This window comes from Syntrophales bacterium, assembly GCA_035363115.1.
In the GTDB taxonomy this organism is placed as follows: domain Bacteria; phylum Desulfobacterota; class Syntrophia; order Syntrophales; family PHBD01; genus PHBD01.
Window position 1 is genome coordinate 400191 of sequence record DAOSEM010000001.1, and the last position, 115343, is coordinate 515533.

The following is a 115343-nucleotide window of genomic DNA, read 5'->3' on the forward strand; positions in this document are numbered from 1 at the left end:
TCCCAGTCGATGTGACGAGTCAGGGACCAGATCCGGCGGGATACGGCCGCGGCCAGGAAGTGATAGCCGCTGTCGAAGTCGGGGTTGAGGAATGTCCCCCCGAGATCGCTGTGGGTCTGAATCGCGCCGTATACGGTGACCGCCCAGTTCTTCTTTTCATCCCCCAGGGCGGGAGATGAAGCGGAAATCACCGTCGCAACCATGATCAGGGTGGCGATCAGAACCTTTTTCCTTACGTTTGCAGACATGGGACACGACCTCCTTGAAGTACCGGTTTGACCGGGTGCTGGAAGGGGGATTTCCAAGTCGGGTTCAGACAGTCAATCGGCCAACCGCCGGGCGATCGCCCGAGCGCGGGCTTGAATGCAGGAGGAGCGTGCCGCCTCCGGCGTTCGTTCCATCCTCGAATTCCGTCCCGCGCAGTTCCCGCCGGCGGCCGAAGAAAGAGTTCCATGCGACCGGCGGCTGCTTGTCTTGATGTTTGAAAGTTTAGCATTTTTACCATCCTTTGCCTACCGAATCGTGTCTATCGACAGCATCCACCCGAGCCGGCCCGCCTTCCCGGGCGAAAGAGACATCCGGGACGGAGCCTATCGTAAAATCAGAACCCGTATATTATTGATCAGTTAAGGGGGCATGACCATTTTTTTCTTGACAGAAAGAGGGGGGTTGGTTAGGCACTAATCATTTGATGGAACCATCGGATGGAACAACGCGATGGAATAAATCGATGAAATTCGTTCGGGGATCCGCCTTCCGGGACCCGGTTCCGGCCCGGCCGGCCGGTGCTTTCCACCGGATACCGGGGCGACCAGGACGATTTGCGAACCCCGCAAGGACGGCGCCGCGCCGGGATGCCTTCATCGTTTCAACGGGAAGGCTCCGTGCCTGAGCGCCGGTGACTGGAAACGATCATTCAACAGGAGACAGAAGATGGACATTCTCAACTACACGGAAGAGCACGGGATCTTCCGCGACATGGCACGAAGGTTCGTTGCGAACGAATTGGCACCTCACGCCGAAGAATGGGAAGAAGCCGGCATCGTTCCCCGGAGCATCTGGCTGAAGATGGGACAGCAGGGATTCCTGGGGACTTCCGTTCCCATGGAATATGGCGGGCCGGGAGCGGATTTCCTCTACTCGGTGATCGTGATCGAAGAGCTGGCGCGGGCGAACCTGGCAAGCTTCTCCACGTGGCTCCACAGCGACATCGTTGTCCCGTACATCGTCTCGTTCGCGACGGAAGAGCAGAAGCAGAAGTACCTTCCCGGCTGCGTGAGCGGCGACATCATCACCTCGGTGGCCATGACGGAGCCCAACGCGGGGAGCGACCTGGCGGCCATGAAGACGACGGCCGTGGAGGACGGCGACTTTGTCGTCATCAACGGCCAGAAGACCTTCATCTCGAACGGGATCAACTGCGACCTGTGCGTCCTGGCCGCCAAGGACCCGTCCGAGAAGAACCCCCACGCGTCGGTGGACCTGTATCTCGTGGAGGCGGATACGCCGGGCTTCGAGAAGGGAAGAAGGATCATGAAGGCGGGCTGCCACAGCCAGGACACGGCAGAGCTCTATTTCACGGATTGCCGGATTCCCAAGAGCAACCGGCTGGGCGAAAAGGGCACGGGATTTTTAAAGCTGATGCAGAAACTCCAGCAGGAGCGACTGGTCTGCGCCGTCGTGGCCATCGCCGGGGCGGAATACATGCTGGACATCACCATTCCCTACTGCCGGGAGCGGACGGTGTTCGGAAAGCCGATCTCCAAGTTCCAGCACAATCAGTTCGAAATCGTGGAGATGGCGACGGAAATCAAGCTGGGCAGGACCTTTATCGACAAGCTGGTAGCCGACCACATGGAGGGTCAAAACATCGTCATCGAGACGTCCATGGCCAAGTACTGGATGACGGACATGGCCTTCAAGGTGGCCGACCGGTGTATGCAGCTTCACGGCGGCTACGGGTACTGCGACGAATATCCCATCTCGCGGGCCTGGCGGGACTGCCGGGCGGCCCGAATCTTTGCCGGCACCAACGAGATCATGAAGGTCATCATCGCCCGTTTCATGGGGCTGTAGGAAAAACGATGGACCGAGGCCGCCGGCTTGCCGGCGGCCCTTGAAAAATCCGGGATTGCCTGACCGGAAAAGGAGGAACGATGGCTGAGAAGGCTCCCTTCAGGGTGGAAAAGGAAGGGCATGTGGCGCGGCTGATTCTCGATCGGCCGGATAAGCGCAACTGCATGACGTTCGATTTCTTCAGGGGACTCATCGAGCACTTCGGGCGGTTCAACGACGATCCGGAAGTCCGGGTCGTCATTGTCCAGGCCGAGGGCAAGACGTTCTGCGCGGGCCTGGACCTGGTCGAAGGGGCCGCGATCCTCGGGGACGGATCGGCGAAGGAGCGGGAGAAAACGAGATGGAAGATCCGGTGGCTCCAGGACTGCATCAGCGCCGTGGAGCGATGCCGGAAGCCCGTCATTGCCGCCGTGCACGGCCACTGCGTCGGCGGCGGCATCGACCTGACGAGTGCCTCCGACATCCGCCTGGCCTCCAGGGATGCCATTTTCTCGATCCGGGAGACGCGCATCGGCATCGTGGCCGACGTGGGCACCCTGCAGCGGTTTCCCACGATCGTGGGCCAGGGGCTGTTTCGGGAGCTGGCCCTGACGGGAAGGGACTTCACCGCCGAGGAGGCCTTGCGGATCGGTTACATCAACCGGCTCTACGATGACCGCGACGCCCTGCTCAAGGGTGCCTGGGCACTGGCGGAGGAGATCGCGGCCAATCCGCCCATGACGGTGCAGGGCGTCAAGGAGTCCATCCTGTTCAACCGGGACAACGGTGTTTTCCCGGGGCTCGATTACATCGCGCAGATGAACTCCGCGATCCTGCCAAGCAAGGATCTGATGGAGGCCGTGGCGGCGTTCATGGAAAAGCGCAAGCCCAATTTTGTAGGGGATTAGCAATTGACGAAACGGAACTCTTTGCGGATGGCATGAACACCCCGGGCACCGGCCCGGGCAGCCGCTGAGTGTTGAACTTCATTACGGATAACGGTTTGAAAAGAATTTTTCATACGGTTTGTAAAGGAGGAATACATGTCAGGAAAAGCAACGGGATCTTTTAACATCGGCAATTATCCGAAAGTCGCAGCTGCACGCTACGGTGACCGGGAGGCGATCTCCTGCATGACGACAGGCCGGCGTTTTACGTTCCGGCAGGTCAACCGGCGGATCAACGGCCTGGCGAACGGGCTCCTCGGACTGGGCATCAAGAAGGGAGACAACACCGCTTTTCTTTCCTACAACCGCCACGAAATCGTCGAAACCTATCTTGCCCTGGGCAAGATCGGCAGCATCGGGCTGCCGCTCAACTACCGCCTGTCGCCCCAGGAGATGGCGGAACTCATGAACTTCTGCGGCACGGAGAACCTGATCTTCGATGCGTCCTTCACGGCGCTCGTCGAGGGATTGCGTCCGCAGCTCCCGTCGATCAAGCGTTTCATCTGCTTCGGCAGCGAGATTCCGGCTTATGCCGTGTCTTATGAAGACCTGGTCAGCCAGTCCTCGCCGGAGGAGCCGGACGTGGAGATCAGCGAGGAGGATCCCCAGTACCTAAACCTGACTTCGGGGACCACCGGGCTCCCGAAGGCCTACATGCTCTCGCAGTACAACAACGCCGGCGCAGGCCCGACGATGATCTACATGCACGACGTGACGCCGAACGACGTGGTCATGACCGTGTTTCCGATTTACGGGCGTGTCGGCTTCGCCTGGTCGGCCTGCGCGCTGTTTGCAGGGGCCCGCAACGTCATTCACCAGTTCGACCTGACGAAGATCCTGGGGGTCATTGAGCAGGAGAAGGTGACCATCTCCAACTGGGTGCCCACCATGGCGAGCTTTGTTCTCGCCCTTCCGGACGTCGAAAAGTACGACCTTTCCTCGCTGCGCGCCCTCGTCTTCTGCTCCTCGCCGTTTTCCGTGGCGCTTCAGGAGCAGGTCAGGAAGCGCCTGTGCACCAACCTGTACGAGTTCTACGGGCTCCAGGAGACCGGCCTCCTGGTCAACATCGGGCCGAAGGACAAGCTGCGCAAGCCCGAGTCCGTGGGGACGCTCTATTTCGGGGCGGACGTGCGGATTGTGGACTTCCAGGGCAAAGATGTTCCCACGGGTGAGGTGGGCGAGATCATCGGCCGGGGGGTGGCCGTCACGGCAGGCTATTACAAAAACGAGGAAAAAACGCGGGATATGTTCAGGGACGGCTGGTTCTACACCGGCGACCTGGGACGCTTCGACGAGGACGGGTTTCTCTACCTGGCCGGCAGGAAGAAGGACATGATCATCACGGGCGGCCAGAATGTCTATGCGATCGAGGTGGAGGAGATGCTCATGGGGCACCCGGCGGTCCTGCAGTGTGCCGTCATCGGCCTGCCCGACGACACCTGGGGCGAGATGGTCACAGCCGTCATCATCCCTTTCCCCGGCCGGAACGTGACGGAGGAAGAGCTCATTGCCTTCGGCCGTGAGCGGATCGCCCATTTCAAAGCCCCGAAAAAAATCATTTTCGTGGACAACCTGCCCATGACCCCGACCGGGAAGGTCCAGAAGTTTCTCCTTGTGGAGAAGTTTGCCTCCGCGTGAGCGGGGGCGGTTTCAGAATATTTTCTGATTATTTTTCAGGACGGATCGCGTGGGCACCCGCCGGCGTGAGCGTCCCACCAGCACTCCTGCGGAATCGGGACGTCAAAGACTCCCGCTGATCCGGTGCGGCGCGGTCCGTGAAGGAGAGTGACATGAGTGATGTGTACGCGGCAAAACCCTGGCTGAATCATTATGATCAGTCCATTCCGAAGAAACTCGAATATCCTGACATATCCTACGCCGAAGCGCTGCAGAAGGCCTTTCAGGAGGTTCCTTCCCGGGTTGCCCTCATTTACGTGGGGACGGAGATAACGTACCGTGAGCTGGATGAGCAGTCCAACCGGTTTGCCCGGTTTCTGATTGAAACGGGGTGCCGGCCCGGCGACGTGGTCGGTTTCCACATGCCCAACATCCCCGCCAGCTATATCGGATCCGCCGGAACCCAGAAGGCGGGCTGCATCTTCACGGGGGTGAGCCCTCTGCTCACCGCCGAGGAACTTGCCTACCAGCTGAACGATTCCGGAGCGAAGGTCCTGATTACGGCGGATCTGCTGTTTCCCGTCGTGAAACAGGCGATCGGCGAAACGGGCGTGAAGGTCGTCGTGGTGGCCTCCATCTTCGACTATATGCCCCAGGATGTGCCCGCTTCGCCTCCGGACCCGATCCCCGGGGTCGAGACGCTCGGCTTCAAGGATGCCATCGCGTCGATGCCCGCCGACCCGGTCGGTGTGAAGGTCGATCCGGGCGCCGCCTGCCTCATGATGTACACGGGCGGGACGACGGGACCTCCGAAAGGGGCGCTCCTCACGAACCGCAACATCGTCGGTCACATGACACAGCTGAACGCGTGGCTTGGCTACCCGATGGGAAAACACGTCGCCATGTCCGCCTTTCCCATGTTCCACCAGGCGGGGAATTTCATGGTCATGTGGAACATGGCGATGGGATCCACAAACATCGTCATTCCCAATCCGCGGGATCTCCAGTTCTTCGTGAAGGCCATGGAGACCCACCGCCCGACGATGACCGTCAACGTGCCCACCATCTACCTGGAATTGTTGAAGCTGCCCGAGTTCCGCGCCCTCGATTTCTCCGGGGTTCAGTTCTTCGTCAGCGGCGCCGCGTCGTTCCCGGCCGAGAATATCCGGCAGTTCGAGGAGGTGGTCGGGAAGGGAAAGGTGATTGAGGTCTGCGGCATGACGGAGACCAGTCCGGTCATTGTCGCCCTTCCGCTGCACGGGGTCAAGAAGGTCGGGTCCGTCGGCATGCCCGTGTGCGACACGGAGGTGAAGCTGGTGGATCCCGAGAGCGGTAAGACGGTTCCCCTTGGAGAACCCGGGGAAATGGTGGCCCGGGGTCCCCAGGTTTTCTCCCTCGGATATCACAACAAGCTCGAGGACACGGCCCACACCCTCCGGGACGGTTGGATCTACACGGGGGACGTGGCGGTCATGGACGAGGACGGATATTTCTACATCGTGGACCGGCTGAAGGATATGGTGAGCGTATCCGGCTTCAAGGTGTTCACCCAGGTTGTGGATGATGCCCTGCATGCGCATCCCAGCATTGATCTTGCCGCGACGATCGGCCTTCCGGACCCGAAGCGGCCGGGCTCGGAGCTCGTGGCCTGCGCCGTGGTCCTGAAGGCGGGATCTGCCGGCGACGACGAGATGCGGCAGGATATCATCGAATATATGAAGAAAACGGTGGCCCCTTACAAGGTGCCGAAGGTCGTCCGGTTCATGGACGCCCTGCCCATGAGCTCCGTAGGCAAGGTGCTCAAGCGGGAACTCCGGAGAATCATGCAGGAAGCCCCGTAAGGGGGTCTTTCTCAACAGCGGTGAGAAGCAATCGGGGGTCTTGCGCCCAGGTGAGTGCGGATTTTCCCTGCCTGACGAAGGTTGAAACGCTCCCGCCGCCTCCATGAAGGGAGGCGGCGGCGAGCGGCCGGGACGTTTCCCGGTCGGGACACAGCGCGGGGAGTGAAGACCGTTTTGCCGGCCGGCCCTGAAATACTTGCAGGAGGATTGGGTCAATGGCTTTTGAGAGAATCTGGCACAAGTCGTACGCCCCGGGCGTACCCCCGGAAATTGAATTTGAAAAGATCACCACGGCGGCTGCGCTGATCCGGTCGGCAAAGAAGTTTCCCGACCACACCGCCTTCATTTACATGGGCCGGCGGTTCAGCTACCGCGAACTGGACGCCCTCGTGAACCGGTTCGCCAATGCGCTCAAGGACCTGGGTGTGAAAGAGGGGGATAAGGTGGGGATGCTTCTGCCCAACCTGCCCCAGATGATCATCGCCTGCCACGCCACACACCGCCTCGGGGCGGTGACGGCGATGAACAACCCCCTCTACACGGAGAAGGAGCTGGCCCACCAGCTGAAGGACTGCGACGCCCGGTTCCTCATCACGCTGGACCTGCTCCTGCCCCGGGCGCTTGCCCTGAAGGGGAAGACCGGTGTCGAAACGATCATCACCTGCCACATCAACGACTACCTGCCCTTCCCGAAGAAGCAGCTGTTCCCCTTCGTGAAGAAGGCCATGTTCCGGAAGGTGGAGCCTCGGAAAGACGTCCATGAATTCATGACCCTGATGGGCAAGGCCTCCTCGAATCCGGTCCCGGACCGGTCCCGGTGGGACAAGCTGGGAGCGCTGATTTACACGGGCGGGACTACGGGCGTGTCGAAGGGAGCCATGCTGACCCATGCGAACCTCTCCGCCGTCGTCCAGATTTTCCGCGCCTGGCTACCCGATCTCAAGGACGGGGAGGTGCACATCGTGGGAACCTACCCCATCTTCCATTCAGCGGGTTACACCGCCAGCCAGAACCTGACCATCTGGAGCGGCTGGACCTCGACGATCATCCCGCGGCCGGAGCCGGGTATCCTCATCGAGACCGTGAAGAAGTACAAGCCGAACTTCCTTCCCGGCGTGGCCTCCATCTTTGTCGGGCTGCTGGCCGACAAGGAGTTCCGCGGCATGGACAAGTCCTTCCTCAAGGGCTTTTTCACCGGGGCGTCTCCCATCGCCATCGACACGGTGCAGGATCTGAAAAACCTGACCGGCAAGGACGTCTACGAGATCTACGGTATGACGGAAAACACGGCCTTTGCCACGGCGACCCCCTGGGGTGGGAAGGTGAAGCCGGGCACGGTCGGCCTGCCGCTGCCGAACACGGAGCTGAAGATTGTCGACCTGGACGAGGGAAACACCGTCCTCAAGCCCGGCGAGGCCGGCGAGATCTGCATCAAGGGTCCCCAGGTGATGACGGGCTACTACAAGCGTCCCGACGAGACGGCCGCGACCATCCGCGACGGCTGGCTCTACACGGGGGACATCGGCATCATGGACGAGGAGGGGTATTTCAAGGTCGTGGACCGGAAGAAGGACATGATCGTCGCGGGTGGATACAACATCTATCCCAAGGACATCGACGAGATCCTCTTCCAGCACGACAAGATTCTCGAGGCCTGCGCCATCGGCGTCCCTGACACCTACCGGGGGGAGACGGTCAAGGCCTTCGTCGTCCTGAAAGCGGGCGAGAATATGACGGAGGACGAGGTGATGGCCCACTGCAAGGCTCACCTCGCCGCCTACAAGGTTCCGAAGATCATCGAGTTCACGAACGAGCTGCCGAAGAGCAACGTGGGAAAGATCCTGCGCCGGGAACTGCGTGATCGCGAGCTAAAAAAAGAAGCCAAAGGATAGAAAGATGAAAGATTTTCAGACATTCCGATTTGAAGAGGTTGAGCCCCGGGTGGGGCTTGTCACCATGAACCGGCCGGAGCAGCTAAACGCGGTCAACATTGCGATGCTGGACGATTTCGGCGAGCTGTTCTCGATCCTGTCGAAGGACGACGCCATCCGGGTCCTGATCCTGACCGGGGAAGGCCGCGGATTCTGCGCCGGGGCCGACCTGAACGACGCGGTCGTCCACAAGGACACGGATGCCTTCTCCGATCCGGCGAACTTCCTCCGGATCGTCCAGGAGCGCTACGGCTCCCTGGTCCTGGGGCTCCGGCGGATTCCCCAGCCGGTCATCTCCGCCGTCAACGGACCGGCCGCCGGCGCGGGGTTCTGCATGACCCTGGCGAGCGACGTCCGGGTGGCGTCTCCGGAGGCATCGTTCATTGCCTCCTTTGCGAATATCGGCCTGACCGGTGGCGAGCTCGGGACGTCCTATTTCCTGCCCCGGCTGATCGGCACCGCCCGGTCGTCGGAGATCCTGTTGACGGGAAGGAAAGTAAGGGCGGACGAGGCGGAGCGGATCGGGCTGGTCAACCGGGTTGTGCCGCGGGAGACCCTTCTGGAGACGGCCCTGTCCTATGCACGCCCCATGATCGCCAAGTCCGTGGAGGCGCTGAAGCTGACGAAACGCGTCCTGGACCAGAACGTCGACGCGCCGTGCCTGGAGGCGGCGGTCAACCTGGAGAACCGGAACCAGGCGGTCATGGTCTTCTCCGGCGAGTTTTTCAAGCTGGTCCAGCCGTTCTTCAAGGGAGGCGGAAAAGACTGAGCCGCCGCCAAGTTGACGGAATGCGCGGCCGTGGGCGGGTCGATCCGCCCAGCCGCGCTTCGTTTTTTTCGGGGGTACAGTATGCACGAGGTTCCCGGAGGCAGGAAGCCGGGCTCCGGAGACCGTCGTCGTGGAAGGTGGAATCCCCGGCCCGGTCAATGGACCGGGAACCTTCCAATTGACAGGGGAAACGGTTTCTGGTTAGGTTTCATCATCATGCTTCAATCATTAGATGGAACAATCTGATGAAGACCGCTCTCGACAAGGCCCGCCAGGATCCCGAATCGATGAAAGCGCGGATCCTTACCGTCGCCCGGCGGATCTTCGGCGATTACGGCTACCACGGGACCACGACCCGGATGATCGCGCAGGAGGTGGGGATCGACGTCTCGACACTCCACTATCATTGGGGCGACAAGAAGGGCCTGTACGAGGCCGTCGTCCTGGATATCAACAAGGACCTGGGACAGAGCCTCCGGGACGTGGAGAGGATGATCCACGGGAAGCCTCTGGGCGAGCGGCTGGCCATCTCGATCGACGTCATGACGGACTACCTGTTCGAGCACCCCGAGATCGCCAACCTCATCCTGCACCGCTATTTCGGCCGCACCCGGGAAGAAGCCCTGGAGGAGATCCTGGTTCCCGAGTTCACCGCCGACATGGCCCGTTCCATGAACCTGATCGAAAGCAAGAGGAAGGCAACGCCGCGGGCTCTCATGGAGGTCCTGGCGGTCATAAACGGGATCTACAACTTCGTCTCCGGCGAAACCTTTTTCCGCTCCATCGTCCATATCGACCGGGAGGAATACATCACCCAGGTCAAGGAGGTTCTGAAATTTATTCTGATCCCCGCCTTTGCCCAGAGGGAGGGCAAGGGCGGCTCCGAGCCGGCGTGATGCTTCCATCCGCCCGTCCCCACTCACCATTCTTTCCGTCCGACTGCCCAACTGATCCGGACTTTCTTCCGCGGCAGCCGGAAACGACCGTATAAATTCGAATCTCAAGGAGGAAAACGCAACGCTCGGAGCGCAAGCGCCCATGAAAATATGACGGCTCCCCGAGGGGGCCGGAAAACAGGGGCGGCATCCCCTGTGACTTCAGTGGAGGGAACGATCCTCCACACGCAGCATCCGTTATGGATTCCCGCCAGGATCCCTCCGGGTCCGCGGGAGCGGTTTCATTGTCCATCTTTCTGAAACGTTGAAAACACGAAGGGGAGGAGAGCAATGGAGATTCTGAAGTTTACGGAGGAGCACAATATTTTTCGCGAGAGCCTGCGGCGTTTCCTGGAGAAGGAGATCGTTCCCCACATCGAGGAGTGGGAAGAAGCCGGAATCGTCCCCAAAAGCTACTGGAGGAAGATGGGCGAGAACGGCTTTCTCAGCACCTGGGTGCCCGAGGAGTACGGCGGCGTGGGAGCGGACTTCCTGTATTCCGTCATTGTCTGCGAGGAGATGGCGAAATGCAATTTCTCGGGCCTTTGTGCCTCCCTGCACAGCGACATCATTGTGCCCTACATTGCCTCCTTCGGAACGGAGGAGCAGAAGAAAAAGTATCTCCCGGGATGCGTGACCGGCGACTGCATCACCGCCGTGGCCATGACGGAGCCCAATACGGGAAGCGATCTGGCGGCGATCCGGACGACCGCGGCGGAGAAAAACGGCGAGATCGTCATCAACGGGCAGAAAACTTTCATCTCCAACGGCATCAACTGCGACGTCCTCGTCCTGGCGGCGAAGGACCCCGCGGTGGAGAACCCCCACCGGGCCGTGGACCTCTACCTCGTCGATGCGGAGACGCCGGGCTTTGAAAAGGGCCGGCGCATCAAGAAGGTCGGCTGGCACAGCCAGGACACGGCGGAACTGTATTTCACGGACTGCCGGATTCCGGCGGAAAATCGCCTGGGAGCGAAGGGATCGGGATTCCTGAACCTGATGATGAAGCTCCAGCAGGAGCGCCTTATCTGTGCCCTCGGGGCCCAGGTGGGGGCGGAGTGCATGCTGGAGTGGACGATCAAGTACTGCCGGGAGCGGACGGCCTTCGGGAAGCCCATCGCCAAGTTCCAGCACAGCCAGTTCGAATTCGCGGAAATGGCCACGGAGGTGAAGATCGGCCGGACGTTCGTCGACAAGCTCGTCGCGGACCACATGGAGGGGAAGAACGTCACTGTAGAGACGTCCATGGCCAAATACTGGGTCACCGAGATGGCCTGCCGTGTCGCCGACCGATGCGTCCAGCTCCACGGAGGGTACGGATACTGCGAGGAGTATCCCATCGCCCGGGCGTGGCGGGATATGCGGGTGACGCGAATTTTTGCCGGCACCAACGAGATCATGAAAGGAATCGTGGCAAAGTTCATGGGACTGTAGCATCGACGCAAGGCTGAAGAAAGGAGGCAGTCATGGCCGGACCTCTTCAAGGACTGAAGGTTCTGGATTTTACCACCCTCCTGCCCGGACCCTACGCCACCATGCTCCTGGCCGACATGGGGGCGGAGGTTCTCCGGATCGTATCGCCCTCCCGACCGGACCTGGTGGATTTCTTCCCCCCGTTCGTTCCGGGAACCAAGCTCTCCGCGGCGTCGGCCTATCTCGGCCGCAACAAGCGGAGCATGGCCCTCAACCTGAAAATCCCCAAAGCCATTGAAGTCGTACACCGCCTGCTCACCGACTATGACGTCGTTGTCGAGCAGTTCCGCCCCGGCGTCATGGCCAAGCTCGGCCTCGATTACGACTCCCTCGGGAAGGTGAATCCCCGCATCGTCTACTGCTCCATCACCGGGTACGGCCAGACGGGGCCCCTTCGCGACCGGGCGGGGCACGACATCAACTACATCGCCCGCTCCGGGATATCCTCCTACACGGGCAAAAAGTCCTCGGGACCGTCCCTCGTGAGCATGCAGATGGCCGACGTGGCCTCGGGCTCCAACCATGCCGTCATCGGCATCCTGGCGGCGGTCTTCGGCCGGCGGCAGAGCGGGGAGGGCCAGTTCGTCGACATCTCCATGACGGACGGGATGATCGCCTTCAATGCCATGTTCGGCGCTGCCTTTCTCGTCGATGGAAGAGAGCAGAAGCTGGAGGGAAACCTCCTCAACGGCGGCTCCCTCTATGACTACTACGAGACGAAGGACGGACGCTGGATGAGCTGCGGTCCCCTGGAGCCCCAGTTCTTTTCCAATTTCTGCAATGCCCTGGGCCGACCCGACCTGATCCCTGGCACCGTGTCTCCGAAGAACCTCGCCGAGGTGAAGGAGGAGGTCCGGGCCGTCTTCCGGACGAAAACGCAGGCGGAGTGGAAGGCCGTGTTCGCAGCCACGGACGCCTGTACGGAACCGGTCCTGGCGCTGTCGGAGGCTTTCTCGGACCCGCTGGCGGTCGAGCGCGAAATGGTCGTGGATGTCCCGCTCCCGGCGGGGGGCACGGTGCGGCAGCTCGGCTGCCCCATCAAGTTCTCCTCCATGAAGCCGGAATTCCGCCATGCCGGGGCGACCGCCGGAGTCGACACGCAGGCGGTCCTGAAAGAGGCGGGGTACACGGACGGCGAGATCGGGGAGATGGAGGCGGCGGGGGTGTTCCGGTAAGGGCCCGCGCCGTTCCGTCAGCTGACGCGATCAGGCGGAACTCTCGCGGACAGAACGGCCCAGCTGTGTCGGCAGGCAAACATGGAGTTTGCCGGAGAGGGGAGCATGAAGGATGCCTTCTCCGGTCGTTCTTTGAGGGACCCATTTTTTGCACAAAGGAGGATCAGGATTCATGAACGTGAAGGACTGCATTGCCGTCGTAACGGGAGGGGCTTCCGGACTGGGGGAGGCCTGCGTGAGGACCCTCGTGAAGGAGGGTGGGAGGGCGGTCATCTTCGATCTTCAGGATGAGCGTGGCGCCAGCCTGGCCGCCGAACTGGGCGCAAGCTGCCTGTATACCAAGACGGACGTGACAAGCGAAGAAAGCGTCCAGGCCTCCATCGCCCGGGCCGTGGAGGTCTTCGGGACGATCAACGCCGCCATCAACTGCGCCGGTGTCGGAGCCGCCGCCAAGGTCCTCTCCAAGAAGGGTCCCTACCCGTTGAAAGCCTTCAACTGGGTCGTCCAGATCAACCTCATCGGAACCTTCAATGTGATCCGCCTGGCGGTGGAGCAGATGGCGAAGAACACGCCGAACGCCGCGGGTGAGCGGGGTGTCATCGTCAACACCGCCTCGGCGGCGGCCTTCGACGGCCAGATCGGCCAGGCGGCCTACAGCGCCTCCAAGGCGGGTGTCGTGGGGATGACCCTGCCCATCGCCCGGGAATGCGCCGACTACGGCATCCGGGTGATGACCATCGCCCCGGGGCTTTTCGACACGCCCATGCTGGCCCTCCTGCCGCAGGAGGCCAGGGATGCGCTCGGAGCGAGCGTTCCCTTCCCGAAGCGGTTGGGGAACCCGATGGAATACGCCATGCTGGCGAAGCACATCATCGAGAACACGATGCTCAACGGGGAAGTGATCCGCCTGGACGGTGCGATCCGGATGGCGGCGAAATAGATCCAGGAATGGAAAAGGAAGGGAGATCGCATGAGTCATCACGACAAGGATGAAATCGTCATCGTCAGCGCCTGCCGGACGCCTTTCAGCCGCTTCGACTCCGCCATGGCGGACATCGCCAGCATCGACCTGGCGGTGATCGTCATGAAGGAAGTCATCGCGAGGGTCGGCGTGAAGCCGGAAGAGCTGGGTGAGATCAACTACGGCAGCTGCGTCATGGCGGAGATGGCCCTGGAGACGGACATCCCCGTGCGCCAGGCCGCTCTCCTGGCGGGCTGGCCTCCGGAGATCCTCTCCGTCACGCTCGACCGGGCCTGCTGTTCCTCCCTGACGGCTCTCCGCCTGGGAGTCCGGGCCATCCGGGCCGGGGAAGCGGAGATCTGCATGTCCGTCGGCTCCGAGAACATGCCCCGGATGCCCCACCTGGTCCCGGGCCTGCGAAAGGGCGTGCGGCTCGGCCACATCCGGATGCTCGACGGTCTCTTCGAGCTGGGCTACGGCGCCAAGGGGTTTGCCCCGGTGGCCGTCGACGCCGGCGAGGTCGCCCTGGAGTACGGGGTCACCCGGGAGATGCAGGATGCCTGGGCCTGCCAGACCCAGGAGCGCTACGCCCAGGCCTTCTCCGCCGGAAAGTACAAGGTGGGCGAGGAGATCGTCCCCGTCGTCATCCCCCAGAAAAAGGGCGATCCCGTCGTCATCGACCGGGACGAGTCACCGCGCCGGACCACCCTGGAAGCCCTGGCGAAGCTGAAGCCCGTTTACGGGAGCCCCACGGTCACCGCCGGAAACGCACCGCCCATCAGCGCGGGTTCCAGCGCGATTCTTTTTATGACACGAAGGCAGGCCGAGGCAAAAGGCCTGAAGCCCCTGGCCACGATTCTCGCATCCATTGGAACGGCCACGAAGCCGCGGGATATTCCCGTCATTCCCGCCCTTACCATCCAGGAGGCTCTGAAGCGAAGCGGGCTGACCATCGACCGGATGGACCTGATCGAGATCAACGAGGCCTTCGCCGCCATGCCGCTTGTATCGACGAAGATCCTGGCGGACGGGAGTGAGGCGAAGTGGAAGGCACTCCAGGAGAAGACCAACGTCAACGGCGGCGCCATCGCCATCGGCCATCCGGTGGGCGCCAGCGCCGGGCGGATCACCATGCACCTGGCCTACGAGCTTCAGCGCCGGGGCGGCGGTTACGGCGTCGCCTCCATCTGCGGTGGCCTGGCCCAGGGCGAGGCAGTGATCCTGAAAGTGTAAAAAGAGCGGAAAAAATCAGAAGGAGGTGGTTTCAGAAAGCATTTCAAAGAAATGAGGAATCGGGGTTCCGGGTCCGATACAACCGGCGCAGCAGCCCCGATTTCACACGTTGTCGAACAGAGATCCTTGCAGCCGAACGTTCCACAGTGAAGGAAAAGGAGGGAACCTATGTCTTTCCAGCGGATCTGGCACAAGAGCTACCCGCCGGGTGTTCCGGCGGAGATCGATTTCGACCGCATCACCATGCCCGAGGCCCTCACAAGGTCGGCCTCGCGGTTTCCTGACAATCCCGCCCTGATCTATTTCGGCACCGTCATCACCTACCGGGAACTGGAAAGCCTGGTCAACCGGTTTGCCAGGGCCCTGCGATCCCTGGGGGTCAAAAAAGGCGACAAGGTGTCCATGGTCCTGCCCAACATCCCCCAGATTGTAATCGCCGAATACGCGGCGTTCCGCATCGGGGCGGTCAACGTCATGAACAACCCTCTGTATACGGAGCACGAGCTGGCCCACCAGTTCAACGACTCCGAGTCCACCGTCGTGGTCACCCTGGACCTGTTCCACGCGCTGGCCAGGAAACTCCAGGACATCACGGGAGCGAAGAAGGTCATCCTCTGCGGCCTGGCCGATTATCTCCCGGAACCGCTGAAACCCTTCTTCCCGCCGGCGGACGTCCCGGCCGCGGAGGGGATGTACCGGTTCATGGACCTGATCGGTCCCCAGCCGGACGATCCCGTCCCGAACGAGGCCTCCCTGGAGGACCTGGGGGCCCTCATCTACACGGGCGGGACGACGGGCCTCAGCAAGGGTGTCATGCTGAGCCACGCCAACATCTCTTTCAACACCCAGCAGTTTCGGAGCTGGTTCGTCGACTCCAGGGACGGCGAAGAAAGAACCCTGGCCATCTTCCCCTTCTTTCACGCCGCCGGCTGGACGGGGCTCCAGAACACGTCCATCTATGCGGGCTGGGCGGACGTCCTCGTTCCCCGGCCGGAACCGGACCGGATCATGGACCTCCTGGAAAAATTCAAGCCCACGTTTCTGCCGGGCGTTTCCACGATTTTCGTGGCCCTCCTGAACAGCGAACGGTTCCAGAAGATGGACCTGTCCTTCGTGAAGGCCTACCTCACCGGGTCGGCACCCATGGCGGTGGAAACCATCAAGATGCTCAAGGATCGCCGGAACGTACCCCTGGTGAACGTATACGGCCTCACGGAGATCACCCCCATGGGGACGGCGACGCCCTGGGGCGGTGACGAAAAGCCCGGCACCGTCGGGATTCCCTTCCCCAACACGGACCTCAAGATCGTGGACCTCGAGACGGGAAAGACGGAAGTGAAGCAGGGCGAGGCCGGCGAGATCTGCTTCAAGGGGCCCCAGGTCATGATGGGGTACTACAAGAATCCGGAAGAGACGTCCAAAGTCCTGATCGACGGTTGGCTCTACACGGGCGACATCGGGGTCATGGACGAGGATGGGTACGTCACCATCGTCGACCGGAAGAAGGACATGATCCTGGCCAGTGGATTCAACATCTATCCCAAGGAGATCGACGAGCTCCTGATGACGCACCCGAAAGTCCTCGAGGTGTGCACCATCGGGGTCCCGGACGCCTATCGGGGAGAGACGGTGAAGACCTTCGTGGTCGTCAAGCCGGGGCAGACCATGACGGAGGAGGACGTGACGTCCTTCTGCCGCCAGACCCTGGCGGCCTACAAGATTCCGAAAATGGTGGAGTTCCTGGAGACGCTGCCGAAGAGCGCCGTCGGGAAGATCCTGCGCCGGGAGCTCCGGGACCTGGAGATGAAGAAGATGGGAAAGGCCTGACGTCCCGGGCCTTTGAACGATTCCGCCGGCCCTTCGGGGGCCGGCCTTGCGCAGATTGAAAGGAGAATACGATGATTCTGGCATCACAGGAAACGATCCGCCGGTGGACCGACGCGGGGGCATGGGGACACAAGACACTGCTCGATCACTTCCGTTTTCACGTCCGCAAGACGCCCGACAAGATCTGCCTGGTCGATCCATTGAACAAGGAAGCACTCGTGGGATTGAAGCCGGAGAAGCTGACCTACGCGGAGCTCGCCAAAGCCGCCGACGCCGTGGCCGAAGGGCTCCTGACGAAGGGGTACGGGAAAGACGACATCTTCATGGTCCAGCTTCCGAACACCTGGGAACTGGCCATGCTGTACCTTGCCATTTCCCGAATGGGCGGGCTCATTTCCCCCATGCCGATGCAGTGGCGGGCCTCGGAGCTGGAGTTCATCGCAGGGATCACGGAGGCCAAGGCCATCCTGACGGTCGAATCCTTCGGGAATTTCAGCCACGGGGAGATGGCGGAGAAGGTCAAGGCGAAGCAGGCCACGATCCGGGAGATCATCTACCTGCCGGAGATCCGGGAGATGACCAAGGGGCCCGTGACGGGGAAACTCAACGATATCGTAATCGACGCGAACGATGTCTTCACCCTTTCCTGGTCGTCCGGGACGGAAGCGGAGCCCAAGGGATGCCCGCTATCGCACAACAACTGGATCTGCCAGGCGAACCTGTGCTTCGAAATGGCCCCCATCTCCTGGGGAGACAACCTGATCACGGCGGGGCCGCTGGTGAACATGGCCTCCATCGGGACGGTCTATATTCCCTGGCTCATCGGTGGCGGGAAGCTCGTCCTTCACCACCCCTTCGACGGCCCCTCGTTCGTCATGCAGCTCATGGCGGAAGAGATCCACTACACCCTGCTGGTGCCGGCCGTGGTGAATGCCCTTCTGAAGCACCCCATGGTGGACAAGTTCGACTTCAGCAAGATGAGGGCCATCACGATCGGCGCCGCCCCGCCGTCCCTGTGGTCGGTGCAGGAGCTGAAGCGCCGCTGGGGCATCGACTTTGCCAACATCTGGGGGCAGAACGAGGGGACGGCCAACGTGGCCAGCGGCTACGACATCCCCGACATGGAGATGCGGCTGGACCACTTCCTCTTCAACGGCCCGGGGAGCAGGTGGACGAAGACGGGCACCCTGATGGCCAAGTACGTTTCCATGAAGCTGATCAACGCAGCCATTCCCGGCGGGCCGAAGAAGGAGGGAGATGTCGGGGAGCTGTGGTACCGTGGGCCCAACGTGATTCCCGGCTACTTCAAGCGGCCCGACCTGACGGCCAAGGCCTTCGATGCGGAGGGCTACTTCAACACGGGCGACCTCTTCCAACTGAAGGACAACGAGTGCATTGGCTTCTTCGAGCGGTCCAAGGACATCATCATCCGGGGCGGCTTCAACGTCAGCGCCCAGGAGGTGGAGAACATGGTCCTCGGCCACCCGAAGGTCCTCGACGCCGCGGCCGTGGCCATGCCCGACGAGGTCCTCGGGGAGCGGACCTGCGTCTATGTGGTTCCCAAGCCCGGCGAAACGGTGACCCTCGAGGAGGTCGTGGCGTTCATGAAGGATAAGGGACTCGCGGTATACAAGATTCCCGAGCGCCTGGAGATCATCGACGCCATCCCGCGCAATCCCGTGGGAAAGATCCTCAAGAAGGTCCTGAGGGAGGACATCAAGAAGAAGATGGACACACCCTGACGCCCGCCGGGAGACCACGGCTGCGTTCGGGCGCGGTACAAAAAATGTGGGAGGGGGCTTCCCTCGCGCTCCGCTGTCGACGTCCGGGAAAGCCGGAGGGATGGGAAAAAGTCCTGTTGCTCCTCTGGATACCCCCTTCCGTGCCCCCGCAGTTGGCCGGTTCGGTCGGGGCGCGGGGGCTGCCGCGGGGGCGTGCCGCCGTCGCGGCCATTTTTCCCGCGATCCGTCGTCGACGGTTTGTCAGGCAAGAGGGGTGGGAAAAAAGTCCTGTTGCTCCTCTGGAAACCCCCGGTCGCGCCCCCGCGGACTTTGGTCGGGGAGAGGGGGCTTCCCGGAGCGCGAATAGCGGCTTTTTCGGGGCACCCTGCCGTCGCAGCGCAGCGCCCGCAAAGTCATCTGTCTGAGCACCGTCCGGTGCGAGTTATGACTTTGCAGCGGAGCGAGACGATGCAGGGTCGAAAAAACGCTTCTGAGCGCGAGGGAAGACCCCCTCCCGCCATCCGACCCTCAAATGGCGGCTGGTTCTGTTTCATAAATAAGGAAAATGGAGGTGGACGACATGATGGATTATCCGCTCCTGCTGACGACGTTCATGACCCGGACGGCGAAATTCTTCCCGAAGAAGGAGATCGTCTCCGTCTATCCCGAGGAAAACTTCCGCTACACCTATGCCGATTATTACCGGCGGACCTGCCAGCTGGCCCACGCCCTGAAGTCCCTGGGAGTGAAGAAGGGCGACCGGGTGGCCAGCATGGCCCTCAACAGCCACCGCCACCTGGAGCTGTATTTCGGCGTTCCCTGCATGGGGGCGGCCCTGCACACGGTGAACTTCCGCCTGCCGCCGCATCACCTGGCATACATCCTGAACCATGCGGAGGATCAGGTGGTCTTCGTGGACGAGGACCTGGTCTTCTTCCTGGAGATGATCAAAGACCAGCTCAAGACGGTGAAGCATTTCGTGATCCTTTCGCAGACAGGCAAGATGCCGCAGACGTCGCTCAGCCCGGTCACGCTGTACGACGACCTGATCGCCCCCTTCCCGGAAACCTTCGACTGGCCGATGGACCTCTCCGAGTGGGATCCGGCACTCATCTGCTACACTTCCGCCACGACGGGGGACCCGAAGGGAGTCGTTTACAGCCACCGGGGCATTGTGATGCACACCTATGCCGCCTGCTGCACCCTCGGCACCATGGAGAGTGACTGCTGTCTCCACGTCGTGCCCATGTTCCACGCCAACGCCTGGGGCGTTCCCTTCGCCTGCATGGCCCTGGGCTGCAAGCAGGTCCTCCCGGGACGGGAGCTTCTGAACATGGAGAAGATCTGCCGGATGATCGCCGACGAGAAGGTCACCTTCACCGCCGGCGTGCCGACGATCTGGATGATGCTCTACCAGTACCTGGAGGCGGGAGGGTGGTATGACTTCTCCTCTCTCAAGGGCATCTTCTCCGGCGGCTCGGCCTGTCCGCGATTTCTCATGGAGGGCCTCAACGAAAAGTACGGATTCCCCATCCACCAGGCCTACGGAATGACGGAGACGACGCCCCTGGTCCTGGCGGCGATCCCGAAAAGCGGCATGGAGGGCCTGTCCCAGCAGGAGATGTACGACATCAAATCCAGCGCGGGACTCCTGGTGCCGGGGCTGGAGATGCGGATCGTCGACGAACGGGGCCGGGACGTCCCCATGGACGGCACGTCCTGGGGGGAGATCCTGCTCCGGGGCCCCTGGATCGCCCGGGAATACTACAAGGATCCCGAGCGGTCGGCCCCCGTTTTTGCCGGCGGGTGGCTCCACACGGGAGACGTGGGGACCATCGACCCGAACGGATATGTCCGCCTGGTAGACCGGACGAAGGACCTCGTGAAAAGCGGCGGCGAGTGGATCTCATCGGTGGACCTGGAGAACCTCATCATGGCCCATCCCAAGGTCCTCGAGGCGGCAATTATCGGGATCCCCGACGAGAAGTGGTCCGAGCGGCCCCTGGGCTGCATCGTCGTCAAGCCCGGGGAGACGCTTGCCACATCGGAGATCAGGGACTTTCTCAAGGACCGGGTCAAGGCCGACTGGTGGATTCCCAAGCAGTTTGCCTTTATTGATGCGATTCCCAAGACGAGCGTCGGCAAGTTCAGCAAGCGCGACCTCCGGCAGATGCATGCGGAGGGGAAGCTGACGCTGACGCCGTGATTGTTGAGGCTGTTGAAAAAAGGTGTCTGCTGCGTTGCCCTCATCCCGCCCCGCTCAACGTACGATCCGGTACGCCTTGCGGTCCGGGATTTCGGGCGCCTTGCATTCAACCCTTTTTGAACAGCCTCCGGCAATCAGTCGCAAAACGATGCTCCTGCTTCTCCGGGGTTCCCCGGCAACGCCCCCGCGGGAATCGGTCGGTCACCGGGTTCAGGGGGTGTTACAGTGGAAGCGGTTTTCTCCTTGCCTGTAAAGGGCTTTTTGCCTATAATCGGCCCGCTTCCGCAGGAGGGACCCCGGCCTGGGTAAAGGCTGCGCCATCCGGTTGGTGGCGCGAGGGGTGCGGCGGCAAATACAACCATTCACACGGAGGCATCATCATGAAGAAAGCGTTGGTTTTTTGTGCGGCGATCCTTTTCCTTCTTGGATCGACGGCCGTTGCGGCGGAGTTGAAGGTTGGCGCCAAGGCGTCGGATTTCAGTTTCAAGGACTCGAAGGGGAAGGCCTACAGCCTGAGCTCTCCGGAACTGGCCGGCAAGGTCGTTTCGATTTTTTATGCCGATCCGGGCTCCAAGGACATGAACAACGAGGCCCAGGCCGCCCTCAAGACGGCTCCCGGCATCGAGCGGAACACGAAGTACAAGGGGCTCGGCGTGGTCAACCTGAAGGCGAGCGTGCTTCCCGATTTCCTTCTCAAAAAGGCCATCGCCAGCAAGCAGAAGGAAGCACCCGATGCGATCATCCTCATGGACCCCGATTACTCCATGCTGAACGCCTGGGGTCTCACGAACAAGGTCTCCAACGTGATCGTCCTCGATAAGCAGCGGACATGCCGCTACATCTACAAGGGCAAGCTTCCGAAGGCCGAGATCGACAAGCTGATCAATGTGATCAAGGAATATCAGAACAAATAACGGCCCGCGGGCCGATCGCAACCAATCCCCCTTCCTTCAGCCCCGGACATGACGGCGATGGAAGGGGGATTTCTTTTTCCCGTCCCTTTTGATACAGGGAGCGGACGGATTCAGACAAAGGAGTCGGCAAGATCCATGGCAGCCATCATCGACGGAAAGGCGGTGGCGCAGGCGGTCCGCGAGGAATTGCGGGAGAAGGCGGCGCTCCTGAAGGAAACGAGGGGTATTGCCCCGGGACTGGCGGTCATCCTCGTAGGCGACGATCCGGCATCCCAGGTCTATGTCCGGGGAAAAAGGAAGGCCTGTGACGAGGCGGGGTTTCTCTCCCGGGAATACCGGTTGCCGGCGGAGACCCCGGAGGCGGAGGTCCTGCGCATCATCGGGGAGCTGAATGCGGATCCGAAGATTCACGGGATCCTCGTCCAGATGCCTGTGCCCACCCAGATCCGTCCCGAGGCGGTCGTCGAGTCGATTGACCCGCGGAAGGACGTGGACGGCCTTCACCCTTTCAACGTGGGGCGCCTCTTCTCGGGCGATCCGTTCCACAAGGCCTGCACGCCTTCCGGGGTCATCGAGCTCCTGGACCGGTACGGAATCCTCATTGAGGGGAAGGAGGCCGTCATCGTGGGGCGGAGCAACCTTGTCGGCAAGCCCCTGTCCCTGTTGCTTCTGGCCAGGAACGCAACCGTCACGATCTGCCACACCCGGACACGGGATCTCGGAGCGGTGTGTCGCCGGGCGGAGATCCTGGTGGCCGCGGCGGGCAAGGCCGGGATGATCCGGGGCGACATGGTCCGCGACGGCGCCGTCGTGATCGATGTGGGCATCAACCGCGTCGAAGGCAGGCTGCTGGGTGACGTGTCCTTCCAGGATGCGGAGCCCCGGGCATCCTGGATCACCCCGGTGCCGGGCGGCGTCGGACCCATGACAATCGCCATGCTCCTGGCGAACACGTACCGGGCGGCGGAGCGGGCAGCGGAATAAAGGTCGCGGCGGGACGGAAGCCATGAAATCGCTCAGGAATCTCTTCAGCCGGCGGAAGGATGCCTTTTATACCCGGGACTGGCTCCGGGAGCCCTACGCGGAGATCGGCGCCCACACCTACGGAAAGCCGGAAGTGGTGCAGTTCCATGGCGCCGAGGCGCACCTGAAGATCGGGAAATTCTGTTCCATCGCCGGATCCGTGACGATCTTCCTCGGCGGAGACCACCGGACCGACTGGGTGACGACCTATCCCTTTCCCGTCCTGTCGGCTTTTTGGCCCTCCGTGCCGTCAATCCCCAACTCGGCCGTCACCAAGGGCGACGTGGTCATCGGCAACGACGTCTGGATCGGCTTCGGGGCCATGATCCTCTCCGGCGTGACCATTGGCGACGGCGCCGTCATCGGTGCCCGGGCTGTGGTGGCCTCCGACGTCGAGCCCTACACGGTGGCCGTGGGCAACCCCGCTCGGCTGGCGAGCCGGCGCTTCGACGACGCGACCGTTTCCCGGTTTCTCCGGATCCGATGGTGGGACTGGCCCGACGATGTCATCGCCGAGCGGATCCCCCTTCTCTGCAGCGGCGATATCCGGTCGTTTCTCGACCGCTTCGACCCGGACGGCCGATGAAAGGCCGACTGCGAACCATCCTTCTCAACGCCTCGCTATTCCTGATCTCGATGGCGGCGGCGCTGGCCGTCGCCGAGTGTTCCCTCCCCCTGGTCAAAAACCGCAGCCTCGACGAAGCCGTTTACCAGGCCCGCCGGCCCGTGATCCAGGCCCGGTTCGGGGCTTTCCATCCGGTTCTCGGGTTCACCCTGCAGAAGAACCTCCGGGGTGTCCGGCAGTTCTATCCGGGACAGCTCGACTACACGGTGGACACGAATTCACAGGGATTCCGGGGACCCGAATGGGACCTGTCGCGAAAGCGGAAAAACGTCGTTATCATTGGAGATTCCTTTGCTTTCGGCTGGGGTGTTGCCTGGGAGGAAACAATGGAGCAGGTCCTGGAACGGGAGCTCCGGAAATCCGATCCCGCCTGGCAGGTGATCAACCTGGCCATGCCCGGCTGGAGCATCCGGGAGGCCGTGGCGGCTCTCGAACTCTATCGGGACGCCCTGAAGCCCGTCGCCGTGATTTATATCTTCTGCCCCAACGACATCGACGGGATGACACCGCCGCTCCCCGACGGGACCTATGACCTGTCGTATCATCCGCCGCCGGGTGCCGAGAAGATCTTCGCCGATCTCGTCCAGCGGAACCAGCCGGAGTACCGGTCCCTGAAGAAATGGCTCTACCAGTCCTACCTGAAGGCCTTCCATGCCCGCTTCATCCGGCCGCTCTTGAGCAGCCGGATCCGGACGTCCATGCGCGTGGATGCGCCGCCCGCGGGCTTCGATTTCCCGCCCCCCCTGAAAACGGCGGACCCGCCGGACGGTCCCGAGGCCCGTTTCCTCCGCTATGGCCTGCAGCGCCTCCGGGCGGCGGCAGATGGGGCGGAGCTGATCCTGACGACCACGTCCGACAAGTCCATCGTCTACAAGGCGGACCGGCCGGAGAACCTCCGCTGGGTCCTCAGGGACTTCAGTAGGAAAGCCCCGGCGACCCGTTTTGTCGATTTTGAGGATTTCATCCGGCAAACGCCGGACGGGCGGAAATTCTACCTGGACTTCGACGACCATTGGTCGCCGGCGGGACATGCGGAGGCCACAAGGATGATTCTTCCGGCCTTCCGGTCGGAGAGCCGGTAAATCGATCCTGTGGATGATACGATCCGTACCTACTTCATCACGTCCTGCCCTGCGGCCAGGAAGGCCGCAACGGCCGCCTGAATCGCGTCCTTCTCGCAGAGGAAGGCGAAGTGGCCGCAGTCGCCGGTCAACTCCAGCGTCTCCGCGCCGACAAGCCGCGCCCAATCCCGGGCGGGCCCGGGCTGGACCATCCGGTCCTCCCTGGACCAGACAATGAGGTTCCGCGCCTTTACGGTTCTCGCGGTCTCCTCCGGAGAGTTCCCGAAACCGCGGTAGAGGTCCTGGGACATGATCGCCTCGACCTGGGATGCCCAGTTTTCCGCGTCGTACTTGGTGATGATCGTTTCGGACTCCGCAAGGAACCGGGGCATGTCTTCCGGGCGGATGCGGGTGTTCAGGTTTGCCGGCGTCCAGGCGTTGAGGTTGTGGACGGCCGTGATCGTCTTCATGGCCTTGAGTCCTCCCCCTTCGATGCCCCGGGTCGAGCGGATGATGTCCAACTGGCCCTGCCAGAGGAGGAGGTCGTACGCGGTCTGCCGCGGCGTACCCGCTATGGCCACGACCCAGTCGACGGATCCCGGATGGGAGACGGACCATTGAAGGGCGTTGATCGCTCCCATCGAGATGCCCATGATCCCCTGCAGGCGGGGCAGCCCCAGATGACGGGTGACGAGGCGGGACTGGGCTGTCGTGAGGTCCCGGATCGTGAAGCGGGGGAATGTTGCTCCCGGCTGGCCCTTGCTGTTGGACGGCGAGGAAGAAACCCCGTTGCCGAAGGCATCCACGGCGACGATGAAATACTTCGAGCTGTCCGCCATTTTCCCCGGGCCGATGTATCCCAGCGCCGCGAGGTCTTCCGCGGTTCCGGACAGCCAGGTCGCGAACAGGACCGCGTTGGATTTTTCCGCGTTCAGGACACCGAACGTACGGTAGCCCAGCCGGCAGTCCCGAATCGTCTGTCCGCTTTCCAGGGGGCATTCGCCGAGGTCCGCGTAACGCAGTTCTCCGTCGGCCAGCACCACCTCGGGCAGGATGAAAAGTGCCGTGACGATTGCCAGAACCAGCCGGATCGACATCATTTCTTCATCTCCTTTTTTTCGTCCAGGATTCCCAGAATGCTGAAAATGGTCTCCAGTCGTCGCTCCCAGGTGTGGTCCCGGCGGGCTCGTTCTGACCCGCGGCGGCGAATCTCCTCCGCCTCAGCCGGGTTGGCCAGGAGATGGCGGACTTTCGCTGTCAGGTCCTCCGGGTCCCGCCAGGTGACGATCTCCCGGCCGATCTCGTAGGCCCGGGCCAGCTCCGGGTGGTCCTCCGTCAGGTAGAGACCGCCGCTCATGGGGATCTCGAAGTCCCGCCCCTTCAGGCAGAAGGTCTCCGTGTGGCCCTCCACGCCGCCGAAGCCGAGGTTGATCCGGCTCCGCGAGTAAAGCTTCACCATGTCTTCGACCGGCAGCGGACCCGCGGGCCAGCCGGGACCGAAAGCCTCCGCGGCGATGCCCTGTCTCCGGAGGTGATCGATCACGGCCGGCCGGTTCCCGTAACACTGGCCGACAAAGGAGACGTCGATGGTTTTCTCCGCGTCATAGGGCCGGTGAACGGAGGGATTCGCCCCCTCTGGCAGGTAGATCGGCCTCCCCCCCTCGACGCAGTACTTGATTACGGCGTCCCCAGTGCTGGTCCAGGAGAGGTCGATCCAGCGGCAGATGTCGCGGTTGCCCGCGGCCAGCCCGTTTCGGATGCGGCCGATGAAGGCCTCCTTGTCGTTGAGGGCCAGGTTGACCGACGGGATTGCGAGGCGGTGGACCGCCTCCATCGTGTCCGGGAAGACCTGTTCCCCCGACAGGTAGAAGAAGATCGCGTCGGCCTCTCCGGCTTCCCGTCTTTCCCGGATCCAGGCGAGGAGGTCCCGGTTCATGGCGGCCTTCATCCCGCCATGCCAGACGTCGCCTTCGGCGTCGAAGCGGCCGGACCAGTCGTAGCGGTGGACCGTTCCAAACATGGCAAGCGACGGGGTGAGGGCTTCGTCTTCCCAGTTGAAGCTTCGGTAGACCGCCAGGATGTGTAGGGATCCCTTGGGTTTTGGGTGCAGGTCAGGGAAACGGGTCCGGAAGATCTTGCGGAGTTCGGCTTCTTCGGGGATCGCGAGGTTCCGGCATCGAAAGCGATTCTCGTACTCATCCCGCTCCCGGGCGAGCCGCCGGTCGTTTCTCCACCGCCAGAATCGGTTTCGCAGTGTCCGGAAAGGATCAGTCATGGATGGTCTCCGCGGGCCGGTTTCACATTCTTCAGCCGTCTCCCCGCTGAATCCGTCGGGGCGCGGCTGTTACGGGGGGCGTACTCCTGAACGGGAGGGGGTCTTCCCTCGCGCTCAGAAGCGTTTTTTCGACCCTGCAGCGTCTCGCTCTGCTGCAAAGTCATAACTCGCACCGGACGGCGCTCAGACAGATGACTTTGCGGGCGCTGCGCTGCGACGGCAGGGTACCCCGAAAAAGCCGCTATTCGCGCTCCGGGAAGCCCGCCTCCCCGGCTGACGTTCGCGGGGGCGCGACCGGGGTCCCCAGAGGAGCAATTGGAAAACGTTTCCGGATCCCAGGCTCTTTGGTTTCAGAAGGCGAAGAGCGGAAACGTTTTCGCGACGGCGGGAGCCCCCGTGGCAGCCCCCTGCGCCATTGCCCTCGAATCTGCGGGCAGTGCGCGACCTGAAACGTTTTCGCGATGGCGGCACGTCCCCGTGGCAGCCCCCGCATACCCGTCCCGCCCGGTGAGCTGTATGAAAACACAAAACGCTTCTGTTATTTCCACAGTGTGTACAGCCGCGCCCCGTTCGACTTGTCCACCCGGTCGTTCATCATGTTGAGGACATGCCCCGCGTCGACAGCGGGAACGCCGAAGCGGCGGGCTGCATCCACGCACACCGGCAGGGCGCCGATGCCCGCCCCGACCAGGAGCAGGTCCACTCCCGCCGGAACACGGCCGAGGACGTCCTCCTTCATGTCGTTCCAGCGGGTGGCGACGTAGCTGTTCGGGATGTCCACCAGCTCGATCCGCGGCCGGCTTCCGTGGCCTTCGAACCATCGGGTGCAGGCGGTGCCGTCGCTGTCGGAATTGAGGATGGCCAGCTGGCGTCCGTCCATCAGGCGGGCGAAGGCCGCCGAGGAGAAGTAGGCATAGACGGCGTAGAAGGGGACGTAATTTTCACCCGTCAGGGGGATCCCCGTTTCCTCCAGGTATCGCAGGAAGGTGGTCGCCGAGGGCCGCCGGCGCCAGTGCTTGAAAAGCGCCTTCCAGGCCGGGGCTGGTTCTTCGATGTTGCCGGGGAAGACAAGGGGGGCAAGAAAACCCGCCCGGGACAGCTCCTGGAGGGCCGCGGCGTGCATGGGAAGGGACTCCCGAATGGCGTCTTTGGACTCCGCCTGTTTGTAGAGGCCGTTGCAGGCAAGGTCAAAATGGTAGAAGGCATACTCGCCGTCGGCGAAGCGGACGACGGGCAAAGGCTCGCGGCGGGCGACGGCGCCGGCGACCCGGTCGCCGATGCGCTTCACGTAATCGTTCCCCGAGAGCACGTCCCGGTGGAACAGGCAGGTCTCTTCCCGGACCATCTTCGGGTCGTTCACACGGAAGACGGGATCGTTGTCGATGCCGTTTATATCCAGTCTCCGGAAGGAAAAAGCCCCGCCGGAAGTGAGCCGTTCGATCGGATCGGGTGTCTTCACGGAATGTCCCTCCAGTCGGCGGTCCTTCAGACGCCGGCGATGACGTCGCGGAGGATCCGGTAGTCCGTCAGCACGGGGTAGCGGGGGAGAGGCTCCGCCGAGACGACCATGGCCAGGGGGATCTTCAAGGCCGAAGATTCCCGGTAGTGGACGTGCAGCTCCTTCCAGGGGATCCGCCCCTCCTTGTGGAGGGCCTGGATGTCCGCCAGGAAGTCGTGGCGCTTCCAGTTCTCCACGAGGACGAACCAGCGGGTTGCCGCTCCGAACAGGTTTGCCAGCGCGTTCCGGTGGTTCTCCCGGATGTGCATGATCACCGCCTGGGTGAAGGCCGCCGCGACCCTGGGCAGCTCGATGCGTCCGGGTTCCGCCGTGAGGTCCCGGGGCTCGACCCAGGCCGGTAGGTCCGGGTGCCGCTTTCGCAGGAGGGCCACCTGTCCGTCGGACACGTCGACGCCGTGCAGGCGGAATTTCGGATTCAGCACGTGGAGGTTGTGCAGGTGGTCTCCGCCGCCGCATCCACCCTCAAGAACCGAATCCGGGGCAAGCTGGAGGAGCGTCTCGTAGGTGATGTGGTAGTTTGGATGAAGGGGCTTGATATCCCGCTGGAGGGTCAGGTTCTCCCCGTCGAAGGAGTAGTCGCCCTCTCGGAGGATCAGGGTGTGATCCCGGGCGATGTCGTCCAGGCCTTCCCTGTAGATGTCTGAGTAAAACTGCCAGTCGTAGTCGTCGGGGGCCTTCCTGCCCGTGCGGAGCATCTTGAAAAATTTGCGGATGTGATACAGCCGGTTGGCCGTTGTGCCCATGATGAGTCCCCTACCAGATCTTTTCGAAGTCCGCCGGCTCCCAGCGGTGATTCCGCTCCTGGAACGTGCTGGTGCGGCTGTCCGCCCGGAAGTGGTCCACCAGGCTGCGGTTGAAGAGCCGGTAGAGCCAGGCGATGGGGGTCAGGAAGAGGAAGAAGATCAGCGTCAAAAGGATCCGCGAGTTGATGCGGCCCAGCCGGAGGGCGAAGGCGAGCCATCCCTTTGCGATCCACATCGTCAGCGGATTCTCGAAGGTGTTCGCCACGGCCAGGAAGACCGCCGCCCAAAGGAGCCAGCGGTTGCCGAAGATCAGGAAGGCGATGAGCAGCGCCAGCGTAAGGACGTGGATCGTCTGGAATATTCCCAGCTTGTCCAGCGGTTTTGGTTCCATGCCCCTCCGTCTCAGAACAGGGTGTAGATGAACGGCGCCACTGCGGAGCCGCTGGTCAGGATCAGGATGCCCATGAGGAGCAGAAGGACGATCATGGGCAGAAGCCACCACTTTTTCCGTTCCCGGAGGAACATCCACAGGTCTTTCAGAATTTCCATATTCTCTCCGCGGCCCCGGCCGGGGGCCGAACTGTTGCCATGTTTCTATGCTTCGTTCCGGATCGCATCGAGAATCACCCGGGCGACGACGGCATGCCCCTCCCGCTTCAGGTGATCGTCCAGAATGTAAAAATGCCGGTCTTCCAGGTGCTCCGTCATGTCGATCACGGTCATCCGCCGGATCTCCTCCGGCCACGATCCCGTCTGGAGCTTCTGCCGGAGGAGGGCCGTGAACGTGTTCGACTGGTGCCGGCCGTTCATCTCGAAGGTGATGATCCGGACTCCCGCCAGATCGACGCCCCCGTGCAGCAGGGCATGGAGGAAAAGATCCGCCTCGTCCGCCTCCGGCGGCGGCGCGGATGTCCTCTTTCGCAGGCGTTCCCCCCATTCGTCAACCCTTTTTTGGGCCTTCAGCCGGAGGTACTTCCCAAAGTAATAGGGGTTCGGGCGGCTGTGAAAGGCCGCAAGACGCCGGAACGTGTCCTCTCCCATGACCTTGAGCCGGTTGCCGCTCCGGAAAAAGCGCAGGTTTTCGTCGTAGTCGTCCTGGCAGTACTGGATGACGAGGATCTTCAGCTTCTCGCGGCGGATCTTTCGAAGGATCATCATCTCCCGGACGGTCCCGTAGGAGGGGATGGCCGTGTTGAGGACCCGCAGGCCCGTCTCCCGCGCCAGGATCCGGGAGAACATGTCCTCCCGGTCGACGCCCCAGCCGACGGCGAAGGAGTCGCCCACCACCACGATCTCCGGCGCCTCCAGGGACGCCTCGTCGTCCCGGACGCCCAGCGAGTTGATCTCGTAGCGGTTGCTGAACTCCCGGCCGGAATAGGTAAAGGCCCCGGGCTTCAGGGTGTAGCCAAGCTCGGGGTCGTGGCGGCCGCAGTCCGGCAGGAACTGCATGACCCGCCGCTCCCCCCCCTGGACGTACAGGTGTCCGACGCTGTTGATGATGCCCTGGGGGCACTTCTCCAGGAGGTCGGGACGGCAGGCCAGGAAGCGATAGGCCGCCTCGATGAATACGAGGATGAAGAACACCGCGGCGACGGCGTAGAGGAAGGGGATCATGGAAGGCGTCACCCCTGATCAGTCCAGGACGAGGTCCTGGCGCCAGTTCCGCTCTTCCTTCCAGGGAGGCTGGTTCTCCTTGCGGAAGACAAAGCGGTTCACCACCAGGACGTCCATGTCGGTCCGCATGAAGCAGCGATAGGCGTCCTCGGGGGTGCAGACGATGGGCTCCCCCCGGACGTTGAAGCTCGTGTTGACGATGACGCCGTATCCCGTCTGCTCCTTGAAGGCCGCCAGGAGCTTCCAGTACAGGGGATTGGTCTCCCGGTGGACCGTCTGGAGGCGGGCCGTGTAGTCCAGGTGCGTGATGGCGGGGACATCGGATCGGACGGTGTACAGCTTGTCCTTGATGGGCATCCGGTGGTAGCCCTCGGGATGGGGGTTCCGCCGGGACTCGACCACGTCGGCGATGAGGAGCATGTACGGCGAGGGCCGGTCGGTGTCGAAGTATTCCTGCAGGTCTTCCATGAGAACGGAAGGGGCGAAGGGGCGGAAGCTCTCGCGGAACTTGATCTTCAGGTTGAGCCGGAGCTGCATGTCCTTGTTGCGGGCGTCGCCCAGGATGCTCCGGTTCCCCAGCGCCCGGGGTCCCCATTCCATCCGGCCCTGGAACCAGCCCACGGCTTTTCCCGAGGCCAGGTCTCCGGCCACTTCCCCCACGAGGGAGTCGTCGTCTTCATGCAGGGTGACGACGGCGCCGTATTTCTTCGCGACGGCCCGGACGGAGTCGTCGCCGAAGGCGGGACCCAGGTAGGCCCCCTGCATGGCGTCGCCATTTCCTTCCAGGACCCGGTCCTTCCCGTAATAGATGTGGTAGGCCGCGCAGGCCGCTCCCAGGGCACCTCCGGCGTCGCCGGCGGCGGACTGGATCCAGATGTCGTCGAAAACGCCCTGCCGGAGAAGCTTGCCGTTGGCCACGCAGTTGAGGGCCACCCCGCCGGAGAGGCAGAGGGTCCGGGCGCCCGTCAGGTCTTTCGCCGTCTTCGCCATCTTCAGGACGATCTCCTCGGTGACCTGCTGGATCGCCAAGGCCAGGTCCCCGTGGACCTGCCCGATCTCCGACTCGGGGAGCCGCCGGGGGACGCCGAAGAGGTCGAGCCACCTGTCATCCTTCACCATGCTGAGCCCCGTGGCGTAGTCGAAGTATTCCTGGTTCAGCCAGATGGAGCCGTCCTCTTTCAGGTGGACCAGCTTCTCCAGGATCAACTGCCGAAACCGCCGGACCTGCTCCGACGTGGGATCGCCGTAGGGGGCGAGGCCCATGAGCTTGTATTCTCCCGAGTTGACCCGGAAACCGAGGTAGTGGGTGAAAGCCGAGTAGAGTAGTCCCACGGAATGGGGAAACGACATTTCCTTGAGGACGGTGATCTCCCGGTCCTTTCCGTGGCAGATGGAGGCGGTGGCCCATTCGCCGACGCCGTCGACGGTCAGGATTGCCGACTCCTGGAAGGGAGACGGGTAAAAGGCGCTGGCGGCGTGGGACAGGTGATGATCCGTGAAGAGCAGTTTCGGGATATCCCCCTTTCCGTTGCCCAGTTTGGCCATTTCCTCGCGGATGAGGCGCTTGAGGAAGACCTTCTCCTTGATCCAGACGGGGATGGCCGAGAGAAAGGACTTCAGGCCCCGGGGGGCGAAGACGTAGTAGGTCTCCAGGAGTCGCTCGAACTTGAGAAGGGGCTTGTCGTAGAAGACGACGGCCTCCAGGTCCTCAAGGCCGATGGCCGCCTCCTCCAGGCAGTAGCGCGCGGCGTGGGCGGGAAAGCCCGGATCGTGCTTCTTCCGCGTGAAGCGCTCCTCTTGGGCGGCGGCGACAATCCGGCCGTCTTTGACGATGGCCGCCGCGGAATCGTGATAAAAGGCCGACAGACCCAAAAGGTACAAGCGATGCTTTCCTTCCGTCCCGGGGCGGCGCTTTCGTTGCGCCGGGGGACCTTCCGTGATAGAAAACGGGAGCCCTTGCCGGGGTCCCGGTAAATAACGAGGGAGGGGAAACGCGGTTGCTCTTCAATTCCTACGCATTCATCCTGTGTTTCCTGCCCCTTACCCTGATTGTCCTGGCAACCCTTAACAGAAAAGGATGGGCCTCACAAGCCAAAACCGGGCTCGTCCTGGCGTCCCTCGTCTTCTACGGATTCTGGGACTTGCGCGCTCTGCCGGTCCTTCTTTTCTCCGTCTTTTTCAACCACTGGGCGGCCGTCCGGATCGGCGCCGCCGTTCCGGGCGGGCTCCCGCGCCGGCGGTTTCTCGTTCTCGGCGTGGCGGTGAATCTTCTTCTCCTGGGGTTTTTCAAGTACGCCGACTTCTTCCTGGCCAACGCCGGCACCCTGGCGGGAACCCATTTTGCCCCCCTGGGCATCGCGGCCCCCCTGGGCATCAGCTTCTACACATTCATGCAGATCGCCTATCTGGCGGACATCTCCCGGGGCAGCGGCCGCCCCGGCTCCCTGGCGGACGACGCCCTCTTCGGGAGCTTCTTCCCCTACATCGCCTCGGGTCCCATCGTCCGGCACGATGCCCTGACATCCCAGTTTGGAGGATCTTCGGGGCTGCGTGTGACGGCAGAGAACCTGGCCCGGGGCCTCTTCCTCTTCTCCCTGGGGCTCTTCAAGAAGACCGCCCTGGCGGACAACCTGGCGGTCACCGCCACGGGGGGATTCGACTCGGCACCGACGCTGAACTTCATGGAGGCTTGGCTCACCAGCCTTTCCTATACCTTCCAGCTCTATTTCGACTTCAGCGGCTACACGGACATGGCCCTCGGGGTAGCCCTGATGCTGGGGATCACCCTGCCGGCGAACTTCCTGTCCCCTTACAAGGCCGTGAGCCTCCGGGATTTCTGGCGCCGATGGCACATTACCCTGTCGACGTTCCTCCGGGACTACCTCTACATTCCCCTCGGAGGCAACCGGAAGGGGGAGGCACGGACCTACGGGAACCTCCTGGCGACTTTCCTTCTCTGCGGACTGTGGCACGGGGCCGCCTGGACCTTCGTCTTCTGGGGCTTTCTCCACGGGATGGGCATGGTGGTCCAGCGGTTGTGGGACAGGACGGGAATTCACATGCACCGCGCCCTGGCCTGGTTCGTCACCTTCAACTTCATCAACGTCGCCTGGGTCTTCTTCCGGGCCCGGGAGTGGGGAGACGCCCTGAAGGTCCTCAAGGGGATGTGCGGCCTGAACGGATTTGTCCTCTCGAAGAACCTTGCAGAGGTTCTGCTGGTTCGTGAACTGGCGGGGCTGGGCGTCCAGTTCGGGCAGTGGCATGAGCACCTGCCCAAGGCGCCGACGCACCTGTACCTCCTGTGCCTGGCGGCGATCCCGCTGGTCCTGCTGACAAGGAACTCGAACGAGCTGTCGGACCGCTTCACGCCGAACTGGAAAACCGCAACCGCCTTTGCCTTCTTTGCAGCCTGGGGTCTTCTCTCCCTGAACCGGGCGAGCGTGTTCCTCTACTTCAACTTCTAACTCCTCCTGCCGCACTCACTGGAGTTTACAGCGGTTTTGAAATGGAAGCAGGCCGGAACTCCGGCGCCTGCCTGCCCGGCGATACGTGAAGTTGCCCGAATGCAACGTGATCAGGGGTTTGATGACCCTTCCCCTCCCTCCGGCACCTAATCCTGCTTAAGCAATAAAACCGTAATTTCAAGGCATTGCATTCCGTCCGCGCATCGTTTATCTCGCCTTCCATCATGCGGGGGCCGGTTTCGTTCCGTCCGGTCCGCGCCTGAACAAATTCCCCCACAGCCATTCCATTTTCCTGGGTTCTATAAAGGCCCTTCGTGCCTGTCCTACAAAATTTCTGAGGGGAGACGATTGCCGAAATGGGGAAGACCGCGACGAAGCGCTGCCTGTTGCTCTTTTCATGGTTGTTTGCACTTCTGTTTTCTGTTTCGACGGCCTGGTGCGCCTGCGGCGGCGAGCGGATCGGCTACGAGACGCAGCAGATGCAGGTGGGCGCGACACAGGCACTCACGGTCACCGGCGCCAGGCCGGAGGCCTCGTACCGCTGGCGGGTCGCCTCGGGCGGCGGTACCCTTTCGGCGACGACGGAGGCATCCGTCGTGTACACGGCTCCCTCCTCGAACCCGGATTGTGTGAACAATCCCGTCATCACCCTCTCGTCGGACGGCGCCACCTGCGACACCCTGCAGATCGCCGTGCACGGGGCCGGCACCAACGACTGGTATTACCCCGTCTCGAAGGTGGGAGCCGTGGAGGTCTGCCGGGAGCATGCGGACCATACGGCCCTGTGCAGGGCCTGGATCGGATGCGACGGCAACCCCAGTGAGAACTGCCGGCCTCTGGGGCCGAACTGCGGGATGACGTCTTTCTTTTGCAACTCCCATGGCTGGTTCCTGACCCGTCCCTGCAACTCCGAGTCGGCACCCTACAATATCCCTCCGGGGACCTACTGCTCCGGCTCCATGGGACCGACCTACAAGGACATCCGGACCCCCATGATGAAGGCCAACGGCTGCTGTCCCGCGGCGCTGCTTCCGGCGGAGCCTCCGCCCCCGGCCTGCGACGTGTCGGTGACGTCCTTCGGCGGGACCTCGACGGCCATCGACGTCCACAACGGGGGGCGGGTGGTCTTCACCGGGACGATCGCCTCCTCGGACCCGGTCTCCTGGAGGGTGACCGTGGCGGGGAAGAAGATCGGCGAGGGGACCGGCCTGGCCGTCTCGGTTCCCTGGGACGGAAGACTGGACGGCCAGGTCGCAGAGATCGGCCGGACCTGGCCGGTGAAGCTGGTCGTGGAGACAACCGACGGCCGGTGCAGCACCGAGGGGGAGACCACCGTCACCGTGACGGCCTCGGAGAAGGACTGCAAGATGCAGGTCCATGTCGGCTCCTCGGCCCACCTGGCGGCGGGGAGCCTCTCTGAGCCCCTTCTCCTGTTCCGCCTTCCGGGCTCCCGGATGATGCCGGAGTTCAGCCTTTCCTATGACAGCGGCGGAGAAAAAGGGGTCCTGGGAATCGGCTGGACCCACGACTACCTGGAAACCCTGACGGCCATTTCTGACGAGGACCGGTACGTCTGGCGGGACGGCCAGGGCGGCCGGCTGGTGCTGTACCGGAACGGCGAGGTCCACACCCCGGAGCACTCCTCCTGGCCGGCCCTGGCGAAGAACACCGACGGGACGTACGACCTCTGCTCCCGGGACCTGACCCACCGCCTCTTCGACGCCTCCGGCAGGCTCATGGCCATCCTGGACCGGAACGGCAACACCGTCAGCCTGACGTATGATGCAGGAAACAGACTCGCCGCCGTCACCGATCCGGCGGGCCGGAAGATTGTCTTCGGCTACGATGCCGCAGGCCTCCTCGGCATGGTCACCGATCCCAACGGCAACACCCACGCCTTCACCTACGCCGGCGACACCCTGACGGGGATCGCAACCTCCAGGCCCTCGGGTGCGCACTTCTGGAGATTTTCCTATAATGATCAGGGCCTCCTGACGGCGAAGACGGACCCCCGGGGCCACGAGACCCGATACACCTACGACGGGAACCGCCGCCTCGCCGGGACGACGGATCCCGAGGGGAAGACCCGGGAGATCCGGTACGATCCGGAATCCTCTTGGTCCACCCTGACGGAGAAGGACGGGGGGACTTGGACCTTCCGGTACGACCCCGTTCTCGGCGTCCTCCTGGAGAGGACGGACCCCCTGGGCCACACGACCCGTTACGGCTATGACGGGAACCGGAACCTGGTCCGACAGACGGAGCCCGACGGGAGCGAGAGCGCCTACACCTACGACGGCTACGGCAACCTTTCCTCGGTCACGGATCCCCTGGGGAAGACCACGTGCTTCACCTATAACGGCCAAGGCCAGGTCACGTCGGTCACGGACCCCCTGGGACACACCGTCACCTACGGCTACGACGCCCGGGGAAACCTCCTCGCGATCACGGATGCCCAAGGGGCCGTCACCCGGTATGCCCATGACGACCGGGGCAATGTCACCGGCATCACCGACGCGTTGGGGAGGACGATGGTCCTGGCCTACGACGCCTCGGGCAACCTCGTCTCCGTCACGGACCCGGAGAAGAGCACCGCGACCCTGGGCTACGACAGCCTGGGCAACCGGGTCCGGATGAAGGACGCCCTGGGGAACGCCACCACGTTTGACTTCGACAGCCTGAACCGGCTCATCCGGATCACCGATCCCCTGGGTCATGCCACCCGCCTGACGCGGGATCCCGCCGGCAATCCGCTGACGGTGACCGACCCCAACGGCCACGCCACGGGCTACACCTACAACTACAGAGACCGGGTGACCGGGATCACTGACGCCCTGGGACAGCATACGATACTTACTTACGGCGGGTCGTCCTGCCCCTCCTGCGGCGGCGGGGCGGACAAACTGACGGCGGTGACGGACGCGAAGGGACAGACCACGACCTTCGAGTACGACTTGGCGGGAAGGCGGACGAAGGAGACGGATCCCCTGGGGAACGCCACCTCCCATGCTTACGATGCCCGGGGAAACCTGGCCGCCCTGACGCGGCCCGACGGAAGGACCATTGCCTACCGGTATGACTGGAACGGAAGGCTCCTGGAAAAGGTCTTCTCCGACGGCTCGACCGCCGCCTTCCGGTATGACGATGCGGGGAACCTGGTCTATGCAGGGAATCAACACATCGCCTACCAGTTCACCTACGACGCAAACCGCCGGGTGACGGAGGTCGTCGATTCCGAGGGCCGGCGGATCCGCTACTCCTACGATGCCCTGGGGAACCGGACGGAGATGGTCACGCCGGAGGGGAAGGCCGTTTCCTACACGTACGACCTCAACGGCCGCCTCACCGGGATCGGGACGGCAAACGCAGAAGGGGACAGCCCGGAGAGCGGCAGCGGGAATGCAAGCAGCGGAACCTACAACTTTACCTACGACTCGGCGGGGAGGAGGACCCTGCTGGCCCGGCCGGGCGGGACGACCACAGCCTACAGCTACGATGCCGGGAGCCGTCTGCTGAAGATCCTCCACCGGGACAGGGACGGCCGGACCCTCGACACCGTCGGCTACACCCACGACAACACCGGCAACCGGGTCACCCGGGAGGAGAAGGACAGGACCGTCTCCTACGGCTATGATGCCGTGGACCGCCTGACGGAGGCATCCCCCAAGCCGAAATCCGCAAAGGGGATCCTGGGGAAGCTCCTCGAGGAGATTGCGAAGAAGCTGAAGGAAGGCTATGAGTACGACGCCGTGGGGAACCGGGTCCGGGGCCCCGGAAAGAACGACAGCCAGGCCCATGACGCGGGGAACCGGCTCCTGGAGGACCGGGATCACCGCTACGAGTACGATGCCAACGGCAACCTTGTCCGGAAGACCGGAACAGGCCCCCTTGGCGCCGTCACCACCTACCGCTACGATGACGAGAACAACCTGATCGGGGCGGAGATTGCCCTGGGTCCCCTCACCACGGAGATCGAGTACGCCTACGATCCCTTCGGGAGGCGGATCGCAAAAACAGTCAAACGGGAGATCGAGCTGGGGGACCGGGAGTTCAGCATCCCGGCACCCCGGACGATCCGGTACGTCTACGACAACGAGGACGTGATCCTGGAATACCTGAAGCACGGGGACAGGGAGGCGCGCACGGCCTCCTATCTCCACGGCCCCGGGATCGACGAGCCCCTGGCGGTGGAGAGGCGTCGGCCGCCGCTCTTCGGGAACGGCGGATTCGAGGTATTCGATTACCTGGCCGACGGCCTGGGCTCCGTCACCGGCCTGACCGACTCCAAGGGCCGCCTGGTCCAGCGCTACGAGTACGACTCTTTCGGGAACCCGCTGGCGATCAACCCGCTGATCGTCCAGCCCTATGCCTTCACCGGCCGGGAGTACGACCCCGAGACGGGGCTCTACTACTACCGGGCAAGATATTACGATCCCAAGGCGGGACGGTTCATCACCAGGGACCCCATCGGCTTCGCCGGGGGGGATGTGAACCTGTTTTCATATGTCTGGAACGGGCCTGCCACTCATGTCGATCCCTTTGGTCTGGCGGGCGACGGGCAGAAGGCATTTGACGAGTACTACAACAACCCGGCGAACTGGATCACCGGCGGCCTGGGACCTTATATACAAGTGTCGAAGGGGCACAGTGATTTCTATGCAAGTGACCGGTTCGACTGGACGAAGGAGGATAGAGGCTTAACTGCCCCTGAGCTTCCGTGGATAGGGACCTATTGGCACTTCCGTAGTCTTCATGAAACGGTAGGCGACATTTTGGATGCCATTGCTAAATGCAATAAAGATTCATTTGAAAGGGCTATACACGATATGCATGATGTCACCTTTCATTATGATAAAGGGTATCGATGGTGGACTCTCGGGCACTTGAAAGAATTCCCAACCCCTTACGACCCAGATAATGATTTGGCTGCTTGGAATAAGTCTCAGAAGAGAACTCTATATTTTGTGAATATGTGGAACAATAAATGTGGGTGTAAATAAATACTAACATAATTGTGCTTGGATAGCGAAAGGATTAGGAAGATGCAACTAAAAAAGAATTATCCTTGGATATTCTGGTCCATTTTGATTACCCCTCCACTTGCGTTCCTATCTCTAACATCTGTTCTTGGGGAAGGAACGAGGGGGGGCTTCTTTCTGCAATTGTTTTTCCCTTATACATATCTTTTTTTCAATATTGACTATTCAATTCTTATAGGGTTCTTCCTATACATCTTCTACGGAATGATCATAACGATAGCGGAGAAATATGGAAGAAAAAAGGAAGCCATTAGAATTATTGTTATATCGCATGTATCATCGCTATTGTTTTGCATCTTTTTAACTAGATAACTATAACCTTATAGAAATCCTGAACGTCATTTCCGTGATTTATCTGTATCAGAACGCGATGTTTCTGCAGCCATAGCAATATGCAATAAGGACTTATTCCAAAGGGCGATGCATCGACGTCAAGATTATTTCTCCCACTATGCGAAAGGCTACCGTTGGGCACCCTTCCGAATCCTGAAAAATCTTGGTTTTGGACATATCTTTGATTTTAATGCACCGGATGAAGATGTTCGCGCGTGGCAACTGGCACAGAAATGGACAAATAAGGGTTGGCTAAAGCAATGGAACATAAATTGTAACTGCAAGAAAAGATGAGAGGCAGTCGATGAATAAGCAAAAACGTCTAGCCCGTATAGTATTCTTCGTTGTTTTAACATTTGTGATTTCATTTTCAATGAGTGGAAAGAGTTTTGCGAAGGACATTCAATACACCGTTACAAAAAGAACCGACGGCGGATACACACTAAAAATTGTATGTAAAAAGAGGATTTGGAAACCAATCACAGCAGAAGGCTTTTTCCCGGTACAGGAAACAAATCACGAGATCGATTTTATTGGAAGAGGAGAAGATTTGTCTTACCGGGCCAGACCCGGTTATTACTATTCGCTGAACAAGATAGAGAGTAAATCCAAGTCTTGGGACCTTGGTTACGCATGGGTCGATCCGGAGCGAAAGTATCTATATCTGAACCTTTATTGGATTAAGGTTCCCGATGATCTGGCGCCCATAAATGCCAATGGCCGCTATCGGTTGGATGAAAAAGTAGATTGAAAGTATGGATTTAAACTGCTCAATTTCAAAGACATATGCATCAAGGTCAGGATTATTTCGTTCATTAACGAAAAAACCTTGGCAGAAAATGGTACTATCTGATTCCTGACCCTAATAATGACAACAATTCTTGGAATGATGCACACTTAGGGACAATAAAATCGGTAAAGAAATGGAAGGCAAAATGCGGTTATTGCGAAAAGTGATATTCTTGTTCATTGGCTTTGCAATTGCAGAGATACTTTACAAGTATCTATTTATGAATATTTTCGGCGGATTGCTTTCCAATGTGGATGTTCCAGGAAGCAGTCTTATCATTCTTTCACTATATATAGTTAGGCCAATATGTATTCTGGCCGGAAGTGTTGTCACTGGTTATAACTTAAACATGGTGTACGATGAAACATATTGGGGGAAATATGTTTATAATCCAGGCATACTAGTTTCACTTATTATGTTAATTGATTTAATAACGCGTATCTATAACTATGGTTTTGGTAAATTGGCACATCGAATGGATGATATCATGGGATGGCTTATATGTTCATTAATCTATGTAATAGTGTCATCATTTGGAGTTTATTGCGGCAATAAAATGAGGATGAGAAAGAATGGTATAATAAAAAATTAAATACATGACTAAGAATTCCAGATTTTCCATAAGTATTAATGCAGAGGCATTTCATGGACGCCTATGGCAGCATCATGGATGTCCGAAGCGCGATAAACATTTGTCACAAAGATAAATTTGAAAGGGCGGGACATCGGCTTGAAGATTATTCGTTTCATGCAAAGAAAGGTTATGGAAAATTTTGGGGGCATTTATTTGATTCTTTGATCGGCAAGGACCCCGATGACGATCCCGCTGCATGGAAGTGGTCTAATAAAATGACAAAGATGTTTGTCGATGAGTGGAATAAAAAATGTGGCTGTAGAAAATGATGGTTCACCAATACCCGATTGATGTTGTGAGGGGTGATATGAACAAAGTTAAACTCTTTAAAATTCAATACCCATATATTTATAAATCGATTGTTTGGACGCCGCTATTGGCCTTCTTCACAATCTTAACAGGCGGCGCTGGTCACGGTGTCTATATATTTATTAAGTTGCTTTATCCATATTCCGTGCTGATTGCCGGTGCCATGAATGGAGAACATGCCGAATTTGTGTTTGTGATTGGTCTTTTCTTATACATTCTCTATGGTCTCATTCTCACCGTTGCCAAGCGAAAGGGAAATGAAAAACGCATACTACGAATTATTTGTTTTATACATGGTGTGGCATTTGTGTTGTGTATAATTGTTTACCCGACTCCTTTTTGATTATTGTAGAGTGCAAATAATTGTGTTTGTTGATGTGGCTTGTTTATATCCAACTGGTTTCATTATGATTCTGTAAAAAAGCAGAATACAGAAATGATTGGATTGAGAAGGAAATATCCGTGGATCTTTCGGTCCATTGTCGCAACGCCGATCCTTGTTTTGATATCTTTGTCGTCCATTCTCGGAGAGGGAGGAGCGAGTGGCTTCTTTCTGCAATTGTTCTTTCCTTATACGTATTTCTTCGACCTTAATTATTCTCTTGTCTTAGGTTTCTTTCTTTATATTATATATGGAGTCATACTTACAATTACGGAAGAAAAAAGAAAATTTAAGGAAGTCCTCCGACTACTCGTTGTATCTCACATTGCATCTTTCTTCCTGTGCGTATTTCTGTCTTGATTATGAATCTAAAAATTCTATCGTGTTTATATGTTTATGAATCCGTATAACTTCTATTTCTTAAATAACTATTTGTCCCCAACTATGCCTGTCATATCTACATACAGCCATCATCCATCCTTTGCGGTCCTGAATTACGCCCTGTTGCCTCAACCGGATGAGTAACCGCTGCCCAAAAGGGCATGCTCCCGGCGGATCTCCTTTCCATTCAGCGGATCCGCAAGGGGATTCTGTTGCCTGAAACCGGCGGCGGGCAGGTTCATCCAACCGGTTGAGGGGCGGATTTCGGGCCGATCCTTTCGTTTCTGTTACGGAAAGGATTGGGTGAATGATTTCGGATCGTTATCGAATGTTTCTCGCGGCCCTTCTGCTGTCCGTCCTGGTGCTCGCCGTATACTTCAATGTCCAGCATTTCGATTTCATCCAAATGGACGATCCCCAGTACGTCGTACAGAGCGAAATTGTCACGGGCGGCCTGAGCTGGGACGGGATGCTAAAGGCTTTCTCGACGGTTCAGGTTGCGAACTGGCACCCTTTGACGACTCTCTCCTTCATGCTGGACTATCAACTCTTTCGATTGAATGCCGCGGCATACCACTGGAACAACGTTCTTCTGCACCTGCTCGCCAGCCTCCTGCTCCTGGGAACCATGAACCGCATCACGAAAGCGTTCTGGCAGAGTTTCTTCGTTGCGCTGCTTTTCGCCCTTCATCCCCTGCACGTGGAGTCGGTCGCCTGGATATCCGAGCGCAAGGATGTTCTGAGCGCCCTTTTCTGTTTTCTGACGATCTATGCTTACAGCCGCTATACAGAAAAGCCCTCCATCGCGAACTATTCAGCGGTGATTCTGAGTTATGCGGCCGGACTGATGACGAAGCCCATGCTGGTCACGCTGCCCTTCGTCCTGCTGCTCCTGGATTACTGGCCCCTGAAGCGTTTTGATATGAGCCAGCTGAAAAAGAATGTTCATCTCGTTTACGAAAAGACGCCGCTCTTCGTCCTGTCCGCTGCGTCCTGCATCGTGACTTTCTGTGTCCAGAAAAGCAGCGAAGCTGTCGTGTCTGTGGATTTGATCTCCCTGCCGGCTCGAATTTCCAATGCCCTGGTTTCCTATGCCAAGTACCTGGCGATGACGTTCCGGCCTGTCGATCTGGCCGTTTTCTATCCGCATCCGGGAATGCCGTCCCTCGAACTGCTGCTGCCCAGCGTCGCTGTTCTTGTCCTGATCACGGCCGCCGTTCTGTTCCATGCCTCTCGCCGCCCGTATCTGTTCGTCGGCTGGTCCTGGTATCTGGGCACCCTGGTCCCCGTGATCGGCCTCGTACAGGTCGGCGTCCAGGCCATGGCGGACCGTTATACGTATATTCCGCTGGTCGGGATCTTCATCATGATCGCCTGGGGGATCCCGGATCTCCTCAAAACATGGCGCCATAAGAGAATTGCCATGGCAGCGGCGGGCGCCGCCGCTCTCTGCATCCTGACGGTTCTTTCCTGGCGGCAGGTCCAGGCGTGGGAAAACAGCCACATGCTCTTCCGGCATGCCGTCGAGGTGACGCGCGAAAACTCCATTGCCCACAGCAATCTGGCCTTCGCTTACGCCCGGCAGGGAGATATCGAAAAGGCCATCCGGCATTTTGACCAGGCATCGAAAATGACGCCCCATTTTCCCGATACCCATAACAATCTCGGAGTTCTCCTGGCGCAGACCGGGAAATACGAGGAGGCGATCCGGGCGTTCCGGACGGCCTTGAACGAATATCCGGGCTACGAGCTGGCCAGGAAGAACCTGAATGCCTCCCTTGACCTTCTGGCCAGGGAAAAGCGCAAATGAATGATACAACGCCGGGTGCCCGAAACCGCAGGATCTTTTATTTCTTGAAGATCCCCGGAAAGATCGTTATTCTCCCGCCGACTGTGCGGACGGGAAGACACAGAGAGCGGGCAGGGGGGCTCGATGGGAAAGGAAATTCCTGCACGCCGGAGATCCGCCGGAAAGCCCGTGTTTCCCGCACAAAACCCCTAACCGAGCCGGGACGGCCGCCTTCATTCCATGGAAATCCCCGAAAGAAACAACATGCCCTGGCGACGCTGGATTTTTCTATCGGTGGGTCTTGCGGTTCTGGTCGTCGGGCTCTTCGCGGCCTTCAACCTCTACACCGACACCTACGGAATCCGCTGGACGTACTGCGGCCTGATCCTGCGGGGAGAGGACCCGGCGATGGTCCGGACCGGGATGGAGCTGAACCAGCATCTCTACAAGCCCGCTTACATCCTGGCCCACCCGGGGCGCTTCGACTCCCTCCTCTTCGGCTCCTCCCGGGCGGGGGCGATCGACGTGGCCTCGATCCCGGGGGGGCGCTACTACAACATGAACTACGCGGCGGGTCTTCCGGCCGAGCATCTGGAGATCCTGAAGGTCCTGCTTGCCAATGGGGTCCGCGTCCGGAACGTCGCGGTGGCCCTGGATGAATTTTCTTTCCGGATTCGACCGGAGGATCACCGGAAGGAGCTTCTTCGGATTCCCCACCCGCTCGTCACGGGGGAGTCCTGGCTCCGCATCTTCGGCCGGTATTTTCTCCGGGTGCCCGAAGGATTCGAGGTGACCGGCGCGGGACGGAAGCTCAGGGGGAAGACAAGGATCCATCCCTTCGAGATGGACAACCGGGGCATGATGCGCATCTGGGGCTCCTTTGAGGAGCAGGTCGAGAAAGACCCCGATGCCTACCGGCGGTCCCCCGTGTTCCGGGAGGAGTCGCCTTCCTACCCCGGCCTTTACATCCCTGAAACGATCGCCGTCCTCCGGGAGATGTCCGATTTGTCCAGGAAATACAATTTCCGCCTGATCCTGTTCATCAATCCCATCCACTGGCGAGTCTATCTGAAGAACGCCGACGCCCTCCAGGCCTTCAAGCGGGAACTGGTCAAGGTCTCTCCTTTTTATGACTTCAGCGGCCTCAATGCCGTCACCACGGATAACCTGAACTACTACGAGACATCCCACTACCGGTACGGCATCGGGGAGCGGATTGTGGACAGGATTTTCCGGGAGGATCCCGCCGGTCGCCCGGGGGATTTCGGCCGGTACGTCACGGCGAACAACCTGGAGGAGGTCCTGGTCCGGGAGCGGGACGAAACGGCCCGGTTCCTGGCATCGCACCCGGAGGTGCGGGCTTCAGCGGTCCAGCCCCAGAAAGACAATCCTCAGGGGCTTGAAGCGTCGCAACAGGAGGAGAGACAGGGCCAGCGACATGACAAAGCCCGCCCCCGCTGAAGTCAGGTAGAGCGTCCATCCCCGCCCGAAGCCCGTGAGAAACAGGGCGTGACTCACATAGATATCCAGCGTGAGCGTTCCCAGCCGGCAAAGCGCCGCCTGGATCCGGCTTCGTGCCGCTGCCTGGAGGATAAACGCCGCCATGCCGATGCCGCAGAAGGCCACCAGGTCCTTGTAGATCGAGGCGATGAGCCGGGCCGGACCGGAGGCGCCGAGGAAATCCACCAGCCAGGGGTAGAACCGGGGCAGTTCGTTCTGCCGCCAGAAAGGCGCCAGGAGCGGAAACAGGATGGCCGCCACGATCGGCAGCCGGTTCCACGAGGGGGACAGGGCGAACCGGTATTTCGAGACGAGGAAGCCGGCGGCGTAAAAGATCAGGTGGTGCTGGACCTCCGGGACGGCCAGCCAGTCCGTCCGGATCAGGCGGACGGCAAAGACCGCCAGGATCACCGCCGCGTCCTCCCATTTTTCCCATCCCGCCTTCCGCATTCCCCGGATCGCCAGGAAGAGAATGCCGCTGGCCAGGAAGAGGACCCAGAGGAACCACAGGCCGACGGCCGGGGCGTGGAGCAGCTCGATGTACGATCCGGCGAGGCTCTCCGAGGCATAGCTTCCCCGGACGGCGTAGTAGACGGCGTGCCAGGCGAAAAAGGGAACGACCAGGCGGCGGAGCTGCCGTCCCAGGTAGGCTGCCGCCGGCCTGTTGAGGGACCGGGGCAGGACCCAGCCGCTGAGGAAGAAGAACAGCGGCATCGTGAAGGAGAAGACGAAGATGAACAGGGGGTTGTCGCGGAACCGCGGGTCGTGGGCCAGGACGGCGTGTCCGAAGACGACAAGCAGAATTCCGGCCCCCTTCATGGCATCGATGAGGCGGTCCCGGTTTCCCTCGGGGTAGGGCGGCATGGCGAACAGGGACCGGAGACCGGCGGTGATGGAACGTTCCCCGCCTTCCGGCTTTCCGGAGTTTCCGGAGTGTTCAGCCATGGCTCCGGATCTCCTCGAGGACGGTCCGGTAACGATCCTGTTTCCGCTTCGTTTCTTCCTTCCCGGGTGAAAGAAGAGTTTCCATCCCCAGCGTCCAGAGGCGCCAGCGGGCCTGGAATTCCTGGAGGCGGCGGATCCGGGCGACCGATTCGGGCCGGTAGTGCTTCCGGTAAAAGAGGTACTCGGCCCGGACCTTCCGCCGGACGACGTCCGCCGAGGGCGAGTCCTGCTCGCTCCCGCCGCCGGCATGAAAAATCACGGCGTCGTCGATGAAGCCGATCTCCCGCCCTGCCCGCCGGATCCGCAGACAGAGGTCCTGGTCCTCCCCGTAGAGGAAAAAGTCTTCGTCGAATCCTCCCAGGCTCCGGATCAGGTCCGCCGGGGCGAACATGGCCGCCCCCAGGACGGCAGCAATCCGGCCGGGCAGGCTTGCCAGTTCCCCCCGGGTGTGCCGCTCTCCGGGATAGCGAAGGGAGACGGACTCCTGGGGCGATCCGTCGGGATTGATCATCCGGGCCCCCGCCAGGCCCACGGCCGGGTGGGCGTCCAGGTAGGCGATCCCGGCGGTCAGGGCGCCGGGCCGAAGCTCGGTGTCGGGATTGAGGTAGAGCAGGCATCGCCCCCGGCACAGCGGCAGGGCCTGGTTGTTCGCCGCGGCGAATCCCCGGTTGTCCGAATTCCGGATGAGACGGACTTGCGGGAAGTCCCGCTCCACCAGGTCCGCGCTGCCATCCCGCGAGGCGTTGTCGACGACGAAGACCTCCTTGTCCGCCGGATCCGTCGCCAGGACGGAGGAAAGGCAGGGGCCGAGGAATTGCTGCGTATTGTAAGTGACGATGATGACGGAGAGTTCCATTGCATGCATCCTTAACGGACCGGGCGGATACCGTCAAGGGGGATTGAGCGGGAGCATGCGCCGGCCGATCCCGCTGTTGACTCTCCGCCTGAAAAGGGATAGCAGAGAAGCCCTTGAAAAACAGACCTGCACGGGAAAGGAAGGGGTATGTTCAGAAAAACAATCTCACCGAGAATATCCGAGACGAACGCGGCGCGGCACATCGGCCACAACGCGATCCCGGTCTGGCTGGAGGAGGGATTCATCGAGATCCTGCGGCTCTTCAGCGACGACCCCACGGGGGATCCGGCCGTGGCCATGGTGAACATGAATATCGATTTCCTGGGGGAGATCTTCTTCGGCACGGACGTGGAGCTCACGACGGCCGTGAAGAAGCTCGGCAACACCAGCGTCGTCCTGCACCAGGAGATTTACCAGAAAGGGAAGCTCTGCGTGCGTGCGGCCGTGACCTTTGTCCACTTCGACTTCCAGACGAAGAAATCAAAACCGGTCTCGGAGGAGGCCCTCCGGAGGCTCCAGGAGCACTTGATCGCGGGAAACTGAGTGCGATTCGGCCGGCCCTGCTCCGGCGGTTTTCAGACGTTCCGGCCATGCAGCAGCCGGCGGTAGTGCTCCTCCACCCGCGCGGCTGCCTTTTCCCAGGTGTGCTCCAGGGCGGTGCGTCGGGCCGCCTCGCCCATGCGCTCCCGCTCCCGGGGGTTGAGAAGGGTGCTCAGGATCGCCGCCACCTCGGCGGGCCGCTGGGGATCCTCGATGACGTAGCCGTTCTCCCCGGGGATCACGATGTCCCGGGCGCCGACGGTGCCGCTGACGGCCACGGGAAGACCCGCCGCCATGGCCTCCAGGACCACCATGCCGAAGGTGTCGAATGTGGAGAGCATGGCGTAGACGTCCGATGCCAGGTACACCTTCGCCAGTTCCTCCCGGGGAATCGGACCGGTGAAGAGGATCCGGTCGTCGATGTCCAGCCTCTGGGCGATTTCGCGGTACTTCTTTTCGTTCCCCCGTCCCACCACCAGCAGCCGGAAGGGCTCCGTGGGCCTCCGGAGCTTGATCTCCGAGAGGCCCGCCATGATCCGGTCCAGCCCCTTGACCTCGAAGTTCATGGAGACGAAGAGGATCACCGGCTCCCGGAGTCCGATCTGCAGGTGCTGCCGGACCTCGCGGCGGCACTCCTCGCGGTCCAGCCCCTCGTACATCCCGGTGTCCACCCCGGGATGGTGCACTTCGACCCTTGAGGGCTCCAGCCCGTATTCGTCGATGTAGAGTTTCCGGGTCAGCTCCGAGACGGCAAAGAACCCGGAACAGCGGTCTCCGGTGACAAGCTTCCGCTCCACCCAGGCGGTGGCCCGGTCGAAAAGGCTCATGAAGGGCTTCTCCCGGACACCGTAGACCCAGTATTTGTGGGGGGTCCCGTGCATCGTGAAGAGGTCCGCCGCGAAAATCCGGTCGTGGGTGTGGATGAGGTCGATGCCCAGGGACTCCATCTCCTTCGCGGCGTAGAGGGCGAAACTGGGGGTGACGAAGAAGCGGGGGAAGGGGATGACGGAGACGCGGTGAAACGTCACGTTGTCGGAGCGCCGGACCCACCGGTTGGCGAAGACGTGCATCTCCCACTCGGGATTCAGGGCGAGCCGCTCCGTGAGCTCCGCCACAAAGCCTTCGGCGCCGCCCACCGTCCCGTACTTGGGAATGACTACGCCGATCCTCTTCCGCCGTTCCTTCATCTGCATTCCTTTCGCCTATGTCCCCGCAGAGAACCGTCTTCACTTCTCCGCTCTTCCGTGGTCGTCGAGCCGCACCTCCCGGAAGATCCGCTCCGAGGCCCTCCAGGTCCAGTGGGAGTCGTCGGGGTGGTACAGGTCCACGGTCCCCTTTTTCAGCTCCTCCCCGAGGATCCGCTTCGTGTCGATGAAGCCGTAGTCCTTCGGCTGCTTCCGGAGCAGCTCGAAGAAACGGCTCTCGGGGTATTTCTTCTCCGCCAGGTATTCCCGGTAGAGGTTGTATTTATCCGGCGCGGGCATGAACATCAAGCGGATGTTTCGCTCTTTCAGCATGGCCGACAGGCGGTTCAGGTTCTCGTTCAGCTTCCCGACGGTGGCCTCGTTGGACTTGGGAAGGTCCAGGAGGTCGAAAACGCCGAAGAGAAGGGTCCGGCCGTCGCCGGCCGAGAAGAGGGTCCGGTCGGTCTTCACCCTGCAGACCTTGGAGAAGAAGGCTCGATCCGAGAGATGGTAGAACAGGCGGTAGAGGACGTATTTGAAGTTGCCGTCGTTGACGAATCCCACCGCGGGGAGGGTCGTCTCGTAGTCGTAGACCCGCCGGCGGTAGTCCCGGTCGATCTTCTCCATGGGCTCCACGGCCGTGAAATCCATCTCCCGGGCGAAGCTCCCGATGCAGGCCCGCTCCACCGTTTCGATGAGGACCCAGCGGGGCCCGACCCCGTCGAGCCAGCCGTTGTTGAGAAGGTAGATTACCGTCTGGACCGGGTCCTCCCGGTAGATGGGGATGTTCAGGACGGAGAGGCCCTGGAGGGAGGCGATGTAGTCCTGGTAGAAGGCGTTCCGGCCGCGGCCGCCTCCGAAGGAGAAGGAGTCGCCTACGGTCAGGACGTCCACCCGCTCGCCCTTCCAGAGGCGGTAATCGAAGTGCCGGCGGGGCAGATCGACATGGAAGCGCTTCGGGACGAGGACCTCCGTGATGTATCCGATCCGGGCGAGATCCCCGGGGCAGTAGCCGTTCCGGCAGGTCAGCAGATCGCGCGTGGCGAGGTTCCAGACGATCACGTTGAAGGCCGCGACGGCCAGGAAGAAGGCGAGAAAATAGAGGAAGAAGCGTTTGCTCGTCATGTCAGAAATTAAAGTAAAGGAATTCCGATACTTTCGCCAGTTGGAACAGGCCCGCCAGGGACAGGGCGATGAGGAACCAGAGGGTCGCCCGGCCGGGCCGGAACCGCTCGGCCAACTCGTTCGAATTTTTCAGAAGCAGGCAGAGCAGGCCGAATCCGAGGACCATCCAGACGGCCCGGGTGCCGCCGGGCATCGTGATCCACTTGCCGAAGCGGACGCCGTAGTCCGCGAGAAATCCCAGGGGCCCCTGGAGGTGCTCCGAGACGACGATGCCGTTCAGTCCGAGCATCCCCTTGAGGACCAGCCACGCCCGGTCCCACGATTTCGCCCGGAAGAAGATCCAGGCAACGTTCACGAAATGGAAGGTGACCAGCCACGCCGCCCAGTTCGGGAGAGACAGGCCCGTCCGTTTCCAGAGGCGGTGGACGCCCATGGCGGCGCCGTGGAGGAAGCCCCAGAACACGAAGGTCCAGCCCGCCCCGTGCCAGAGCCCGCCGATGAGGAAGGTGAGGAGGAGGTTCGCCGTCACCCGGGCCTCCGTTCCGCGGTTCCCGCCGAAGGGGATGTAGAGGTAGTCCCGCATGAAGCGGCTGAGCGTCATGTGCCAGCGGCGCCAGAACTCCCGGATGTCCAGGGAGCGGTAGGGGCTGTTGAAGTTCACCGGGAGCCGGATGTTGAACATCCGGGCGCTCCCGAGGGCCATGTCGGTGTAGCCCGAGAAATCGAAGTAGAGCTGGAGCGTGTAGGAGAGGCTGGTGATCCAGGCCTCCACGAAGGCCAGGTTCTCCGCCGTGTCGAATCCGCTGTTCGCCCAGGGGGCGAAGGAGTCGGCGATGACCACCTTCTTCACCAGGCCGATGAAGAAAAGGTAGACCCCGACGGAGAGGTTTCCGTAGTCGATCCGCTTGTTTCCCTCGTCGTCGAACTGGGGCATCATCTCCCGGTGGTGGAGAATCGGGCCCGCGAGCAGGTGGGGGAAGAAGGAGACGAACAGGGCGTAGTTGGTGAAGCTGTACTCCTTTGCCCGGCCCCGGAAGGCGTCCACCAGGTAGGCGATCTGGGTGAAGGTGAAGAAGCTGATCCCCAGGGGGAGGACGATGTTCAGCAGGGAGAGGTGGAGGCCCGCGGCGCTGTTGACGTTGACGATGAAGAAATCGGCGTACTTGAACCATCCCAGGAGAAGGACGTCCCCGGCGATCCCTGCCGCGAGGAGGCGCTTCCTCCAGGGCTCCGGCTTCTCCCCGAAGTGTGACAGGGTGCGGCCGACGGCGTAGTTGAACAGGATGCTGCCCAGGATGAGCGGCAGGTACCGCGGGTCCCACCAGCCGTAGAAGAAGAGGGACGAGAAGACGAGTGAGACCTTGGCTGCCTTCGTCCAGCCTCGGCGGCTCAGCAGAAAGAAGAGGACCAGCGAGGCCGGAAGAAAGATGAAGATGTATTCGTAGGAGTTGAAGAGCATGCGCTCATCCGGGGCGCGGGGGCTGTCACGGGGTTCCCGCCGTCGCGGAAGCGTTTCCCCATGTTGTTGTTTGCGGACCGGATCGCCCGTTTCTGGAAACGCTTCCCAATCTCTCCTCTGGGAATCCCCGGCCGCGCCCCCGCGAATGTCGGCCTGTCCGGGGCGCGGGGGCTGTCATCCGCTCTTCTCGAAGAGGAAATTGCTGAAGCCGTCCGTGGACTTCCGCTCCAGCCAGGAAGCCACCTCCTTCTCCGTCACCGGGACGGTCTCCCGGCCCACGGTCCAGGAGCGGTAGCCAAGCTCCCAGAAAAGCTCGAAGATCTCCCGGAAGCGGCTGTCGTGGCTCTCCGGGCACCAGCCGCCGATCCCCGTCTCGACGATCCAGACGGGCGGCAGATCCCGGCGAAGGGTTTCCCCGGCCCCCCGGAGGAGGTCGAACTCCACGCCCTCGACGTCAACTTTGATGAAGAGTTTGCGGGCGCGGAAGCGCCCCGCCAGCAAAGCATCCAGGGTGGTGAGCGGGATCGTCCGGTGCTTCGTCGACGGGCCGGCCCAGCCCTCAACGAGGGAGGCCGCCGTTCCGGTTCCGTGAAGAACGGCCAGGCCCGGTTCAGCCGACAGGCCCAGGGGATGCACCTCCACGTCCCGCCAGCCGTTTGCCTCCAGGTTCGAATAGAGGAACTGGAGGTTCTGGGACAGCGGTTCCACGGCGATCACGATCCGGCCCAGGGAGCGGGCGAGGCAGGTATAGTATCCCACGTTGGCCCCGACGTCGATGAAGACATCCGCCCGGGAGATGCAATCCCGTATGACCTGGGCCTCTTCCTTCTCGAAGCGGCCCTCCTGCATTTCGACGGGCCCGATAAAACGGAACCCCCAGGGCGTCTCCCGGACGCCGGCCTTGCGGATGGACCGGGCATTGGAATAGGCCTCGCTGGCGGCGGCCAGCTCCGGCCAGCGCCGGTAAAGAAATGCTTTGAGTCGTTTGGACATGGGTTCCTTTGCGGAAGGTCGATTTCCCGGCCGTCTACCACACCGTCGGAGAAAATTCATTATTTAATTCAGGCCTTATTTGTGGTATGCATGCAACCCCCGCGTGGAAGGAGGGGGAGTTTCCGGCATGATTCCCGATGTGACGTACCTGATCCTGAACTACAATCCCCGGGGGGAGGAAACGGCCCAGGGGATCCTGGGCGAGACGATCCGCTCCTTTTACGAGCGGAAGAGCCCCCGGTTGCAGGCGGATGTGCACCTGCTGGATCAGGGGACGACGGAGGCGCACCGGGAATGGCTCCGGGGGCAGGCCGCCCGGTTCGGGTTTTCCCTGCTCCTCCTGGAGGAGAACATCGGGATCAGCGGCGCCATCAACCATCTTGCGCGGACCGCAAAGTCGCCGGTGGCGGCGCTGGTGACGTCCGACGTAATCGTCACGACGGGGATGGACGAAGACCTGTTCGAGAAAGTCCAGGTCCCCGAGGTCTTCCAGGCGCTGCCCTTCACCGACAAGAGCGACGTCGATCGCCATACCTGGACCCCGGCGGAGCCCTTCGGCTCCGACAGGCTCGACCTGGCGCCGCTGCGGGACAGGGAGTTGTCCCTCCTGGGCCGCCTCGCCGGGCGGAAACGGAGAGGCTACCTGCGGTGCATCGGGGCGGAGCTGAACGTCATGTTCTGGCGCCGCTCCGTCTTCGACGAGGTCGGGTTTTTCGACGAGCGATGGAAGGCCTGCTACGAGAACAACGACTTCTCCCTCCGCTGTTTCCTGGCGGGAGGCTGTACGGCCGTCAGTTATGATTCCTTTGTCTGGCACCACCACAAGGTGACGGAGAAAAACGACTCCCGGCAGATCGTCTTCGCGTGCTACGGCGAGGACGGAACGGCGGTGATGAAGCGCCTCTGGGATGAGAAGTGGCCGGATTTGAACCGGCACCTGGACATCTACCGGCCCCTGGGCGACCGGACGATCCGGGATTTCCCGGAGATCGGGAGGCTCTACGGGCACAACCGGTACCTGCCGGATCCTCTGGAGAAGGGAAGGAGCAACCCGGGTGGGAACATTTGAAAAGGCATGGGCGTTGAAGAAGACGCCGGCGGGGGCGCTCCGGAAGGCCCTGGAGGAGGTCCGGCGACGCGCGGCCCGGCCGACGGACATCTGCGACCACCTGGAGGAGCTTTTTCTCCTCTGCCTGGACAGGGAGTTCAGGCTGATCGTGGAGCTGGGCGTGGGAGACGGCGAGTCGAGCTTTGTCTTCGAGCGGGCCGCGAAGCTCTGGGACGCCGTCCTTGTGAGCGTGGACATCGAGGACCGGGCGAACGTCTCGACCTACGGGAAGCGGCACTTCCTTCATGGCGACGACGTGGCCTTCGGCGAGACGTTTCCCTCCTGGTGCGCGGACCGGGGCTTTTCACCGGAGATCGATCTCCTCTTCATCGACACGAGCCATCTCTACGAGCACACCGTCCGGGAGATTCGCGCCTGGTTTCCACACCTCGGGCCGTCCGCACGGGTCGTTTTTCACGATACGAACATGAAGGAGTCCTTCGTTCGACGGGACGGGAGCATCGGCACCGGATGGGACAATGAGCGGGGCGTCATCCGGGCCGTTGAGGAGCACCTGGGGCAGTCGTTCCCGGAGGGGGAGGACTTTACCCGGATCATTCCCGGCTGGCTCGTCCGCCACCGGGCATCCTGCAACGGATTCACGGTTCTGGATCGCATATGACCTCAAAGGTTCCCCTTTCCGTCGCCGTCATCACCATGAACGAGGGGGACAACCTCCCGGGATGCCTGGAGAGCGTGCGTTTCGCCGCACAGATTGTCGTCGTCGATTCGGGGAGTACCGACGACACGGTCCGCGTCGCCACGGAGGTGGGATGCCAGGTGTGCACGCGCAGCTGGGAAGGGTTCGGCGTCCAGAAGCAGTTTGCCATCGAGCAGTGCACCCAGCCCTGGATCCTGGTCCTGGATGCGGATGAGCGCATTCCGATCGAGACGGCGGCGGCCATCCGGGAGATCGTCACGAGACCGGAAAAAGAAGGGGATCCGGCGGGATACAGTTTTCCGCGGCGGAACTACTTCCAGGGTCGCTGGATCCGGCACAACGGCTGGTGGCCGGACCGGATCGTGCGGCTTTTCCGGAGGGGCAGGGGGCGCATGAGTCCCGCCCGGGTCCATGAGGGGCTGGAGGTGAAAGGGCTCGTGGCGCCCCTGGAGGATCCCATCGACCACTTCACGGAGAGCCGCCTGAGCGCCGTCCTCCAGAAAATCGACCGCTATTCCACCCTGGGCGCCCTGGAGGCCTACGAAGAGGGCAAGCGGGCCACCGTCTGGGCCGCCTTTGGCCGGGCGGGCTTTACCTTCCTGCAGGGGTACATCCTGCGCCTGGGCATGCTCGACGGGGTCCAGGGGCTGACCCTGGCCATGACGGATTCGATCAACAAGTTCTTCAAGTATGCGAAGCTGAGCGAACTCTCCCGCCAGAAGGACCGGGTGAAGCGCTAGTGGACATCTCCTTCGTCATCGTCAACTGGAACACCCGGGAACTCCTGTGCGACTGCCTGCGATCGGTTTACGACACGGTGCGGGACATCACCTTCGAGATCATCGTGGTGGATAACGGCTCCTCCGACGGCAGCACGGCCATGCTCAGGGAGTCCTTTCCCGGCGTCCGGGTCGTGGCAAACGCTGAAAACAGGGGATTTGCCGCCGCCAACAACCAGGCCTTCCGGATCATGGAAGGCCGGTACGCCCTGCTCCTGAATACGGACGCGGTCCTGACGAAGGGGGCCGTGGAGGCGCTGTTCCGGTTCATGGAAGGACGACCCGATGCCGCCATGGCCTGCGGCCAGCTTCTCAACCGGGACGGGAGCCTCCAGAACTCCATCGCCGCCTTTCCCACGCTGCTCACGCTGACGGCCAACATGCCCCTCCTGGAGATCCTTTTCCCCCGGCGGTTCCCCAGCAAGCGCTACCGGCACACGGAACCGCTGGAAGTGGACTCGGGGGTCGGGGCCTGCCTGATGGTCCGCCGGGAGGCCATGGACGACGCGGGACTCCTGGACGAGCGCTATTTCTTCTATTTCGAGGAGACCGACTGGGCCTTCGCCATGTCCCGGAAGGGCTGGAAGGTCTTCCATGTGCCGGCGGCCCGGATCTATCATCTCCAGGGCCAGAGCGTCGGCACCGGCATCACCTCCCGGATGTCCTTCTACCGCTCCCGGTATGCCTTCTTCCGGAAATGGTTCGGCAAGCCTTACTATGTCGCAGTCTGCTGCATTCTCTTCCTCCGCCTTACCGTCAACGCCATCCTGAGCACCGCGGGGATGATCCTCACGCTGGGCCGGCACGCGGGCCTCCGCCGGAAGGCGGACGTGTACCAGGAACTGCTGGCCTGGCACCTGAGGGGACTGCCCTGATGCCGTTGATACAGATGATAAAAGAGAACCGGCCGATCTTCCCTTGACCAAGTAGAGCAGCAATACATTGCTTCCCCGACAACCCGCTATCCGATAAAAAACTTGACTTCTTCATAAAAAATCAAGTAGGTTCGCACCTGTTCATCGATTGAACAAACAAAGCCAATGCCAGAATCATCCTATTTCAACCTTGAAAACGAGGAAGTCCTGAAGGTCCTTCGGGAGATCAAGGAGAGCCCGGAGCTGACCCAGCGGGAAATTGCGACCCGACTGGGGATCAGCGTCGGGAAGGCCAATTTTCTCATCAAGTCCCTGATCGGCCGGGGCTTTGTCAAAGCAAGCAACTTCAAGAATTCCAACAACAAAGTTTCTTATCTGTATGTTCTGACGCCCCAGGGGATGGAGGCCAAGGCCCGAGCCACCTACCGCTTCCTGAGGCAGAAGATGGAGGAATACGAGCGTCTGCAGGCGGAGATCCAGCGGCTGACGCAGGAAGTGCGGGAGAGCGGCATCCCGCCGGACACGTCCCTGTAAAGGGGCTTGGCCGCTCCGTGTTGGAGCGGTATTTTGCCGTGGCGGCAGGAGGAGCCGTCCATCCTGTTTTTTTAAGAGCGGGACGGGCGGACATTCAAGTGTCGAATATGATTATCGTCGGCTTCGTCGATCAGAGCTGGATGGAATCCAGGGGGCGGAGCTTTGTCCGTCGGCCGACGGTGCGAATGAAAATGTAAGATGAGCAATACGGGTTTGGATAGCAATGTAAGTGTATCCCCCGGCGGCGAGGCCTTCTCCCTGCCCTCCCCGGAAGATTACGAGCGGGAGAGCCGGCGCCTCCGGCAGTTGGAAGCGGAGCAGCGGGCCCTGGACCGGGAGATCGTGGTGGTCATGGGTGTCGGTTTCGTGGGGGCGGTCATGGCCGGCGTCGTGGCGGATTCCATGGACAGGACAACGGGAAAGCCGGGCAAGTTCGTCCTCGGCATGCAGCGGCCCTCGTCGCGCTCCTATTGGAAAATTCCCTATCTGAACCGGGGGGTTGCGCCGGTGGACTCGGAAGACCCGGACGTGGCGCCCATGATCGCCCGCTGCGTCAACGACAAGAGAACGCTCGTCGCGACATACAGCTATGACGCCCTGGAACTGGCCGATGTCGTGGTGGTCGATGTCCAGTGCGACTACTTCAAGGAGACCCTGGGGAACTGCCGGCAGGGACACGCGGAGATCGCCGCGCTCGAAGACAGCCTGCGGGTCATCGGCGAGCGGATCCGGCCGGAGTGCCTCGTGCTCATCGAGACGACGGTCCCTCCTGGAACGACGGAATACGTGGCCTATCCGATCGTAAAGAAGGCCTTTGAAAAGCGGGGGATCGATGCCGAACCCCTCCTGTCCCACTCGTACGAGCGGGTCATGCCGGGCAGGGAATACGTGGCGTCCATCCGGGACTTCTGGCGGGTCTGCAGCGGAACGAGCGAGGAGGCCCGCTGCCGGGTGAAGAAGTTCCTCTCGGAGGTCCTGAACGTCGATCGATTTCCGCTGACGGTACTGGACCGGCCCATCGAGAGCGAAACCTGCAAGATCGTGGAGAATTCCTTCCGGGCGACACTCCTGGCATTCCTGGATGAGTGGAGCCTTTTCGCCGAGCGGAACGGCGTGGACCTGATGAAGGTCATCAAGGCAATCAAGGTCAGGCCGACCCACTCGAACATGATCTTCCCGGGGCCCGGGATCGGTGGTTATTGCCTGCCCAAGGACGGCGGCCTGGGAGTCTGGGCCTATCACACGCTGATGGGCTTCGACGATGATATCTTCAAGATCACGCCACTGGCCATCGACATCAACGACACGCGTTCCCTTCACGCGGCGGAGCTGGTGCGCGATGCCCTCCGAAACATGGGGAAGATCGTGGCAGCCTCGCAGGTGACCGTCCTGGGGGCCTCCTACCGCGAGGACGTGGGGGACACCCGCTACAGCGGCTCCGAGATGCTGATCCGCAAGATCACGGAGATGGGCGGAGAGGTGGCTGTCCACGATCCGTACGTGAAGCACTGGTGGGAGTTCGAGAAGCAGGATACATACCCTTTACCCGGCCATTCCTGGGCCAGGTTCTTCCGGAACCAGGAGAAACTCAAGGACCTTCGGATCCAGCCCGACCTGGGAACGGCCCTGAAGGGCGCCGATGCGGTTGTCTTCGCCGTCCGCCATGAGGCATACCTGAGACTGACGCCGGACGCGGTGATCGGCATGACGGGCCGGCCCGTGGCGGTGGTGGACTGCTTTGGGATCCTGGACGATGCCGCCATTCGCAGGTACTTCGAGCTGGGCTGCGAGGTGAAGGGCCTGGGACGCGGGCACGTGAAGCGGATCAAGGATGAAGTCCGGGAAAAGCCAAGGGCCTGACATGACGTCCGCGGGTTCTCTGAAGTGGATGCTGGTTGCGGCGGCGAGACCGAACTTCATGAAGATCGCGCCGCTCATGAGGGCCATTGCCCGCCATGAGAGGATCCGGCCTGTCCTTGTCCATACGGGACAGCACTACGACAAGAACATGTCCGAGGCCTTCTTCCGCGACCTCGGCATCCCGGAGCCCGACATCCACCTCGGAATCGGCTCCGGTTCCCACGCCCAGCAGACGGGCCGTGTCATGATCGCCTTCGAGGAGATCCTGCTCGGCGAAAAGCCAGACCTGATCCTTGTCGTCGGCGACGTCAACTCCACCATGGCCTGCGCACTCGCCGCCGTGAAGCTCCACATCCCTGTAGCCCACGTCGAAGCGGGCCTTCGCAGCTTCGACCGCACGATGCCCGAAGAGATCAACCGCCTGGTGACCGACGCCGTCTCGGATTACCTCTTCACGCCCTCGCCCGACGGCGACGAGAACCTCCTGCGCGAAGGCGTTGCAGAGGAAAAGATCCACCTGGTGGGCGACATCATGGTGGACAGCCTCCTCTATCACCTGGAGCAGGCGAAGAGGACCCCGATACTCGACGACCTGGGATTGCGAAGGCACGACGGAGCCCCGGGCTTCCAGGGAGACAACGGCATCATGCCTTATGCCCTCGTCACCCTTCACCGCCCGTCCAACGTCGACGATCGCGAGTCCTTCACCCGCATCATGGACGGCCTCCGGCGCGTCGCTTCCCGTGTCCCCGTGCTGTTCCCGATGCACCCGAGGACGCGCAAACAGGTCACCGTCCATGGGCTCGAATCGGTCTTCACCTTTCATGAGAGAGACGATCACGGTCCCTTTTTTCAGGTCCACCGGGAAGCGACGACCGGCAATCCTTCGACGATCCACGTTTTTCCGCCCCTGGGTTACCTGGAATTCCTGAACCTGATGGCCCGCGCCGCTGTGGTTCTCACCGACTCGGGGGGGATCCAACAGGAAACGACGGTCATCAACATCCCGTGCATCACCCTCCGCGATACGACGGAGCGCCCGATTACATTGACCGAAGGCACGAATGTACTGGTTCACAACGATCCGGACCGGATCGAAGAGGAAGCCATCCGCGCCCTGGAAGGCCGTTCCCGCCGCGGCGCCTGCCCCGCGATCTGGGACGGCCGCACGGCCGAGCGCATCGTAGCCACGCTCCTCGACCGCGGTTGACAGGCAAGGATGGAATTCCGACTCTCAAATATCCAGATGCCGCATTTGATGTTCGGAAGGATTCCGAATGGAAATCCCCATCCGATCCCCACAAGAACTTTCTGAACAAAGGAAGGGAGACCATGGACTTTATCGATCTGAAGGCTCAGCAGGCGGGAATCCGGGATCGCCTGGACGAAAATATGAGGAAGGTCCTGGCCCACGGGCAGTACATCCTGGGCCCGGAGGTAAAAGAGTTGGAAGGAAAGCTGGCGGCCTACGCCGGCAGGAAGTTCGCCGTGGGATGCGCATCCGGGACGGACGCACTCCTGATGGCCCTGATGGCCCTCGGAGTCGGACCAGGTGACGCCGTTTTCACCACCCCCTTCACCTTCATCTCGACGGCGGAGGTGATCAGCCTCCTGGGGGCGACGCCGGTCTATGTGGACATCGACCGGAGAACCTACAACATCGACCCGGACAAACTGGATAAGGCCATGGTTGCCCTGAAGACGGGGGATCGAAGCCTCGCTCCCCTGCCGCGGATCGAGGGCGTCGAGAAGCTGAGGCCCCGGGCCGTGATCCCCGTGGACATGCTGGGGCTGACGGCCGACTATGACGCCATCGGAGACATTGCCCGGAAACACGGCCTGGCGGTGATCGAGGACGCCGCCCAGTCCTTCGGGGCCGTGTACAAGGGCCGGATGTCCTGCTCCATGGGCGACATCGCCTGCACCTCCTTCTTCCCCGCCAAGCCCCTGGGCTGTTACGGCGACGGCGGGATGATCTTCACCGACGACCCGGGCCTGGCATCGCTGCTCGAATCCATCCGCGTCCACGGCAAGGGCAGCCACAAGTACGACAACGTGCGGATCGGCATCAACGGGCGGCTCGACACCCTTCAGGCCGCCATTGTCCTGGCGAAGTTTGAAGTGTTTCCGGAGGAGATGGACCGTCGCCAGGAAGTGGCCCGACGCTACACCGAGGCCATCCGGGACATCCCGGGCCTGGAGACGCCGTTCATCCCGGAGGGATACCGTTCCGCTTGGGCACAGTATTCGCTCCTGGCAAAAGACGAGGCTCACCGGGCCTTCCTGCAAAAGGGATTGCAGGAGCAGGGCATCCCGACCATGATCTACTACCCGCGTCCCCTCCACCTGCAGACGGCCTTTTCGTTTCTCGGCTATAAGGAGGGCGACTGCCCCGCCAGCGAGGACTGCGCCGTCCGCACGTTCAGCCTGCCCATGCATCCCTATCTGACGGAGGAGCAGCAGGCCTTCGTGATGAAGGCATTACGGGAAAGGAGCTCATCATGACGGCCGCCCCGGTGCGAAAGGGAGCGAAGAAGACTGCGGAGGCGATCCGCGTGGCGGTGGTGGGTGCCGGCTACTGGGGCAAGAATCTGGTTCGGAACTTCCACCAACTTGGTGCGCTCGCGGCGGTCTGTGACGGAAGTGCCGCCGTCCGGGAACAGGTAAAGAAGGACTACCCGGAGTCGGCCGTCACGGACGATCTGAAGAACGTTCTGAAGAATGCGAAGATCCAGGCCGTGGTTCTTGCTACGCCGGCGGTGACCCATTTCCGGCTGGCCGAGCAGGCCCTCCGGGCGGGAAAGCACGTCTTTGTGGAGAAGCCCCTGTCCCTGACCTACGGAGACGGTGAAAAACTGGTTCGTCTCGCCGAAGAAATGAAGCGGACCCTCTTCGTCGGCCACATTCTCCAGTACCATCCGGCGGTTATACGGCTCAAGGAAATGGTCCGGCAGGGGCAGGTGGGGCGCCTTCGCTACATCTATTCCCGACGCCTCTCCCTGGGGAAGATCCGGAGGGAGGAGAATATCCTCTGGTCCTTCGCGCCCCACGACATCTCCGTTATCCTCAGTCTCGTGGGGGAGGATCCCTCGTATGTCGATTCCGTGGGTAGCAACTTCCTTCACGCCCGGATCGCCGACGTGACCATGACGAACCTGAAGTTTCCCTCCGGCGTCGGCGCCCATATATTCGTGAGCTGGCTGAACCCCTTCAAGGAGCAGCGCCTCGTCGTTGTGGGAAGCGAAGGCATGTTGGTCTTCGATGATACCCAGCCCGTGGAGACGAAACTGGTGCATTACGCCCACAGAATCCAGTGGCGGAACAACCTGCCGGTTCCCGAGAAGGGCGAAGGGAATCCTGTGGATCTGAAGGACGTCTGGGAGGAGCCGCTCCGGGCCGAGTGCCGGGCCTTTCTGGAGGCCGTCCGGACGGGGAAGGAACCTGTCACGAACGGTGCGGAAGGGCTGAGGGTGCTCAGGATCCTGGAAATGAGCCAGCGCTCCTTGGAGGCGAAGGAAACGGGGACCGTCGACCGGGTTGCCGAAGAAGCGGAGGAGAAGCCGTATTTTGTTCATGAAACGGCTATTGCGGAGCCCGGTGCCGTCATCGGCAAGGGGACAAAAATCTGGCATTTCTCAAAAATTCAGGCCGGTGCGTCGATCGGTGAAGGCTGCAACATCGGCCAGAACGTCGTTGTCGGGCCGGGCGCCGTCGTCGGCAATCGCTGCAAGATCCAGAACAACATCAGCGTATACACGGGAGTGACGCTGGAGGACGGGGTCTTCTGCGGCCCTTCCATGGTCTTCACGAACGTATACAATCCCCGGGCCGAGATCCCCCGGATGAACGAGGCCAGAACGACCCTGGTGAAGCGGGGTGCCACCATCGGGGCCAACGCCACCATCGTCTGCGGCCACACCATTGGCCGGTACGCCTTTGTCGGTGCCGGGGCGGTGGTGACGAAGGACGTGCCGGATCACGCCCTGGTCGTTGGGAACCCGGCCAGGCGGATCGGCTGGATGTGCCGGTGTGGCGAGCGGCTGAATGCACGCCGCGTCTGTACGGTTTGCGGAGAGAAGTGGACCGGTAAAAATGGCGAATGATCTGTACGATTCCTCCGAATTGAGTTGTCCGGGAAAAGAATGATCGATCCTTCCACGAATGCGTCTCCTGCGGTTCCGGCGGTCATGAGGCAACGGCAGACCGTCATCAGGCCCAGGACGGGCTGGTTCGATCTCCGTCTCGCCGAGCTCTGGAACTACCGGGACCTGGTGTTCCTGTTCGTGAGGCGTGATTTCGTGTCAGCCTACAAGCAGACGATCCTTGGACCGCTGTGGTACCTGATCCAGCCGGTCCTGACGACGATCGTCTTCACCATTGTCTTCGGCAAGATCGCCAGGATTCCGACGGACGGGATCCCTCCGTTCCTGTTTTACATGGCCGGATACATCGCCTGGGCCTATTTCGCCGAGTGCCTCACCATGACGTCCAATACCTTTGTCACGAACGCCCACATTTTCGGAAAGGTGTATTTCCCACGCCTGGTGGTCCCGCTTGCCACGGTGATCACAAACATGATGAAATTCGCCGTTCAGTTCTGCCTGTTCCTGATTTTTTACGCATATTTCCTGCTGTCCGGCGCGTCCGTCCATCCCACCATCTGGATCGCGGTCCTTCCGGTCCTGATCCTCGAGATGGCCCTTCTGGGCATGGGATTCGGGATCGTCATTTCCTCCCTGACGACCCGTTACCGGGACCTGGCATTCCTGGTGGCCTTCGGCGTGCAGCTCTGGATGTATGCAACCCCGGTCGTCTATCCCCTGTCCCAGATTCCCGGGAAGTATCACCTGTTCTTTATGCTCAATCCCATGACGGCGGTGGTCGAGACTTTCCGCGCCGCCTTTCTCGGGTCGGGCGGCGTGAATTCAACGTTCATGGCTGCGAGTTGGGTGATTACCCTGCTGGTTCTGTTTGTGGGGATCATCCTGTTCAGCAGAATCGAAAAAACCTTCATGGACACGGTCTGAAGACGCATGGGAAGCCGGGCTGTTCAGATCGATGACCTCTGGAAGCAGTACCGCCTCGGCGTGATCGGTCACGGTGCCCTCTACCGGGACCTCCAGAGCTGGTGGGCACGAAAGCGGGGCAAGGAAGATCCCAATACCCCCGTCGGGTTCCGGCAGGCGGATCCGGTGTCGGGAGGGGACCGATTCTGGGCCCTCCGGGAGATCGGCTTGGAGATCGAGCATGGAGAGACTGTCGGAATCATAGGGAAAAACGGGGCAGGGAAGTCAACGCTGCTGAAGGTCCTCTCCCGGGTGACGGCCCCGACACGGGGTGAAGTCCGGCTCAACGGGAGGATTGCCAGCCTGCTGGAAGTCGGGACGGGATTCCACCCGGAGTTGACGGGGCGGGAAAACATCTACCTCAACGGGGCCATCCTGGGCATGCGGAAGATGGAGATCGACCGGAAATTCGACGAAATCGTGGATTTTTCCGGGGTCGAAACCTTTATCGACACGCCGGTGAAGCGCTATTCCAGCGGCATGTACGTCCGCCTGGCTTTTGCGGTGGCGGCCCACCTGGAGCCGGAGATTCTGCTCGTCGACGAGGTCCTGGCGGTGGGCGATGCGGAGTTCCAGAAGAAATGCCTCGGCAAGATGGGAGAGGTGGCCCGGGAAGGCCGGACGGTCCTCTTCGTCAGCCACAACATGGCGGCGGTGCGCAACCTCTGCGCCCGGTCGATCCTGCTGGAAGACGGGAGGATTGCAGCAGACGGGCCGTCGGAAGACACGGTCAACCGATACCTTCGAACAAAGACCATCGAGAAGGCCGTGGCCGATGCAACAGAAATCGATGCCCGTATGGAGGGCGTCATCCTGCGGAACAATCCCCATATCCGTTTTGCTTCGATCGGGCTCTATGATAATAAAGGACAAGCCAGGAAATCATTCTACTCGGACGAACCCATCCGGATCCGGACAACGTTCCACTGCCTGCTCCCCGTCCTTGATTTGAAGATCATGATCGAAGTAACGGATAATCAGGACAATAGCCTCATCGTCAGCCAACAGACCGACACGGTCGGACTGACAAAAGCCAGCGAAAGGCTTGAACCGGGGGTCTACGAGGCGAACTGCACGCTGCCTCCCAATCTGTTTGGCAGCAGGTCGTTCTATATATCGGTTCATCTGCAATGTCCGAAGACGGAGCACCTGGTAGCGACAAAAATCCTCGAGTTCGACGTGCAGTTTCAAGGCTACAATGGTTCTTTCAATCCGGGCGGATCGAGTCTCCGCCCACAATTGGCTTGGCAGCTTCAAAACCTTACGGGAAAGGGTGGCGTCGATCATGCTGAATGATAAAACGATCCTGATTACAGGAGGGACCGGATCTTTCGGTCGGAAGTGCGTCGAGGTTATCGTCGGGAAATACAAGCCCAGGCGCCTCATCGTCTTCAGCCGCGACGAACTGAAGCAGTACGAAATGGCTCAGGTCTTCTCTGACCGCGAATATCCGTTCATTCGCTACTTCATCGGGGACGTCCGGGACAAGGAACGGCTGTGCCGTGCCTTTCACGGTGTCGATTATGTCATTCACGCCGCCGCCCTGAAGCATGTTCCCGTGGCCGAATACAACCCCTTCGAGGCCATCAAGACCAACGTGATTGGGGCTCAGAACGTGATGAACGTGGCCATCGACCAGGGTGTCCGAAAGATCATTGCCCTGAGCACCGACAAGGCGGCCAATCCGATCAACCTCTACGGCGCGACAAAATTGTGTTCGGACAAGCTGTTCATTGCAGGGAATGCTTACGTCGGCCACGACAAGACCGCCTTCAGTATTGTCCGGTACGGAAACGTGGTGGGCAGTCGCGGGAGCGTCATCCCGCTCTTCCTTTCCTTTCGGGACAAGGGCCTGCTCCCGATCACGGACCCGCGGATGACGCGTTTCTGGATCACCCTCGAAAAAGGGGTTGAATTTGTCCTTTCCTGCCTGGACCGAATGGTGGGCGGCGAGACCTTCGTTCCCAAGCTTCCGAGCATGAACATCATGGACCTGGTGAAAGCGATCGCCCCCGACTGCCCGGTGAAGATCATCGGAATCCGCCCCGGAGAGAAGCTTCACGAAGTCATGATTCCCAGGGATGACGCGCGGAAAACGCTGGAATTCGAAGACCACTATATCATCCAGCCGGACTTTCGATTCTGGTCGCGAAGGTTCAACGCAACCGAAGGGAAAGCGGTTGCCGAGGATTTCGAATACAACTCTGCGGACAACCCCTGGAAACTGAGCATCGAGGAGATGCAGGAGATGGTGAAGACACTGTGATTCCATACGGCCGGCAGTCCATTGATGAGGCGGACATCCAGGCGGTTGTGGAGGTCCTGCGTTCCGACTGGCTGACGACGGGTCCCGGGGTGGAGAAATTCGAGAAGGCCTTTGCCCGGTTCGTCGGGGCGAGGCATGCCGTGGCGGTCAGCAGCGGGACAGCTGCGCTGCACGCGGCCGTGTACGCACTCGGTATCGGCCCGGGCGACGAGGTTATCGTTCCCGCCATGACGTTCGCCGCCACGGCCAATTGCATCGTTTTCCAGGGCGGAACCCCGATCTTTGCCGACGTGGATCCGGAAACGCTCCTGATCGATCCGGAGCGGGTGGAAGATCTCATTACGCCTCGAACAAAAGCGATCATCGCGGTGGATTACGCCGGCCAGCCCTGCGACTACGAAGCCCTGGAAGGAATCACGCGACGACATGGCCTGCACCTGGTGGACGATGCCTGCCACGCCCTCGGGGCCGCTTACAGGGGCCGTTCTGTGGGGTCCCTGGCAGGACTGAGCTGCTTCAGTTTCCACCCGGTCAAGCACATCACCACCGGCGAAGGGGGCATGATCACGACCGACGATCCCGAGCTTGCCCGGAGGATGCGGGTTTTCCGGAACCACGGCATCACTACGGATCACCGGGAGCGCCAGGCCCGAGGGGCATGGTTCTACGAGATGACGGACCTGGGCTACAATTATCGGCTCACGGACTTTCAATGTGCCCTGGGGCTCCGGCAGCTCGAAAAACTTCCCGACTGGAACAACCGTCGCCGTGATATCGCCGCCATGTACGATGAGGCTTTCAGAGAGATGTCTGCGGTATCGCCCTTGTCGGTCAGGCCGGAGGTACTCCATGCCTATCACCTGTACGTCGTCCGCCTCCGGGGGGTAGATCGCGACGTCGCCTTCCAGGCCATGCGGGCGGCCGGCATCGGCGTGAACGTGCACTACATTCCCGTGCACCTGCATCCCTTCTACCGCCGGCAATTCGGCACGGGGCCGGGCTTGTGTCCGGTCGCAGAGAGCACCTACGGACAGATCCTGTCACTGCCGATCTTTCCAGGGATGACCGATGATATGGTCGAAAGGGTCATAGATGCCGTTCGCGAAGTCATTGGTGACTCGGAAACATAATATGCGCAATGGGTGCCATTGCGGGACCGTGAACGGACCTGAACCGCAGGTGCTGTCCCGGATTGTGGGAAGCATTTGGGACTCATCCGGGACGTTTCGAGCCTGACGAACCAGCTTCACTGCGGAATCGGAATTACGGGAGGATAGAATGGGCAATTCAGGGACAGTAAAAAAAACAAAGGCCAGGGAGCCCGGATCCAAACAGGAATCTGCTTGGGCGGGCGACTTTGGGAATCAATATACGAAGAGAAACCTGAAAGAGGATGTATGGTCTGTCCCTGCACGGACGGCCATGTATGCCAGGATATTTTCGCATACGGAGGGCATTGAGAGCGTTATTGAATTCGGGGCGAATGTTGGAGCGAACGTCCGGGCCATAACCCACCTGTTGCCACACGTGAAGTATTCGGCAATCGAGATCAATAAGACGGCGATAAAGCACCTGAAGTCCCTGGGAAGGGTGGACAGAATCTATAACATGTCGTTACTTTCTTTTCTTCCCGATGAAGAAAGTGATTTTGCATTCACCCAGGGTGTGCTCATACACATCAACCCGGACTTTCTGCCGGATGTCTATGACAGGCTTTATGCAGCGAGCAGGCGCTATATCTGTGTCACGGAATATTTCAATCCCACCCCGGTCACGGTGCCGTACCGAGGACAGGACGATCTTCTATTCAAAAGGGATTTTGCAGGAGATCTTCTCGACAGGTTCAGTGACCTGCGGTTGATCAGCTATGGGTTCAACTACAGTCGCGACAACACGTTTCCCCTTGGGAACAGCACGTGGTTTCTTCTCGAAAAACGGAAGTGATCGGGGTACCGCCATCTACTTGCCGCGCGAAGACTTTCGGCCTTCATACGCATACAGGTCCGATATTCGGCTCATGCGTCCGTGGGCGGATCGCCACATTCCGCGAGAAACCGGGAGGGCGATGCTGACGTGAAAACCGTGGCGATCATTCAGAGCCGCATGGGCTCGTCAAGGCTACCCGGCAAGGTCATGGCGGACATCCTGGGAAAGCCCATGCTTTCCCACGTGGTGACGCGCGTTTCCAGGGCCCGGAGGATTGATCTTGTCACAGTTGCCACCTCTACCCTTTCGTCCGATAACCCCATTGCGGAATACTGCGCCGGTGCAAACACCCCTTGTTTCCGGGGAAGCGAGCATGATGTTCTGGACCGAATTTACCGGGCAGCTGATCATTTCGAAGCGGATATCGTCGTTCGTCTCACGGCGGACTGCCCTCTCCATGATCCGGACATCATCGACGAACGGGTTCGGATCCTGCAGGAAGAGGATGTGGATTTCGTAACCGGGGGTCTCCTGGAGACGACATTTCCCGAGGGATTGGCCGCGGCATCATTCTGGATGAGAGTGCTGGAAAAGACCTGGCGCGAGGCGAAGCTCCAGTCCGAAAGGGAACATGTTACGCCTTATATATTCAACAACCCGGACGTGTTCCGTATTCGCATCGCCTGCCTGGACAGGGATCTTTCCCACTTGCGGTGGACCGTCGACGAGCCGAGGGACCTGGAATTTGTACGGGCTGTCTATGCCTATCTGGGGGACACGGACTTCCGCATGAGGGATATCCTCGACCTGCTGGACAGGCATCCCGAGTTGAACCGGATCAACGCCGGAATCAAAAGAATTGAGGGATATTTCAAGTCCCTGGAGAAGGACAGATCGATGGAAGGGCCGAAAAGCTGATATGGGTAAACACAATTCGCTGTCAGCAAAAATTGAAACGGTCATTCCTGAAGGTAACCAAATCCCGGTCCACAAGAGATTCTGCCAGGTCACGTGACCGTGCCTCGTTACCTCTTCCGGTTGGATGTGTCGCCACAGGTGGGGATGGGACACCTGAAGCGCTGCCTGACCCTGGCAGAAGAATTGAAGCGGCAGGGGGCGGACCTTTTCTTCCTTTGCCGGGTCCAGGACATGGATCTCTCGCCGCATTTTGAACCCATGGCTTCGGAATGGGCGGCCTGTGGTTGGTCCCTGTCCCCGGAGGAAGATGCGGGGGAGGTGGTCCGGTATGCCCGTCAGTACCGGGCGGACGCGGTTGTCGTTGATCACTACCGTGCTGATTCCTCCTACCAGAAGGTGCTCCTGGACGGCGGCATCCGGTGGCTCCAGTTCGACGGGGCGGCGAGATGGCCGATTTGGGCCGACTGGGTCCTGAACATGAGCCCGGCGGCCGGGAATACTCTCTACGAACCCCTTCGGCGGCGCCGGGAGACCCGTTTTCTTTTAGGGCCAAGTTATGCGTTGCTCCGGGAAGAATTTCGGCTCCGGCCTCCCCGGGACAGGGAAAACTGGCCAGTCCGGACGATTCTGCTGACGTTCGGAGGGGGCGACGACCGGGGCGCCACGATCTTCTGCCTGGACGCGCTGCGGTCACTTGGGAGGGACATACAGAAGATTGTCCTGCTTGCGGGCGCCAACCCGAGGCAGGAAGAAATCCGGCGGTGGGTTCAGGAGGAAGGCTCCAACACCAGGCTGATCATGAATGCAACACAAACGGCACCGATCATGGAGTCCGCCGACTTGGCCGTTATGGCCGGCGGCATGACCGTTTTCGAGACGGCCGCCCTGGGGATTCCAGCCCTGATCTTACAGATTGCCGAAAACCAGAAGATGATCGCGGCAGCCTGGCAGCAAAGTGGTTATGCGGTGGACTTGGGACCCCTCGAGGATCTTCATGCTGAGGTCCTGATGCAGAAGGTCTCGGACATGATGAATAACACGGAGCTTCGCCGGGCCATGTCCATGGCAGGCCGGAGCATGGTGGACGGTTTGGGGGCCGGTCGAGTTGCCCGGGCCTTTCTCACTCCCTGAATCAAACAAAGGGCTCGAAAGTATGAAAACCAGGATTATTGACTGGCGGGAGGCGGACCCGGATCAACTGCGGGACCTCTACGCCCGTTTTCCCTATCCGCCTTATTTCGGTTCCCCCATTGTCAACGATCGACTGCAGGCTTACCGGCTTCACCAGGTCCTGGAGGCGGCTGAAGCGGATCCAGGCACCCTCCTGGCGGGTGTTGCTGGTGACCGGGTTCTCTGTGCCGCTCAGTTGCGGCGAACGGCACATCTCTCTGATCACTTCGGCATTGAAGTTGCCTCGATTGCCAACGAGGCCTTTGCCTGTGACGGTCATGCAGATAACGTTTCCGTATTCAATTTGATGGTGGAAACCCTGCGCCGGCAGGCAAAGCACAGGGGGGTGGCCTTTTTGAGCACGACCGCGGCATCGCAGGCCTATCAGTGGATCCGTGCTCTCGAAGAGAATGGCTTCCGCTATGCCGACGGCTTCCGGCACGTCACGGCTCCGACCGACGACGACTACAGCGGCTTTCTGCGGGACGACCTGGTCATGCGGGCTCCCGTGGAGTCTGATTTCGAGGAGATCGCTTATAGTTATGCCAACATGCCCTTTCCGAACCACCTGCTCCACGAGCCGGAATTCGACAAGGAGAAGGTGATCCGTCTTTACGTCAGACGCTTCCGGGAAGTACACGAGAAGCTGGGACGGGTATTCGTAGCCGAGTGGCAGGGGCGATTTGCCGGGGCGTTGAACGGAATCATCGATGAGGCGATCCGGAGCAAACTGGGAATCGCTGTCAACCATTTGTCCCAGGGCCTCATCGTCCACCCTCGGGCTGCCGGTAAAGGGGTGGCCCTGGCCCTTATTGCCGACCGCAACCCCTGGTATCGGGAGCAAGGCGTTCAGTGGGGTTATTTCGGTTCGAACATCAACAATATCGCAATGATTCGCGGTTTAGAGAGAATGCGGATGAGGCACGCGGGAATCGAGATCAGCATGATCCTGCGCCTTGAGGGCCGGTAACGGTCCATGGGTCCGGTTCAGATGTGGGAAACGGGATCGGTGGAAAGATTCCATTGCCTTGAAATCGAGGATGGGTTGCGGTGAGAAGCAGGACGAAGCCCTGGAAGCCGCCGGGTAAAGACTGCGGCTTGTGCGGCGAAAAGACGTGCCGTGAGTTCATAAGTCTTGTGAAGAAGGGAATCAAGAAGCCCGAGGCGTGCGTCTTCTTCACAGGCCGGGTGGAGGAGGATTCAGGAATTCCGAAGGACTTGAAGAAATCTTCAGCTCATAATGTAGACTTTCTGGGGGGAACATACGATTTTGTCCTGAAGGCCTTGCCGAACGAGGTTTCCGCCCGTAAAATCGTCATGCCCTTCCGGCCCGATCTCGTCGAGAAATGGAAGATCAAGGAGGGGGACTGCGTGGTCGGGAGACCCATGAGCGCCGGGTGCCCCGTGCAGCATGTCCTTCAGGTCATCAAGGCCAGCAAGGTGACGGGGGTTCTCGACACGTGGTGCGTGGGACCGAGGTTCTCCCGGGGCATGAAGGTTCATGATGTGGAAGCTTACGTCATGCTCGGCTTCGAGGGCATCGCAGAGGTTGTGGGCCGGCCACCCGAATTCGGCAGGCGGCAGCGGTTTCTCCCGGGCTTCTGCATGATGAACATCGCGCATACGGGCGTCGTCAACATGCTCCTGAACAAGTCATTCGGCCTCCATGTGAGGCTGGAAGACATCCGGTTTCTTTGAGGAACGGTCTTATGAACGTACTGGTGACGGGAGCGGCGGGTTATATCGGGAGCAATCTCATCGTGTCGCTCTGTGGAACATCCCAATGTGCCCGTGTGTTGGCGGTGGACAATTTCTTCTCCACGGGAAAGGCCCTTTTCGAATCGACGCTGGCGCGCCTCGATCCGAAGAAATGCTCGTTCCACGAAGCGGATTTCTTCGACCTGGAAACGATGGTCCCACTGCTCGAGCAGACCGATGTGATGGTGCACCTGGCAGAAGAGAAGGAAAAGAAAGTGTACTCGGAGGGGACCGCCATTACGAAGAAGCAGGTCGCCCGCTGGCAGAAAAACGTCGAGGGCTATCGTAGGCTTATGGAAGCCTCCGTCATGTGCGGCGTGAAGCGGGTCGTCCTCGGTTCGTGGGCGGGGGTTTATGTGGCGGCCGCCCGGAACCACTTCTCCGAGAGCGATCCCCTGGTTCCCATCAACCAGTATTACCATCAGAAAATCTCGCAGGAATATTACAGCAAGGTGTTTGCGAACGAGTATCTCCTGGATACGGTTACCCTGAGAATTTCCAATGTCTATGGGGTGGGTCCGGAGCCCCGGCGATGGCGAGTCGAGGGCGATCCCGGCGTCATACCTGTCATGGTGGCGAGTGCCCTCAAGGGAGGGGAGGTTGTCGTTCACAACAAGGGCCTGCAAAAGAGAAACTTTGTCTATGTGGGTGATGTCGTCGACGCTCTGGTGAAGGCGGTCCTGTTCAGGGGAAGCCTGTCCGGCAACACATTCAATATCTGTGCGGACGAAGACATACGGATCATCGATGTCGCCCGGCAAATCGTCTCCGTCTGCGGGGCGACGATCCGCCACCTGGACATGAAATGGCAAAAGAACATCGTCCAGCATCCGATTTCCAATACCCGCGCCGGGAAGGTCCTTGGATTCCGGTCCACCGGGAATATGCAGGAGAAGCTGGAGGACATGATTGAAGCAGTAAGAACTGTGGGTTGCGAGTCATGATCATCAAGAAAATCTCAGTTTATCCCGGATTTGACAAGAACGGGGAAAAAGAAGGCTTCGAAGAGCTGAAGATCGTGCCGGGCAACACGGTGTCCATCGTCGGACCCACGGGCAGCGGCAAATCCTCCCTGGTCAACGACATTGAGATGCTCACGCAGGACGACACCGTCACGGGGAGGAGGATCTTCATCAACGGGAAGATTCCCCCTGCTTCCTTCCGTCAGGATCCGTCCCGGAACCCGATTGTCCTGATTACGCAGCACACGAATTTCCTGGCCGATCTGCCGATTGACGAGTTCCTCCGGGTCCATGCAAAGGCCCGGAACATCGGAATCGAAGGGACGGTCGAAAGGACGATCTACCTGACGAACAAGCTGACCGGTGAAAAAGTGCACGAAAAGATGCGCATGACGTCCCTGTCGGGAGGCCAGACCCGGGCTCTCATGATCGCCGATGCAATCGTGATCGGCCAAGCGCCGATCGTCCTTTTGGACGAGATCGAAAACGCCGGGATCTTCAAGAAGGAAGCGATGGAGATGGTGCGGTCAGAGGGGAAGATCATTCTCTTCGTCACCCATGATCCCGTCGTTGCCCTTTTGTGCGACATCCGGCTGGTCATGAAGAACGGGGGCATCGTCAAGATCCACAGGACCACAGAACTGGAAAGAAAGGCCCGCAAGAGGATCATCGAGCAGGATATCCTGCTGAGCGTGGTCCGAGAAAGGGTCCGAAGAGGGGAAGTCATCTCTTTTTAAGGGGATCGTCATGAAGCTGATGAATTTCGCGGGACCGCCCTCCGCCGGAAAGACAGCGGTGATCAAGAATATAATCCGGAAACTGTATCCGCGGGTCAAGATAGCCTACCTGAAGATCGATGTTGTCATGGCGTTTGAGAAAGAGGAGCTGCAGAGGGAGTTCGCAGACCTGCCGATCCAGATCGTCTACGCGGGCGACCTGTGTCCGGATCATGCCAGCGTCATGGTGATGAAAGACGCAATCCACTGGGCCACCCGGGAGGGGAGCGATCTGCTGATTGTCGAGAGCGCCGGGCTGTGTCTCCGCTGCTCCCCTTACCTGAACCAGGGGCTGGGAGTCATCGTCTTGAGCATGCTGGGGGGAATGAACTCTCCCCTGAAGATGGGGCCGATGGTCAGCCTTGCCGACGTTGCCGTTGTTACGAAGATCGACCTGATCAGCCAGGCGGAGAGGGAGGTATTCCGGGAGAAGATAAGGGAGGTCAGCCGGTCGATCCGGATTTACGAAGTGAACGCCTTGCAGGGGACAGGCACATCGAGACTGCTCACGGAGATGGACGGAATGAAGGACATCGACCCCAGTTCGCTGCAGTTGAAGGGGGTTCCGCCGCTGGGGGTCTGTACAATCTGTATTGGCAAGAAAGACATCGGATGGGACAACCATTTCGGTGTGATCCGCAAACTGGAAGGGGCCGATTATTTGTATCGGGGGGAGTAAACGAGCACAGGGGATGGTCCAAACTTCAGGAGGTGCCGAGATGAAGACAGGTAAATTCTGTGACATTGCGGATGATTTTGTTCATGGGGAGAACTTCTGTTGCGGATCCTTTGTTCGGATCGAAGAGAAAGTAGTGGTCGGTGACAACGTCTGCATCGAAGACTATGCCGTGCTGAAATCGGGCACTCGGCTGGGCGACAATGCCTCGGTGGGTGAATATTCGATGCTGCTTTCGGGCAGTCGTATCGGAAACGGGACGAAGATCGGTACGTACACGAAAGTGGGAAAGAATGCGGTTATCGGTGACAACTGTAAGTTCACGTCATTCTGCGAAATCCGCGACAATTGCATTCTCGGCAACAACGTTTCCATGGGAAGCCGCGGCACGCTCTCTGCGGGCACTCGCATCGAGAACGACGTTATCATGAAGTACAGCTTTGTCGTGACGGATACGCCGATCCTGGGACGTGAGAAGGACAAACAAGTCGGCATCCTCAAGCGCGGATCCCGTTTCGGTGCCAACGTGACGATCATGCCGGGGGTCAACATCGGTGAAAATGCGGAGATCGGGGCCTGTTCCCAGGTACGAAACGATGTACCGGACGGTGAGGTGTGGTACGGAAACCCGGCCCGCTTCTTCAAAAAGCAGAAGTAGAAGGCATTAAAGAATTCCTGGATTGAATCGGTAAATCTATCTTGAAAAGGTGCGGAGGCCACCGATGAGTCGGACGGAGTTGATCGCGGAAGTGGGATCCAACTACGATGGTCGTCTTGAGACCGCCATCGAGTACATCCGGGCGGCGAAAGCCTGTGGGGCGAATGGCATCAAGTTCCAGACGCTCCGCAAGGAAAAGCTCGTAGCCCCAAAACTTTGGTCCGGCGGTGTTGCCGAGGAAAATCCGGTCTATCGGCAGTTCAGCAATCTTGCCCTTCCCGATGACTGGCATCGGGCGCTCAAAGAGGAAGCGCATACGCAGGGCATCGAGTTTCTATCCACGCCGTTCTACCTGGAAGCCGTGGACCTGCTGGAGTCGGTCGGCGTCGGGACGTACAAAATCGCCTCCGGGGATATCACCTTCAGGCCTCTCCTGGAGGCGGTAGGACGAACGGGTAAGAGGGTTATCCTCTCCACCGGCGGCAGTTCCCTGCAAGATGTAGAGAAGGCCCTGGGCGTTCTGAAACGGGCGGGTGCGGGTCCGATCGTCCTTCTGCACTGCGTCAGCAATTATCCTCCCCAGTGGGGGGAGATGAACCTCAGGGCCCTGGTGACACTGAAAGAGGCTTTCGGTTTGCCCGTCGGCATCTCCGACCACACGCCGGGAAGCCTGGTTCCCATCGCCGCCGTTACCCTCGGGGCGACGGTTGTGGAAAAACATGTCACTTTCGATCGGTCCCTGCCGGGTCCGGATCATCCTTTCGCCATGACCATGGAGGAATTCGGCGAAATGGCCCGCCAGGTGCGGTGCCTCGAGGAAGCCCTTGGTACGGGCGGCAAGGAGCCTGCGCCGTCGGAGCTGGCAAAACAGCACCGTATGCGCCGGGGGGTTTACGATCCGGTTACCTTTGTCCCGACCGATGACGAGGACGGGGCCTGGCTTCGCCCGGTACCCGAGGGGCAGCCGGTGAACCGGTGTTGAGAAGGAGCGTCTGTAGATGAAGAAGGCAAGAGACGCGAAACGAGTCGCCATCATTGAGGCCCGGATGAAGTCCACCCGTCTTCCAGGGAAGGTGCTCCGCCCAATCATGGGCAGACCCATGCTGGATCTTCTCGTCGAGCGGCTGCAGCAGGCACGGAACCTTGACCAGATTGTTGTGGCCACGACGGACAGTGATGCGGACGAGCCCATCGAGGCCCTGGCGCAGCAGCTCGGGATCGGCTGCCACCGAGGCAGCGAGGAGGATGTGCTGGACAGGGTTCTCACCGCCGCCCGGCGCTTCGAGGCGGATGTCATCGTGGAGGTGACGGCGGACTGTCCGCTCATCGAGGCATCGAAGGTCGACGACATGTTGCGCTCCTATCAATACATGGACGTGGACTTCATGGGGAACCGGCTGGACGGCACCTATCCGGTGGGCTTGGGGATGCGCATCTTTTCGAGGGATGTTCTGGAAAGGATCGATAGCCTGACCCGGGACCCGGTGGATCGCGAACATGTCACGCTCTATGTCTGGGAACACCCGGACATCTTCTCCATCTACCACTTCCAGAACAACCTGGACCGGCGATACTGGGATATCCGCCTGACGGTGGATACGAAAGAGGACTTCGCGTTCATCGAGACCGTCTTCGAGGAGCTATATCCCCTCAATCCCCGTTTCGGCCTCTACGACATCATCGATCTGCTGGAACGAAGGCCCGAACTGATGGATATCAACCGCCATGTCCGGCAGAAACCGGTTCGATGATTCGATGGGCCTGACGGGGCGGAAAAGGACTTATTCCGGATGCAGTTGTCGGCGGTTGTAATTGGATTGGGCCGGATCGGCCAGGGATACGACTACGATCTTCAGGGCGACCGGGTGATAGCTACCCATGCAACCGCATATATGAAGCACCCGGGATATCGACTTCTGGCTGCCGTTGATCCGGATCCGTTGCAGAGGATTCGGTTCGAGGAAAAATTCCAATGCCCCGCTTATGCCGACCTGCCGTCCCTGATGGAAAGCCATGAACCTGATGTCATCTCCCTGGCCGTGCCGTCAGGCATCCACTGCGATGTTTTCCGGGAGGCCGTCCGTTTCCGACCCCGTGCCATTCTCTGTGAGAAGCCCATTGCCCTGTCATCCGCCGATGGACTGCGGATGCAAGCCCTGGCGGATGAGGTGGGGTGTGTTCTGGCGGTCAACTATATGCGGCGTTTCGAGCCGGCAGGTGCAGCCCTGAAAGGGCGAATCGAAAGCGGGCAGTTCGGCTCCATTTTCAAGGGCGTGGCCTGGTATGCAAAGGGACTCTTCAACAACGGTTCGCACTTCATCGACCTCCTTCGTTTCTGGCTGGGGGAGGTCACGGATGCAGACGTTATCCGGCCGGGCAGGCTCCGAGATGATCATGATCCGGAACCGGATGTCTGCCTGCACTTTGGGGAGATACCCGTATATCTTCTCGCCGGCCGGGATGAGCATTACTCTATCGGCGGGATTGACCTTTACGGAACCGGCGGAATGATCCGCTATGCCGAGGGCGGGAACACGATCGAACTGCGACGGACCGAGCCGTCTCCTTTATTTTCGGGCTATACGATCCTGGACCCGAATGCCGAAATCATTTCCACGGACCTCAAAAGGTATCAGTGGTACGTCCTGGAGGGGCTTTACAACCACCTGACACGGAATGAAAAGCTCCCTTCAGACGGTGTGAGCGCCACGGAAACCCTTGCAGTTATTGAGAAAATAGCGGACCAGCGAAACTGGAGGCGGCATGCGTGAACTGGCGCTTTTCGGGGGGCCAAAGACGATCTCCCATCCCTTTTCCCCCTATCGATCGATTGGGTCGGAAGAGGAGGAAGCCGTCCGGTCTGTCGTGGAATCAGGGATTTTGTCCCGCTTTCTGGGTACCTGGTCTCCCGATTTCTATGGTGGCGAAAGGGTGCAGGCTCTGGAGAGGGCCTGGGAAAAGCACTTTTCGGTCCGGCATGCCGTAACCGTCAATTCAGCTACATCCGGACTCATTGCTGCCGTTGGCGCCGTCGGCGTGGAGCCCGGCGATGAAGTCATCGTGAGCCCCTGGACGATGTCCGCCTCCGCCACGGCGATCCTCATCTGGAACGCCATTCCCGTTTTCGCGGATATCGAAGAGGAGACATACAACCTGGACCCGGTTTCCATCGAGAAGAACATCACCCCGCGAACCCGGGCCATCATGGTCCCCGACATCTTCGGTCATCCCGCGGATCTGGATGCGATAATGAAGATCGCCGACAGGCACGGCCTGAAAGTCATCGAAGATGCCGCCCAGGCGCCCGGCGCCCTCTATAAGGGGCGATTTGCAGGAACGGTCGCCCATGTCGGTGTCTTCAGCCTGAACTACCACAAGCATATCCACACCGGTGAAGGGGGAGTCTGCGTTACCGACAATCCGGTGCTGGCGGAGCGCCTCCAGCTCATTCGCAACCACGCGGAGGCGGTGGCCGGGGACAAGGGTGTCGAGGATTTCTCCAACTTGATCGGATTCAACTTTCGGATGACCGAGATAGAAGCGGCGATCGGCATCGAGCAGTTGAAAAAACTGCCCGCGCTGAGCACGCGCCGGATCGCGGTAGCGGAGAGGTTCACGGAAGGCCTCAAAGACCTCAAGGGGTTGAGAACGCCTGTTGTCAAGGCGGATTGCACCCATGTCTATTATGTCTATCCGCTTGTTTACAGAAGGGAAGACACGGGAGTCTGCCGATCCCGGGTCTTCGAGGCGCTGCGCGCGGAAGGCGTCCCCGTCGGGGACCGCTATGTCAATCTTCACCTGCTGCCGCTTTACCAGAAGAAGATCGCTTACGGGACGAAGGGATTTCCCTGGACCGCCGGCTTCTATGACGGAAATGTGTCCTACGACAAGGGCATCTGTCCGGTGGCGGAGGGCCTTCAGGACGAACGGCACCTGGGGATCGGGCTGTGCGTTAACGAATACGGCAATGAAGATGTGGACCTGATCATCGAGGCGTTTCACAAGGTGTGGCATCATTTGGATCGTTTGGAGCGTGACTGAGCCGATGAAAGCCTCCATCGCAGGCAAACCGGCAGCAGTCGATGTCCTGGTCTATGTCGAAGACCCCGGGGCAGCCAATTATTGCCTGGACCTCCCTGGAGCCCTGGAACGCAAGGGATTGCGAACCCGGCTCCTGTCGGAGGGATATGCATTGCCCTACCTTCTTTCAAGGGGTAGCCGTGTCGAAGCGATCCAACAACCGGCTTCGGCCCGGGAGATCCTGGATGAGGCATGCCCTCGTCTGCTGGTTGTCGGGACATCGGACAACCCCGACTCGTTCGGGTTTGAATTGACCTCCGAGGCCTGTTCCCGCGGATTGGCGAATGTTGCTGTCATCGACGCCTTCGGAAACTCGGATAAAAGGTTCCGGGGCCGAACGGATGAGCCTTTGCACCATGCACCGGACTGGCTCGTGGTTCCCGACATCTGGACAAAAGAAGCCTATGTCGCGCTTGGATTTCCGGAAGGAAGGATTGCCGTTTGCGGCCATCCTCACTATGACCGTGTTCTCCGTCAGGCTGAACTTTTAGAGGCGAAGGACAGGCGGCAGCAGAGGAGAAGCCTGTTTCATAACGAGCATGACGAGAGGCCGGTATGTATCTTCGGGGCGGAGATATCGGTGGGCCGGAGCGGACCGCGTCAGCGTTCACCGGAATATACCCTGGCGGGCAGAGGCGAGAGACACGGACGCACCGAGATTGTCCTGGAGGAGTTCCTGGACGCAGTATCTCTCCTGGAGCGGAAACCGTACCTCATCCTCCGCCTGCATCCGAAGAATACACTGGAAGAATTGGCGCCTTACCTCTCCTCATTTGACCAGATCAGCAAGAACGAACCATCCATCGAGATCGTTCATGCAGCCGATTTTATCGTCGGAATGACCTCCATACTCCTTGTGGAGGCAGCCATCATGGGAAGGCCCACGTTATCCATTGTCCCGCGGTTCGTCGAAACGAAGTCCCTGGCCACAATACGATGCGGCCTCACGATCAGTGTGACAACGAGGGAAAAACTCAGGGCGGTTTTGCCGGTTTTTCTCGAGAATAGACTGCGGACATCCCCGGACAGGATTTCGGAATTTATCCGGCCCGGATCCCTGGAGCGTACGGTGGGCTTTTTCGAAAGCCTTCTGGCTCATCGCCCGGCTGAAAAGGACGCTTAATTGTGGCACAGACCCCGGTCATTGAGACAAGCAGGCTGCGTCTGATGCCCTTCTCCGAGGAGTACCTGACTCCCCGCTACGCAGGCTGGCTGAACGATCCGGAAGTGGTTCGTTACAGTGAGCAGCGACACCGAGTCCACAGTCTGGAGACTTGTCGCCGGTATTTCGAGTCCTTCACGGGCACGCCCCATTTCTTCTGGGCAATGGTGGTCAAGGATGCCCCCCCGGGACATATCGGGAACCTGAACGCCCATGTCAATCCGGAGAACCGGATCGCCGACGTCGGGATCCTGATCGGGGAGAGATCTGTGTGGAAAAAGGGCTATGGTCTCGAGGCCTGGAGGGCTGTCTGCGGCTATCTGCTGGGGGGGGCGGGAATGCGCAAAGTCACCGCGGGTGCGATGGCGGCCAACACGGCCATGGTGCGTATCATGCGAAACTCCGGCATGATGGAAGACGGCCGTCGTATTCGTCATTATCTTCTTGATGGCAGAGAAGTGGATATTGTCCATGCCGCTCTGTTCCGAAAGCAGTCCTGAGTCTTTCCATCCAAATGCGTTGATCCGGTTTCATGTCTCTCCATCGATCCAACCTATTCCAAAGGGCTTCTGACTTTTCGCGTTTTGCTGTCCGGCAGATTCGGGATAACCGGCCTGATGAGCGGGAACGGAAATTCATGGACCACAACCGCAAGGTCTGGGGATCGAACCTCTGCAATCCCGCTTCCGGAGAAATCCTGATCGAGACCACCAGCATGGCCAGCAGCATTATCGCCTTCAGTTACCTGGCCAATGTGCTTGCCAAAAAACACGGTGCTAAAATCGTTGCTTACTTATTGAGCAACGGGGGCCTCCGGTCTAGGCTTTCGAACCGGAAACTGAAGAGACTCTACAAGTCGTTCAACACGCGGGACTTCATATCCTGCCTGCTCTCTTCCCGGCAGCGGGAGGAAGCGGAGCGGCTTTTCCAGGACATCTACCCCTTGCTCAGGACGAAGAGAGACGTGGAGGATCTGCGTGTGGAGGGCCTGTGGATCGGCGATCTCCTCTATGATTCGCACTGCATGAACTATAAAGTGCCCACGATCACTCTCTATGACGTCCGTTTCGGGGAGTCCCTGAAGAATGCTCTTTCGTCCTATGTTTTCTGGCGTGACTACTTTAACGCTCATCCAGTCCGGTCGGTCATCGTGAGTCACACGGTCTATATCCAGTCGGGTGTCGTCACGCGGCTGGCGATCCGGAAGGGCATCCCGGTATACCAGATCAACGCAACTCATCTGCATTATCTCACGGAGAAGAATCTCTGGGCCTATAACGAATTTTTCTACTATCCGGAACAGTTCCGGGAGCTGCCAATGGAGGAGAGGGAGAGAGGGCTGGAGATTGCCAGGGAAAGGATCGGGAAGCGCTTATCCGGGGAAGTGGGTGTGGACATGCCTTATTCCAGCAAGACCGCTTACGGCCGGATCGGGGAGACAAAGGTTCTGCGGGAAAGTTCACGGATCAAGATCCTTGTCGCCACCCACTGCTTCTTCGATAACCCTCATCCCTACGGCGTCAACCTGTTTCCCGATTTCTACGAGTGGTTACATTTCCTGGGAGAGATATCGAAGCAGACCGACTACGACTGGTACATCAAGACGCATCCGGACTTCCTGCCGGGGAACATCCCGATTATCGAGGAATTCATCCGCAAATACCCGAAGTTCACTATGATTCCCTCCGACACCTCTCATCTGCAACTCAAGAAGGAGGGAATCGATTTCGGCCTTACGGTTTACGGCACGATCGGATTCGAATATGCAGCCCTGGGAATTTCCGTCATCAATGCCTCTTTATGCAACCCCCGCATCCGGTATAACTTCAACGTCCACCCGCAGTCGATTGATGAATACAGGAATATCATCTTTAATCTGTCTGCACAGAAGCTGGATATCGACCTCAATGAGGTATACGAGTATTACTTTATGGCTTTTGTCCATAACGTAAATGACTGGCTGTACAGGGATTATGACGGATTCATCAGGCGCATCGGGGGATACTACAAGCAATACGATCCTGTCAGTTACCAAGTCTTCCGGGATGAATTTTCAGAGGAAAGACATCGGCAGATATTGTCCATCATTCACCGTTTCGTTGATTCCGGAGAATATAATCTGCGACGGAAATTTCTGGATCAGGCCGCATGACACACCATTATCTTTCCTCTGCGTTTCAAAGACGGACGGAAGAAGAAATCGATTTTCTCAAATCAATCAATACCGTCTCCGGTTTTCTTCTATTCTGGATCGATATTGTCAGACCTTTATTATGTCATATTGATGCGCGGCACTTGCTGGAGATTGGTGCTGATCTTGGTACACATACCAGACTGCTCGCTTGTTACTGTAATTCGGTCAACGGCACGCTGACCGTTATCGAACCCTTTGTTAAGACAGAACTAAACGAATTCATTGGTAGATCTGGAAATGTAAAGCTAGTGGAAGCGAAGAGCCGGGATGCCCTTCCCATTTTGGAAGGACCGGTTGACGCTGTGCTTCTGGAGGGGGATCTTAATTATCACACTGTATACGGTGATTTATCGGGCATAGCTGACATGGCTGAGCGTTGCCAGACGCCCTTTCCAATTGTCTTCTTAAGGGCTACAGGATGGCCGTATGCAAGACGTGACATGTATTATGACCCGGATGGACTGCCGGAGCATGCAGTTCATGCTTTTCGATACTGCGGCATGACGCACTGGTCACCGGACCTCGTGCAGGACATGATCAACCAGCCCTTTGCAAACGCGGAGAAAGAAGGGGGGGTACGCAACGGAGTGTTGACGGCGGTGGAGGATTTTGTTCGTGATACATCACTCGCGTTGCGCCTGTTCACCTTGCCCGTCCACAATGGTCTCAGCATTGTCTATTCGCAAGGGTCAACGGCGGACACATTTATCCGGGATCGGATCGCTTCCGCGCCTCTTCTTGTCAGACTGCTGGAAACCGTTGAAGTGGCAAGGCTCAACAGTATAATAAAGCATCTGGAATCTCTGCAGGCTGAACATCTTGCTGCTGCAACTGTCCGTTCTCGGATCGAAAGAAAGCTCCATCGTATCATAGAACGCTTCTTCACCATGATAAAGAAGAGACATTCCCAATTATGACGAGGAGTTGGCAACGCAAAGCATATGAGTCTAAAATCAATTCTGGTTCGATCTGCTAAACATTATCTTCCTGCTGGTGTCTATGGGGAATTGCGAACGTTGTACCGAACGATATCGGGACAATCGGATATATCCACCTCGCCTCCGGATCAGCTTGTTGAATGGGGGAGGTATCTCCAGGATCCCCGAATGGACCCTCGGCTGGCGGATATGTTGAGAGACTTCATCGATCGGCAGGAAGCGGCCACTACGTCCAAATACTGGTCTGTCCTGTGCAGGAAAAACGTAGCCCAGCTCCTGGAGACGGGCTATGAGAACTTCAAGCAGACGGTGGCCCTGAACTATTTCACCTGGATTGTCGGGAAGGATGATCCACAATTCCTGTTTCTCAAGAGCCATCTGCCACAGGATGCCGTGACTGAGGCCGAGAAAAGGGCTGCAGCATCGAGGCAACATGCCTTCATGACGAAGGAACAGTCCGAGTTTTACAATCTGATGACCTATCTTCTGTGGGAATATGCTGCCGGTGAGGTGGGAGCGAATCTCCTTAACCGTCTCGAGGAGCCGGTCGAGGGGAATCCCCCGTCTGTCATGCTTGATGGGCGGAACATATCGCAGGATCTGGCCAATTCGGTCTTGGAATATGATTCCGTAATCCGTGGACTGAGCGATGTCAAACAAGTCCGGTCGATCATTGAGCTGGGAGGGGGATACGGGCGAACCGCTTACGCATTTCTCAGTCTGCTGCCCAGTGTCCGGTACTTCATGGTCGACATTCCACCGGCGCTTTACATTGCGGAACGGTATCTGACGAGACAGTTTCCGGACCGGAAGATCTTCCCGTACCGGTCATTCAAGGACTTCCGGGACGTGGACGCTGAATTCCGGGAGGCCCAGATCGCCTTCCTGATGCCCGAGCAGCTCGACCTCCTGCCGGACCGGAGCGTTGATCTCTTCCTTGCCGTGGACTGCCTTCATGAGATGCGGCCCGAGCAGATTATGCGGTACTACAGGACCATAGACCGTATTGCGGATTGTCTGTATCAGAAGTGCTGGAAAAAGACGAAGATTCCCTATGACGATATCGCCCTGACCGAGGAGGATTATCCCTTTTTCCCCAACTGGCGGAATCTTTTCTTCCGTGACTGCCGGGTCCAGTCCACCTACTTTGAAGCCCTGTTCCGGATCGATCACCCCTGATGATATCCCAAATGAAAACTCGAAGAGCGAAGAGGTGCTAATTCATCATGAACGTTTGCCTGATATGCAAATCCCCGATTGAACCCTTCATCTCCTTCGGCAAAATGCCCATCGCAAACGGGTTCCTGCGAGCCGATCAGTTTGCCACGGAGTACTTCTTCGATCTCCAGGTGGCCTTCTGTGGGCAGTGCGGTATGGTCCAACTCCTGGAGCAGCCGGCCCGTGAGCAGATGTTCAACGAGCACTACGCCTTCTTTTCCGGCACATCCCAGGGCATGAAGATCCATTTCCGGGATTTCGCCGAAGAGGTCATGCAAAACCACCTGAAGAGTGCGGACCCGTTCGTCGTGGAGATCGGAAGCAACGACGGCATCATGCTGCAGAACTTCGCCGGGAAGAAGATCCGGCACCTGGGAATCGAGCCCTCGGCCAACGTGGCGGAAGTAGCCCGGCAGAAGGGCATCGAGACCGTCAGCGAATTCTTCGACGAAACCCTGGCCCGGCAGATCGTGAGCGAACACGGGCAGGCCGATGCCTTCCTGGCGGCAAATGTCATGTGCCACATCCCCTACCTCCACTCGGTCATCGAGGGGATCAAGGTCCTCCTGAAGCCGGAGGGCATCGTCATGTTCGAGGATCCCTACCTGGGCGATGTCATAGAAAACACTTCCTACGACCAGATTTACGACGAGCACGTGTTTCTTTTTTCAGTGGCGTCGATCCGGCACCTGTTCCGGATGCACGGCATGGAGGTGGTCGATGCGGTGCCCCAGGAGACGCACGGGGGCTCCATGCGTTACGTCATCGCCCGTCAGGGAAGCCGCCCTGTCTCTTCGAGGGTGGAGTCCTGCCTCCGGAAGGAGAAGGAACTGGGACTCGACAAGCCGGCGGTTTACGAGCGGTTCCGGAAAAACTGCGAAGCCTCCAGGGACGCCCTGATGGGCCTCCTGAAGGACCTCCGGAGCCAAGGCAAGCGAATCGTCGGGTATGCCGCTACCTCCAAGAGCACGACCATCATCAACTATTGCGGGATTGGGACCGACCTGATCGAATTCATCTCCGACACGACGCCGGTGAAGCAGGGTAAGTACAGCCCGGGAGCCCACATCCCGGTCCGACCCTACGAGGATTTCACGGCCCGTTACCCGGACTATGCCCTTCTTTTCGCTTACAACCACGCCCGTGAGATCATGGCGAAGGAACAGCGGTTCATCGATTCCGGGGGCCGCTGGATTGTCTATGTTCCCTCCGTGAAGGTTCTCTCGTGATCCCCTGCAGCAATCCCCATGCCCAGTATCTGTCGCAGAAGGCGGAAATCGACGAGGCCGTCTCCCGCGTGATGGGGAGCGGGCGTTACATCCTGGGCCCGGAGGTGAAGGCCTTCGAGGAGGAGTTTGCCGCCTTTGTCGGCACATCCTTCGGGATCGGTGTCGGCAACGGTACGGAAGCCATCCACCTGGCCCTGGCAGCCTGCGGACTCAAGGGAGGCGACGAGGTGATCACGGTTTCCCACACGGCGGTGGCCACCGTCGCCGCCATTGAAATGGCGGGAGGGGTGCCGGTCTTTGTGGACATCGACCCGGTTCGGTACACCCTGGATCCGGGACAGTTGGAAAAGGCCGTAACGGAGAAAACCCACGCCATCATTCCGGTTCACATTTACGGGCAGCCGGCGGACCTCGAAGCTATCCTTGATGTGGCAAAACGTCACCATCTCAGGGTCATCGAAGATTGTGCCCAGGCGCATGGTTCCCGCTATGGGGGAAGGCGGGTGGGATCCTTCGGAGACATGGCCTGCTTCAGCTTTTACCCGACGAAGAACCTGGGGGCCATCGGCGACGGTGGCATGGTGGTTACGCGTGATCCGGAGCTGGCCGGCCGGGCGCGCCTGCTTCGGGAGTACGGATGGGCTGAGCGAAACGTGAGTGGAATGCCGGGCTGGAACAGCCGACTGGACGAGGTACAGGCTGCCCTGCTGCGCGTCAAGCTGCGAAGCCTGGATGAACAGAATGGAAAACGCCGGCGGCTGGCACAATATTACGGTGAAGCGCTCGGAGGAACAGACCTGATCCTTCCGGCATCCGTCCGGGACACCGAGCATGTGTTTCACCTCTACGTGGTCCGTTCCGGCAATAGGGACCGGCTGATGAGCTTTCTCAGGGACCGGGGAATCGGGACACTGGTTCACTACCCGGTTCCCGTTCACCTGCAGCCGGCGTATAGGGGAAGGGTCAAGTGTCCGAGCGGATTGGAAGAGACGGAGCGGGCGGCCCGGGAGGTGCTTTCCCTGCCCATGTATCCCGAATTGACGGAGAAGGAGGCGGGGCAGGTCGTGGAAGCAGTGCTGGTATTTGAGGGAGGTCGAAGAAATGATTGACGGGGTTATCGTCCGCGATCTCGTGACCCACACCGATGAACGGGGCTTTTTCCGGGAGATCATCCGGGTTACGGACGATTTCTTTGCGGAGGGATTCGGACAGTGGAGCCATTCCCACATGTACTCCGGCGTCATCAAGGCCTGGCACCTGCACCGGATTCAGGTCGACTGGTGGTATGTGATGGCTGGTGTTCTTCGCGTGGGCCTGCACGACCTTCGCGAGCAATCCCTGACGCATGGCCGGACGATGGATTTTTTGATGGGGGATCAGCAGCCGGCCCGCCTGCTGAAGATTCCTCCCGGCGTGGCCCACGGCTGCAAGGTGGTCCAGGGTCCCGTCGGACTTCTGTACGTCACCTCTCACGTCTACAATCCCGAAGACGAACTCCGCATCCCCCATGATGACCCGGGGATCGGCTTTGACTGGCTTTCGGGGCCTCCCATCAAGTGATGTCCGAAAAGCGAAACACGGCGGCTCGTGACCGGTTCGACGGGGCCGGAATCCACGCTTGGTACGGCGGAAAAACAATCCTGGTTACGGGCGGAGCGGGTTATATTGCGACCAACCTGCTGCACGCGCTGAGGGATGTGAAATGCCGCATATTCCGCCTGGACAGGCCCGGGACCGTTTTCGAGCCGGTCGGGGGTGAGGCGGAGGTGAACGACCTGGAGGCGGATGTCCGGGATCCCGCCGCCTGGGAAGCGGCCCTGAACAGGGCCGACATCGTGTTCCACTTTGCCGCCCAGACCAGCACATACGTCGCCAATGCGGACCCGCCGGCGGATCTCGACATCAACGTGCTGCCCATGGTTCGATTGCTGGAAGTATGCCGGACCCGGAACTGGCACAAGGTCATCCTCTTCTCGAGCACCGTCACCATTGTCGGCCTGCCCGAGCGTCTTCCGGTCGATGAGAGCTTTCCCGACCGGCCGGTCACGGTCTATGACCTTCACAAGATGATGGCGGAACAGTACCTGAAGTATTATGCGGCGCAGGGGTTCGTGACGGCGGCCGTCCTCCGTCTGGCGAATGTATACGGACCAGGTCCTGCCAGCAGTCGTCCGGATCGCGGGATTCTGAACCAGATGACCCGCCGGGCGCTGTCCGGGGAGGTCCTGACGGTGTACGGACGGGGCGATCAGCTTAGGGACTACGTCCATGTGGAGGACGTCGCCGGGGCCTTTCTCCGGGCGGCGATGCATGCAGCCGATCTAAACGGGGGACATTATGTGATCGGGAGCGGTCGCGGGTATTCCCTCACTGAGGCGATGAACCTGATCGCCGACCGGGTGGCCGTGAAGACGGGCAGGAGGGTATCCGTCGAGCATGTCGATCCCCCGTCGCCGCAGTCCCCGATTGAATTCCGGAATTTCGTTGCGGATACGGGCCGTTTTGCGGGGTTGACAGGCTGGAAGGCCCATTACACCCTGGAGAGGGGCATCGACCAAACCATCGAGAGGTTATCGTGAAAGCACTCATCATTGGCGGAGCGGGCTTCCTGGGAGCAAACCTCGTGCGCCGGTGTCTTTCCGAGCCGGGAGTCGAAGTGACCGTCATGGATTCCCTGGATCCGCATCTGTATGCGACGACAAGGAATCTCAGTGAAGTATGGAACAGGATCAGCTTCATCCGGGGCGATCTGAGGGACGAGACCCTGCTTGCCAACATCGTACAGGGCCAGGATGTGATCTTCAATTGCGCTGCCCAGACGTCGCATCCCCTTTCCATCCAGTATCCCCTGCTTGACGCCGAGATCAACTGCCTGGGAAACCTGAAACTGCTGGAGGCAGTCCGCCTGCTCAACCGGGAGGCGATGGTCGTTTATACGTCCAGCAGCACTGTCATCGGCCGGGCCCTGCATGAGGTTGTGGACGAGGATCACTGGGAGCGGCCGCTGGAGATCTATTCCGCGAACAAGGGTGTCGCGGAGAAGTATTACCGGATCTATCACACGATCCACGACCTGAACACGGTGGTCCTCCGGTTTGCGAACCTCTACGGACCCTACGGCAAAGGATACCCGGAGTTCGGCTTCATCAATTACTTCATTCATCAGGCCTGGACGAACCAGGATATTCGGATCTTCGGATCGGGGGAGCAGACGCGCAACGTCATGTTTGTCGAGGACGCCACCGATATCCTCTGGCGGGTCGCCGGAAAGAAAAAACTGGCGGGCGAGATGTATTTCGCCACGGGTTCGGAACACCTTTCCGTGGCGGAAATTGCCCGGAAGATCGTATCGGTCCTCGAAAGGGGAAAAGTCACCCACATCGAGTGGCCCGACGAGCGACGCCGCATCGAGATCGAAGACGTCAAGTTTTCTTCGGCCCGCCTGCAGGCGATCATGGACTGGATGCCCCGGTTCGATTTTACCGCAGGCCTGCGGAAAACCAGGTCGCTGCTGGAAGGACGGGATGCGGGAGGAGTGAAATGAAGATCGTCATCACGGGGGCCCTGGGACACATCGGGTCCCGGCTGATCCGCGAACTCCCGGGCCTTGTGCCCTCTGTCGATATGGTCCTCGTGGACAATCTCTCGGCGCAGCGATACTGTTCGCTGTTTCACCTCCCGGATCAGGGGCACTATCGCTTTCTCGAAGAGGACATCCTGAAGGCCGACCTGGCGGGAATCTTTGCCGGGGCGGATGCGGTACTACACCTCGCGGCCATCACGAACGCCGCGGGCAGCTTCGAAGCGCCCGAGCAGGTCGAAGAGGTGAATTTCACGGGGACGGAGCGGGTGGCGAGGGCCTGTGTCGATGCACAATGTCCGTTGATTTTTCTCTCAACGACCAGCGTCTATGGAACCCAGCGCGAGCGGGTGGACGAGGGTTGTCCGGAGACCGATCTGAATCCCCAAAGTCCTTATGCCGAATCGAAGCTGAAGGCGGAGCGCCTTCTGTCCGGACTTGGAGGGAGCGATGGACTGAGGTTCGTGACCTGCCGGCTCGGCACGATCTTCGGTGTATCGCCGGGCATGCGGTTTCACACGGCGGTAAACAAGTTCTGCTGGCAGGCGCTGACGGGTCAGCCGGTGACCGTCTGGCGGACGGCTCTCCACCAGCACCGCCCTTATCTCGATCTCGGCGACGCCGTCGCGGCGCTGGCCTTCATCCTGAACAGGCACCTTTATGACGGGCAGGTCTACAATGTCCTGACGGTAAACGCGACCGTGGACGACATCCTGCAGATCATCTCCCGGCATGTTCCGGATCTGGCCATCCGGTTCGTCGATACGGAAATCATGAATCAGTTATCCTACCATGTTTCCTGCGATCGTTTCCGGGGCCTGGGGTTTGCCTTCCAAGGGGACCTTGAGCGAGGCATCGCGGAAACCATCGGGATGTTGAAAGGAGTTCGGAGTTGGAAGCCTTGACGACACCGGGCGAAAGGAACGAAATCAGACTGAATCTCGGCTGTGGAGGGCGCCCCCTGCCCGGCTATATCAATGTGGACATGGACAGCCTGGAGGAGTTGAAGGCCCGCTATCCTTTCCAGGATTTTCCGGACGGCATTGAAATTAACAATTTCGATATCCTGAACCTTCCTTTTCCCGACGGATCGGTGACGGAGATACGGGCCGACTCGCTGGTCGAGCACCTCTCCTTCATCGAGGAGCCGAAGTTTTTCCATGAGGTCAAAAGGCTGCTCAAGCCGGGAGGGATTTTTCATTTTTCCACCCCTGATTTTGAAGAGGCGATCCGGCTCTGGCTGTCGGCGAAAGACGACTGGAAGGAATTCTACCGGAACGACCCGGAGGCCATCGCGCAGCAGCACTGGTTCGGACAGTACTCCTATTCGACGGACAACCGCTGGGGCTACCTCATGGCCATGATCTTCGGAAGCCAAAACGGGGAGGGGCAGTTCCACCGCAACGGCTATTCCGTAGCGAAGATCCGGGCCATCCTGAATCATCTCGATTTCGAGGAAATCGAGATTTCAAAGTACCGGTGGAAGGGTGACCGGGACCTCATGATCCTTGTGCGGGCGGCGAAACGATAGCGGCGTCCATGACAGGCGATGCACAATCTCCAGTGTCCGGTTCCGCCATGAACACTGCGGGATCCAAACCTTTCTTCTCCATCGGTGTGACCACATACGACCGTCCGGCCCTTCTGAAGGAGACTCTCGAATCAATTACCCGGCAAACCTTTACCGATTTCGAGATTCTCGTGGGGAACGACAACCCCGGCAACAAGCTTTCCGGCGAACTCCTGGGGATTGACGACAGTCGCATCTCCTTCATCAACCGCCCCTCCAACCTCGGTGAACTGGGCAACATGAACGCCCTTCTCGATGCCGGCCGGGGCAGGTACTTCACCTGGCTGGCGGACGACGATCTGTACTTTCCAGGTTTTCTGCAGGCGATTCATTGCATGCTCGAGCAACATGGCCCTTTTGATTGTGTTTTTACGAACTTTGCAGTTGGGGATCAATACCCAATGAATGTCAATATCGTTTGTGACCGGTCACATTTCAAGATCCTTAAGGGGGAGCAGTTTCTTGAACGGTATTTGGACCGCTCGTTAAATGTCATCGGCTGTTATGGCGTCTTCGACACGAACTACCTTCGGCAGATCGGCGGTATCAAGCATTTGGGGAACGGTTTTTCGCCCTATGCGGACAACCTGCTGGCTGTCCAAGCTGCCAAAAATGCCAGGATTGGGTACGTCGATTCTCCCTTGGTCTTTTTTCGCACGCACTCGGGATCAATCTCTTTGACCAGCCCGGATGTCTACGCCTATAGCAGTGCCCAGGAGGATTTCCTGTTGCGCAGTATGGACGTGTTCAGAGATGAAGGGGTGGCCGGTGATGATCAATTATATTTATTCCTGCTGCTGAAGTGGTGCATCCGAGACTTTGCTACAGTTGTCCAGCGATCGGGAGCAATCCGTATCGGGACACTCCATGAGTATTTTCTTGTCATCGCTCCATATGTTCGGCGTCTTCAGGGGACTCCCTATTGTATTCGAATCATCGGTGTGATGGCGAAGACATTCCTGGGGTTAAGTAAACATTTTATAAAAAAAGCGCTACGGCAGAGATAGGGAAAAGGGCTGTGCCCTTCTCTTGCCAGAGTGATCAAATTATGGAGGTGGCCAATGTTGAAAATACTTGTTACTGGAGGAGCCGGCTATCTGGGCTCCATTTTGTGTGAGCACCTGCTTGCTGCAGGTTTCCAGGTGATGGTTGTCGATAATTTGTTGTATGGCCAGAGCCCCCTGTTCCATCTTTGTGCGAATGATTCCTTTGAGTTTGTCCGGGGTGACGTTCGCGACGAGGCTCTGATGAAACGCCTGCTCAGGGATCCCGATGTCATCATCCCTCTGGCTGCGATCGTGGGCGCACCAGCCTGTGACCGGGATCCGTGGATGGCCACCTCAGTCAATCTGGAGGCGATCCGGTCCATTATCCGCCTCCGTAGCAGGGAGCAGTGGATTATCTACCCTACAACAAACAGCGGTTATGGAACGAAATCGGGCGACGTTTACTGTACGGAAGAAACACCCCTTGAGCCAATCACGCTGTACGGTCAGACGAAGGTGGATGCGGAGCAGGAACTGCTGGAAGACAAGAGGACGGTCACGCTGAGGCTGGCCACCGTTTTCGGATTGTCGCCCCGAATGCGCTTGGATCTGCTGGTGAACCACTTTGTCTACGCCGCCGTTACGGATGGGTATCTTGTCATTTTTGAAAAGGACTTCAAGCGCAACTATATTCATATCCGGGACGTGGCAGATTGTTTTGTTCACTGCATCAACAACGCCCAAAAAATGGAAGGTAAGCCTTACAACGCAGGACTGGATGCGGCCAATCTCTCCAAAGAAGAGCTTGCACTGAAAGTTAAAGAGTATGTGCCCAAACTGTATATTCACTTTTCAGAGATTGGCAGTGATCCTGACAAGAGGAACTATATTGTCTCGAACAAAAGGCTTCTGGATGCCGGATTTGCAGCAAAGCGCTCCCTGGATGACGGGATCAGAGAATTATTGAAGGGATACAGTATGCTGGGCAGGGGACAGTTTAAAAATATTTAGAATGCTGAACTGGCTAGCCCATGACAGCGATTTCCGATAGACAAGCAGCGATTCTGGTGGGTGGACTGGGAGCCCGCCTGCGATCCGTCGTGTCGGATCGCCCAAAAGTCCTGGCGGACATCCTGGGAAGACCCTTTCTGACTTATCTCCTGGAGCAGTTGCGCGATGCCGGTGTTTCCCGCATTGTTTTGTGTACAGGCTATCGATCCGATCAGGTGGAGGCAGCCTTTGGCCCCTTCTTCGAGAACGTTTCTCTGATCTATTCTCGCGAGATCACCCCCTTGGGGACAGCTGGTGCGATCAAAAATGCGGAGGCGCATATCGGAACGGACTGCCTGCTGGTCATGAATGGCGATTCATACATTGATCTGGATCTGGATGATTTTCTCCAGTGGCATGATGAGAAGAAAGCGTCGGCATCAATCCTTCTGGCCCGAGTCGAGGATACAAGTCGATATGGTCGCGTACAAGCGGACGAGGAAGGGTGCATCACCGGCTTCGAAGAAAAGGGAGCACATGACGGGCCGGGGTGGATCAATGCCGGGGTCTATCTCTTGCGGGAAAACTTCATTCAGTCAATTCCTTCCGGTTTGACCGTGTCAATGGAGAAGGAAATGTTTCCTTCATGGATCGGGAAAGGGCTTTATGGATATCGGAGTGAGGGGCGTTTTATCGATATCGGAATTCCTGAGGATTACCTTGCAGCGGAACAATTCTTTCGGAGAATGGAGCAGGAAAGGAAATACAAATGATTCTCAGTAGAACCCCCTTTCGCATTTCATTTTTTGGCGGCGGCACGGACTATCCGTCCTGGTATCTGAAGCATGGTGGAAGCGTCCTTGCAACAACGATTAACAAGTATTGCTACATCTCGTGCCGCTGGCTGCCCCCCTTCTTTGAACACCGGATCAGGGTTGTATATTCAAAGATTGAAAATTGCCAGTCCTTCGAAGAGATACAGCATCCTGCTGTTCGCGAAATCCTTCGCTTCCTGTCGATTCATAATGGCATAGAAATCCATCATGACGGAGATTTGCCTGCTCGCAGCGGCATGGGGTCGAGTTCCGCCTTCACAGTCGGCTTGATGCACGCATTGTACGGCCTTTCAGGTACCATGCCAAGCAAGAATCAACTGGCTTCAAACAGCATTCGCATCGAGCAGGAAATTCTGAGGGAGACGGTCGGTTCACAGGACCAGATTTCGGCAGCCTACGGTGGTTTTAATCAGATTATTTTCAAACCCAATGGCGATTTTGTCGTTCGCCCAATCACCATCGCGACCGAAAGGCTGGCCGAACTTAACCGGCACCTGATGCTTTTCTATACCGGCATAAAAAGGACGGCATCGGATGTCGCGAAAAGCTATATTAAAGATTTTGAAAATAATAACGAGCGACTCCAGGAGATGCACGGCATGGTCAAGGAAGGGCTTGCTATCCTGAACGGCACCGGCAGCATTCAAACATTTGGTGAGTTGCTTCATGAATCGTGGGAACTCAAGAGGGGACTGGGGGGTAAGGTCAGCAATGGTGTTGTTGACGACCTGTACGCAAATGCCAGGGCAAACGGGGCGATCGGAGGAAAGATCACAGGGGCAGGCGGCGGTGGATTTCTGCTCCTGTTTGTTCCTCCTGTATCACAGGAGAATGTTCGTCGATCATTGCGGCAATTGCTGCATGTTCCGTTCAAATTTGATAACACGGGCAGCCAGATCATTTTCTATGAGCCGGAGAAGGAGGACTATTTGGCCATGGAAAGCATCCAGGATCGATCTGCTATAGCCGCATTCAGGGAAATGGCCAGTATCGGCGGCAAGGGGAGCGGCAATTGAGTCATTCAGCTTACGAGCTCAGGCATCTCTTTTATGAGATGTTGCGGATACGAAAAGTCCAGATCAAGATAGATGCGCACTATCTCGAAAATGAGATGAAGACGCCGGTTCACCTTTACATCGGCCAGGAGGCGATTGCGGTCGGCGTTTGTTCGAACCTCAACAGGGACGACTACATAAACAGCAACCATCGCAGTCACGGTCATTATCTCGCTAAGGGTGGCAGCCTCAGGGCACTGATTGCGGAGTTGTTCTGCCGCGAGACCGGGTGTTCGAAGGGAAGGGGCGGCTCGATGCATCTGGTGGACGTATCCGTCGGTCATTACGGGAGCTCTTCCATCGTGGGAGGGGGGATTCCCATTGCAACCGGATTGGGCATGTCGATTCAGATGCAGCGGCAATCGGCAGTCAGCGTGGTATTCTTCGGTGATGGCGCTGCCGATGAAGGGGTCCTTTATGAAAGCATCAACTTCGCCGTACTGAAGAAGCTGCCCGTCATTTACATCCTGGAGAACAATCAGTTCTCAGTCTGTTCCCATGTATCGGTCCGGCAGGCGGGGGATAACGTCTTCCATGCCATGCCTGGGGATTTGCTGTATACAAAGATCATAGACGGCAACAATGTTCTTGCGATCCGTGAAGCATCCGGCAGGGCCGTGGCCCGTGCCAGGGAAGGTCAGGGGCCGTCATTCCTCGAATGCAGGACGTACCGAATCCTCGGCCATGCGGGATGTGAAGCACAGGATCCTTCCGGATATCGATCATCTGAAGACATTCAGTCTTGGAAAAGAAAGTGCCCCGTTTCAAGATTGCGGAAAAATCTCCTGAAGAAAGGGATAATCACCTTGGATATGATTTCGGACATGGAGAGAAGAATCGATGAGGAAATTGATGATGCTTTCGAATATGCGAAGAAATCTCCACTGCCAACTGCTGCAACTCTCCATCGCTATCTTTTTTGTGAGTAGTGCCCATGCCCTGGTCAAAGATCAAGCCTGACGAGATAGAGCCGGACTTCAGCAAGGGCCTCACAGAATGCAGACGCGTCTGTGCCTATGCGGATGCGGTTCGTGAAGCGCTGCAACTGGCCATGCGGCACGATAAGCGGGTTTTCGTGATGGGACAGGGGGTGGATGATCCTGGTGGTATGTTCGGTACAACCCTGGGGCTTCATCACGAATTTGGAGGGGAACGCGTTTTTGATACGCCCCTGGCGGAGACGGCGCTGACGGGTGTCGCCGTGGGTGCCGCCCTGGGAGGGATGCATCCCGTCTATTTTCACAATCGTCCCGATTTTCTGCTTCTTGCCATGGACCAACTGGTCAATCATGCGGCGAAGTGGCATTTCATGTTCGGCGGAGCCGTCTGCGTTCCTCTGGTACTCTGGGCTTGTGTGGGGAGAGGATGGGGCTCGGCCGCCCAGCATTCTCAGGCCTTGCAGGGACTATTCATGCATGTGCCGGGATTGAAGCTCGTCATGCCCAGTACGTGCCATGATGCGAAAGGACTGATGATCTCCGCCATAGCCGATCCGAATCCTGTCCTGATCATCGATCATCGCTTCAATTTCAAGCAGCAGGGCGTCGTCCCGGAAGGGCTCTACCGGGTGCCGATCGGAAAGGGAATCGTCCGAAGGACCGGAAAAGACGTTACCGTCGTTGCCATTTCACATCTGTTGATCGATGCATTCCATGCAGCGGAAGAGTTGTCGGCGGACGGTATCGATGCCGAGGTCATCGATCCACGTTCTCTTCGTCCGCTAGATGAACAGATAATCCTTGAGTCAGTCGAAAAAACGGGTCGCCTGGTCATTGCCGATTCGGGCTGGAAGACAGGTGGTGCAACTGCAGAAATTGCAGCAATGGTGTCGGAAAAAGGGTTTCATTCCTTGAAAGGCCCCATCATCAGGGTGGCCTGCCCCGACCTGCCGACGCCCGCCGGCTATACCCTCGAAGAAGCCTTCTATGTCGGCAAAGAAAACATCAAGAAGGCAATCCTGGAAAGCCTGTCTCGGGGGTAGGACGGATGGAAAAACATTCCAGGATTTTTGTGGCGGGAGTCGAGACAGTTATCGGGGCCGGAATCAAAAGGGCCCTGAAAGCCCTCGGTTACGATCTGCTGATCGAGGGACTTGCTGGCGACGAAGGAGTCAATCCCGGACGAGTGGAGAGCTTCTTCAGGACGGAAAGGCCTGAGTACGTCTTCATTGCTTCCGGCATGTCAGGAGGGATTGCCGCAAACCTGAAGTTTCCGGCCGAACTCATGATCGATAACCTGCTCAGGCAGATTTACCTTATCGATGCCGCGCATCGTGCGGGGGTCAGGAAACTCCTGTATCTGGCAAGTTCCTGCTGCTACCCGAGGATGTGTATGCAACCGATGAAAGAGGAAGCCATCCTGACGGGTCCCCTGGAACCAACCAATGAACCCTATGCGCTGGCCAAGATTGCCGGCATCAAGATGATCGAGTCTTATCGCCGGGAGTACGGAGATAATTTCATCTGTGGTATCCCCGGAAACTGTTTCGGTCCGGGAGATGACTTCAGTCCCGAAGATTCCCATGTCATCGGTGCCTTGATCTGCCGCTTTCATGAAGCGAAGATCCAGGGATTGGGCGAAGTCGAGATATGGGGGTCGGGTGAACCGAGACGGGAATTTATCTATTCCGATGACCTCGGGGATGCCTGCGTTTTTGTCATGAACCATTATGAAGGGCTGTCTCCTGTAAATCTGGGAAGCGGTCAGGACATATCAATCCGGGATCTGGCCCTCCTGATTCGGGAAATTGTTGCTTATGAAGGGTCTCTCCGCTTTGATCCTTCGAAGCCTGATGGAATGCCGGTGAAACTGCTTGATTCCGGCAAACTTTTCTCTCTCGGCTGGAGGTCCCGGGTGGATTTCCGGTACGCACTTCAAAAGACATACGACTGGTTCCGGCAGAGCCAAGTCGTGAATCGGTAGGTGATTATGGCAAAGAAAAAAATGAAGGTTCCCTTCGGCACAATATCCATTCCAGAAAAATCGAAGGAAATTATTTCGGAAATTCTTGAAACCAAAAGGGTATCCAGTGGGAAGTATGTCCGCGAATTCGAAGAAAAATTTGCCCGGCTGCATGGATTCAAGGAGGCGGTTGCAGTAAGCAGTGGAACGGATGCAGATATTCTTGCCTTGGCTGTGCTTCACGATTATGGAGCCAAGCGGGGCGACGAGATCATCATTCCCTCTCTCTCCTTTGTCGCGACAGGGAATGCCGTTGTTCACGCAGGATTCACGCCGTTGTTTGTCGATATTGAGAGAGATACGCTGAACATGGATCCTGGACAAATCGAAGAGGCCATTACGGAAAAAACCCGTGCCATCATGCCGGTTCATCTGATGGGTAAACCGGCCAGGATGGACGAGATAACGAGGATTGCAAAGAAGCACGACCTTTATGTCATAGAGGATGCCGCAGAGGCTCACGGGGCACGCTACAAGGGGAAGACTATCGGCCACCTGTCGCACATGGCGGCCTTCAGCACTTACATTGCTCATATCATCACGACGGCAGAAGGGGGGATCGTCATCACTCAGGATGAGGGCTTCGCCGACATACTCCGCTCGCTCCGTTCGCACGGTCGGGCATGCAAGTGCAGGCAATGCAAACTGAATCTGAAGTCAGGCTTCTGCGCCAAGAGATTCGCGAGCGAGGGAGGTGAAGATATCCGCTTCATCTTTGAGCGGATCGGATACTCCTGCAAGATGAACGAACTGGAAGCGGCAATCGGCCTCGGCAACATGGAAAATTATAACGATATCCTGAATAAACGAAGGGAGAACCTTCTGTACGTGCTGAATCGGTTCGACAGGTTCAACCCTTATCTATCTTCCATCCGCGAAGAAGCAGGGGAACAGATCGGTCCGCATGCAATCCCCATCATTGTTCAGGAGGGTGCACCCTTCACTCGGGCTGACCTGACGAATTACCTGGAGAAGAGGGGTATTGAAACACGGACCCTCTTTCTGTCGATGCCGACGCAATGCCCGGGGTTTTCTTATCTGGGCTACAGGCTCGGGCAATTTCCCAATGCAGAGTACATGGGCCGCAACGGGATCCACATCGGATGTCATCACGACCTGGGAATCGCCGAGATGGATTATGTTCTTGAAACCTTGGAAGACTTCCTGAAGATGCATTGCAGCAACCTTCACCGACGCAACGGCCGGTCGTCAAAATCTGAGCGTTAGAGTCCCGAAGATTTATAGCTGAACGAAGCCGGAGGATAACATCAATGAAAGTCACATTGCTGGTTATGACCTGGAATGAGATTGAAGGCATGAAAGCCATCATGCCTCGCATTCGGAATGACTGGGTCGATCAAATAATTATCGTTGACGGCGGATCAACGGATGGGACCGTGGAGTGGGCGAAACAGGCGGGGTATCATGTCTACATCCAGAAAAAGGCGGGGTTTAGGCATGCATATGAAGAGATCCTGCCCTCCGTGGAAGGGGACGTCGTGATCACCTTCAGCCCGGATGGAAACTCCATACCGGAACTGATCCCAGACCTGCTCGAAAAAATGAAGGAAGGTTTCGATATGGTCATCGTTTCTCGCTACCTCGGAGATGCCAAGAGTGCGGACGATGACTTCCTGACGGGCTTTGGAAACTGGTTTTTCACAGGTCTGGCGAACCTCCTGCACGGGGGGAACTACACCGACGCCATGGTCATCTATCGAGCCTATAAAAAGCAGTTGATCTACGATTTGGAGCTCTGTGATGACCGATGGTACAATGTGCCGGAGAAGTTGTTTTTTTGTAAGGTGAGCTGGGAGCCACTCCTGTCCGTGCGTGCCGCCAGAAGAAAATTAAAAATATCCGAGATTCCGGGCGATGAGCCTCCCCGGATCGGGGGCGAACGGAAACTGCGGATCTGGCAATGGGGCGCAGTTTTCCTATATCAATTCATCCGAGATTTTCTCGTCTGGCGTTGAGGCGCGCTGCTCTTCGTGTAGGGTTGGGCCATACTACCTTAGCATCCCCCTGCATTCATCAGAACACCTGATCGCTTTCCATCATCGAGTGTTGACTATCCCGAATCCTGACATTGACAGCTTTGATGGGCATGACGAACACGCCGCGCAGGCAGGAAAGGCCGCGTGGTTGATCCGTCTTGCACCATACGTGTGCGCATCGATCGTGACGGCTTTTTTTGCCATCCGATTCTGGGACTGCCTGCCGTTTTCAGGTTCCACCAGGTTGTTGAATGTTGAAAGTCTGGGTGAATACGGAGCCTATTTGATCTATGCAGACGAGCCATTCACGTTTCCATTGGGAAAAATTGCCAGGATGACGTTTCCTTTCCTGGATGCGAACATCGGCAGTACAGGCTCTATCGCCCTGTTTGCAATTGTGTTCAAATTTTTAGGCAAAGTCAGCTCCCTTTTTAAAGATTTTTACTATTTCACACTGCTTGATCTCGTGGCCGTATTCCTGACGGCATTCAACGCAGCTCTTATCCTCAAAGAGTTTCGTGTAACAAAGTTCGGATACATCCTCCTGGGTTCATTTCTGACGGCATTGTCCTTCCCCATCATCATAAGAAGTGAATGGCATCAACCATTCTGCGTTCTCGGTTTTCCGATCTATCTCGCCTGGGGTCTCATCATGCTGAAGATCATGCGACGCCCATCCGTCAAGGCCGGTGCCGCCCTGCTTCTACTGCTTTCCGTCACGACGCTTGTTGACAATTACACCTTCGTCGGGTTGATTCTGATGACGCTGGTCTTTTTGGTGCTGGAGGTCTTCGCTTTGCTTATACAGGGGGCGGACCGTACACGTTTGCATAGGTTCGGTGTTGCCGGGTTTTCCTTTCTGGTTGGAATTGCAGCGTCCGTATCGGTGCTCTATGTACTTGGTATGTATCCGCTTCCGGAGATCCCGCTGAACATCAGTTCTTTCGATTTTGGAATGGGGGGAGGGTACCATGTAGCGGACCTGCTGGCGCCGTTCATGACACCGAAGGAAGGAACATCCAGTTTCCCTGCCGGTTCAATTCTGTCGGGAATCGGCTTTCCCTTCACTACGGCGATTCAGGATGTCGGACAGTACGAGGGGTTCTCATACATCGGCACCGTCCCTGTTGCCCTTTTGTGCCTCATCTTTGTCTCGGCATTGGCACTTCATCTGTCTCCGGCCGGCAGGGCTAAAGTTGGAGCTAAGATACTCCGGGTTAGGTCTTTTTCGTATTACTACAGAAGAATCCCTGACGCCTTGATGATAGGAGTGTGTGCGTTCTCCTGTTTCATTTTCAGCCTGGGATACGTACTGTACGTTGCAGGACGGAGGATTGAATCGATTCCGCTGATGCCCGCCGGAATGATGGCCGAGATGTGGCATCCGTTGTTCAACATCCGAGCACCCGGAAGACTGGCCGTCCCGTTCATGCTTTTTCTGGTCCTGCTGTCTTGCGTCTTGGTTTCCAGATCCATAGACTGGCTGAAATGTCATCCCCGGTTTGCTCAATCTTCAAACCTGTTAACGCTGCTCCCTTTTATCCTGATACTCGTGCATCTGTTTGATGTTCTTCCTCTTCTTCGTCCGGTTCAAGCAGCCGGGAGCGATCAGATCAAGTCCATCTTTACCACGGAGGAGAGAAATCAGATCCGCGCCACCGTGACGGACAAAACAGCCCTGCTCATCGCTCCGTCCATCTGGACCGGAGATGATGAATGGGATGCCGTTGTATACGGATTGGGCTATGCAGCAGGGGTGCCGGTCAATACGTATTATGTGGCCCGCCAGATCCCACTACATTTTTATGCATCCAAGGACGACATTTCGTCGATTTTGCAGGGACGCATTCATTCAATTTTTGAGAAATACGGTAATGTCGCCATTGCCGTTCCCGGGCGGCGATGGTCGGATTTGAGAGGAATCGTCGATGCTCCAGTGGCCGTGAAGCAAATCGGTCCGGTAATCATGATGACCCATTGAGGTGCGAAGGAGGACCCTATGCAAAGCGGAGGCTCTGATACGATCAGCCGATCGAATTATACACCGATTCTCAGGGTAAAGGACGGCAGCTACTGCTTTTTCATCCTGGAATTGAATATTCTTGCAGAAGGTCCGAGCATTCAGGAGGCTTATGACCTGCTGGAAACTCGAAAGAAGGATTACTTTGAAAAAACTAAATATTACGGTCTTGAAAATACCGTTGAAAATCCTGTTCCACTGCGAATCGGCAGACTGCTGTCGCACGATCTTTCCATTTTTTTCATCAAAACGCTGATCGTTGCCCTGGTTTTGTTCCTCCTTACTTTGGCATTTCTACCTGTGTTCTCCTCCGTTGTGCGTCATGAGATATCGGCAATCGGGGAAAGCATAAACAAGGTGAGCGCCCGTGCAGTCCTGAATATGCCAGGCAGGATCAATGAGGCACTGACGCAGATGCCGGATGAAGAAAAGAAGGTACTCGTCGGGGAATGGGGCCGTCTCTCCCTGAACATGAGGCAGATAGCCGATCAAACGGGAAGATCGCCTGAAGGCCAGAAGTTGAGAAGATAAACAAACTATGCAAAATCCCCTGCACCTCGTCATCGACGGCATCATCTACCAGTCCCAGTCCATGGGGGGGATCTCCCGGCTGTTCACGGAGATCCTGCCCCGCATGTGCGCTCAGGACGAGGCGGTGGACATGACCCTGTTCGTTGTCGGGAACAGCAGCCAGGCGCTGCCTGCCCATCCGCGGATCCACCCCCTGCGGATTTTCGATCCGCAGCCGTTCATGCGTCCGTCCTTTCTCTGGCGCTCCCTGGAGGAGCCGGCCCGGAAGGCCATGATGCGGCTCCGGCTGGGCACCGGACAAGGGAAAATCTGGCACTCGACGTACTTCTCGGAGCCGGGCCGGTGGGAAGGACGCAAAGTGTATACCGTGGCTGACATGATCCACGAGCGCTATCCGGACCTGTTCTTCGGCCCCGGCGGGGACGCATTCCGGGCGTTGAGGAAGCGTTGCGTTCTCTCGGCCGACGCCGTCCTCTGCATCTCCGAGGCGACCCGGAACGACATCCGGGAGATCTACGACTGGGACTCCGACCGGCTCCACGTCGTTCACCTGGCCGGCAGCGATTTCTTCCGGCCTCTTCGGGACGGCGAGTCGGAGAGCAACCATCCCGGCGAAAGACCATTTCTCCTCTACGTGGGCTCCCGGGCCCACTACAAGAATTTCGACGGGCTCCTCCGGGCCTACAGCCGCTGGGCTGAACGGTGCGATGTCGGACTCCTGGCCGTGGGAGCCCCCTGGACGCCTGTTGAGGCCGACCTCCTCCGGAAGCTGGGCCTCGCTGATCAGGTTCGCCTGCTCACGAACGTGGATGACGAGAGCCTTTGCCGGCTCTACAACCGTGCCGCGGCCTTTCTCTATCCCTCCCTTTACGAAGGCTTCGGCATTCCCCTGCTGGAGGCCATGGCAAGCGGGTGTCCCGTGGTGGCCTCCCGGATCGCCACGACGGTGGAGGTGGCGGGGGATTGCCCCATCTATTTCGATCCCATCGACGGGGATTCCCTCCTGGCCGCCCTCGACCAGGTGATGGGCGAGGGGAGGGATTCAAATCGTACCCGGGCCGCTCTCGCCCATGCCGGCCGTTATTCCTGGGACCGGACAGCCGCGGAGACGCTGCGTGTCTACCGGAGCATAGCGTGACGGTACGGTCGGGATTTCATATGGAGGCGCCTCGATGAAAAAGGCCCTGATTACCGGCATCACCGGCCAGGATGGCGCGTACCTGTCCCGATTCCTTTTGGACAAGGATTACCGGGTCTACGGCCTGGTGACCGATTATGACCGCACGCAACTGGCCAATCTGGCCTGGATCGACGCTCTGGAGCGCGTATCACTCGTTTCCGGCGACCTGCTGGACCTGCCGCGGCTCCAGGACCTGCTCGAAGAGGTGCAGCCGGACGAACTGTATCATCTGGCAGCCCAGAGCTCCGTCGCCCAGTCCTTCCGGGATCCCGTCGATACGGTGGCCTTCAACGTCCTGAGCACCCAGCATCTGCTGGAAGCGATCCGGACGCTGGCCCTTCCCGCCCGGTTCTACCATGCTTCGTCCAGCGAGATGTACGGCCGCGTCAGGACCTTGCCGGTCGTTGAGGAATCGGTCTTCCATCCCGTCAGTCCTTACGCCATCTCCAAGGCGGCGGGTCACTGGCTGGCCGTCAACTACAGGGAGGCTTATGGACTCTTCTGCTGTTGCGGCATCCTCTTCAACCATGAATCTGTGCTTCGTCCCCCCAACTACGTCACCAAGAAGATCGTCTCCGCAGCGGTCCGGATCGCGAAAGGATCCCGGGAGAAGCTGACCCTCGGGAATGTGGAAATCCGACGGGACTGGGGGTATGCCCCGGAGTACGTCAAATCCATGTGGCTCATGCTCCAGCAGGACGAGCCGGACGAGTATGTCATCGCAACCAACGAGGCCCACAGCCTTCGAAGCTTTGCCGCCACCGCTTTTGCCTGCCTTGACATGGACTGGGAGGAGCACACCATGATCGACCGGACCCTCTTCCGTCCGTCCGACATCGACGTGATCTGCGGCAACCCCGCCAAAGCCAGGAACAAGCTGGGATGGGAGTACGACATGACCTTCGACGGGCTGGTACGGCGGCTTGTGGAGGAGGAGCAGGCCCGGCAGACGGCCGGTCCTGAGGATGGATGCCCCGCCCGGATGACATGACGAAGCGTTCTCCCCTTCTGGCGGAGCTCCCTACGCCCCCACACGGGCGGACCGGCTGGCCCTGGACGGAGGCCTCCCCGCTGCCGGCTCCCGACCTGCCCGAAGGGGCGGTGTGGCCGCGGATCACCGTCGTCACGCCGTCTTACAACCAGGGGGCCTACCTGGAAGAGACCGTCCGCTCGGTCCTCCTGCAGGGTTACCCAAACCTGGAGTTCATTGTCGTGGATGGCGGGAGCACCGACGAGACCCTTGCCGTCATCCGCCGCTACGAGCCCTGGATCACCTACTGGGTGAGCGAGCCCGATGCCGGCCAGACCGACGCGATCCGGAAAGGTGTCGGGAAATCCTCGGGGGAGATCCTCGCGTGGCTCAACTCGGATGACTTTTATGCCCCCGGAGCACTCCTGGTTGTGGGCGCCCGCTTTGCCAAGGCGCCGCAAGTGGACCTCCTGTACGGCGACTGTGCGATGGTTGACGGTGCGGGCCGCCTGATGGACCATTTCCGGGTCCGACAGGGAGGGCTTCCGGAACTTCTGGAAGAGAATTTCATACCCCAGCCCGGGGCGTTCTGCCGCCGGGAGATCTGGGAGGCCGTGGGCGGACCGGACCCGGCCCTCCAGTTCGTCATGGACTACGACCTCTGGATCCGCCTCTTCCTGGCGGGGGTCCGGGCCGAGTACCTGCCGGTCCTCCTCGCGTGGTTCCGTTACCATCAGGATTCCAAGTCGGTCGTCCAGTCCGTCCGGTTCGGCTACGAATTCCTGGGTGTCCTGGACCGGATTGCCGGGGAACTGCCGGAGGACCGTCTCCGAAAAGCCTGCCTGAAGTCGTACTACAAGACCTTCCGCCTCATTCTTGCCTGGCGCGAGATCGCGGCGGCGGAAGGAAACGGATCCCGGGAAGCCGTCGCGGGCGACCTGGCCTGCTGGGCGGCGCACCTGCGGGGAAACATGGCAGCATACCGGCGGTACCCCCGGCTCCTTGGCCTCAGCTACTACTGCATCGGCAAGTACTACTGCCTGCAAGGGGCCATGGAGGAAGGGAGGCGTTTCCTCGGGGATGCCCTGAGGATCCCCGGGGGTCTCCTCAGCCGGGCGCTGCCGGGGAGGCTCGCGGCCTCCCTCGGGAAAGGCCCCTTTGCCTGGTACCACCGACGCTGCAAGGCCATCGCGGGCCGCCTGCGGTGGGGCCGGTCCTGAGGGGCCTGTGAATATCCTTCTGTGTGCCGAGTGGTTCGCTCCCAGTGTCGGGGGGGTCCAGCGAGTCATCCGGGAGCTCGGGGAGACGCTTTCCCGGCGGGGCTACAATGTCACGGTGGCCACGACGAGGATGGACGAGCGGTCCTTCGACGCGCTGAACGGGGTCCATATCCGGCAGTTCGCCGTCTCCGGAAACGGGGTGGAAGGGATCCGGGGGGACGCGGAGGCGTACCGGCGGTTCGTTCTCGACGGCGGATTCGACTCGATGCTCGTTTACGCCGCCCAGCAGTGGACGTTCGATGCCCTCTGGCCGATCCTCGATCGGATCCCGGCCCGCAAGATTCACGTCCCCTGCGGGTATTCCTGCCTTTACGAACCGGGTTACAGCGAATACTACCGCCAAATGCCGGACGTCCTTAGGCGGTTCGATCACCTGGTGTTCAACGCCACGGATTATCGGGACATCCGGTTTGCCAGGGAGAACGGATTGGAACGCTTTTCGGTCCTTCCGAACGGAGCCAGCGAAAAGGAATTCGCCGCCTCTCCCGTCCCGGATCTGCGGCAGCAGCTCGGCATTGACCCGGATGCCTTCGTCTTCCTGTCCGTCGGAACCCCCCCCTTTGCCAAGGGGCATGCGGAGGTGGCCCAGGCCTACGCCGGGGCCTCTTTCCCCTTTCCAACCTGCCTGGTCCTGGACGGCCGCTACGAGCGGCGGGACCAGCCTCCGACGCAGGGTCCCGGAGACCGGATCCGTCTTCATCTGCGGGCGCTCCTGAAAAAGGTGCTGCTGGGGCGGGAGAATCCCGTGCGGAACCTTCTCCTTGCCTATCGGAGCATCCTGCGGCAGCGGGATAAGCAGATCGTCTTCACCGACCTGCCCCGGGAAAAGATGATCGCCGCCTTCTTCACGGCAGACCTCTTCGTCTTCGCATCGCGGGTGGAGTACTCTCCCCTCGTCCTCTTCGAGGCCGCCGCTGCGGGGCTGCCGTTTCTGACGGTGCCCGTCGGCAATGCCGAAGAGATCGCACAATGGACCGGGGCCGGGGAGATCGTCCCTGCCGAGCGGGATCGGGTTGAAAACACTCGCGTCTCCGCGGACGTTCTCTCGCAGGCCATGGCCGGTCTGGCGGTGGACAGGGAGCGGCTCATGACGCTCGGGCGGCAGGGGCGGGAAAGATGGCGGCAAAATTATACGTGGGAGAAAATCGTCGGACGGTATGAAGAAATCCTCTGCAGCGACGGTCCGGGAAGGTCGTAGGGAGAAACCATGAAGATTCTTGTCATGTGCGGGGGACGCGGCCGGCGCCTGGGAACGCTAACGGACCGGGTTCCCAAACCTCTGGTCTGCCTCAACGGGAAGACCATCCTGGAACTCAAGATCGAGGAATACCTGAGGCAGGGATGCAGGGACTTCATTTTCTGCGTCGGATACCGGGGGGATCTCATCCGGGAGGCGGTGCGACCGTATGAGGATCGCATGGAGGCCGTCTTCTCCGACGCCGGGGAGGACGCCGGCATCCTGGAGCGCCTCTGCCATGCCCGGGATCTGTTCAACGACCGGGTTTTCATGACGTACGGGGACACCTTCACCAACCTGTCCCTGTCAAGACTGTTCGCCTTCCACGAGGAGGGCGGCCACGAAGCGACCCTCGTCACGGCCTCCATCCAGAATCCCTTCGGGCTGGTGGAGTTCGACGGCCGCAGCCGGGTGACCAGTTTCCGGGAGAAACCGGTCCTGCAGTACTACATCGGTCATGCCGTGATCCGGAAATCGGCCCTCCGGTTCGTACCCGAGGAGATCCGCCGCATGAGGGATGGGGAGGGCCTGGTGGCCTTCTTCAAGATTCTGATGGCCATGGAAAAGCTCGGGGCCTACGAGCACAAGGGGCTGGAGATCAGCTTCAACACGCCCGACGAGCTGAAGGTAGCGGAAGAAAAGCTCTGTCAATTCTATACGATGTCCGAGGTGGAAGATGGACTGGAAGGATAAGCGCGTTCTGGTGACGGGAGGGGCCGGCTTCATCGGCTCCCATTTGACGAAGCGGATGGTCCGGCTGGGAGCGCGTGTGTCCGTCCTGGTGAAATACCGGAGCATCATCGACAATGTCCGCCTGAGTCCGGTCTGGGACGACATCGAGGTGATCGAGGGGGATCTCCGGAACATCGATTCGCTGAGACAGTTCCGCGACGCGTCCTACGACGCGGTCTTTCACCTCGCGGCGTACAACCACGTCGGAGACAGTTTCCTTCATGTCAGCGAAGCCCTCCAGTCCAATGCGGTAGCGACGGCCAATCTTCTGGAATACGCTCCGGATTTCGGACGGTTCGTCTACATTTCCTCGTCGGAGGTCTACGGGTATCAGACGGCGGTTCCCTTCGCGGAGGAATTCATGCCGTTTCCCATCTCACCGTACGCCATCGGCAAATACGCGGGAGAGCTCTACGCCAGAATGAAGCGGCACGTTACGAACCAGCCCATCGTCTGCGTGCGGCCATTCAACACGTTCGGCCCCTACCAGAGCGAGCGGGCCGTGATTCCCGAGCTGATCGTCCGCTGCCTCCGGGGGCTCCCCGTGGAGACCACGGAGGGCATCCAGACGAGAGAATTCAACTTTGTCGACAACATCATCGACGCCTTTGTACAGGTGGCCGGAATGCCGGATCCTCCGCTGGACAAGGTCGTCAACATCGGCTCCAACCGTGAGATCGCCATCCGGGATCTGGTCCGCCGGATCCACGAGGCGACGGGATCGAGCTCGGAACTCCGGATCGGCCACCTCCCGAACCGGCCGACGGAGATCTGGCGCATGTGCGCTGCCAATGAACGGGCCGCGGAGCTCCTGGGGTGGACCCCCCGGGTAGCCTTCGAGGAAGGGCTGGAGCGGACGGTCGCCTGGTACCGCCGGTACCTGGAGGTGTTCCATCAGCCCCGGTCCGCCCTCAACGAGCTGTGACGCGGGGAAGCCCTTCATGAGGATCGGGATCACCGGGACACAGGGATTCATCGGCGGCTTCCTATGCCGCTTCCTGTCCGGGGAGGGGCACGAGGCGGTCTCGCTGGACGCCTTCACCCGCCGTGGGGCGGCGGAGCCGGACCGGGGAACGATTCCCGGCGGGCTGGCGTGGGTTCTCCATTTCGGGGCCTCCACGTCGATCCCCCGGAGCTTCGAGGACCCCTTCGGCGTGTACGCCAACAACACGGAGGCGACGCTCCGTGCCCTGGAGATCGCCCGGCTCTCCCGGGCCTCGTTCCTGTTCATGAGCTCCTACGTCTACGGCCGGCCGCAGTACCTCCCCATTGATGAGTCCCATCCCGTCGAGGCGCTGAATCCCTACATGGGGAGCAAGATCGCCGGCGAGTCGATCTGCCGCCAGTGGGGCGGCCTCACGGGCATTCCCGTCGTCGTTCTGCGCGGCTTCCTGATCTACGGGGACAGCCGGTCGCCGGGCCGCCTGATCCCGGACCTGCTGGCGTCGGCGCGGAGCGGGGCGGCTTTCACGCTCCGGGACCCGGCGCCCCGGAGGGACTACCTCTACATCCGGGATTTTGCCGAACTTGTCCGGAAGATCCTATCCACGGAGCCGGTGCCGGCGGGAACGTACAACGTCGGCGGGGGCGAGATCCACAGCAACCTGGACGTAGCCGAGCGGGTCCGCCGGCTTGCACCAAGGCCTTTCAACCTGGCGATCGCGGACACGCCCAGGAGAAACGACGTCGACGACATCGCCGCGGACATCCGTCTCGTGAAGCGGACCTTTGACTGGGAGCCGCGATACACCCTCGATCAAGGGGTGAAGGAAGTCCTGCGAGCGACACAGGCCGACATGTCTTCAGACTGACCCTCGCGGTCGTTTTGCTTTTCCACTACCCGAAAGGAGACATCCCGGAATGCCACCGGAAGACCTGCTCGCCTACAAATCGAATACGTATTCGCAGAATGGCGAGGACGGTGTCATCGCCGCCATTTTCGACAGGATCGGGACGACAACGAGGACCTGCTGCGAATTCGGCGCGTGGGACGGCGTCCATCTGAGCAACTGCCGCCGGCTCATTCTCGAGGGCTGGTCCGCCCTGATGATCGAAGGCGATCCCGAGCGGTTCCACCTGCTCGTCTCGTGTTACGCGGACAAACCGTCGGTCGTGTGCGTCAACCGCTTTGTCGACAAGGGGCCCAACAGCCTGGACTCAATCATGAAAGAGAACGGGATCGGAGACCTGGATTTCCTGAGCATCGACATCGATGGACTGGATTACGAGATCCTCGAAGCACTGACCGTCCGTCCCCGCGTGATCTGCATCGAGGTCAACGCGGGGCACGATCCCGATTTGAAGACAAGGATCGATCGTCGCGTTGCGCAGGACAACGTCGGCCAGCCGCTCCGGACATTTGTGGAGATGGCGGACGCGAAGGGGTATGCCCTTGTCTGCTACACGGGCAACGCCTTCTTCGTTCGCCGTGACGCGATCGACGGTTCCCGGCTCCCTGTCCTGACCGGCCGGCAGGCCTATGAATACTTCCTCGGGCGACTATCGCCGACGGAAAGGGAATGGCTGTACCTTGTCAATCTCGGACTGGTGAATCCCGGTGTTTCGTTCGCAAACCCGTTCCTGACGCGTGGTGCCCTGGGGATCCGCCCGCTCAGGGCTTTTCGGCTCTCGCTGAGGCCGGCGATCTTCCGATTCCTGAGGATGATCCGGCAGGGCCGGAGGGGAAGGCTTCCGACCTGACGTACGGAGGCACGGGGGGGTGGACCCTCGGGGGGATGAACAGACAGCGGTGGAAGGCTTCAAGTCGATGGAAAGGGCAGACACACCACTGGTGATCGTTCGCCTGAACGGCGGGCTGGGCAACCAGTTGTTCCAGTACGCGACGGGCCGGATGCTCGCCGATCACCACCGGACGGAGCTGAAACTGGACCTATCGGCCTTTCATACCGGCAAGGAACGCACCTACCGTCTGAATCACCTCCGGGTTCGGGAACGCATCGCCGGCGACGACGAAATCGACGCCCTCTGCGGACCGCCCCGGAACTCGTTTCGGGGGATTGTCTTCCGTCTCCTGCAGAGAATGAGACCGTACCACCGGCGTTTCGTTTTCCAGGAAAGGTGCATTGGCCGTTACGATCCGGACATTCTCAGAACCCCGAAGAGCGTCTACCTCCGTGGCTACTGGCAGAGCGAGAAATACTTTCTGACGGTCGCCGGCGACATCCGGAGGGAGATCGCCGAAATCGAACCCCGGGACGCCCACAGCCGGGAGATGGAGAAGGAGATGCTCCGGACCGCCTCCGCGAGCGTCCATGTCCGACGGGGTGACTATGTGACGGACCCCGCCGCCTGCGAGGTCCACGGCCTCTGCGACGGGGATTATTACCGGCGGTGCGTACGGTTCCTCGATGAACGGGTGAAAAACCTCCGCCTGTTCATATTTTCCGACGAGCCCGATTGGGTGCGGCGGAACATGGATCTGGGAAGCTCGGCTGTCGTGGTGGATCACAACGGCGGGGAAAGGGACTACGAAGACCTGCTGCTCATGAGCCGATGCCGTTACCACATCGTCGCGAACAGCAGCTTCAGCTGGTGGGGAGCCTGGCTGTGCGATTTCCAGGACAAGATCGTCCTGGCGCCCCGGAACTGGTTCCGGGCAGGCGTCCTGGAAGAGACGGACATCGTTCCGGATTCCTGGATCAGGATGTAAGGAAGGGCATGATTTCAAAGGATCGCAGGCGGAAGGCGGAACAGGAGCAGGAGAAATGAAGGCCCTCGTGCTGGGCGGCAACGGATTCATCGGATCCCATCTGGTGGACCGTCTGCTGGCGGAGGGCCACGACGTTCGGGTGTTCGACAAGTACGGGGAACGCTTTCGTCCCTCTCTGCGCGGGGTGGACTATCACCTCGGCGATTTCGGCAACCGCGGCCTCCTGGCGGAGGCACTTCGCGGTCGGGAGGTGGCGTACCACCTTGTCTGGAACACCCTTCCGAAAACGTCCAATGACGATGCCCCCTTTGACGTCTCTTCCAACCTGGCGGACACCCTTTTTCTCCTCGAGGAGTGCGTGCGCCATAAGATCGGCCAGATCGTCTTCGTCTCTTCGGGCGGCACGGTGTACGGGAATCCCCGGAGCCTGCCCGTTTCCGAGGACAGCCCGACGGAACCGCTCTGCTCGTACGGCATCACGAAGCTGGCGGTGGAAAAATACCTGGCCCTGTACCGCCATCTCCATGGACTGGATTACACGATTCTCCGTCCCTCCAATCCATACGGCTTCCGGCAGGATCCGCAGGGGGCCCAGGGGGCCGTTTCCGTTTTCCTGTGGCGGCTGGCCCGCGGAGAGGCGGTGGAGATCTGGGGAGATGGCAGCATCATCCGGGATTACCTGTACATCGGAGACCTGGTGGACGGAATCTATCGGGCCTCCGTGGCCCGGACGCCTTCCCGGATTTTCAACCTCGGAAGCGGCCGGGGGACCTCCCTCAATCAGGTGCTGTCGACGATCCGGGCAGCCACGGGGCGGGAGCCGACTGTCCATTACACGGAGGGAAGGCGGTTCGACGTCCCGGAGATCTGTCTTGATATCGAAAGGGCGAGACGCGAACTGGGATGGGAGCCCTCGACCTCCCTCGAGGAAGGTGTCGGGAGGACCTGGAGCCAGATCCTGGAGGTCTGCCGACCGTGAGTTCCCCGAAGGTGACGGTCCTGATGCCGGTCCACAACGGCGCTCCCTACCTGGAGCGCGCCGTGGACAGCATCCTGCGCCAGACTTGCGAAGCGTTCGAGCTGCTGGTCATCGACGACGCCTCCACCGACGAAAGCTGGGACATTTTGTCCGCCCTGCACGATCCGAGGATCCGGCTTGTCCGGCACGAAAAGAACAGGGATCTGGTCGCGACCCTCAACGAGGGGCTGGATCTGGCCCGCGGGGAGTATGTCGCCCGCATGGACCAGGACGACATCAGCCTGCCGGAGCGCCTGGAGAAGCAGGCGGCGTTCCTGGAGCGACACGGGGACGTGGGCATCGTGGCTGTGGGAGCGAGGCTGATCGACGAGCGGGACCGTCCCCGAGCCGTCCTGCCCCTCCTGGCGGGTCACGGCCTGCTCCGCTGGTCTTTCTGCTTCGGTTGCCCCATCGCCCATGCGGGCGTGATGATGCGCCGCTCCCTGATCCTCGAACTGGGCGCCTACCGGGAAGAGGCCTTCCGGTGCGAGGATTATGACCTCTGGACCCGGGCGGCGGATAAAACCAGGCTGGCGATGCTCCCGGAGGTTCTGCTGCTGCTGCGCCGGCATGCCTCGAGCATGACCCGCGTCTGGCCGGAGGACAACGTCCGCAACGCCCTCCGCGTCGCCGGCGCTCACATCCGGACAATCCTGGGCGAGGAGCCCCCGCCGGGCGCGCTCCGCACCCTCTGGCTTCAGGATGTAAGGGTGCCCGCCGATGCGGTGGCCGCGGCGGATTGGATGGGCCGTCTCCAGGATTCGGTCCTGTCCGATCCCTCACTGAATCCCGCGGAGAAAGAAATCATCCGCCTCGACGCCGCGGCAAGGCTGTTCAAGCTTTTCATGCGGGGGATCTCGCATCCCGGGGTATGGCCCATCCTCGGCCGGTCCCTGAAGGCGGATCCGTTTGTGGTCGTCCGGCAGGCCCTGTCGTTTCCGCGGCGGCTTTTCCCCGGCATGGGGCTATCATGAAACGGAAGATCCTGATCTGGCCGTCCACCTATCCGACGGAGGGTTCCTTCGTCAGCGGGATCTTCACCAAGGAGCAGGCCGAGGTCCTCTCGAGGCGCTACGATGTGGCGGTGGGCCTGGCGCGGATCCCCAGCTGGAGGAGGATGCTCGAGGGAAAGGATCGGCCCCGGACGGTGGAGCAGGTTCAGAACGGTCTCCCCGTGTTTCGGCAGGAAGCCATCGCCCCACCCCGTTCCTTTGCCCTGCGCATCCTTTTCTACCGCCTGCTGGCGGAAACGCTCTTTGCCAGGGTTGTGTCCCGTTGGGGGCGGCCGGACCTGATCCACGCCTACATGGTCTACCCGGCCGGATGGACGGCAGTCCGGGTCGCGAAACGGCACGGCATTCCCGTCGTCCTGACCGAATACACGGGACCCTTCTCGGTGCACCTGGAAACGCGCCTGCAACGGCGACTGGTCCGGGAGACCCTCGATTCCTGCGATCACCTTGTGACCGCCAGTCCGGGGCTGGCGAGGGAGATCGAATCGTTTCAGCCGGTGAGGAAGGTCTCCCCTCTCGGGATTATGGTGAAAACAGGGTTCTTCACGCCTTCCCCCGATGACGAGCCACCCGGTCCGCGCACCCGCTTCCTGACCGTGGCGCTCCTGGATCCGGCCAAGGGGATCCACAACCTCGTGGAGGCCCTGCATCTCCTCGAGAAAAAAGGATTCGCGAACTGCGAACTCTGGATCGGCGGCGACGGTCCGGCACGGGCAGCGCTGGAAGTGCAGGCAAAGCGCCTCGGGGTCGATGGCCGCTGCCGCTTCCTGGGGCTCCTCAAGCCGGCGGAGGTCCGCACATGGATGCGTCGGTGCGACGTCTTTGTTCTGCCAAGCCTCGTGGAGACCTTCGGGGTGGTCATCGGGGAGGCGATGGCCTGCGGGAAGCCGGTGATCGCAACCCGCTGCACCGGTCCGGAGTTCATCCTTACAAAGGAGAACGGCCTGTTGGTCGATATAGACAGCAGCCGGGATCTTGCCGCGGCCATGGAGCGGGTCCTGGCGGGAGCCGTCCGCTATGAGGAGTCTGTGATTCGCAGGACGGTGACGGACCGCTTTGGAGAAGATGCGTATCTGGACAATCTGTCCCGGATTTACGAGTCGCTGATGGCGGCTCCGGGTGGTCGCTGAGCCGGTATGTGCGGCATTGCCGGAATCATAAACAAAGACGCCGGGCCCGCCGGGCAGGAGATCCTTCAGGCCATGATGGCGGTCATGGGGCATCGGGGCCCCGACGATGAAGGGGTCTATGCGTCCGGTCAGGTAGCCCTGGGCCACCGGCGCCTGTCCATCATCGACCTGTCCCCCGCTGGGCACCAGCCCATGCGCTATGGCAACCTGGTGATCGTTTACAACGGGGAAATATACAACTATTTGGAATTGCGTCAGGAACTGGAAACCCAGGGGCACCGGTTCGAGACCGGGTCGGACACGGAAGTGATTCTTCACGCCTACGACGCGTGGGGAGAGGCGTGCCTCCAACGCTTCACAGGCATGTGGGCCTTTGCGATTCTCGACGAAGCGAAACGGGAGGTCTTCTTCGCCCGGGACCGTTTCGGGATCAAGCCCCTGTATTACTCCGACGGGGAGAATCGATTCCTCTTTGCCTCGGAGATCAAGGCCGTCCTGGCGGGCGGCGCACCCGCCCGCGTCAACGACCAGCGACTCGTCGAGTATATCGTCGTGGGGACAACGGATCACACGGAGGAGACCTTTTTCTTCGGCATCCGGCAGATCCTCCCGGGGTGCTGGATGCGTATCGACCTTCCCTCCTTCCGGATCCGGACGGAGCGATACTTCGATCTGACCGGCCGGCCGGACTCGCTGCCTCCGACGGTCGAGGACTTTGCGGACCGCCTGGAGCGCTCCGTCCGTCTCCACCTGCGGAGCGACGTTCCCGTCGGGACCTGCCTGTCAGGGGGGCTCGACTCGTCCGTGGTTGCCGCCCTGGCGGCGGCCATGAACCGGGAGAACGGGAACAGCCGGTTCGACGCCGTCACGGCCCGCTCGGAAAGTCCGGAAACGGACGAGACCCCTTACGCCCGGCTGGTCGCCGAGCACTGCGGCCTCCAGTGGCACGTCGCCGCTCCCGGCTACGACGATTTCGCGGAGCACATCGAGCGGTGCCTCTGGTTTCAGGAAGAGCCCGTCGGCAGCCCTTCCGTCTTCATGCAGTACTGGGTCATGAAGACGGCGAAAGAGGCGGGCCTGAAGGTCATGCTGGACGGTCAGGGAGGCGACGAGATCCTTCTGGGGTATGAACGCTACTACATAGCCTTTTTCTGGGAGCTTTTCCGGAAGGGCCGCCTGCGAAGCCTCCTGGAGGAATACGGCCTGGCCATCCGGAATTCCCGCATGGGATTCTGGTGGTTCCTCGCCTCCGTGGGCTATTTCTCCAGTTTTCCCCTCCGCCGGGCCGTCCTGCACAGGCGGGCGCGGTTCCTGAAGCCGGAGTCCCTGGAGCGCTCGAATTCCATGATCCGCAGCCTCTCCCGGGACGTCTTCCGGCTCCGGAAACTGCAGGCCAAGGAAGTCATGGGACAGCAGCTTCCCCACCTCCTTCGTTACGAGGACCGCAACTCCATGGCCTTTTCCATCGAGGCCAGGGTCCCCTATATCGAGGGGGACTGTGTCCGGACGGCCCTGGACCTGCCCGCGGAATGGAAGATCCGGGGAGGATATACCAAGTATCCGCTTAGAAAAATGGCGGAAAAGA

The 115343-nt window shown here is 59.7% G+C and carries 104 protein-coding genes (2 of these 104 cut by a window edge); 89 read left to right on the top strand and 15 right to left on the bottom strand.

Going from position 1 to position 115343, the window contains the following annotated elements; all coding sequences use genetic code 11:
- Nucleotides 1–248, bottom strand: partial view of a hypothetical protein gene (locus PLO63_01765; GenBank protein ID HOI72848.1) — the start only. 352 nt of this gene lie to the left of the window's left edge; the window shows 248 of its 600 coding nt (coding positions 1–248); it begins with the start codon at nucleotides 246–248; the stop codon falls past the left edge of the window.
- Between the two features lie 685 nt (nucleotides 249–933).
- Between PLO63_01765 and PLO63_01770 the strand changes: the two genes are divergently transcribed.
- The 18 genes from PLO63_01770 to PLO63_01855 all read left to right on the top strand — a co-directional run bounded on the left by PLO63_01770 (nucleotide 934) and on the right by PLO63_01855 (nucleotide 24335).
- The gene (locus PLO63_01770) at nucleotides 934–2076 is read left to right on the top strand and encodes an acyl-CoA dehydrogenase family protein (protein HOI72849.1); all 1143 of its coding nucleotides are present in this window, start codon (nucleotides 934–936) and stop codon (nucleotides 2074–2076) included.
- An 80-nt stretch (nucleotides 2077–2156) separates the two neighbouring features.
- Complete coding sequence (locus tag PLO63_01775) at nucleotides 2157–2963, top strand: crotonase/enoyl-CoA hydratase family protein (GenBank protein HOI72850.1); 807 nt, start codon at nucleotides 2157–2159, stop codon at nucleotides 2961–2963.
- 135 nt (nucleotides 2964–3098) lie between these two features.
- Nucleotides 3099–4640, top strand: coding sequence for an AMP-binding protein (locus tag PLO63_01780; protein HOI72851.1), 1542 nt, complete (start codon nucleotides 3099–3101; stop codon nucleotides 4638–4640).
- A gap of 152 nt (nucleotides 4641–4792) precedes the next feature.
- Nucleotides 4793–6460 carry an AMP-binding protein gene (locus PLO63_01785; GenBank protein ID HOI72852.1) on the top strand — a complete coding sequence of 556 codons (1668 nt, stop codon included), beginning with the start codon at nucleotides 4793–4795 and terminating at the stop codon, nucleotides 6458–6460.
- Nucleotides 6461–6675: 215 nt separating this feature from the next.
- On the top strand, nucleotides 6676–8352 hold the full coding sequence (locus tag PLO63_01790) for a long-chain fatty acid--CoA ligase (protein HOI72853.1): 1677 nt from the start codon (nucleotides 6676–6678) through the stop codon (nucleotides 8350–8352).
- A gap of 4 nt (nucleotides 8353–8356) precedes the next feature.
- Nucleotides 8357–9160 carry an enoyl-CoA hydratase-related protein gene (locus PLO63_01795; GenBank protein HOI72854.1) on the top strand — a complete coding sequence of 268 codons (804 nt, stop codon included), beginning with the start codon at nucleotides 8357–8359 and terminating at the stop codon, nucleotides 9158–9160.
- A 245-nt stretch (nucleotides 9161–9405) separates the two neighbouring features.
- A complete protein-coding gene (locus tag PLO63_01800; protein ID HOI72855.1) occupies nucleotides 9406–10056 on the top strand; it encodes a TetR/AcrR family transcriptional regulator in 651 nt (216 codons plus the stop codon).
- Nucleotides 10057–10386: 330 nt separating this feature from the next.
- A complete protein-coding gene (locus PLO63_01805) occupies nucleotides 10387–11529 on the top strand; it encodes an acyl-CoA dehydrogenase family protein (GenBank protein HOI72856.1) in 1143 nt (380 codons plus the stop codon).
- A gap of 32 nt (nucleotides 11530–11561) precedes the next feature.
- Nucleotides 11562–12743, top strand: coding sequence for a CaiB/BaiF CoA-transferase family protein (locus tag PLO63_01810; GenBank protein ID HOI72857.1), 1182 nt, complete (start codon nucleotides 11562–11564; stop codon nucleotides 12741–12743).
- A gap of 172 nt (nucleotides 12744–12915) precedes the next feature.
- The gene (locus PLO63_01815; protein ID HOI72858.1) at nucleotides 12916–13683 is read left to right on the top strand and encodes a 3-hydroxyacyl-CoA dehydrogenase; all 768 of its coding nucleotides are present in this window, start codon (nucleotides 12916–12918) and stop codon (nucleotides 13681–13683) included.
- A gap of 30 nt (nucleotides 13684–13713) precedes the next feature.
- Nucleotides 13714–14937, top strand: a complete 1224-nt coding sequence (locus PLO63_01820; protein HOI72859.1) for a thiolase family protein — start codon at nucleotides 13714–13716, stop codon at nucleotides 14935–14937.
- A 168-nt stretch (nucleotides 14938–15105) separates the two neighbouring features.
- Nucleotides 15106–16764, top strand: a complete 1659-nt coding sequence (locus PLO63_01825) for a long-chain fatty acid--CoA ligase (GenBank protein ID HOI72860.1) — start codon at nucleotides 15106–15108, stop codon at nucleotides 16762–16764.
- Nucleotides 16765–16835: 71 nt separating this feature from the next.
- Nucleotides 16836–18506 carry a class I adenylate-forming enzyme family protein gene (locus PLO63_01830; GenBank protein ID HOI72861.1) on the top strand — a complete coding sequence of 557 codons (1671 nt, stop codon included), beginning with the start codon at nucleotides 16836–16838 and terminating at the stop codon, nucleotides 18504–18506.
- A 559-nt stretch (nucleotides 18507–19065) separates the two neighbouring features.
- The gene (locus PLO63_01835; protein ID HOI72862.1) at nucleotides 19066–20691 is read left to right on the top strand and encodes a long-chain fatty acid--CoA ligase; all 1626 of its coding nucleotides are present in this window, start codon (nucleotides 19066–19068) and stop codon (nucleotides 20689–20691) included.
- A 380-nt stretch (nucleotides 20692–21071) separates the two neighbouring features.
- Nucleotides 21072–21605: a YtfJ family protein gene (locus tag PLO63_01840; GenBank protein ID HOI72863.1), complete on the top strand. Its 534-nt coding sequence runs from the start codon at nucleotides 21072–21074 to the stop codon at nucleotides 21603–21605.
- A 135-nt stretch (nucleotides 21606–21740) separates the two neighbouring features.
- Complete coding sequence (gene folD, locus PLO63_01845) at nucleotides 21741–22589, top strand: bifunctional methylenetetrahydrofolate dehydrogenase/methenyltetrahydrofolate cyclohydrolase FolD (protein HOI72864.1); 849 nt, start codon at nucleotides 21741–21743, stop codon at nucleotides 22587–22589.
- A 22-nt stretch (nucleotides 22590–22611) separates the two neighbouring features.
- Complete coding sequence (locus PLO63_01850) at nucleotides 22612–23214, top strand: CatB-related O-acetyltransferase (GenBank protein ID HOI72865.1); 603 nt, start codon at nucleotides 22612–22614, stop codon at nucleotides 23212–23214.
- Complete coding sequence (locus tag PLO63_01855) at nucleotides 23211–24335, top strand: SGNH/GDSL hydrolase family protein (protein HOI72866.1); 1125 nt, start codon at nucleotides 23211–23213, stop codon at nucleotides 24333–24335. Before PLO63_01850 ends, PLO63_01855 begins: the two co-directional genes overlap by 4 nt.
- 29 nt (nucleotides 24336–24364) lie before the next feature.
- On the opposite strand, the gene PLO63_01860 is transcribed toward PLO63_01855, so the two are convergent.
- The 8 genes from PLO63_01860 to PLO63_01895 all read right to left on the bottom strand — a co-directional run bounded on the left by PLO63_01860 (nucleotide 24365) and on the right by PLO63_01895 (nucleotide 32346).
- Nucleotides 24365–25414 carry an alpha/beta fold hydrolase gene (locus tag PLO63_01860; GenBank protein HOI72867.1) on the bottom strand — a complete coding sequence of 350 codons (1050 nt, stop codon included), beginning with the start codon at nucleotides 25412–25414 and terminating at the stop codon, nucleotides 24365–24367.
- The gene (locus tag PLO63_01865; protein ID HOI72868.1) at nucleotides 25411–26589 is read right to left on the bottom strand and encodes a glycosyltransferase; all 1179 of its coding nucleotides are present in this window, start codon (nucleotides 26587–26589) and stop codon (nucleotides 25411–25413) included. The genes PLO63_01860 and PLO63_01865 overlap by 4 nt, the downstream gene beginning before the upstream one ends.
- Nucleotides 26590–27127: 538 nt before the next feature.
- Nucleotides 27128–28048: a hypothetical protein gene (locus PLO63_01870; protein HOI72869.1), complete on the bottom strand. Its 921-nt coding sequence runs from the start codon at nucleotides 28046–28048 to the stop codon at nucleotides 27128–27130.
- Nucleotides 28049–28074: 26 nt separating this feature from the next.
- The gene (locus PLO63_01875) at nucleotides 28075–28851 is read right to left on the bottom strand and encodes a class I SAM-dependent methyltransferase (GenBank protein ID HOI72870.1); all 777 of its coding nucleotides are present in this window, start codon (nucleotides 28849–28851) and stop codon (nucleotides 28075–28077) included.
- Between the two features lie 10 nt (nucleotides 28852–28861).
- Nucleotides 28862–29242, bottom strand: coding sequence for an SxtJ family membrane protein (locus PLO63_01880; GenBank protein ID HOI72871.1), 381 nt, complete (start codon nucleotides 29240–29242; stop codon nucleotides 28862–28864).
- An 11-nt stretch (nucleotides 29243–29253) separates the two neighbouring features.
- Nucleotides 29254–29400, bottom strand: coding sequence for a DUF5989 family protein (locus PLO63_01885; GenBank protein HOI72872.1), 147 nt, complete (start codon nucleotides 29398–29400; stop codon nucleotides 29254–29256).
- Nucleotides 29401–29445: 45 nt separating this feature from the next.
- On the bottom strand, nucleotides 29446–30465 hold the full coding sequence (locus PLO63_01890) for a hypothetical protein (protein HOI72873.1): 1020 nt from the start codon (nucleotides 30463–30465) through the stop codon (nucleotides 29446–29448).
- Nucleotides 30466–30483: 18 nt separating this feature from the next.
- A complete protein-coding gene (locus PLO63_01895; protein HOI72874.1) occupies nucleotides 30484–32346 on the bottom strand; it encodes a carbamoyltransferase in 1863 nt (620 codons plus the stop codon).
- 116 nt (nucleotides 32347–32462) lie between these two features.
- On the opposite strand from PLO63_01895, the gene PLO63_01900 reads away from it, so the two are divergent.
- From PLO63_01900 to PLO63_01935, 8 genes are all read left to right on the top strand, one after another.
- On the top strand, nucleotides 32463–33929 hold the full coding sequence (locus PLO63_01900) for an MBOAT family protein (GenBank protein HOI72875.1): 1467 nt from the start codon (nucleotides 32463–32465) through the stop codon (nucleotides 33927–33929).
- 356 nt (nucleotides 33930–34285) lie between these two features.
- Complete coding sequence (locus PLO63_01905; GenBank protein HOI72876.1) at nucleotides 34286–38929, top strand: RHS repeat-associated core domain-containing protein; 4644 nt, start codon at nucleotides 34286–34288, stop codon at nucleotides 38927–38929.
- 676 nt (nucleotides 38930–39605) lie between these two features.
- Nucleotides 39606–40052, top strand: a complete 447-nt coding sequence (locus PLO63_01910) for a hypothetical protein (GenBank protein ID HOI72877.1) — start codon at nucleotides 39606–39608, stop codon at nucleotides 40050–40052.
- Between the two features lie 172 nt (nucleotides 40053–40224).
- Entirely contained in the window at nucleotides 40225–40683 is a 459-nt protein-coding gene (locus tag PLO63_01915; GenBank protein ID HOI72878.1) for a hypothetical protein, read from the top strand.
- Between the two features lie 53 nt (nucleotides 40684–40736).
- Complete coding sequence (locus PLO63_01920; GenBank protein HOI72879.1) at nucleotides 40737–40994, top strand: hypothetical protein; 258 nt, start codon at nucleotides 40737–40739, stop codon at nucleotides 40992–40994.
- A gap of 38 nt (nucleotides 40995–41032) precedes the next feature.
- Nucleotides 41033–41377, top strand: coding sequence for a hypothetical protein (locus tag PLO63_01925; protein ID HOI72880.1), 345 nt, complete (start codon nucleotides 41033–41035; stop codon nucleotides 41375–41377).
- Nucleotides 41378–42104: 727 nt separating this feature from the next.
- Nucleotides 42105–43607, top strand: coding sequence for a tetratricopeptide repeat protein (locus tag PLO63_01930; GenBank protein ID HOI72881.1), 1503 nt, complete (start codon nucleotides 42105–42107; stop codon nucleotides 43605–43607).
- A 243-nt stretch (nucleotides 43608–43850) separates the two neighbouring features.
- Nucleotides 43851–45047 carry a hypothetical protein gene (locus PLO63_01935; GenBank protein HOI72882.1) on the top strand — a complete coding sequence of 399 codons (1197 nt, stop codon included), beginning with the start codon at nucleotides 43851–43853 and terminating at the stop codon, nucleotides 45045–45047.
- Here the strand turns inward: PLO63_01935 and PLO63_01940 are convergent.
- A complete protein-coding gene (locus tag PLO63_01940) occupies nucleotides 44949–46031 on the bottom strand; it encodes an acyltransferase family protein (GenBank protein ID HOI72883.1) in 1083 nt (360 codons plus the stop codon). The two genes, PLO63_01935 and PLO63_01940, sit on opposite strands and share 99 nt — an antisense overlap.
- Entirely contained in the window at nucleotides 46024–46887 is an 864-nt protein-coding gene (locus PLO63_01945) for a glycosyltransferase family 2 protein (protein ID HOI72884.1), read from the bottom strand. Before PLO63_01945 ends, PLO63_01940 begins: the two co-directional genes overlap by 8 nt.
- Nucleotides 46888–47034: 147 nt before the next feature.
- Here PLO63_01945 and PLO63_01950 point away from each other — a divergent pair, with 147 nt between their 5' ends.
- A complete protein-coding gene (locus PLO63_01950; GenBank protein ID HOI72885.1) occupies nucleotides 47035–47430 on the top strand; it encodes a thioesterase family protein in 396 nt (131 codons plus the stop codon).
- 32 nt (nucleotides 47431–47462) lie between these two features.
- Here the strand turns inward: PLO63_01950 and PLO63_01955 are convergent, their stop codons facing one another.
- The 4 genes from PLO63_01955 to PLO63_01970 all read right to left on the bottom strand — a co-directional run bounded on the left by PLO63_01955 (nucleotide 47463) and on the right by PLO63_01970 (nucleotide 52188).
- Nucleotides 47463–48614: a glycosyltransferase family 4 protein gene (locus PLO63_01955; protein ID HOI72886.1), complete on the bottom strand. Its 1152-nt coding sequence runs from the start codon at nucleotides 48612–48614 to the stop codon at nucleotides 47463–47465.
- Between the two features lie 39 nt (nucleotides 48615–48653).
- Nucleotides 48654–49736, bottom strand: coding sequence for a hypothetical protein (locus PLO63_01960; protein HOI72887.1), 1083 nt, complete (start codon nucleotides 49734–49736; stop codon nucleotides 48654–48656).
- A 1-nt stretch (nucleotide 49737) separates the two neighbouring features.
- Nucleotides 49738–51195 carry an MBOAT family protein gene (locus PLO63_01965; protein ID HOI72888.1) on the bottom strand — a complete coding sequence of 486 codons (1458 nt, stop codon included), beginning with the start codon at nucleotides 51193–51195 and terminating at the stop codon, nucleotides 49738–49740.
- A gap of 174 nt (nucleotides 51196–51369) precedes the next feature.
- Nucleotides 51370–52188, bottom strand: a complete 819-nt coding sequence (locus tag PLO63_01970) for an FkbM family methyltransferase (GenBank protein HOI72889.1) — start codon at nucleotides 52186–52188, stop codon at nucleotides 51370–51372.
- 127 nt (nucleotides 52189–52315) lie between these two features.
- Here PLO63_01970 and PLO63_01975 point away from each other — a divergent pair, with 127 nt between their 5' ends.
- From PLO63_01975 to asnB, 62 genes are all read left to right on the top strand, one after another.
- A complete protein-coding gene (locus PLO63_01975) occupies nucleotides 52316–53257 on the top strand; it encodes a glycosyltransferase (GenBank protein HOI72890.1) in 942 nt (313 codons plus the stop codon).
- A complete protein-coding gene (locus PLO63_01980; protein HOI72891.1) occupies nucleotides 53244–53918 on the top strand; it encodes a class I SAM-dependent methyltransferase in 675 nt (224 codons plus the stop codon). The genes PLO63_01975 and PLO63_01980 overlap by 14 nt, the downstream gene beginning before the upstream one ends.
- Nucleotides 53915–54697 (top strand): glycosyltransferase family 2 protein, encoded by a 783-nt coding sequence (locus PLO63_01985; protein HOI72892.1) that lies wholly within the window; start codon nucleotides 53915–53917, stop codon nucleotides 54695–54697. Before PLO63_01980 ends, PLO63_01985 begins: the two co-directional genes overlap by 4 nt.
- Nucleotides 54697–55611, top strand: coding sequence for a glycosyltransferase family 2 protein (locus PLO63_01990; GenBank protein ID HOI72893.1), 915 nt, complete (start codon nucleotides 54697–54699; stop codon nucleotides 55609–55611). Before PLO63_01985 ends, PLO63_01990 begins: the two co-directional genes overlap by 1 nt.
- A gap of 165 nt (nucleotides 55612–55776) precedes the next feature.
- Nucleotides 55777–56145: a MarR family EPS-associated transcriptional regulator gene (locus PLO63_01995; protein HOI72894.1), complete on the top strand. Its 369-nt coding sequence runs from the start codon at nucleotides 55777–55779 to the stop codon at nucleotides 56143–56145.
- Nucleotides 56146–56358: 213 nt separating this feature from the next.
- Nucleotides 56359–58005 carry a UDP binding domain-containing protein gene (locus tag PLO63_02000; protein ID HOI72895.1) on the top strand — a complete coding sequence of 549 codons (1647 nt, stop codon included), beginning with the start codon at nucleotides 56359–56361 and terminating at the stop codon, nucleotides 58003–58005.
- Nucleotide 58006: 1 nt separating this feature from the next.
- The gene (gene wecB, locus PLO63_02005; GenBank protein HOI72896.1) at nucleotides 58007–59215 is read left to right on the top strand and encodes a UDP-N-acetylglucosamine 2-epimerase (non-hydrolyzing); all 1209 of its coding nucleotides are present in this window, start codon (nucleotides 58007–58009) and stop codon (nucleotides 59213–59215) included.
- A 122-nt stretch (nucleotides 59216–59337) separates the two neighbouring features.
- Complete coding sequence (locus PLO63_02010) at nucleotides 59338–60510, top strand: DegT/DnrJ/EryC1/StrS family aminotransferase (GenBank protein HOI72897.1); 1173 nt, start codon at nucleotides 59338–59340, stop codon at nucleotides 60508–60510.
- The gene (locus PLO63_02015; protein HOI72898.1) at nucleotides 60507–62108 is read left to right on the top strand and encodes a Gfo/Idh/MocA family oxidoreductase; all 1602 of its coding nucleotides are present in this window, start codon (nucleotides 60507–60509) and stop codon (nucleotides 62106–62108) included. The genes PLO63_02010 and PLO63_02015 overlap by 4 nt, the downstream gene beginning before the upstream one ends.
- A gap of 84 nt (nucleotides 62109–62192) precedes the next feature.
- Nucleotides 62193–63032: an ABC transporter permease gene (locus tag PLO63_02020; protein HOI72899.1), complete on the top strand. Its 840-nt coding sequence runs from the start codon at nucleotides 62193–62195 to the stop codon at nucleotides 63030–63032.
- Between the two features lie 6 nt (nucleotides 63033–63038).
- The gene (locus PLO63_02025) at nucleotides 63039–64367 is read left to right on the top strand and encodes a polysaccharide ABC transporter ATP-binding protein (protein ID HOI72900.1); all 1329 of its coding nucleotides are present in this window, start codon (nucleotides 63039–63041) and stop codon (nucleotides 64365–64367) included.
- On the top strand, nucleotides 64357–65337 hold the full coding sequence (gene pseB / locus PLO63_02030) for a UDP-N-acetylglucosamine 4,6-dehydratase (inverting) (GenBank protein ID HOI72901.1): 981 nt from the start codon (nucleotides 64357–64359) through the stop codon (nucleotides 65335–65337). The genes PLO63_02025 and pseB overlap by 11 nt, the downstream gene beginning before the upstream one ends.
- Nucleotides 65334–66467 (top strand): UDP-4-amino-4,6-dideoxy-N-acetyl-beta-L-altrosamine transaminase, encoded by a 1134-nt coding sequence (gene pseC / locus PLO63_02035; protein ID HOI72902.1) that lies wholly within the window; start codon nucleotides 65334–65336, stop codon nucleotides 66465–66467. The genes pseB and pseC overlap by 4 nt, the downstream gene beginning before the upstream one ends.
- Before the next feature lie 148 nt (nucleotides 66468–66615).
- Nucleotides 66616–67281: a hypothetical protein gene (locus PLO63_02040; GenBank protein HOI72903.1), complete on the top strand. Its 666-nt coding sequence runs from the start codon at nucleotides 66616–66618 to the stop codon at nucleotides 67279–67281.
- A 129-nt stretch (nucleotides 67282–67410) separates the two neighbouring features.
- Nucleotides 67411–68181 (top strand): glycosyltransferase family protein, encoded by a 771-nt coding sequence (locus tag PLO63_02045; protein HOI72904.1) that lies wholly within the window; start codon nucleotides 67411–67413, stop codon nucleotides 68179–68181.
- A gap of 99 nt (nucleotides 68182–68280) precedes the next feature.
- Entirely contained in the window at nucleotides 68281–69312 is a 1032-nt protein-coding gene (pseG, locus tag PLO63_02050) for a UDP-2,4-diacetamido-2,4,6-trideoxy-beta-L-altropyranose hydrolase (protein ID HOI72905.1), read from the top strand.
- 22 nt (nucleotides 69313–69334) lie between these two features.
- Nucleotides 69335–70321, top strand: coding sequence for a hypothetical protein (locus PLO63_02055; GenBank protein ID HOI72906.1), 987 nt, complete (start codon nucleotides 69335–69337; stop codon nucleotides 70319–70321).
- 80 nt (nucleotides 70322–70401) lie between these two features.
- Nucleotides 70402–71049, top strand: coding sequence for a (Fe-S)-binding protein (locus PLO63_02060; GenBank protein ID HOI72907.1), 648 nt, complete (start codon nucleotides 70402–70404; stop codon nucleotides 71047–71049).
- 11 nt (nucleotides 71050–71060) lie between these two features.
- Nucleotides 71061–72053, top strand: coding sequence for an NAD-dependent epimerase/dehydratase family protein (locus tag PLO63_02065; protein HOI72908.1), 993 nt, complete (start codon nucleotides 71061–71063; stop codon nucleotides 72051–72053).
- Entirely contained in the window at nucleotides 72050–72808 is a 759-nt protein-coding gene (locus PLO63_02070) for an ATP-binding cassette domain-containing protein (GenBank protein HOI72909.1), read from the top strand. Before PLO63_02065 ends, PLO63_02070 begins: the two co-directional genes overlap by 4 nt.
- A 10-nt stretch (nucleotides 72809–72818) precedes the next feature.
- A complete protein-coding gene (locus tag PLO63_02075) occupies nucleotides 72819–73526 on the top strand; it encodes a GTP-binding protein (protein HOI72910.1) in 708 nt (235 codons plus the stop codon).
- A 40-nt stretch (nucleotides 73527–73566) separates the two neighbouring features.
- A complete protein-coding gene (locus PLO63_02080; protein HOI72911.1) occupies nucleotides 73567–74181 on the top strand; it encodes a DapH/DapD/GlmU-related protein in 615 nt (204 codons plus the stop codon).
- Nucleotides 74182–74245: 64 nt separating this feature from the next.
- Nucleotides 74246–75163: an N-acetylneuraminate synthase family protein gene (locus PLO63_02085; protein HOI72912.1), complete on the top strand. Its 918-nt coding sequence runs from the start codon at nucleotides 74246–74248 to the stop codon at nucleotides 75161–75163.
- A 16-nt stretch (nucleotides 75164–75179) separates the two neighbouring features.
- A complete protein-coding gene (locus tag PLO63_02090) occupies nucleotides 75180–75932 on the top strand; it encodes a glycosyltransferase family protein (protein ID HOI72913.1) in 753 nt (250 codons plus the stop codon).
- Nucleotides 75933–75971: 39 nt separating this feature from the next.
- Entirely contained in the window at nucleotides 75972–76952 is a 981-nt protein-coding gene (locus PLO63_02095) for a Gfo/Idh/MocA family oxidoreductase (protein ID HOI72914.1), read from the top strand.
- A complete protein-coding gene (locus PLO63_02100; GenBank protein ID HOI72915.1) occupies nucleotides 76945–78222 on the top strand; it encodes a DegT/DnrJ/EryC1/StrS family aminotransferase in 1278 nt (425 codons plus the stop codon). The genes PLO63_02095 and PLO63_02100 overlap by 8 nt, the downstream gene beginning before the upstream one ends.
- A 4-nt stretch (nucleotides 78223–78226) precedes the next feature.
- Entirely contained in the window at nucleotides 78227–79384 is a 1158-nt protein-coding gene (locus PLO63_02105; GenBank protein HOI72916.1) for a hypothetical protein, read from the top strand.
- Nucleotides 79385–79386: 2 nt separating this feature from the next.
- Nucleotides 79387–79923, top strand: coding sequence for a GNAT family N-acetyltransferase (locus PLO63_02110; protein HOI72917.1), 537 nt, complete (start codon nucleotides 79387–79389; stop codon nucleotides 79921–79923).
- Between the two features lie 137 nt (nucleotides 79924–80060).
- On the top strand, nucleotides 80061–81575 hold the full coding sequence (locus tag PLO63_02115; protein HOI72918.1) for a hypothetical protein: 1515 nt from the start codon (nucleotides 80061–80063) through the stop codon (nucleotides 81573–81575).
- Nucleotides 81572–82534 (top strand): class I SAM-dependent methyltransferase, encoded by a 963-nt coding sequence (locus PLO63_02120; protein ID HOI72919.1) that lies wholly within the window; start codon nucleotides 81572–81574, stop codon nucleotides 82532–82534. The genes PLO63_02115 and PLO63_02120 overlap by 4 nt, the downstream gene beginning before the upstream one ends.
- Nucleotides 82535–82723: 189 nt before the next feature.
- Complete coding sequence (locus tag PLO63_02125) at nucleotides 82724–83734, top strand: putative sugar O-methyltransferase (protein HOI72920.1); 1011 nt, start codon at nucleotides 82724–82726, stop codon at nucleotides 83732–83734.
- Between the two features lie 47 nt (nucleotides 83735–83781).
- Nucleotides 83782–85002, top strand: a complete 1221-nt coding sequence (locus PLO63_02130; GenBank protein HOI72921.1) for a class I SAM-dependent methyltransferase — start codon at nucleotides 83782–83784, stop codon at nucleotides 85000–85002.
- On the top strand, nucleotides 84999–86111 hold the full coding sequence (locus PLO63_02135) for a DegT/DnrJ/EryC1/StrS family aminotransferase (protein ID HOI72922.1): 1113 nt from the start codon (nucleotides 84999–85001) through the stop codon (nucleotides 86109–86111). Before PLO63_02130 ends, PLO63_02135 begins: the two co-directional genes overlap by 4 nt.
- Nucleotides 86104–86562: a dTDP-4-dehydrorhamnose 3,5-epimerase family protein gene (locus tag PLO63_02140; protein ID HOI72923.1), complete on the top strand. Its 459-nt coding sequence runs from the start codon at nucleotides 86104–86106 to the stop codon at nucleotides 86560–86562. Before PLO63_02135 ends, PLO63_02140 begins: the two co-directional genes overlap by 8 nt.
- Complete coding sequence (locus tag PLO63_02145) at nucleotides 86562–87581, top strand: NAD-dependent epimerase/dehydratase family protein (GenBank protein HOI72924.1); 1020 nt, start codon at nucleotides 86562–86564, stop codon at nucleotides 87579–87581. The genes PLO63_02140 and PLO63_02145 overlap by 1 nt, the downstream gene beginning before the upstream one ends.
- Nucleotides 87578–88546, top strand: a complete 969-nt coding sequence (locus PLO63_02150; protein ID HOI72925.1) for an NAD-dependent epimerase/dehydratase family protein — start codon at nucleotides 87578–87580, stop codon at nucleotides 88544–88546. Before PLO63_02145 ends, PLO63_02150 begins: the two co-directional genes overlap by 4 nt.
- Nucleotides 88543–89487 carry an SDR family oxidoreductase gene (locus PLO63_02155; GenBank protein HOI72926.1) on the top strand — a complete coding sequence of 315 codons (945 nt, stop codon included), beginning with the start codon at nucleotides 88543–88545 and terminating at the stop codon, nucleotides 89485–89487. Before PLO63_02150 ends, PLO63_02155 begins: the two co-directional genes overlap by 4 nt.
- A complete protein-coding gene (locus PLO63_02160; protein HOI72927.1) occupies nucleotides 89475–90113 on the top strand; it encodes a methyltransferase domain-containing protein in 639 nt (212 codons plus the stop codon). The genes PLO63_02155 and PLO63_02160 overlap by 13 nt, the downstream gene beginning before the upstream one ends.
- A gap of 8 nt (nucleotides 90114–90121) precedes the next feature.
- Nucleotides 90122–91159 carry a glycosyltransferase family A protein gene (locus PLO63_02165; GenBank protein ID HOI72928.1) on the top strand — a complete coding sequence of 346 codons (1038 nt, stop codon included), beginning with the start codon at nucleotides 90122–90124 and terminating at the stop codon, nucleotides 91157–91159.
- Nucleotides 91160–91213: 54 nt separating this feature from the next.
- Nucleotides 91214–92149, top strand: coding sequence for an NAD(P)-dependent oxidoreductase (locus PLO63_02170; protein HOI72929.1), 936 nt, complete (start codon nucleotides 91214–91216; stop codon nucleotides 92147–92149).
- A 20-nt stretch (nucleotides 92150–92169) separates the two neighbouring features.
- Entirely contained in the window at nucleotides 92170–92901 is a 732-nt protein-coding gene (locus PLO63_02175; GenBank protein HOI72930.1) for a nucleotidyltransferase family protein, read from the top strand.
- Entirely contained in the window at nucleotides 92898–93980 is a 1083-nt protein-coding gene (locus PLO63_02180; GenBank protein ID HOI72931.1) for a hypothetical protein, read from the top strand. Before PLO63_02175 ends, PLO63_02180 begins: the two co-directional genes overlap by 4 nt.
- Nucleotides 93977–94948: a thiamine pyrophosphate-dependent dehydrogenase E1 component subunit alpha gene (locus PLO63_02185; protein HOI72932.1), complete on the top strand. Its 972-nt coding sequence runs from the start codon at nucleotides 93977–93979 to the stop codon at nucleotides 94946–94948. Before PLO63_02180 ends, PLO63_02185 begins: the two co-directional genes overlap by 4 nt.
- A gap of 5 nt (nucleotides 94949–94953) precedes the next feature.
- On the top strand, nucleotides 94954–96000 hold the full coding sequence (locus PLO63_02190; protein ID HOI72933.1) for a transketolase C-terminal domain-containing protein: 1047 nt from the start codon (nucleotides 94954–94956) through the stop codon (nucleotides 95998–96000).
- A gap of 5 nt (nucleotides 96001–96005) precedes the next feature.
- Nucleotides 96006–96941 carry a GDP-L-fucose synthase gene (locus PLO63_02195; GenBank protein HOI72934.1) on the top strand — a complete coding sequence of 312 codons (936 nt, stop codon included), beginning with the start codon at nucleotides 96006–96008 and terminating at the stop codon, nucleotides 96939–96941.
- A 6-nt stretch (nucleotides 96942–96947) separates the two neighbouring features.
- Complete coding sequence (locus tag PLO63_02200) at nucleotides 96948–98207, top strand: DegT/DnrJ/EryC1/StrS family aminotransferase (protein ID HOI72935.1); 1260 nt, start codon at nucleotides 96948–96950, stop codon at nucleotides 98205–98207.
- 44 nt (nucleotides 98208–98251) lie between these two features.
- On the top strand, nucleotides 98252–98956 hold the full coding sequence (locus PLO63_02205) for a glycosyltransferase family 2 protein (protein ID HOI72936.1): 705 nt from the start codon (nucleotides 98252–98254) through the stop codon (nucleotides 98954–98956).
- A gap of 169 nt (nucleotides 98957–99125) precedes the next feature.
- Nucleotides 99126–100958, top strand: a complete 1833-nt coding sequence (locus PLO63_02210; GenBank protein HOI72937.1) for a hypothetical protein — start codon at nucleotides 99126–99128, stop codon at nucleotides 100956–100958.
- Between the two features lie 18 nt (nucleotides 100959–100976).
- Nucleotides 100977–101528 carry a hypothetical protein gene (locus PLO63_02215; protein HOI72938.1) on the top strand — a complete coding sequence of 184 codons (552 nt, stop codon included), beginning with the start codon at nucleotides 100977–100979 and terminating at the stop codon, nucleotides 101526–101528.
- 7 nt (nucleotides 101529–101535) lie between these two features.
- Nucleotides 101536–102666, top strand: coding sequence for a glycosyltransferase family 1 protein (locus PLO63_02220; GenBank protein ID HOI72939.1), 1131 nt, complete (start codon nucleotides 101536–101538; stop codon nucleotides 102664–102666).
- A 34-nt stretch (nucleotides 102667–102700) separates the two neighbouring features.
- A complete protein-coding gene (locus PLO63_02225; protein ID HOI72940.1) occupies nucleotides 102701–103699 on the top strand; it encodes a GDP-mannose 4,6-dehydratase in 999 nt (332 codons plus the stop codon).
- Nucleotides 103696–104898: a glycosyltransferase family 2 protein gene (locus PLO63_02230; protein HOI72941.1), complete on the top strand. Its 1203-nt coding sequence runs from the start codon at nucleotides 103696–103698 to the stop codon at nucleotides 104896–104898. The genes PLO63_02225 and PLO63_02230 overlap by 4 nt, the downstream gene beginning before the upstream one ends.
- A 7-nt stretch (nucleotides 104899–104905) precedes the next feature.
- Nucleotides 104906–106156 carry a glycosyltransferase family 4 protein gene (locus PLO63_02235; GenBank protein ID HOI72942.1) on the top strand — a complete coding sequence of 417 codons (1251 nt, stop codon included), beginning with the start codon at nucleotides 104906–104908 and terminating at the stop codon, nucleotides 106154–106156.
- Between the two features lie 9 nt (nucleotides 106157–106165).
- Nucleotides 106166–106888: a nucleotidyltransferase family protein gene (locus tag PLO63_02240; GenBank protein ID HOI72943.1), complete on the top strand. Its 723-nt coding sequence runs from the start codon at nucleotides 106166–106168 to the stop codon at nucleotides 106886–106888.
- Nucleotides 106872–107852 (top strand): GDP-mannose 4,6-dehydratase, encoded by a 981-nt coding sequence (locus PLO63_02245; protein ID HOI72944.1) that lies wholly within the window; start codon nucleotides 106872–106874, stop codon nucleotides 107850–107852. The genes PLO63_02240 and PLO63_02245 overlap by 17 nt, the downstream gene beginning before the upstream one ends.
- A gap of 16 nt (nucleotides 107853–107868) precedes the next feature.
- Nucleotides 107869–108738, top strand: a complete 870-nt coding sequence (locus PLO63_02250; protein ID HOI72945.1) for an NAD(P)-dependent oxidoreductase — start codon at nucleotides 107869–107871, stop codon at nucleotides 108736–108738.
- A 49-nt stretch (nucleotides 108739–108787) separates the two neighbouring features.
- Nucleotides 108788–109627: an FkbM family methyltransferase gene (locus PLO63_02255; protein HOI72946.1), complete on the top strand. Its 840-nt coding sequence runs from the start codon at nucleotides 108788–108790 to the stop codon at nucleotides 109625–109627.
- Between the two features lie 67 nt (nucleotides 109628–109694).
- On the top strand, nucleotides 109695–110597 hold the full coding sequence (locus PLO63_02260) for an alpha-1,2-fucosyltransferase (protein HOI72947.1): 903 nt from the start codon (nucleotides 109695–109697) through the stop codon (nucleotides 110595–110597).
- A gap of 55 nt (nucleotides 110598–110652) precedes the next feature.
- Complete coding sequence (locus PLO63_02265) at nucleotides 110653–111576, top strand: NAD-dependent epimerase/dehydratase family protein (protein ID HOI72948.1); 924 nt, start codon at nucleotides 110653–110655, stop codon at nucleotides 111574–111576.
- A complete protein-coding gene (locus PLO63_02270) occupies nucleotides 111573–112589 on the top strand; it encodes a glycosyltransferase (protein HOI72949.1) in 1017 nt (338 codons plus the stop codon). The genes PLO63_02265 and PLO63_02270 overlap by 4 nt, the downstream gene beginning before the upstream one ends.
- A complete protein-coding gene (locus PLO63_02275) occupies nucleotides 112586–113758 on the top strand; it encodes a glycosyltransferase (GenBank protein ID HOI72950.1) in 1173 nt (390 codons plus the stop codon). The genes PLO63_02270 and PLO63_02275 overlap by 4 nt, the downstream gene beginning before the upstream one ends.
- Nucleotides 113759–113764: 6 nt before the next feature.
- On the top strand, nucleotides 113765–115343 hold the 5' portion of the coding sequence (gene asnB / locus PLO63_02280; protein ID HOI72951.1) for an asparagine synthase (glutamine-hydrolyzing). The gene runs 233 nt beyond the window's last position; the window shows 1579 of its 1812 coding nt (coding positions 1–1579); it begins with the start codon at nucleotides 113765–113767; its stop codon lies beyond the right edge, outside the window.

What these genes read in the sequence shown, in the direction of transcription:
- PLO63_01830 (HOI72861.1), top strand. Translation starts at nt 16,836, where the DNA reads ATGATTCTGGCATCACAGGAAACGATCCGCCGGTGGACCGACGCGGGG.
- PLO63_02245 (HOI72944.1), top strand. Translation starts at nt 106,872, where the DNA reads ATGGACTGGAAGGATAAGCGCGTTCTGGTGACGGGAGGGGCCGGCTTC.
- PLO63_01800 (HOI72855.1), top strand. Translation starts at nt 9,406, where the DNA reads ATGAAGACCGCTCTCGACAAGGCCCGCCAGGATCCCGAATCGATGAAA.
- PLO63_01910 (HOI72877.1), top strand. Translation starts at nt 39,606, where the DNA reads ATGAATAAGCAAAAACGTCTAGCCCGTATAGTATTCTTCGTTGTTTTA.
- PLO63_02115 (HOI72918.1), top strand. Translation starts at nt 80,061, where the DNA reads ATGGACCACAACCGCAAGGTCTGGGGATCGAACCTCTGCAATCCCGCT.
- PLO63_02220 (HOI72939.1), top strand. Translation starts at nt 101,536, where the DNA reads ATGCAAAATCCCCTGCACCTCGTCATCGACGGCATCATCTACCAGTCC.
- PLO63_02040 (HOI72903.1), top strand. Translation starts at nt 66,616, where the DNA reads ATGGGCAATTCAGGGACAGTAAAAAAAACAAAGGCCAGGGAGCCCGGA.
- PLO63_02165 (HOI72928.1), top strand. Translation starts at nt 90,122, where the DNA reads ATGACAGGCGATGCACAATCTCCAGTGTCCGGTTCCGCCATGAACACT.
- PLO63_01995 (HOI72894.1), top strand. Translation starts at nt 55,777, where the DNA reads ATGCCAGAATCATCCTATTTCAACCTTGAAAACGAGGAAGTCCTGAAG.
- PLO63_02225 (HOI72940.1), top strand. Translation starts at nt 102,701, where the DNA reads ATGAAAAAGGCCCTGATTACCGGCATCACCGGCCAGGATGGCGCGTAC.
- PLO63_02260 (HOI72947.1), top strand. Translation starts at nt 109,695, where the DNA reads ATGGAAAGGGCAGACACACCACTGGTGATCGTTCGCCTGAACGGCGGG.
- PLO63_02070 (HOI72909.1), top strand. Translation starts at nt 72,050, where the DNA reads ATGATCATCAAGAAAATCTCAGTTTATCCCGGATTTGACAAGAACGGG.
- PLO63_01975 (HOI72890.1), top strand. Translation starts at nt 52,316, where the DNA reads ATGATTCCCGATGTGACGTACCTGATCCTGAACTACAATCCCCGGGGG.
- PLO63_02145 (HOI72924.1), top strand. Translation starts at nt 86,562, where the DNA reads ATGTCCGAAAAGCGAAACACGGCGGCTCGTGACCGGTTCGACGGGGCC.
- PLO63_01815 (HOI72858.1), top strand. Translation starts at nt 12,916, where the DNA reads ATGAACGTGAAGGACTGCATTGCCGTCGTAACGGGAGGGGCTTCCGGA.
- PLO63_02100 (HOI72915.1), top strand. Translation starts at nt 76,945, where the DNA reads ATGCGTGAACTGGCGCTTTTCGGGGGGCCAAAGACGATCTCCCATCCC.
- PLO63_01875 (HOI72870.1), bottom strand. Translation starts at nt 28,851, where the DNA reads ATGGGCACAACGGCCAACCGGCTGTATCACATCCGCAAATTTTTCAAG.
- PLO63_01805 (HOI72856.1), top strand. Translation starts at nt 10,387, where the DNA reads ATGGAGATTCTGAAGTTTACGGAGGAGCACAATATTTTTCGCGAGAGC.
- PLO63_02085 (HOI72912.1), top strand. Translation starts at nt 74,246, where the DNA reads ATGAGTCGGACGGAGTTGATCGCGGAAGTGGGATCCAACTACGATGGT.
- PLO63_02080 (HOI72911.1), top strand. Translation starts at nt 73,567, where the DNA reads ATGAAGACAGGTAAATTCTGTGACATTGCGGATGATTTTGTTCATGGG.
- PLO63_01810 (HOI72857.1), top strand. Translation starts at nt 11,562, where the DNA reads ATGGCCGGACCTCTTCAAGGACTGAAGGTTCTGGATTTTACCACCCTC.
- PLO63_02155 (HOI72926.1), top strand. Translation starts at nt 88,543, where the DNA reads ATGAAGATCGTCATCACGGGGGCCCTGGGACACATCGGGTCCCGGCTG.
- PLO63_01925 (HOI72880.1), top strand. Translation starts at nt 41,033, where the DNA reads ATGAACAAAGTTAAACTCTTTAAAATTCAATACCCATATATTTATAAA.
- PLO63_01885 (HOI72872.1), bottom strand. Translation starts at nt 29,400, where the DNA reads ATGGAAATTCTGAAAGACCTGTGGATGTTCCTCCGGGAACGGAAAAAG.
- PLO63_01915 (HOI72878.1), top strand. Translation starts at nt 40,225, where the DNA reads ATGGAAGGCAAAATGCGGTTATTGCGAAAAGTGATATTCTTGTTCATT.
- PLO63_02250 (HOI72945.1), top strand. Translation starts at nt 107,869, where the DNA reads ATGAGGATCGGGATCACCGGGACACAGGGATTCATCGGCGGCTTCCTA.
- PLO63_02205 (HOI72936.1), top strand. Translation starts at nt 98,252, where the DNA reads ATGAAAGTCACATTGCTGGTTATGACCTGGAATGAGATTGAAGGCATG.
- PLO63_02090 (HOI72913.1), top strand. Translation starts at nt 75,180, where the DNA reads ATGAAGAAGGCAAGAGACGCGAAACGAGTCGCCATCATTGAGGCCCGG.
- PLO63_01970 (HOI72889.1), bottom strand. Translation starts at nt 52,188, where the DNA reads ATGTCCAAACGACTCAAAGCATTTCTTTACCGGCGCTGGCCGGAGCTG.
- PLO63_02180 (HOI72931.1), top strand. Translation starts at nt 92,898, where the DNA reads ATGATTCTCAGTAGAACCCCCTTTCGCATTTCATTTTTTGGCGGCGGC.
- PLO63_02255 (HOI72946.1), top strand. Translation starts at nt 108,788, where the DNA reads ATGCCACCGGAAGACCTGCTCGCCTACAAATCGAATACGTATTCGCAG.
- PLO63_02065 (HOI72908.1), top strand. Translation starts at nt 71,061, where the DNA reads ATGAACGTACTGGTGACGGGAGCGGCGGGTTATATCGGGAGCAATCTC.
- PLO63_02055 (HOI72906.1), top strand. Translation starts at nt 69,335, where the DNA reads ATGAAAACCAGGATTATTGACTGGCGGGAGGCGGACCCGGATCAACTG.
- PLO63_02095 (HOI72914.1), top strand. Translation starts at nt 75,972, where the DNA reads ATGCAGTTGTCGGCGGTTGTAATTGGATTGGGCCGGATCGGCCAGGGA.
- PLO63_02025 (HOI72900.1), top strand. Translation starts at nt 63,039, where the DNA reads ATGGGAAGCCGGGCTGTTCAGATCGATGACCTCTGGAAGCAGTACCGC.
- PLO63_02170 (HOI72929.1), top strand. Translation starts at nt 91,214, where the DNA reads ATGTTGAAAATACTTGTTACTGGAGGAGCCGGCTATCTGGGCTCCATT.
- PLO63_01790 (HOI72853.1), top strand. Translation starts at nt 6,676, where the DNA reads ATGGCTTTTGAGAGAATCTGGCACAAGTCGTACGCCCCGGGCGTACCC.
- PLO63_02275 (HOI72950.1), top strand. Translation starts at nt 112,586, where the DNA reads ATGAAACGGAAGATCCTGATCTGGCCGTCCACCTATCCGACGGAGGGT.
- PLO63_02120 (HOI72919.1), top strand. Translation starts at nt 81,572, where the DNA reads ATGACACACCATTATCTTTCCTCTGCGTTTCAAAGACGGACGGAAGAA.
- PLO63_01985 (HOI72892.1), top strand. Translation starts at nt 53,915, where the DNA reads ATGACCTCAAAGGTTCCCCTTTCCGTCGCCGTCATCACCATGAACGAG.
- PLO63_02230 (HOI72941.1), top strand. Translation starts at nt 103,696, where the DNA reads ATGACGAAGCGTTCTCCCCTTCTGGCGGAGCTCCCTACGCCCCCACAC.
- PLO63_02240 (HOI72943.1), top strand. Translation starts at nt 106,166, where the DNA reads ATGAAGATTCTTGTCATGTGCGGGGGACGCGGCCGGCGCCTGGGAACG.
- PLO63_02020 (HOI72899.1), top strand. Translation starts at nt 62,193, where the DNA reads ATGAGGCAACGGCAGACCGTCATCAGGCCCAGGACGGGCTGGTTCGAT.
- PLO63_01960 (HOI72887.1), bottom strand. Translation starts at nt 49,736, where the DNA reads ATGACGAGCAAACGCTTCTTCCTCTATTTTCTCGCCTTCTTCCTGGCC.
- PLO63_01935 (HOI72882.1), top strand. Translation starts at nt 43,851, where the DNA reads ATGCCCTGGCGACGCTGGATTTTTCTATCGGTGGGTCTTGCGGTTCTG.
- PLO63_01825 (HOI72860.1), top strand. Translation starts at nt 15,106, where the DNA reads ATGTCTTTCCAGCGGATCTGGCACAAGAGCTACCCGCCGGGTGTTCCG.
- PLO63_01890 (HOI72873.1), bottom strand. Translation starts at nt 30,465, where the DNA reads ATGATCCCCTTCCTCTACGCCGTCGCCGCGGTGTTCTTCATCCTCGTA.
- PLO63_02075 (HOI72910.1), top strand. Translation starts at nt 72,819, where the DNA reads ATGAAGCTGATGAATTTCGCGGGACCGCCCTCCGCCGGAAAGACAGCG.
- PLO63_01855 (HOI72866.1), top strand. Translation starts at nt 23,211, where the DNA reads ATGAAAGGCCGACTGCGAACCATCCTTCTCAACGCCTCGCTATTCCTG.
- folD (HOI72864.1), top strand. Translation starts at nt 21,741, where the DNA reads ATGGCAGCCATCATCGACGGAAAGGCGGTGGCGCAGGCGGTCCGCGAG.
- PLO63_01785 (HOI72852.1), top strand. Translation starts at nt 4,793, where the DNA reads ATGAGTGATGTGTACGCGGCAAAACCCTGGCTGAATCATTATGATCAG.
- PLO63_01820 (HOI72859.1), top strand. Translation starts at nt 13,714, where the DNA reads ATGAGTCATCACGACAAGGATGAAATCGTCATCGTCAGCGCCTGCCGG.
- PLO63_02125 (HOI72920.1), top strand. Translation starts at nt 82,724, where the DNA reads ATGGACCCTCGGCTGGCGGATATGTTGAGAGACTTCATCGATCGGCAG.
- PLO63_01860 (HOI72867.1), bottom strand. Translation starts at nt 25,414, where the DNA reads ATGATGTCGATCCGGCTGGTTCTGGCAATCGTCACGGCACTTTTCATC.
- PLO63_01775 (HOI72850.1), top strand. Translation starts at nt 2,157, where the DNA reads ATGGCTGAGAAGGCTCCCTTCAGGGTGGAAAAGGAAGGGCATGTGGCG.
- PLO63_01940 (HOI72883.1), bottom strand. Translation starts at nt 46,031, where the DNA reads ATGGCTGAACACTCCGGAAACTCCGGAAAGCCGGAAGGCGGGGAACGT.
- pseB (HOI72901.1), top strand. Translation starts at nt 64,357, where the DNA reads ATGCTGAATGATAAAACGATCCTGATTACAGGAGGGACCGGATCTTTC.
- PLO63_01965 (HOI72888.1), bottom strand. Translation starts at nt 51,195, where the DNA reads ATGCTCTTCAACTCCTACGAATACATCTTCATCTTTCTTCCGGCCTCG.
- PLO63_02200 (HOI72935.1), top strand. Translation starts at nt 96,948, where the DNA reads ATGGCAAAGAAAAAAATGAAGGTTCCCTTCGGCACAATATCCATTCCA.
- PLO63_01920 (HOI72879.1), top strand. Translation starts at nt 40,737, where the DNA reads ATGGACGCCTATGGCAGCATCATGGATGTCCGAAGCGCGATAAACATT.
- PLO63_01905 (HOI72876.1), top strand. Translation starts at nt 34,286, where the DNA reads ATGGGGAAGACCGCGACGAAGCGCTGCCTGTTGCTCTTTTCATGGTTG.
- PLO63_01930 (HOI72881.1), top strand. Translation starts at nt 42,105, where the DNA reads ATGATTTCGGATCGTTATCGAATGTTTCTCGCGGCCCTTCTGCTGTCC.
- PLO63_02010 (HOI72897.1), top strand. Translation starts at nt 59,338, where the DNA reads ATGGACTTTATCGATCTGAAGGCTCAGCAGGCGGGAATCCGGGATCGC.
- PLO63_02015 (HOI72898.1), top strand. Translation starts at nt 60,507, where the DNA reads ATGACGGCCGCCCCGGTGCGAAAGGGAGCGAAGAAGACTGCGGAGGCG.
- PLO63_01840 (HOI72863.1), top strand. Translation starts at nt 21,072, where the DNA reads ATGAAGAAAGCGTTGGTTTTTTGTGCGGCGATCCTTTTCCTTCTTGGA.
- PLO63_02265 (HOI72948.1), top strand. Translation starts at nt 110,653, where the DNA reads ATGAAGGCCCTCGTGCTGGGCGGCAACGGATTCATCGGATCCCATCTG.
- wecB (HOI72896.1), top strand. Translation starts at nt 58,007, where the DNA reads ATGACGTCCGCGGGTTCTCTGAAGTGGATGCTGGTTGCGGCGGCGAGA.
- PLO63_02130 (HOI72921.1), top strand. Translation starts at nt 83,782, where the DNA reads ATGAACGTTTGCCTGATATGCAAATCCCCGATTGAACCCTTCATCTCC.
- PLO63_01850 (HOI72865.1), top strand. Translation starts at nt 22,612, where the DNA reads ATGAAATCGCTCAGGAATCTCTTCAGCCGGCGGAAGGATGCCTTTTAT.
- PLO63_02215 (HOI72938.1), top strand. Translation starts at nt 100,977, where the DNA reads ATGCAAAGCGGAGGCTCTGATACGATCAGCCGATCGAATTATACACCG.
- PLO63_01770 (HOI72849.1), top strand. Translation starts at nt 934, where the DNA reads ATGGACATTCTCAACTACACGGAAGAGCACGGGATCTTCCGCGACATG.
- PLO63_02175 (HOI72930.1), top strand. Translation starts at nt 92,170, where the DNA reads ATGACAGCGATTTCCGATAGACAAGCAGCGATTCTGGTGGGTGGACTG.
- PLO63_02195 (HOI72934.1), top strand. Translation starts at nt 96,006, where the DNA reads ATGGAAAAACATTCCAGGATTTTTGTGGCGGGAGTCGAGACAGTTATC.
- PLO63_01950 (HOI72885.1), top strand. Translation starts at nt 47,035, where the DNA reads ATGTTCAGAAAAACAATCTCACCGAGAATATCCGAGACGAACGCGGCG.
- PLO63_02190 (HOI72933.1), top strand. Translation starts at nt 94,954, where the DNA reads ATGCCCTGGTCAAAGATCAAGCCTGACGAGATAGAGCCGGACTTCAGC.
- PLO63_01795 (HOI72854.1), top strand. Translation starts at nt 8,357, where the DNA reads ATGAAAGATTTTCAGACATTCCGATTTGAAGAGGTTGAGCCCCGGGTG.
- PLO63_01835 (HOI72862.1), top strand. Translation starts at nt 19,066, where the DNA reads ATGATGGATTATCCGCTCCTGCTGACGACGTTCATGACCCGGACGGCG.
- PLO63_01880 (HOI72871.1), bottom strand. Translation starts at nt 29,242, where the DNA reads ATGGAACCAAAACCGCTGGACAAGCTGGGAATATTCCAGACGATCCAC.
- PLO63_01780 (HOI72851.1), top strand. Translation starts at nt 3,099, where the DNA reads ATGTCAGGAAAAGCAACGGGATCTTTTAACATCGGCAATTATCCGAAA.
- PLO63_01865 (HOI72868.1), bottom strand. Translation starts at nt 26,589, where the DNA reads ATGACTGATCCTTTCCGGACACTGCGAAACCGATTCTGGCGGTGGAGA.
- PLO63_01945 (HOI72884.1), bottom strand. Translation starts at nt 46,887, where the DNA reads ATGGAACTCTCCGTCATCATCGTCACTTACAATACGCAGCAATTCCTC.
- PLO63_02140 (HOI72923.1), top strand. Translation starts at nt 86,104, where the DNA reads ATGATTGACGGGGTTATCGTCCGCGATCTCGTGACCCACACCGATGAA.
- PLO63_01955 (HOI72886.1), bottom strand. Translation starts at nt 48,614, where the DNA reads ATGAAGGAACGGCGGAAGAGGATCGGCGTAGTCATTCCCAAGTACGGG.
- PLO63_02105 (HOI72916.1), top strand. Translation starts at nt 78,227, where the DNA reads ATGAAAGCCTCCATCGCAGGCAAACCGGCAGCAGTCGATGTCCTGGTC.